We start from the raw sequence: 111,069 nt of genomic DNA, 5'->3' as shown, positions 1-111,069 counted from the left end.
ACCCCCGCAGGGGAGGTGGCGTACGGACGGCTCGCCCTTCCGGTCACGTTCAGCGGGGACGACATCGTGCAGGACGCGACCGGCAGTCACGTGATCTGGTTCATCGGGGAGCAGCCGTGCGACGAGAATGGGAAGCCGATCGAGGGGGCGACGCCGTCGCCGCACGCGGTGACGGCGCATCTCACGGCGTACTTCATGATCTCGAGCAAGCCGCGACGGATCGAGGCCTTCGACACCATGTACGAGAAGGTCAGGTCGTATGCGCGGGTGCTGAGCCACCCGGCGCGCGCGCTCGATCCGACGGTGACGGCGACCCCGGGGGCGGGGTGGTCCGAGGTCCCGGATGACCTGCCCTTCGTGTATCGCGACACCGGGACGGCGCGGGTGGGGCTGGCTGACATGAACGCGCGGTTCCGGGGACAGAAGGTCGCGATCATCGGCCTCGGCGGGACGGGCAGCTACATCCTCGACCAGGTGGCGAAGACGTGGGTTGACAGCATCGACCTGTTCGACGGGGACGTGTTCGACAACCACAATGCGTTTCGGGCACCCGGGGCGGCCTCTCTCGAGGAGCTCGCCCAGCGACCGAACAAGGCCGACTACTTCGCGGGCCGGTATGCGCACATGCACACGGGCATCACCGCCCACCCCACGTTCGTCACCGCCGAGACGCTCGATGTCCTTACCGGGTTCACGTTCGTGTTCATGGCTGCGGCGGACGCGGACGACAAGCCGCAGATCCTGGCCTGGCTGCGCGAACGGGGTGTGCCGGTGATCGAGGTGGGGATGGGGATTCAGGACGAGGGTGGACAGTTGTCCGGCCTGCTCACCGTGGTGAACCACTTCCCGGGCCTTCCGGTTTCGCCAGCGGCGTCCTCCGCGGGCGGTATCAACGAGTACGACCGCAACATCCAGGTCGCGGACCTCAACGCGCTGAACGCGACGCTCGCGGTCCTGGAGTGGAAGAAGCACCTCGGCTACTATGCCAGCGCCGGTGCGACGACGGAGTCCATCTATAAGATCTTCACGGGCGACATCCGTGTTGGCACGGACATCGACACGGATATCGGCGCGGACGGCGCGACGAGTGCGGATGCGGCGCCGTCCGAGGAGGCCGCATGAGAGTGGACCGGATCGTCCCGGAGTTCGTGGCCTCGTTCCCGTCCGATCTAGAGCCGGGTGTGCTGTACGTGTCGACGATGTTCTCCACCACGGCGCACGCCTGCGCCTGCGGATGTGGCCGTGAAGTGATCGCCCCGTTGTCTCCGGCACAGTGGGTGCTCACCTTCGACGGGACGGTGTCGTTGCGACCGTCGATCGGCAACTGGGGGCTGCCGTGTGGTTCCCATTACCTCATCGATCGAGGGCGCATCCGGTGGGCGGGCCGCTTCACCTCGTCCGAGGTGCGCCGCAACCGGGAGGCGGATGGCCGGGCCCTGGATGCGGCGCGACCGTCGACGACGCGGTCGTGGTGGCGCCGCCTCGGGGACGTTCTGCGGCGGCGCCGGTCAGCGGTGCGGGACTGACGCGTCCCGCACCGGCCCAGGAGTACGGAGAGATCACCCGGAGCCGCTCGACCGGGTGCGTCACCGCCGCGCTCGCTCCTGCGTTGGGAGCCGACCCCAGTCCGGCTTCGTTGGAGAACATCCCCCTCATGACGCCGGTGAGGATGATGTAGCCGAGCGCCGCGCCGACGACCTCGTTCGGGCCGAAGGCTTCGAGGAAGATCGTGGCGGAGACTCCGGGCAGGCGCTCGATGTGCATCGCGACGATCACCAAGCCGAGAAGCAGATCCAGGAGCTGAGAAGCTGCCGGGTCCGCCTGCGTCTGCCCGGCCGGCGGACGACGAGGAAGGTCCCGATCGGGCGGATACTGGAGGGGACGGTTTCGAGAGCCCCCGCCTCCGCACCGCGCGGCAGACCTCTCGAACGCCAGGAAGAAGATGCTCATGAAAGCTCTCCGCTACGTCGAGATCGGCAAGCCCCCGGTGGTGGTCGACATCCCGATTCCGAAGCCCGGCCCCGGACAGGTCCTGCTCAAGATCACCGCGGGTGGTGTCTGCCACTCCGACGACTACGTCATGGGACTCTCCGAGAAGGACTACCACGAGCAGGGCTACCCGCTGCCGTTGACGCTCGGGCATGAAGGCGCCGGCGTCGTGCACGAGATCGGCGAGGGCGTCGACTCGACGCTCAAGGTCGGAGATGCCGTGGCCGTCTACGGGCCCTGGGGCTGTGGCCGCTGCCACAACTGCTCGATGGGCAAGGAGAACTACTGCACGAACGCCGCCGCCGAGGGCATCCGTCCTCCGGGCCTGGGCAGCCAGGGGTCGATGGCCGAGTACATGATCGTCGACGACGCGCGCCACCTCGTGCCGCTCGGGGATCTCGACCCCGTGCAGAACGTCTCGCTGACCGACGCGGGCCTCACCCCGTACCACGCGATCAAGAACTCGCTTCCGAAGCTCGGCGCCGGCACGGTCGCGGTCGTGATCGGCACCGGCGGGCTCGGCCACGTCGGCATCCAGATCCTCAAGGCCATCTCGGGTGCCACGGTCATCGCGCTGGACGTGAACGACGAGAAGCTGAAGCTCGCCACCGAGGTCGGCGCGGATCACGTGCTGATCAGCGACGCGTCGGCGGCCGAGAAGATCCGCGAGCTCACCGGCGGTCTCGGCGCGAACGCCGTGTTCGACTTCGTCGGCGCGAACCCGACGATCGCCCTGGCGCAGAGCGTGGCCGCGCTCGAGGCCGACATCACGATCGTGGGCATCGGCGGAGGCAGCATGACGCTCGGCTTCGGCTCGATCGCCTACGACGCGGCCGTGCGCATCCCCTACTGGGGTTCGCGCGCCGAGCTGATCGAGGTGCTGGACCTCGCCCGCGCCGGCAAGATCCACGTCCAGACCGAGAGCTACACGCTCGACGACGGCCCGAAGGCGTACGAAGACCTCGCGTCGAACAGCATCCGCGGACGCGCCGTCATCGTCCCCTGATGTCGGCCTCGAACGCCCGGGAGGGATCGCCCTCCCGGGCGTTCGTCGTCTCGGTGCGGCCTCAGCCGCGGCGTCGCCGGTCGGCGAGGAGGGCGAGCGCCGCATCGATCGCGCTCGCCGCCGCGTCGGGAGCCACGCGCACGAGGGCGAAGGCGGAGACCACGAGCCCCGTGCAGGCGTCGGCCAGGGTCTCGATCTCCGTTCCCGTGAGCGCGGGGAGAGCAGCCCGGATGCCGCGGGCGAACGCCGCGCGGAGCTCCGCGCGATAGGACGCCACGACCCGGGCGACCGCGTCGTCGGTGCCGATGGGGGCGGCAGCGGTGTTGACCAGCAGGCAGCCGCTCGTCGCCGGGAGGCTGCCCGTCGTCAGCAGGGCCGCGCGTAGTCCGCCGAGATAGGTCTCCAGGGCCTCCGGCGCCACGGTCTCACCCGTCAACGGGGCGAGGCGCGGGCGGATGACCTCGTCCAGGTAGCTCTCGACGGCGGCGTCGAAGAGTCCGCGTTTGGAACCGAAGGCGTGATAGATGCTCGAGCGGCTGAGACCGGTCGCGCGCTCGAGCTCGGGCAGCGGCGCGCTCTCGAAGCCGCGCTCCCAGAACACGCCGCGTGCCGCGCGGACCGCTTCCGCGGTGTCGAAGGTCTGTGTGCGCCCCATCCGCCCTGCTCCTGCCCTTTTGTGAATCGCTCGATCCAGTATATATTGGAACGACCGATACAGAATGCGCGGCCTCGCCGCGTCGAAGGGGGACTGCCATGGTCATCGCCGGACTCGTGCTCGCAGGCATCGCCGCGCTCGTGCACGTCTACATCTTCTGGCTCGAGTCGTTCGCCTGGACCAGCGCGCGCGCTCGCCGCACGTTCGGCACCGGCACGGCGGAGGAGGCCGCACGCCAGAAGGAGCTCGCCTTCAACCAGGGCTTCTACAACCTGTTCCTCGCGATCGCCGTCCTCCTCGGCATCGTCCTCTTCGCCACGGGAGCGACGGCCGTCGGCGCGACCCTCGTCTTCACCGGCGCCGGATCGATGGTCGCCGCGAGCCTCGTGCTGCTGCTGTCGAGCCCTGACAAGGCGTCCGCCGCCCTGAAGCAGGGCGTCATCCCGGCGCTCGGCGTCATCGCGCTGGCCATCGGCCTCCTCGTCTGAGTCCGGCCGCAGCCCCCCCCAGATCCTCACGAAGGAGAGTAATGTCCCACGCCATCAGCACCCAGATCCAGCTCGCCCGCCGCCCCGAGGGGTGGCCGACCCACGACGACTTCCGCACCGTCGAGGTCGAGCTGAGCGATCCGGCGCCGGGGGAGGTGCGCGTGGCGAACGAGTTCGTCTCCGTCGACCCCTACATGCGCGGGCGGATGAACGACGTCCGCAGCTATGTTGCCCCCTACGCCCTCGACGAGGTCATCGCGGGTGGCGCCATCGGCCGGGTCGTCGCCTCTGCGGCGGACGACCTCCCCATCGGCACCGTCGTGCTGCACCAGCACGGCTGGAGCGATGTCGTGCAGGCGGACGCGTCGACCTTCCGGGCCGTGCCCGAGGTGCCCGGCATGCCGCTGTCGCTGCGCCTGCACATCCTCGGCATGACCGGCCTCACCGCGTACGTCGGCCTCACCGCGATCGCCGGACTCGCCCCGGGCGACACCGTCTTCGTCTCCGGCGCCGCCGGTGCCGTCGGCACGGCTGTCGGTCAGATCGCCAAGCTCCTCGGCGCGGGCCGCGTGATCGGCTCGGCGGGCTCACCCGAGAAGGTCGCCCTGCTGACCGAGAAGTACGGCTACGACGCGGCGTTCAACTACAAGGACGGCCCGGTGCGCGAGCAACTCGCCGCCCTCGCGCCCGAGGGCGTGGACGTGTTCTTCGACAACGTCGGCGGCGACCACCTCGAAGCCGCGCTCGACGTGATGAACGACGGTGGCCGGATCGCGCTGTGCGGCGCCATCACGAGCTACAACACCACCGAGCGCGTGCCCGGGCCCGACAACATGGCGAACATCATCACGCGCGGGCTCCGTCTCCAGGGCTTCACGCTGGCCGCGTACCTACCCCTGTCGCCGGAGTTCAGCGAGAAGATGACCCGCTGGTTCGCGGAAGGGCGGATCGCCTACGACGAGACCATCGTCGACGGGATCGAGAACACGGTCGACGCGTTCCTCGACATGATGCGCGGAGCCAACACGGGGAAGATGCTCGTGCGCGTCACGCCCTCCGCCTGACGTCCGGGGCGGGCCGCCAGCGCATTTGAGATATATTGCTTGAGACGTAGAACTTCACTCTCCATGACCCCCACTGGAGGCAGTGTGACACTCTCTGGCGGCCCCCTCGAACGCCGGTCGATGAGCGACGAGGCTTTCGTGCGCCTGCAGGATGCCATCATCAGCGGCGAGCTCCAGCCCGGCGAGCGCCTGCGCGACTACGAGCTCGCCGAACGCCTCGGCACCTCGAAGACGCCGATCCGTCATGCCCTCGACCGCCTGGCCGACAACGGCCTCGTCGAGATGCAGCGCAATCGCTATACCCGCGTGGCTCCGATCGATCTGGAACGGGTGCGCAACGCCGTCGACCTGTTCGGCGACATCTGGATCGGCTCGGTCCGTCACGTCATGCCGGTGATCCAGGACGACGATGTGGCCTATCTCGTCGAGCTGGCCGACGACATGGCGGCGTCGGTGCAGGCGCGGGACATCATCGCGTTCGGCGCGGCGCTCCGCAGCGCGGCGACGGGTTTCGCCCGGATCGAGGGCAACGCCACGCGTGCCAACTCCATCGAGCGCCTCGGCCCGCAGATCCGTCGGTTCACCCAGCACGCGAAGGACGCCGTGGACTGGTCCGCCGTCGAGGTGTTCGTCGGTGCGATCCGCGAGGCGACGTCGGAGCGCGACGCGGTCAAGACCCGTGCCGTGCTGGTGACCTTCTTCGATGAGACGCTCCCAGCCATCATCGATCGGGCCGAGCAGTCGGGACTGGCCGAGATGTCGGAGTGATCGACCGCTGACGAACGAGGGCGACGGCACACCGCGGTCGCCCTCGTCGCGTCACGGGGCTACGGCGTGAGGCGATGGACGTCGCGCGGGAACAGCGTCACCTCGCGGACGTTGGCCGCCTCGACCAGGCGGCCCACCCAGCGCTCCAGTCCGATGGCGAAGCCGCCGTGGGGAGGCATCCCGTGCGCGAATGCCTCCAGGTAGCCGGCGTACGCCGAGGGCGATTCTCCTCGCGCCTCGATCGCGGCGACGACCTCGCTGTGCCGATGCAGACGCTGTCCACCGGTCACGAGCTCCAGGCCGCGGAACAGGAGGTCGAAGCTGTTGCTCCCCTCCGCGTCGTCAGCCTGCGGATGCGTGTAGAACGGGCGCTTGCGCATCGGGTAGCCCTCGACGGCCAACACGTCGCTGCCGAACTCCTCCTTCGCCCATGCCCCGAGCGCCCGCTCGTGCGCCGGGGAGAGGTCGGGCTCGTCGGCCGGAGCACCGACCCGGCGCAGCGCGTCGCGGAAGTGCACGACGGGGATGTCCTCGGGGATGACGGGGAGCGTCACGTCGAGCAGCGCGAGCTCTTCCGCGGCGTCGGCGCGGATGCCGTCGAGCATGCCGCGCAGCACGTCGCCGAGGAGGCGCAGGACGTCGCGGTGGTCGCGGATGAACCCGAGCTCGACGTCCAGCGACACGTACTCGGACAGATGCCGCACGGTGTCGTGGGGCTCGGCTCGGAAGACCGGCCCCACCTCGTAGACGCGTTCGAACACGCCGACGAGCTGCTGCTTGTAGAACTGGGGGCTCTGCGCGAGGTACCCGGTCCTGCCGAAGTAGTCGACGGGGAACACGTTCGCCCCTGACTCGGTCACGGTGTCGACGATCTTCGGGGTCTGCACCTCGGTGAAGTCCGCGGCGTCGAGCACCCGGCGGAACGCGCGCACGCTCGCCGCGGCGATCTGCCAGGTCGCGCGGCGTGCGGGATGACGCCAGGTCACCGCCGCGTGGTCGAGCAGAGTCGGCAGGCTCGTCTCGAGCGTCGGGCGCCACAGCTCCACGACCGGCGGTGCGGCCGGCTCCGACAGGCTCTCGATCTGCGGGTCGACGATCTCGACGCCGCCGGGGGCCTGCGGGTTCGCGGCGACGGTCCCCGTCACGCGGACCACTGTCTCCTCCGGAGGGAGGCCATCCGCTGGATGCTCGGCGGAACGGACCACGACCTGTGCAAGGCCCGAACGGTCGCGGATGATCAGGAAGGCGACGGTGGCGAGTTCCCTCCGGCGATGGACGTGACCGAGCAGGGTGACACGGCGGCCGGGGACGGCCTCGGCGAGCTCCGCGGCGAGAGTGCGGGCGGGGTCGGGTGTTCTCATTTCTCCTCCAGGTTGTGGGAGCCCTGGAGGTGTGGGCGGGGGCCAGATCGCGGTGCCACCACACCTTCGCCGGTGAGAAGCCGGCCTCTCGTCGGTACGCCGGACGCGCGGGGACCGCCTGCCCGGAGGCCGGGGGTCGTCACGCCCCGGCGGTCGCCGCGTCCAGTCTAGGGGCGTTCTCGGCAGATCCACAGAATCGCTCGGGCACCGTCTCGTACCCTGGATTATCCAAGGGGAGTACTCCGACACGGTCGGGTCGTCATTACGGATGCGTCTGCATCCCGGCCTACCGGTCCCGCTCGGGATGGGGAAGACTTTGGCGCTGTTCCGTCACGCCCGAGTCTGGAGTACCCGTTGGAAATCACCCCTTTGATCTGGGTCATCACGATCGCGGTCACCATCGCGTTCTTCGTGTACGAGTTCTTCGCGCACGTCCGCAAGCCGCACGAGCCGAGCATCGGCGAGTCCGCACGCTGGTCGATCTTCTACATCAGCCTCGCGCTGCTCTTCGGCGTGGGCATCGGCATGGTGTCCGGCTGGACCTACGGCGGCGAGTACTTCGCCGGCTACCTCACCGAGAAGGCGCTGTCGATCGACAACCTCTTCGTGTTCCTCATCGTGATGACGGGCTTCGCGGTGCCGAAGATCTATCAGCAGAAGGTGCTGATGATCGGCATCGTGATCGCGCTGATCCTCCGCGGCATCTTCATCGCCGTCGGTGCGACCCTCATCGAGAACTTCTCCTGGATCTTCTACGTCTTCGGCGCGCTGCTGCTCTTCCTCGCGTACCGCCAGGCCTTCAGCAGCCACGAGAGCAACCCCGCGAACGGCCGCTTCATGACGTTCGTCCGTCGTCACCTCCCCGTCAGCGAGGAGTACAACGGCGACAAGCTCACGGTCGTCCAGAAGGGCAAGCGCTACGTTACGCCGATGCTGCTGACGATCATCGCGATCGGCTTCATCGACCTCGTCTTCGCCGTCGACTCGATCCCCGCCATCTACGGCCTCACCGACCAGGCGTACATCGTCTTCACCGCGAACGCGTTCGCGCTGATGGGGCTTCGGCAGCTGTACTTCCTCATCGGCGGGCTGCTGGAGCGCCTGGTGTACCTGGCCCAGGGCCTCGCCGTCATCCTCGCGTTCATCGGCGTGAAGCTCGTGCTGCACGCCCTGCACGTCAACGAGGTGCCGTTCATCAACGGCGGTGAGCCGATGCTGTGGGCGCCCGAGATCCCGATCTGGTTCTCGCTGCTCTTCATCGCCGCGACCATCGCGGTCGCCACCGTCGCGAGCCTGATGAAGACGCGCCGGCACCGCAACGCCGTCTCTTCCTCGACCGATTCCACCCCCACCATCGACAAGGAGCACTCTTGAGCGCGCAGCGCTGTTCTGACTCTTCGGACTCTGACAGTACGAGCACCCGGTTCATCCCGGGTGCTCACCCCGCCACCGAGGAGGTCGCCCGCTGATGGGCGATCTGCTCTGGAACATCGCCCTCGTCCTGCTCTTCGTGCTGATCGGCGGTGTCTTCGCTGCGACGGAGATGGCCCTGGTCACGCTGCGTGAGAGCCAGCTCAACGCGATCGCCGCTCGCGGCCGTCGCGGAGCGAAAGTTGCCGCCCTGGCCCGCAACCCCAACACCTTCCTCTCGGCGGTGCAGATCGGCGTGACCGTGGCGGGCTTCGCGTCCGCCGCCTACGGCGCGACCTCGATCGCGCCGTCCGTCGCGCCGCTGCTGGAGGGCTGGGGTGTCGCGCCTCCGCTTGCGATGACGCTAGCCACGATCGTGCTGACGCTGATCATCGCGTACCTGTCGCTCGTGCTCGGCGAGCTCGTGCCGAAGCGGCTCGCGATCCAGCGCAACGCGCAGTTCGCGTACGCCGTGGCGCCGGCGCTGAACGGCTTCGCGACCGTCATGCGCCCGGTGATCTGGCTGCTGTCGGTCTCGACGAACGCCCTCGTCCGCGTGCTCGGCGGCGACCCGCACAAGACGAGCGACGAGCTCACCGACGAGGAGGTGCGCGACATCGTGGCGACCCACCAGGGCCTGCCCGACGACGAGCGCCGCATCCTCGACGACGTGCTCTCCCTGCGCGGACGTCAGGTGAGCGAGGTCATGCGCCCGCGTCCCGAGGTCGTGGCGCTCGACGAAGCGGCGACCGTGGGGGCGGCGATGGAGCAGGTCCGCGAGCTGCCCTTCTCCCGGTACCCCGTGTCCCAGACGTCGATCGACGACATCACCGGCTTCGTGCACGTGCGCGACCTCTTCGAGGCTGCGGCCGACGATCCGGAGCGTCCGCTGCAGGGGCTCGTCCGCGACATCCCCTACATCCCGTCCACCGCGCGGGTGTTGCCCACCCTCACCCGGATGCGGGCGGAGGGACACCACATCGCGGTCGTCGTGGACGAGTACGGCGGCACCGATGGTCTCGTCACGCTGGAGGACCTCGTGGAGGAGGTCGTCGGCGAGATCTTCGACGAGTATGACGCCGAGGTCTTCATCTCCGCTGACGACGGCTTGGACGGGCGCCTCAACCTGCAGGACTTCGAGGAGGCGACGGGGCTCGCGATGCCCCGGGGGTCTTCCGACACGATCGCGGGATTCGTCACCGAGCAGCTCGGCCGGCTCGCCGTGGTCGGCGACACCGTCGAGGTGCCGGGCGCGACCATCCAGGTGGCCGAGGTCGATCGGCGGCGCATCGCGCGGGTGCGCGTCTCGATGCACACCGATCCGGGTGCCGAGCGGGGCACCGAGGACTGACGGGCAGCAGGGTGGCGGGGCGCGTCAGTCGCGCGCTCCGCTGCCCAGCTCGCGCAGTCCATCGCCGAGGACCTCGGTCAGGAGCTGGGCGTAGCGACCGTCCGGATCGAGGTCCGGGTCGAACACGGTGATGCTCGCCCCGATCGCCTGCGGGGCGAGGGCGCGCAAAAGGGCGGTGAGCTCCGCGGCATCGAGGCCGCCCGGATCCGGGCTGTCGACGGCGGGCATCACCGACGGGTCGAGCACGTCGACGTCGAGCTGCAGCCAGTAGCGACCGCCGGCGGACGCGGCGGTCTCAGCGGCGACCGCGTGGGCTCCGCGCGCCAGCACGTCGGCCGCCGGCGTGACGCGCAGGAGGAGGCCGCGGACCTCCTCCTGCTCCTCGTCGTCGTCGCGATGCCCGATGTGGGCCGTGCGTGCGGGGGAGAAGTACGGCGCGAGTCCGTCGATGTCGGCGATCGCCGGCCAGTGCTCGCCGACGGCTGCCGCCAGCGCTTCGCCGGCCACGCTCGCGCACTCGTCGCTGTTGCCCGGGTGGCGGAAGTCGGTGTGCCCGTCGATGTGCACGAGGCCCGCGCCTCCACGGCGCTTCACGGCGATCCCGGCGCCGACGAGGATGCCGCAGTCGCCCCCGATCACGAGCGGGGCGCGGCCCTCGTCGAGGACCTCGCCGATGCGCGAAGCCAGGCGGAGGGAGTGGTCGACGAAAGCGGCCTCGTTCCGCACCCGGCCGGCGGGCCGCGTGGCGTCGTCGTCCACGTAGCGTCCGGCGAGCACGATGCCGCCGTCGCTCGCGCCCTGATCGGTGAAGCGCCGGAACAGCCCCGCCTCCCGGAACGCCTCCGGCGCCTTCGCGGAGCCGGGCACGCTGCCGGGCTCCGGTGGGCGCAGGCCGAGGTTGCTGGGGGCCGACAGCAGAGTGATCATGCGCTCATCCTGCCGCGGGCGTCCGACATCGCCTCCGCTCAGCGGATGGCGTAGACGGCGCTCCCCACGATCACCGCGATGACGGTCGTCCAGCCGATGATCGCGACGGCCTGCCACACGAGGATGCGCCCCTTGCCGATGCCGGACGCGGCGAGCATGGTGGCGGTGAAGTGCGTCGGCAGCAGCAGCGGTCCCAGCAGGCTCACCCCAGGCACGCCGTAGCGCTCGAACGCGCGCTGGAACTTCTCGCGGCGGGCGGAGCCGCGTCCGGTCTCCGCCGGGACGCCGTCGGCCTCCCGGCTCGTCCCGCCGCCCACCGTCACCGGCTGCTTCGCCCGCGAGCGGTCCACGATGGCCCGGCGGGCGCCCGCGCTGGCCAGCACCAGGATCGCGACGCAGAGGAAGTTGCCGACCATCGCGGCGATGGCCGCGACCACGGGCGGGATGCCGCCGAGGATGCCGATGCTCGCGGCACCCTCGCCTTCGACGAACGGCACCGCTCCGGCGAGGGCGACGATGAGGGGCTGGACGAGGTCGGGGACCTGGGCGACGAGGTTCTGGAAGGTCTCGATGAGGTTCATGGGGGAAGCTCCGGGTGTCGGTGCAGACGGTCTCTCCGTCGCGATGACCCCAGTCCAGTCGATGGCGGCCCGAGGCGGCAGTGCCGCCGCGTCATCGCTCTCCGTGCGGTTCGCACCCGGATCCCGTGACATGTGTCACGCCTCTATCGTGGGGAGCGTGAGCAGTCCTTCCCCCGCTTTCTCCGACCCCGGTCCCGGTGCCCGCCAGCTCGCGCGGGGCATCACCGCCACCTGGTGGTACACGGTCGGCGGGGTGATCTTCATCGAGCTCATGCTGGTGGTCGCCTGGCTGGGCATCGCCGTGGCACTGGATCGCTCGGGAGTCGCGCTGCTCGTCGTGGGGGTCGGCGGGGTGCTCTGGGCGGCGTCGACCGTCCTGCTGCTGGTCGACTACCGTCATCGCGTCGACGCCGGCCCCGGGGCGGGCTGGGTGCGGTTGGCCGTGCCGACCGTCGTCGCCCTGATCTACGGCGGGGCGGCGGGGACTCTGGTCGGCAGTTGGCAGCTCGCCGCGATGCCGGTGGTGCAGGTCTTCGTGCTGGTGAGCTGGCCCCGCGGTGTCCGGGTGCGCGTGGCCGTGGCCGCGACGGTCGTGCTCGTCGCTCTCGCGCTGCTCGACTCGACCACCCCCCTCGGCTCCGAGGTCCCGGTGTGGGTGCCGGTGCTCTACGGAGTCATGCTGCCCGGGATGACCGTGAGCTCGCTGTGGTGGTGGGACGTGCTCGTGGCCCTCGATCGGGCACGTACCTCGGAGGCGCGACTGGCGGCGACGCAGGAGCGCCTGCGCGTGGCGACCGACGTGCACGACCTCCAGGGGCATCATCTCCAGGTGATCGCCCTGCAGCTCGAACTGGCGGAGCGCCTGCTGCCCACCGATCCGCAGGCGGGGATGGAGCAGCTCCGCGCCGCCAGGGCGAGCGTCGACGACGCGCGGCAGGGCACCAGAGACCTCGCCACGCGGTTCCGATCAGTGCCCCTCGGCGACGAGCTGGCGAACGCCCGAGACCTGCTCGTGGCGGCTGGACTGACGGTGGAGGCGCGGATCCACCCGGATGCGGACGCGGCACCCGCGGCCGACCTCGGCCCGGTGATCCGGGAGACGACCACGAACGTCCTGCGGCACGGACGCGGCGGTCACGCGCGCCTGATCCTCGACCGGACGGCGGACGCCTGGCGGTACGAGGTCGCCAACGACGCCGACCCCGCGGCCGAGGACGGGGCGGGCGGCTCCGGGCTCGAGGGCGTCCGCCGACGGATCGGCGAGGCGGGCGGCACGTTCGAGCAGCGGCGAGACGCCGACGAGTTCGTCGTGACGGTCACCGTGCCCGCGCGGGCGGAGATCGTTCGATGATCCGGGTGCTGCTCGCCGACGACGAGGGCATGATCCGCTCCGCGCTCGCCGCCCTGCTGCGCCTCGAGGCCGACATCGACGTCGTCGCGGAGTGCGCGGACGGCGAGGAGGCCGTCGCCACCGCCGTCCGGCTCGAACCCGACGTGTGCCTGCTCGATCTGGAGATGCCGGGACTCGACGGTGTGCAGGTCGCCGAGAGGCTCAACCGCACGATCGCGACCCGCTGCATCGTCGTCACCCGGCACGCCCGCCCCGGGGTGCTCCGGCGGGCGCTCGCCTCCGGCGTCTCCGGGTTCGTGCCCAAGTCGCGAGGTGCGGACGAGCTCGCCGCGATCATCCGCCGCGTCGCGGCCGGCGCCCGGTACGTCGACCCGGAGATCGCCGCGGATGCGCTGAGCGACGAGCGGTCGCCGCTCACCGATCGGGAGCTGGATGTGCTCCGCGCCGGGCGTCGGGGGGAGACCACGGGACAGATCGCGCGGGCGCTCGCGCTGGCGCCGGGGACGGTGCGCAACCACATCTCCGTCATCCTCGGGAAGCTCTCGGTGAGCACCCGTCAGCAGGCCGTGCTCGTCGCCGAGGAGCGCGGCTGGATCTGACCGTCGTCACGCGTCCGTTTCGGTCGTCACGGCCTGCGAGAATGGAGGCGCCGAGTCCCGAGCCGAGGAGCACACGTGCCGTTCATCTCCACCCGCGGCGGCATGCAGCCGCAGTCGTTCAGCGAGACGCTGCTGGAGGGCCTGGCGCCCGACGGCGGCCTGGCCGTCCCCGACGTCATGCCCGAGGTCGACGGCGAGACGCTCGAGCGCTGGCGGGCCCTGACCTATCCTCAGTTGGCGACCGAGGTGCTCGGCCTCTTCGCGACCGACATCCCGCGGGAGGACCTCGCCCGGATGACGGCGGCGGCGTACGCGGACTTCCCGGACGGCGTCGTCCCGCTGCGTCGCGTGGACGACGACCTCACGCTGGTCGGCCTCTCCGAGGGCCCGACGCTGGCGTTCAAGGACATGGCCATGCAGTTCCTCGGGCAGGTGCTGGAGTACACGCTCGAGCGCCAGGGCTCGGTCCTCAACATCCTCGGTGCCACGTCTGGTGACACCGGCTCGGCCGCGGAGCACGCCCTGCGCGGCAAGGAGCGCGTCGCGGTGTTCATGCTGTCGCCGCAGGGCCGGATGAGCGCGTTCCAGCGGGCGCAGATGTTCTCGCTCGACGACGCGAACGTGCACAACATCGCGGTGGAGGGCGTCTTCGACGACTGCCAGAACCTCGTGAAGAAGCTCGCCGGCGACCTCGACTTCAAGCGCGCTCAGCACCTGGGCGCTGTGAACTCGATCAACCTCGCCCGCATCACCGCGCAGACGGTCTACTACTTCTGGGCGTGGCTGCGCGCGACCGACGCCGGCGGCTGGGCCGAGGTGTCGTTCACCGTCCCCTCGGGGAACTTCGGCAACATCCTCTCCGGATTCTTCGCGAAGCAGATGGGACTGCCGATCCGACGCCTCGTCCTGGCCGCGAACGAGAACAACGTGCTCGACGAGTTCTTCCGCACGGGGGTGTATCGCCCCCGCAGCGCCGCCCAGACGCTGGCGACCTCGAGCCCGTCGATGGACATCTCGAAGGCGTCGAACCTCGAGCGCTTCATCTTCGAGCTCGTCGACCGCGATCCGGCGCGAGTGGTCGGCGCGTGGGACGACCTGGAGGCCCAGGGCTTCTTCGACTTCTCGGCCGAGCAGGCGCGCTTCGCGGAGGAGTTCGGCATCGTGAGCGGCACCTCGACGCATGAGGACCGGCTCGCGACCATCCGCGACGTGTACGAGGCCTCCGGCGAGGTGATCGACCCGCACACCGCCGACGGCGTGAAGGTCGCGCGGGAGTATGTCGAGCCCGGAGTGCCGATGCTGGTGCTGGAGACGGCCAAGCCCGAGAAGTTCGCCGAGACGATCCACGAGGCCATCGGGGTCGAGCTGGCGTACGCCCCCGAGCTGCGCGCCATGCTCGACGCCCCCCAGCACGTGACCGAGATGCCCGACGACGAGCGCGCTCTCCGTGCCTTCATCGAGGAGAACGCCCTCCACTGACCCGCGAGACCCCGCTTTCGCGCCGAAACCCCCTGTCCCGGACGCCGGAGACAGGGGGTTTCGACGTGAACCCGGGGTCTCGGCGGAAATGGGCAGTGTGCACAGAGGGAAGGGGGATCGGGGCGGAGTGCACATGTCGGGGAGGGGACGGGGGTGAGTACCGTGGCGGGCAACCCGTATCCTCCTCCCGAAGGACTCCCCATGGCACGCACGGCGCACGCAGACGACTTCGCGCTCTCCCGAGTGACTCCTGAGGCCCGCAAGCCCTGGTTCGGAATCGCCGTCCAGCGATTCGGACAGGTCTCCGCCCTCTCGCAGTTCCTCCTCGGCGCGACCCTCGGTTACAGCATGACCTTCGGCGAGGCCGTCCTCGCCTTCCTGTTCGGCTCGCTCATCCTCGAGGTGATCATGTGCGTGGTCGGCTTCATCGGCCAGCGTGAGGGCCTGAACACCGCGCTCCTCGCCCGCTGGACGGGCTTCGGCGAGATCGGCGCCTCGCTGGTCGGCCTCGCGATCGGCATCAGCCTCATCGGCTGGTTCGGCATCCAGTCCGCCATCTCCGCGCAGTCGCTCGACGCGCTCATGCCCGGTGCCCTGCCGGTCTGGGCGTGGAGCCTCATCTTCGGCCTCGCCGTCACCGCGATCGTCGCCTTCGGCTTCGTCGGGATGCAGTGGCTCGCGAACATCACCGTGCCGCTGTTCCTGATCCTCGTGGGGTGGTCCGTCATCTCCGAGCTCACCCGCCACGACATCGGCGAGCTGCTCACCGGCCCTGCCCCCGGCCCCACCATGAGCGTCTGGGCGGGCACCGGCATCGTCGCCGGCGGTCTCATCGTCGGCGCGATCATCACGGGCGACATGACCCGCTTCAACCGCTCCCGCGCCGACGTCGTCAAGCAGACGGTGCTGGGCGTCTCCCTCGGCGAGTTCGTGATCGGCCTCGCCGGCGTGCTTCTCGCCCACGCGGCGGCGACCGGCGACATCGTCGCCATCGTCACCTCGTCCGTCGGGTTCGTCGGCCTGTTCATCGTCCTCACCGGCACGCTGAAGATCAACGACTGGAACCTGTACTCTTCCACGCTCGGCCTGGTGAACTTCATCTCCACCGCCTTCGGGAAGAACCTCCACCGCGTCACCACGACCATCGTCCTCGGCGTGGTGGGATCGGTGCTTGCGGCGGTCGGCATCCTCGGCCAGTTCACCGAGTTCCTCGTCGTGCTCAGCGTCGCGTTCCCGCCGATCGCCGGGATCATGGTCGCCGAGTACTACGTGGTGCGCCGCTGGCGTCCCGAGCTCGACGCGACCCGCGAGGCCGGCACCCTGCCCGGCACCGCGCCCCGGATCGTCCCGGCCACGATCGTCGTCTGGCTGGTGTCCTCGCTGGTCGGCTACTTCGTGACCTGGGGCATCCCCTCGCTGCTCAGCCTCTTCCTGTCGATGGTGCTCTACATCGTCGCCGGCAAGCTCGGCTGGGTGCGCGGCGTCGGCGTCGCGACCACCCGGCAGGCGGACCCCGTCGACAGCGCCCCCGCCGCGGTCTGAGCAGACCCGCCGGACACGAATCACCTCCACGAAAGCGAGCATCATGCACATCGGCATCGACGTCGGCGGCACCAACACCGACGCCGTCCTCATGGACGGCACCCGCACCCTGGCCGGGGTCAAGCACTCCACGACCCCGGACGTGACGAGCGGAATCGTCCAGGCCATCGAAGATCTCCGTGCGGGGCACTCCTTCGAGGGCGGCGACATCGACGCGGTGATGATCGGCACGACGCACTTCATCAATGCGCTCGTGCAGGCGAGCCGGCTCGCTCCGGTCGCGGCGCTCCGACTAGGCCTGCCCGCGACGCGGGCCCTGCCGCCGCTGATCGACTGGCCGGAGGTTCTCGTCGCGGCCACCCAGGCACGCAGCTACTTGGCGCACGGCGGCTACGAGTTCGACGGCCGCCCGATCTCGCCGCTCGACCCCGACGAGATCCGCGCGCACGCCGAGGACATGAAGGCGAACGGCATCCGCTCGGTGGCCATCTCGTCGGTGTTCAGCCCGGTCAACCACGACCTCGAAGTGCAGGCGGCCGAGATCGTCGCCTCGGTGCTCGGAGAGGACGCCGCCATCTCGCTGTCGCATGAGATCGGCCGCATCGGACTGCTGGAGCGCGAGAACGCGACGATCATCAACGCCGCCCTCCGCGAGCTCGCGTCGGAGATCGTCGACGGGCTCACCTCGGCGGTCCGTGCGCAGGGCATCGAAGCGCCGATCTTCCTCAGCCAGAACGACGGCACGCTCATGGACGAGGACTACGTGCGCCGCTACCCGGTCGCGACCTTCGCCTCCGGCCCCACCAACTCGATGCGCGGGGCGGCGGCCACCAGCGGCCTCGTCGACTGCGCCGTCATCGACGTGGGCGGCACCACCGCCGACATCGGCCTGCTCATCAACGGCTTCCCGCGGGAGACGGCGAACGAGGTGAAGGTCGCCGGCATCCGCACGAACTTCCGTATGCCGGACGTGCTCTCCCTCGGCATCGGCGGCGGCAGCATCGTCGACGAGGAGACGGCCGAGGTGGGCCCGGCCTCGGTCGGCTACCGGCTGACGACGGAGGCTCTGGTCTTCGGGGGCTCGACCCTCACGGCCACCGACATCGCGGTCGCCGCCGGTCGTGCGCAGGTGGGGGACCCCGCCAAGGTCGCGCACCTCGACCCCGCGTTCGTGGAGCGCGTGCTCGCCCGCATCGCGGAGCGCGTGGCGGAGGCGGTGGACCGCATGCGCACGTCGCCGGAGCCCATCGCGGTCGTGGCCGTCGGCGGCGGGTCCATCCTGCTGCCCGACGAGCTGCCCCTGTTCGGCACCGTCCATCGCCCGGAGAACTATGCGGTCGCGAACGCCATCGGCGCCTCGATCGCCCAGGTCGGCGGCGAGATCGACAAGGTCTACGCGATCGAGCCGGGCCGTCGCGACGAGACGATCGCCGAGGTGCGCGCCGAGGCCGTCGACAAGGCCATCGCGGCCGGCGCCAAGCCCGCGACCGTGTCGATCATCGACTTCGACGAGGTCCCCATCCCGTATCTTCCCGGCAACGCGACGCGCATCCGCGTGAAGGCCGTCGGCGACCTCGACATGGGGGCCTGACATGAGCACGACGATCACCGCGGCCGACATCGACGGTCTCGCTCGCGGCGCGGCCGTGCTCGGCACCGGCGGGGGCGGCGACCCGTACATCGGCGCGCTCCTCGCCCGCCAGGCCCTCGCCTCGGGAGACGTCACGGTCGTGGCGCTCGACGAGGTGCCGGACGACGCCCTCGTGCTGTTCGTCGCCATGATGGGCGCGCCCACCGTCATGGTCGAGAAGCTGCCGAGCCTCGCGGAGGTCATCGAGCCGGTCAAGGCGCTCGGGATCCACCTCGGCCGCCCGGTCACCCACATCGCCTGCGCCGAGGTCGGCGGCGTGAACTCGACGATCCCGATCGCCGCCGCCGCCGCGCTCGGGCTGCCGCTCGTCGACGCGGACGGCATGGGTCGCGCCTTCCCCGAGCTGCAGATGGTGCTCCCGACGCTGTACGGCGTGACGGCCTCGCCGCTCGCCTTCAGCGACGAGAAGGGGAACACGGGGGTGCTGCAGACCGCCGACAACTCCTGGACCGAGCGCATCGCCCGCGTCGCGTGCGTCGAGATGGGCTGCTCCGTCATGATCTCCGGCTTCTCGATGTCGGGTGCCGCCGCACGCCAGTCGCTGGTGGCGGGATCGCTGTCCCGGTGCATCGACATCGGTCAGCGGATCGCGGAGGCCCGCGAGGCGAAGACCGACCCGGTCGCCGCCGTCGTCGAGCTCCTCGGCGGTCGCGAGCTGTTCGGTGGCAAGGTCGCCGACGTGAACCGGGCCACGACGACCGGCTTCGCGCGCGGTCGGGCACGGATCGACGGAGAGAGCGGAGCCTCGCTGACGCTGCAGTTCCAGAACGAGCACCTCGTCGCGGAGGCGGACGGGCGGGTGCTGGCGACCACCCCCGACCTCATCATGGTCCTCGACGGCGAGTCGGGGGAGCCCGTCACGACCGAGGGGCTGCGCTACGGCCAGCGCGTCCGCGTGATCGCCGCTCCCGCTGACGAGCGCTGGCACTCGGACGCGGCTCTCGCGATGGTCGGCCCGGGGTACTTCGGCTACGACATCCCGGCGCACCGATTCGACGGCACGGTCTCCGCCGGAGACGCCGCGGCAGGGGTCGCCGCATGAGCTGGGAGCTGACCGCGGCAGACCTGCCCGACCTCGCCCGCGGCGCCACGCTGCTCGGCACCGGCGGCGGGGGCGACCCCTACATCGGCAAGATGCTGGTGGAGCGCGTGCTCGGCGACGGGGCGATCACGATCCTCGACCCGGACGACCTCGCCGACGACCTCTTCGTCATCCCGACCGCGCAGATGGGGGCGCCGACGGTGATGGTCGAGAAGATCCCCGCCGGCACCGAACCCACCCTCGCCCTGCGCACCCTGGAGGACCACCTCGGACGCCGGGCCGATGCCACCATGCCGATCGAGTGCGGGGGGATCAACTCGATGATCCCGCTCATCGTCGCCGCGGAGACCGGTCTTCCGGTCGTGGACGCGGACGGCATGGGCCGGGCGTTCCCCGAGCTGTCGATGGAGACCTTCGCGGTCTACGGCGTGCACGGCTCGCCGCTCGCGCTCGCCGGAGAGCGCGGGGAGCGCGTCGTCATCGACACGGGAGACGACGATCGTCAGATGGAGTGGCTCGCCCGCGGCATCACGATCCGGCTGGGTGGCGTCGGTCACATCGCCGAGTACGCCATGAGCGGCGCCGACGTGCGGCGCACGGCGGTGCCGCGCACCATCTCGATGGCTCTCGCCCTGGGCCGAGCGATCCGGCTCGCCCGGGAAGAGCACCGCTCGCCGTTCGAGGCGATCGCGGCGACGCTCGCGACCACGCTCTACCCGCATGTGCGCGAGCTCTGCGTCGGGAAGGTGGTGGATGTCGAACGACGCACCACCGAGGGTTTCGCGAAGGGGCGGGCGGTCATCGCTCCGCTCGGCGCCGCGGCGGACGACACGTTCGAGATCGCCTTCCAGAACGAGAACCTCACCGCGCGGCGGGGTGGACGGCTCGTCGCGATCGTTCCCGATCTTATCTGCGTCGTCGATCACGAGACCGCCGAACCCATCACCACGGAGGGACTCCGCTACGGTCAGCGCGTCCGGGTGCTCGGCATCTCGACGCCGGCGATGATGCGCACCCCCGAGGCTCTGGCCGCCTTCGGGCCGTCCGCCTTCGGCCTGACCGAGGAGTTCGCTCCCGTCGAGGGGATGGCCGCGTCCTAGGCTGGATCCCATGAGGCTGGAGCGGGACGACCTGGAGGCGCTCGCCCGCGGGTACGCCCTGCTCGGCTCCGGCGGCGGCGGGTCCACGACGATGCTCGAACTCATCCTCGGCACCACCGCGCCCTGGCCCCTCGACGTCGCGCCGGTGGACGCGCTGGACCCCGCCACGCCCTGTCTCGGCGTGGCCTTCGTCGGGTCGACGATGCTGCTCGGCGAGCGGATGCCCGGTGCCGCGCCCTTCGCCCCGCTGCTGCGGGCGGTGGAGAGATGGCTCGGACATCCCGTCCCGGCGGTGTGCTCGCTCGAGGGCGGAGGGATGAACGGCCTCGCGCCGCTCACTCTGGCCGGATCGCACACCGTGGTGGACGCCGACTGCACGGGGCGTGCGGTGCCGGGACTCGATCAGATGTCGCTGTTCGTCGACCGCGTGCCGGGACTGGTCTTCGCGTGCGAGACCGGGGCCGACGGGGTGGCGCTCGTGGAGGCGACGAGGGCGATCGATGCCGAGCGCGTGGTGCGTTCGGCCATCATCCAGGCCGGAGGCGTCGGCTGCGCCGTTCTCGCCGGCTTCACCGTCGGCGACCTGCGCGAGCACGCCATCGCCGACCACCTCGCCCGCGCGCTCGCCCTCGGCCGCAGCTTCCTGGCGCACCGGGCGGCACCGCTGCCGGTCCTCGCCGAGGTGCTCGGGGGGACGCTGCTCGCCGAGGGCCGCATCGTGACCACCGCGTCCTCCGCGGCCGACCCGCACGTGAACGCGGTCGAGATCGCCGGACTCGGCGGAGCGGTGCACCGCATCGTCACCCGGTCCGAGACCCTCGCGGTGCTCACCGACGGCCTGCTGGTGGCCGCGGCGCCCGAGATCATCGTCCTCCTGGATGCCGTGTCCCGAGACGTCCTCGAAGTCACCGAGCTGGCCCCCGGGCGCACCGTGGCGGCCCTCGCCCTCCCCGCTCCCGCATGGTGGAACGCCCGCCCCGAGCGTCGGGCCCGGGTGGTGCCTTCCGCCTATGGGCTCGTCGATCTGGACGCGGCGTGAGCGGGGCGCTCGCGCTGCCGGCGCTGCTGGCGCAGGAGGAGAACGGCGTCCTCCGCCACGTCGCGGGCCCGCGGGATGTCGCGTGGGACGCGGTGGTGGTGGAAGCCGGCGAGTCCGACCTGCCCGACGAGGGCATCGGCCGGCTCGCGATCCTCACGTCCGGGGCGCCGATCGCCACCTGGCAGCAGGACGCGATGCTGCGCCGGGTCCGTGACCGCGGGTTCACGGGGCTCGCGCTCCCCGGCGCAGCCGGTGTCGACCCCGGGGCGCTCCGCCTCGCGGACCGGATCGGTCTCGCCCTGCTCGATGTCGAGAGGCCGGTCCAGCTCGCCCGCGCCTGCTGGATGCTCATCGAGGCCCGCGACGCTCTGACGCTCACGCGGGTGCGCAAGGTCGCGCAGTCGTTCGAGTACGCCGCCGACGACCTCGGCGACCTGCTCGGACACCTCGCGGCGAACCTCGGTCTGGGCGTCGCCCTCGTCGACGCCGCGGGAGTGCTCCGTGAAGCCGGCGGACACCTGGACGCCGAACTGCACGCGGCGATCCGCTTCGACGCGTGGAGCGACAGTGCCAGGGCGGGGGAGGGCACGGCCGCCTCGGTGCGGGTGGACAGCCCCGGCCGGTCCGGTCTGCGTCTCGTCCTGTTCGGCCACGGCTTCGGAGAGGCACAGCTGCGGTCGCTCCTGGTGGCCGCGGAGGTCGCCATGCCCGCGGTGGCCGCCCGCATCCTCATCGACGAGATCGCGGCCGTCAACGACGTCGCGGCATCGTCGGGGCTGCTGCGGGACTTCGTCGAGCTCCGCGGAGCCGCCGATGCCGATGTGGAACGGCGCATGGCGGAGCGGGGGTGGCGCACCGGAGGGCATCACCTCGGGTTCCGCATGGTGGCGCGCAGCCGGGTGGAGCCGCTCGCACTCCTCCGTGCGATCAGGCCCGGGCTCAGCGCGATCGACGCCGAGGCGCACGCGACCACGGCGGGTCGAGGCCTCAGCGGCTGGCTCTCGTTCGCTGAGGCCCCGGGGCCCGATCGCATCGAGCGGGCCGTGACGGCACTGCGCGATCTCCACCTCACGGCACTGCGCGACTTCGCCGTGGCGACCGGGGTGGGCTCGGCGCAGACCGGGCCGGAAGGACTGGCGGCGACCCTCGACGAGGCCGGCGACGCCGCACGGATCGCCGCGGCCCGGTCGGCCACCGGATGGTTCGTCCGCGTCGACAGCCTCGGGCTCGAACAGCTCCTGCTCGCCTGGACCGGCAACGACACCTTCGTCCCGGCCGCGCAGTCGCTGCTCGCCCCTCTGGCCGAGGGGAACGGGGAACTGCTCAGGACCCTGTCGGCCTACCTCGACCACGAGTCCGGCATCGCGGCCACCGCGGCCGCTCTCGGGCTGCACCGCAACACGGTGGCCGTGCGGATCCGCCGGGTGCAGGAGCTCCTCGGGATCGACATGAACGACCCCGAGGCGCGGCTGGCGCTGCATCTCGCGTGCCGGGCGGTGCTGCCGGGCTGAGCCCGGAGCACACCGTCCGGGGTCACTCCGGGTCGCCGTGCAGCATCCAGGCGATCCCGAAGCGGTCGACGAGCATCCCGAACGTCCCGCCCCACGGCGGCACATCGAGCGGCATCGTGATCGTGGCGCCTTCGGAGAGGCGGTCCCACACCTGCCGGGTGACCTCCTGGGTGTTGCCGCTCAGGGACACGGAGACGCCCTGCGGCTTCTCGTAGGTCATGCCCTCCGGGGTGTCCGACGCCATGAGCACGAGGCCGTCGGGGGTCGTGAGCTGCGCATGCATCACGAGGTCCTTCTGGCTCGGATCCTGCACCATGTCGGGGAAGTCGCCGAAGACCGTGATGTCGAGATCTCCGCCGAGGACTCCCCGGTAGAACTCCATGGCCTCGCGGGCCTCGGTGCGGAAGGACAGGTAGGGATTGAGGTTCGCCATGCGTGCTCCTGGTCGCTCGACTGCTGGAAGACCCCCGCCCCTCCTCAGTCTGCGCGCGCCGGCACCGCCTCGGCAAGCCATTCTGTGAACGTCTGCGTCCCGCGCACGGCATCCGGTCCCGGCAGCGCCTTCCCCGCGCGCATCCCCGCCATCTGCGGGCCGGGCACGTTCAGCGCCGGGATCCAGCCTCGGTACCCGATGCGCCGAGCGTACGCCCGCACCATGTCGGCGAGCTGCTCTTCGCGGGGGCCGGCGAAGTCAGGCACTCGACCCTGCGCGTCCCCGATCGCGAGCGTGACGAGCCGCTCCGCGACCTCGCGGGCCGCCACCGGCTGCGTGCGCGCACGCGGGGCGAGATGCAGCGGCCCCGCCTTCGCGCGCGCGAACATCTGCGCGGCGAACTCGTGGAACTGCGTGGCTCGGAGGATCGTGGAGGGGACGGCGGACGCGGAGACCAGCTTCTCCTGGGCCACTTTGCCCGCGTAGTAGTCGTAGGGGATCCGGTCGATGCCGACGATGGAGAGCAGGACGACGTGCCCCACGCCGGTGTCCGCGGCGGCGGCGAGGAGGTTCCCGGTGGCGGCGGTGAAGAACTCGATCGCCGTGCTCGCCTTCAGGGTCTCGACGCTCACGACATCGATCACGGCATCGGCTCCGGTCAGCGCCGCCTCCAGCCCGCGCCCGCTGACCAGATCGACGCCGTGCGAACGACTGAGCACGACGGCCTCATGACCGGCGCCCCGGACGGCCTCCACCGTGGGCGTGCCGACGACGCCGGTCCCTCCTGCGACGACGATCCTCATGCGTCGATCCTCACTCCCGATCCAGCCCGAAAGTGCGCTTCACGAGCGCCTGCACATCACGGTCGAGCCCGTCGATGCGGGCGTTGACGCCGTCGATGCGCGTGCCGACCGCGTCGAAGCGGGTGTTGACCGCATCGAAGCGCGCGGTCATCTCGTTCCGCAGGCCCCCGATCTCGCTGCGGAGGACGCGGATGAACAGCGTCGAGACGACCGTGAGCATGCCCATCATCAGCGCCGTGAACGCGCCGATCATGGTCCAGACCTGCGCACCGTCCATGGTTTCCATCCCCTCATCGTGGCACCGGATCCTTCAGCCTGCCAGCATCCTGGCGGACGCCACGCCCGGCCGCTCGCGCTCTGTGGAGACACCGGAGATCGCGGGGATTCGGGAGGAAGGGCCGGGTGAGGATCCCTCCTCACCCGGCCCTCGGTCAGTCGCCCTTCACGTTCACGAGCTGTCGCAGCATGTGCCGGATCCGCACCAGGCTCGCCGCATCCTCCATCACCCGATCGATGGGCTTGTAGGCCTGGGGGATCTCATCGATGAAGGCGTCGGTGTCCCGGAACTCGATGCCGGCCATCGCCTCCCGCAGCTGCGCGTGGGTGAACGTCTTCCGCGCCGCGGACCGCGAGTACTCCCGCCCGGCACCGTGCGGGGAGGAGTTCAGCGACAGCGGGTCGCCGAGCCCCTCCACCACGTACGATGCCGTGCCCATCGACCCGGGGATGAGTCCGGGCCGACCCGCGTCCGCCTGGATCGCGCCCTTGCGGGACACCCAGACGCGCTTTCCGAAGTGCATCTCCGACTCCGTGAAGTTGTGGTGGCAGTTGATCCGCTCCTCCTCCTCGACCGGAGCGCCGAGGAAGTCGGAGAGCTGCCGGATGACGCGGTCCATCATCTCCTCGCGGTTCAGCAACGCGAAGTGCTGTGCCCACCGGAGCTCGCGGATGTAGCGCGTGAACTCCGGCGTGCCCTCGACGAGGTAGGCCAGGTCGGGGTCGGGCAGGTCGATCCACCACTGCTTCGCCAGCCGCTGCGCGACCGCGATGTGGTGCCCGGCGATCTTGTTGCCCACGCCGCGGGACCCGGAATGCAGGAACAGCCAGACCCGGTCGAGCTCGTCCACCGACACCTCGATGAAGTGGTTCCCCGAGCCGAGCGTGCCGAGCTGGAGCCGCCAGTTCTTCGCGTAGCCCTCGGGGTCGAACTCGGCCGCACGTGCTCGCTCCTCCAGCTCGGCGATGCGCGGTGCGGCCGTCGCCACGACCTTGTTGTTGTAGCGCCCGGCGGACAGCGGGATCGCGCGCTCGATCTGCTCCCGGAGCGCGGCGAGGTCGCGCCCGTCGACGTCGTCCTTCGTGAACGGCGTGCGGACGGCGATCATGCCGCAGCCGATGTCGACGCCGACGGCCGCGGGGATGATCGCGCCGAGCGTCGGGATGACAGACCCGACGGTCGCGCCCTTGCCGAGGTGCGCATCCGGCATCAGCGCCAGGTGCGGGTGGATGAACGGCATGCGTGAGGTGGTGCGGGCCTGATCGAGGGTCTTCTCATCGATCAGGGACGCCCACGACAGCAGCCGCGCGGAGAGCCTCTCCATGATTCCTTTCCTTGTGGTGGTGTCCGGCCACAGGTCAGGGAGTCTTCCGACGGAAAACGCCCCGGACCTGACGGTGCGGGGCGTTGCGAGAGCGGATGCTGTCACACGGCGCGCGCCGGAGGGTACGACTCGTCGCGGTCATTGCGCTTCTGCGGAAGCGGCAATGCCACGTTCTGGGGAAGATTCCGCGGGGCGGTCATCCGTTGTCTCCTCGGCTGGTGTGCGGCGCCGGTCGGCACAGCCTTGCCACCCTAGGCGGCGACACGCCCGGGCGTCAAGCGTCCTTCGGCGGGTTGTACATGAACTCGAGCCGGATGCCGTCGGCGTCCTCGACGAAAGAGGCGTAGTACCGCTCGCTGTACCGCGGATACTCCTTCGGCTCGCGCACCGCGGTCCAGCCGGCGTCGAGGGCGAGGTCGTGGAGTCGGTCGACCTCGGCGCGCGACGGCACCGCGAAGGCCATGTGCTGCCAGCCGACGCGGCCGTGGCGGTGAGGCGTGGAATCGTCGTCCCACGTGTAGAGGATGATCTCGGTCTCGTCGCCGGTGTGCCAGGAGATCGAGTGATCGTCCTCCCCACCGAGCTCGTAGCCGAGCGCGGTGAGCACGGGATGGAACTGCGCGCGTCCGCGCTCCAGGTCGGCGACGGTGATGCCCAGGTGATCGAGGAGAGCCATGCGCCCAGTCTGTCAGCGCAGCGGTCGCCTGTCAGTGCGGAGCGTGGTATTCGGCTTCGCCGCGCTTCCAGTAGCCCTTCACGACGGCGTTCGCGCTGTCCACGCCCCAGCGTGCGAGCAGGGCACGGCCGGGTTTCACGATGGACTGCTCGGCGGCGATGAAGACGAACGGGTCGTCTCCCACGACGTCGTCCGCGGTCAGCGCGTCGAGGAAGGCGATCAGCGCGGAGCCGGCGGGCGCCTCCCCGCGGTGCAGCCACTCGACAGGCACCGGAGCGTCGATCTCGACCTCCCGGCCGGCCGACACCGTCTCGATGACGATGCGTGCGGGGGTGTCGGCGGGGATGAGGGCGGCGAAGCGACGGATCGCGGGGATGGCGGTCTCGTCGCCGACGAGGAGCCATGACCCCGGCTCTCCGGCGAGGACGGCGGCGCCGCGCGGCCCGCCGACGCCGATGGTCGACCCGAGCGGGGCGTTCGCGGCCCACGGGGCGGCCACGCCCTGATCGCCGTGCACGGCGAACTCCACGTCGAGCCAGTCGTCACCCCAGGCGAGGGGCGTGTACTCGCGGCTCGGGGAGGCCCGCAGCTCCTCCACCGAGTCCACGGGGCCGCTCGGGAAGAAGAGCCGCATGTGGTCGTCGGAACCCGGGGAGTCGAAGCCGGCGAGGTCGGGCCCGGACAGGCGGACGCGCACGAAATCCGGAGCGAGCCATTCGCGGGCGCTCAGCGTGACGTTGCGGAAGCGCAGCTCGAGGCCGCGACGCTCGATCGAGAAACCGGATTTCGTATCGCTCATAAAGTAAGGCTAACCTAAAAACCGACGCGGTCGGCTCGCCCGCCCGTCGGACCGGCGCCCCACGAGGGCGCACACATCCCCGCAGAACAGGAGTCTCTCCATGTCCGTGCCCAGAACCCTCACCGCCACGAGCGTCGCTCTCGTCGGCCTGCTCGCCCTCTCCGGCTGCGCGTCCGGCGGCGAAGCCGAACCCGAAGAGACGACGGCGGAATCGGGGACCGTGACCATCGAGGACAACACCGGCACGCACGAGATCACCACGCCGCCGACCTCGGTCGTCGCTCTGGACAACCGGACCTTCCAGACCCTCTCCGACTGGGGCATCGAGCTCTCCGCCGGCGCGGTCTCCCTCATGCCGGAGACCGTCTCCTACGTGAAGGACGAGGACATCGTCGACATCGGCCTGCACTCCGAGCCCGACCTCGAGGCCATCGTCGCCGCCGACCCCGACCTCATCATCAGCGGCCAGCGGTTCACACAGCACAACGAGGCCATCGCCGAGCTCGTCCCTGACGCCACGATCATCGACCTGGAGCCGCGGGACGGCGAGCCCTTCGACGAGGAGCTCAAGCGGCAGACCACCGCCCTGGGCGAGATCTTCGGCAAGCAGGACGAGGCACAGAAGCTCGTCGAGGAGTTCGACGCCGCTGTGGACCGCGCGAAGGCGGCCTACGACGACGCCGACACCGTCATGGCGGTGAACACTTCGGGCGGGCAGATCGGCTACCTTGCTCCGACCGTCGGCCGCTCGCTGGGACCGATCTACGACATGCTCGGCCTCACGCCGGCACTGCAGGTCGACGACGCGACCGACGACCACCAGGGCGACGAGATCTCGGTCGAGGCGATCGCCGCCTCGAACCCCGACTGGATCCTGGTGCTCGACCGGGATGCCGTGTTCGCGGCGGAGACGCCGGACTACGTGCAGGCGGCGGAGATCATCGAGAGCTCCGAGGCGCTCGCCGGCGTGACCGCCGTGAAGGACGACCAGATCGTCTACATGCCCACGGACACCTACCTGAACGAGAGCATCCAGACGTACACGACGTTCCTCAACGACCTCGCCGACGCGCTCGAGACGAGCGCCGACAAGTAAGGGCTGTGCGGCGGCGTCCCACCGGGGCGCCGCCGCCGGCATCCCCCATGACCTCTCCTCTCCTCACATCGACACCGCGATCGTCCGCACGGCTGTTCGATCCGAAGCTGCTCATCGGCGTCCTCGTCGTGGCGGCACTCCTGGTGATCTCGCTCTTCACCGGCGTGTACGACATCGCGGGCGCGGACGACGGCGCGCAGATGTTCCAGATCACCCGCGTTCCCCGCACGATCGCGCTGGTGCTCGCCGGCGCGGCGATGGCGATGGCCGGCCTCGTCATGCAGCTGCTCACGCAGAACCGCTTCGTCGAGCCGACCACCACCGGGACCACGGAGTGGGCGGGACTCGGGCTCCTCGCCGTGATGGTGCTCGTGCCGCAGCCCTCGCTTCCGCTGCGCATGGCCGGAGCCGTGCTCGCCGCGTTCGTCGGCACGATGGTGTTCTTCGCGTTCCTCCGCCGCGTCGCGTTGAAGTCGTCGCTCATCGTGCCCATCGTCGGCATCATGCTGGGCGCGGTGGTCGGCGCCATCACGACCTACTTCGCCCTCGCCACGAACTCGCTGCAGATCATCGGCGTCTGGTTCGCGGGCAGCTTCACGTCGGTCATGCGCGGCCAGTACGAGATGCTGTGGATCGTCGCCATCATCGGCGTCATCGTCTTCCTCGTGGCCGACCGGCTGACCATCGCCGGGCTGGGGGAGGAGATCGCCACCAACGTCGGGGTGAACTACAACCGGATGATCCTGCTCGGCACCGCGCTGATCGCGGTGACGACCGGCGTGGTGACCGTCGTCGTCGGCAACCTCCCCTTCCTGGGGCTCATCGTCCCGAACATCGTCTCGATGGTCCGTGGTGACGACCTGCGCAGCAATCTGCCGTGGGTGTGTCTTCTCGGCATCGCGATCGTCACCGTCTGCGACATCATCGGGCGGACGATCATCATGCCGTTCGAGGTGCCGGTGTCGCTGATCCTCGGTGTCGTCGGCGCGGTCGTGTTCGTGCTCCTCCTCCTTCGGCAGCGTCGTCGTGGCTGAGGCGACGATGACGGCGACCACGGCCCCGCGGACGACGCGGTCGGCCGGGGCGTTCACGACCGCACGGGCGCGCCGCCGCTACATCGTCGTGCTGGTGGTGCTCGGCGTGATCGCCCTCGGTTCCGCCTTCGGTCTCCTCGCCTGGGACAACCCGCTCCCCGTCGGCACCCCCGGCTTCTGGCGCATCGCGCAGCACCGCGCGACCGCCGTGGTCGTGATGGCGCTCGTCGCGGTCGCCCAGGCCGTCGCCACGGTGAGCTTCCAGACGGTCACGAACAACCGGATCATCACTCCCTCGATCATGGGCTTCGAGTCGTTGTACCGCGTCGTGCAGACCACGACCGTGTACCTCTTCGGGGTGGCGGGTCTGGTGGCGATCCAGGGCGTCGGACAGTTCGCCCTCCAGGTGCTCGTCATGGTCGGGCTCGCCGTCGTGCTCTACGGGTGGCTGCTGTCGGGCCGATACGGCAACCTCCAGATCATGCTGCTCGTGGGCATCGTGATCGGGGGAGGCCTCGGGGCGATCGCCACCTTCATGCAGCGGCTGCTCACCCCCAGCGAGTTCGATGTGCTCGCCGCCCGGCTGTTCGGCAACGTCTCCAACGCCGACCCTTCGTACCTCCCGCTCGCGGTCCCGCTCGTGATCGCGGCGTCCGCCCTGCTGTGGCTGCGGTCCCGGCGGTTGAACGTGCTCGCGCTCGGTCCCGATGCCGCGCGATCGCTGGGGCTCGACCACCGCAGGGAGCAGTTCCTCGTCCTGACGCTCGTCGCGGTGCTGATGGCCACCTCCACCGCCCTGGTCGGACCGATGACCTTCCTGGGCTTCCTCGTGGCGACGCTCGCCTACCAGTTCGCCGACACGCACGACCATCGGCTGATCTTCCCGGTCGCCGTCCTCACCGCGTTCTCGATCCTGGCGGGGGCGTACTTCGTCATGAAGAACGTCTTCTACGCGCAGGGCATGGTGTCGATCCTCATCGAGATCGTGGGCGGCACCGTGTTCCTCATCGTCATCCTCCGAAAGGGCAGACTGTGATCGCACTCGACGGCGTCCGCCGTGACTACAGCAGCGAGGTGGCGATCGGCCCCGTCGACCTCCGGATCCCGACCGGCGGGATCACGGCCCTCATCGGGCCGAACGGTGCCGGCAAATCGACGCTCCTGACCATGATCGGCCGGCTGAACGGGATGGACGCCGGAGCCATCGAGATCGCCGGGCTCGACGTCGCCTCCACGAAGTCGAAGGATCTGGCCAAGGTGGTCTCGATCCTCCGCCAGGAGAACCACTTCGTGACCAGGCTCACCGTGCGGCAGCTCGTGGGTTTCGGCCGCTTCCCGCACTCCCAGGGCCGGTTGACGAGGGCCGACGAGGAGGTCATCAGCCAGGCGATCGACTTCCTCGATCTAGGGGCGCTCGAGGGGCGCTACCTCGACGAGCTCTCGGGCGGGCAGCGGCAGCGGGCCTACGTGGCCATGGTCCTCGCGCAGGACACGGAGTTCGTGCTGCTGGACGAGCCCCTCAACAACCTCGACATGCGGCACGCCGTGCAGATGATGAAGCACCTGCGGCGGGCGGCGGAGGAGCTCGGGCGCACGATCGTCATCGTGCTGCACGACATCAACTTCGCCGGGCACTACGCCGACCACATCTGCGCCATGAAGGACGGCCGGGTGGTGGAGTTCGGCCCGCCGGCGGAGATCATGACGGACGACGTGCTGAGCCGGGTGTTCGACACCCCGGTGCAGGTCGTGGAGGGCCCGTCCGGCCCCCTCGCCGTCTACTACTGACGGGCGTCAGAGCTCGACGCCATGGTCCTCGTCGTTCACGCCCGCGTTGTGACCGCGGCGGGACTCGTAGCCGAGGAACCAGCCGAACCACACGATCGCGGCGAGCAGCACGCCCAGCCAGACGTTCTGGAAGATGAGGCCGAGGACGACACCGGCGATCAGCAGGCCGACCGTGACGAAGATGCGCAGGGCGGTACGGGACATGCGCTCAGCATACGTCGGTCGCTGCGATCACAGACCGATCAGCGTCGGCGGTGGTCCTCCGGGGCGAGCCGGGGCCCGCGCCGTGCCTCGGCGACGCCGCTCGCGAAGATGAGCCGGATGACGCGCTGCCGGTGGCCGGCCCAGGGAGCGAGCAGTTCGATCATGCCGGCATCGTCCGTGCGGTGCCCGGTCAGGGCATGCCCGACCTCGTGCGCCAGATGGTAGTCGCCGACACTGACGGCATCGGGGTCGCCCAGCGCGCGGATCCGGGTCTCCGCAGCGGTCCAGACGCCGACTCCGGGCAGGCTCGTGAGCACGCGGTCACGGTCAGCGCCGGTCGTGGCCGCTCGGACGGCAGCGGCGATGCGGTCGCCGCGCTCCGCCGCCCGCACGATGGTCTTCGACTGGGGCGGCTCCACTCCGGCGCGATGCCACGCCCAGGACGGGATGCGTCGCCACTGCGCCGCCGTGGGAGCGACGGCCATCGGTCGCGGCGTCGGCCCCGGTGCCGGGTCGCCGTAGCGCGACACGAGGTACCTCCAGGCGCCGAAGGCCTGCATGGAGGTGACCTTCTGCTCGAGGATGCCGCAGGCGAGGGCATCGAAGACCTCATCCGTCCGCGCGAGCCGGATGCCGGGGTGCCGCCGGGCCGCCTCGGCGATGAGGGGGTGCAGGGAGGGATCGAAGCCGGTCGGGTCGTCGCCGGCACCGCACAGCGTCGGCACGAGGGCGAGGGCGTGCTCGGCACCCGGACCCCAGGCGGTCGCCTTGACCTCGTTCCCCGACATCCGCAGTGCGAGCGTCGACGGACCCTGCGGCGTGCGGACCGCGCGCCAGATGACCGGGCCGTCGAAGACCATCGTCGGATCGGTGCCGCCGCGGCGCAGCATGCCGACGGTGCGCCGGAGATCGAGCGGCTGCGGCGGGCGGTACGTCGTCTCCCGCGGAGGGTCCGCGCGGACGGCGCCCGCCGTCGCGGGGGCGGCGGCGAGGGTCATGCGCCCACCCTACGCGCGGCTCCTGACACCGGCCTCCCGGAGAGGGAAGCGCGTCAGAAGCGGTCGGGCGACGGGGTTCCGTGGCCGTAGCGGATGACGACATCGGCGTGACGGTCGAACCGGTAGCCGATGCCGCGCACGGTACGGACGATGTCCTCGTAGCGGCCGAGCTTCGCCCGCAGCCGGCGCACGTGCACGTCGATCGTGCGCTCGCCCGGCGTCTCGTCGTCCTGGGCCTGCCAGAGGGCGGCGACGAGCTCGCTGCGCTCGATCGTGCGGCCCTCGCGGAGGACGAGGTACTGCAGCAGCTCGAACTCCTTGTAGGTGAAGGCGGCGGATTCGCCGTCGATGAGCACGCGCTTGCGGGAGATGTCGACGGTGACGCCGGACTCCTCGGGCGTGGTCTCCTCCTCGGCGGCGGCCTTGGTGCGGGCAATCGCGCCGGGCTCCTGCAGGGCGAGACGCACGACGTCGAGGTCTCGGCCGCCGGAGCCGTGCGGGGCGAGGGCGACGGTGGCGTGGGTCTCGGCGCCGGGCGCGAGCTCGGCCAGCGTGCGGCGGAGGGCGTCGACGAGCAGCGGAAGGCTCACACCGGCTTCGGCGGCCTTGATCTCGTCCAGGCCGACGTAGAGGGCGAAGCCGCGGGGCGAGCGGACGGCGGGGAGGTCGGCGCCGGCCGGGGCCAACGGGGCCGACGGCTCGGCGGGTCGGACGGTGCGGTTCGGGGCGGTGACGGCGGGACGCTCGAGAAGGGCGGAGTTCGACATGATGATGGGTCCTCAGGACGTGAGCCCGACGGGAGGGGGCTCGGATGCGTTGCACGAATGACCGGCGGAGCCGGGGAAGCGAGCACGGGTGTGTGCTCGGGACGCTGCTCTCGCAGATGGCGAGGAGTCAGGTCAGGCGAGGTGGCTGTTCGTTCAGCGACACATTCGGCAACACATGTCAACGCGACCGGGCATCATCATCCCGGCAGTCCCGTTCGCCTCCTGGGCGGACAAAGGGCGTGCGTTGATGGTCATGGGGGGATTATGTCCGATCGTGACGGGACATGTCAAAACGCCCGGGCGCGTCGCAAGAGGCGTAACGTGACACGGATGACGATCTCGCACACCGTCGGCGGCTTCATCCTGACCGACGAGAAGGACGCATCGCGGTACACCCTCACGCGCGACGGGAAGCTCGTCAGCGTGCTCGACTACCGGGACGACGGCCACACGGTCGCCCTCACCCGGGCCTACACGGTCCCGGCATTCCGCGGGAACGGGTACGCCGGGAAGGTGGTCGAGGGGGCCGTGGCCGACATCGCGGAGCGCGGCGACCGCAAGGTGGACGCCGTCTGCTGGTACGTGGCGGAGTGGTTCGCCGCGCACCCCGAGCAGTCGGGTCTTCTCCGCACGCGCTGATCTTCCGGCTGTATGACGAACTGTTACGGCCGCCGCCTGCGAGGATGAGGGCATGAGACTCGCCGAAGCCCTCGCCGCCCGCGCCGACCTGCAGCGCCGCATCGAGCAGCTGCGGGCGCGCATCGTCGCGAACGCCCGGTACCAGGAGGGCGAGGAGCCCGCCGAGGACGCGACGGCGTTGATCGAGGAGGCGGATGCTGCGCTGACCCGGCTGCAGAGCCTCATCCGCCGCATCAACGTCACGAACGCCCGGCTCGACCTCGGCCCGGACGGGACGATGACCGATGCGCTGGCCGCGCGGGACGTGCTGCGCCTGCGTCACGCCGTGCTCACGGATGCGGCGGCCGCGGCCTCGGGGGCGAACGAGCAGTACCTGCGGCAGATGCGCTCGGAGCTGCGGCAGGTGTCCGCGCTGCCCGTCGCCGCGCTGCGTGCGCGGGCGGATGCGGTCGCCCAGGAGCTCCGAGAGCTCGACAACCGGATCCAGCAGGCGAACTGGTCGCACGACCTCGAGGAGGAGAGCGGAAGTCGGTAGTCGCGACGGAGCGGGCACAACCCTCAGCCGGCGGGGCAAGCCCGGCTCCTGTGGGCGGAGGGCAGCCCTGATCTCGCATCGCGCAGCCCCGCACGCCGCACAGGTGAAGGTGCACAGCGCATTTCGCATCACCGCGTGCCGGCCGCCGCGACGAGGGTGGGTCAGGGGACCTTCCGCTTCCTCCTCGTGACTCGGGAGATGGCGCTCCCGGCACGCCTCGGAGGGAATGTCCGAGGGTCTTCGTACCGTGGGGGTATGCGGATCCTGCACACCTCGGACTGGCACATCGGCCGGACGTTCCATGGCAACTCCACCATGGATGCGCTCGCCGAGGTGCTCGCCGCCCTGACCACGCAGGTCAGGGAGCACGAGGTGGACGTCGTCATCGTCGCGGGCGACGTGTTCGACTCCGCCACGCCCTCGGCCGCCGCCTACACCCTGCTCGGAGACGCTCTCGTCGGTCTGCACGAGACGGGAGCGCGGGTGGTCGTCACCAGTGGCAACCACGACTCCGCCGCGCGGCTGGGGTTCCAGGCCCGACTGCTGCGCGACGGCATCCACGTGCTCACCGATCCCCTCGCGGTCGGCACGCCCGTCACGATCGACGATGCCCACGGTCCCGTGCACTTCTTCGGTATCCCGTACCTGGAGCCCGCGATCGTCCGCCAGCACTGGCCGGAGGGCGACGCCGAGGGGCGGCAGCTGCGCACGCAGGCGCAGACCATGACGCACGCGATGACGCTCGTCCGCGCGGGCATGCAGGAGCACGAGGGCCGGTCGGTCGCCATCGCCCACTGCTTCGCCGCGGGCGTGGAGCCGACGGAGGGTCTCGAGCGCGAGGTGCGGCAGGGCGGCCTCGACGTCGTCCCCCTCCGCGCGTTCGACGGCCCCGACTACGTCGCACTGGGCCACATCCACGGTCGCCAGCAGGTGAGCGAGCGGGTGCGGTACGCCGGCGCTCCGCTGCACTACAGCTTCGGCGAACAGCACAAGCCGCGCGGCTCCTGGCTGGTCGACCTGGATGCCGACGGCCTTGCGGGCGTCGAGTGGCTGGAGCTTCCGGTTCCGCGGCGACTGGTCACGCTGACCGGCACCTTCGAGGAGATCCTCTGCGCAGAGAGCGTGGCCGCGCACGCCGACGCCTGGGTGTGCGCCGTCTATACCGACGACCTGCCGCAGACCGAGCCCATGCGACGGCTCCGCGAGGCGTACCCGCACTGTGCCATGGTGCAGCATCAGCCCGCTGCGACGGGAGAGGAGCGCGAGCGCTCGTACGGTGAGCGGCTGCGGTCCGCGGTGACCGATGCCGACCGGATCGAGGCGTTCCTCGAGCACGTGCGCGCCGGCCAGGGAGCCACCGAGGTCGAACGCGAGCTGATCCGCGAGGTGCTCGACGACCGCGTCCGCGCGGAAGCCCTCGTCTAGTGCGGCTGCATCGTCTGGAGGTCGAGGGGTTCGGGCCCTTCCGTGCGCGGCAGACCGTGGACTTCGACGCCTTCGCCGACGACGGGATCTTCCTCATCGCCGGCCGCACCGGAGCGGGGAAGTCGAGCATCCTCGATGCGGTCTGCTTCGGGCTGTACGGCGGGGTGCCGCGGTACGACGGCGGGGAGAAGAGGCTCCGCAGCGACCACAGCGAACCGGACGAACCCTCCGAGGTCGTCGTCGAGTTCAGCACGCCGTCCGGCCGCTACCGGGTCACGCGTTCGCCCGAGTACCTCCGGCCGGCCCGGCGGGGAGGAGGCCTGACGAAGCAGGCGGCGGCGGTCTCCCTGGAGGAGCTCACGGACGACGGCTGGGTCGGTCGCGCGGCGCGGGCCGTCGACGTGGCGCACGAGCTCGACGACATCCTTCAGCTCAGCCGCGAGCAGTTCCTGCAGGTGATCCTGCTGGCCCAGAACCGGTTCTCGGAGTTCCTGCTCGCAGGCAGCAGAGACCGGCAGGCGCTGCTGCGCCGGCTCTTCGGCACCGAGCGTTTCGAAGACGTGCAGGCGCGGTTCGACGAGCGGCGACGCCATGCCGAGCAGAGCCTCGGGGCACGTCTCGCCACGGTGTCCGCCCGGCTGGACGAGGCCGAGCGCCTCGTGGCGGATGCCGACCTCGGGCGCGACGCCGGCGACGCCGACGGCGAGGTCGGACCGGAGGTGCAGAGGGAGGGCCTTACGACGGCCGATCGCCTGGCGGAGCTGGAACGGGCGCAGGCTCGCGCTGCGTACCGGGCGGAACGGCGCGCTGCCGAGCGTCAGGAGGCGGAGAGGCGGTTCGAGGCCGCCGATGCTGTTCTGGCCGCCGCACGGGAGGATCAACGTGCCCAGAGCGAGCGCGACCGTGCCCGTGCGGCGATGGCGCGTCTGGACGCCGAGGAGGGAGCCATCGCCGAGGCGAAGGCGGAGCTCGCCAGGGCGCGGGCGGCCGAGGCGCTGCGGTCCTCGATCACCGCGGCCGACCGTGCCGTGACGGCGGCTGATGACGCGGTGGCTGCGGAGAAGCGCGCACGCGCGGACTGGGATCAGCTCGGTGTCGAGACCGACGACCTCGATGCGTGGATCGCCGACCGGACACGGGCCTCCGGGGTCTGGGAGCGCGCCGTCGCGCTGGAGGCCGAGGCACCGCGCCGCGCCGCCGAGCGCGTCACCGCAGAGGAGGCCGTCGCCACCGCCGAGCGCCGGTGCGCCGACGGCGAGGCGGAGCGCGCGGCGCTGCCCGGACGGATCGCCGCCGTCACCGCGGAGCGGGATGACGCCCGTCGGCTCGGCGACCGGCTCCCGGCCATGGAGAGCGCGCGCGTCGCTGCCGAGCTCCGCCGGGAGTCGGCGGAAGAGGCGGCACGTCTGCAGCAGGAGTGCGCCGCGGCCGACCGGGTCCTCGCCGAAGCGACGTCCGCGCAGGCCGCCGCGCAGTCGGCTCTGGCCGAGCTGCGCCAGCGCCGGATCGACGGCATGGCCGGGGAGCTGGCGTCCGCTCTGATCGAGGATCACCCGTGCCCGGTGTGCGGTGCGCGGGAGCACCCGGCCCCGGCAGACCACAGCGCCGCGGTCTCCGCGGAGGACATCGCGGCTGCGGAGACCCGGAGGGACGAGGCGGCGCGCCGCGAGCAGCAGGCGAGCTCGACCTGCACGTCGCTGCAGGTCGAGCTCGCTGCGGCTCTGGCGCGCGCGGACGGACGAGACGTCGAGACGGCGAAGGCCGAGCTCGATGCCGCCGTGGCCGCCGAGAAGGAGGCGCTCGCCGCGGCCGAGGCCGCGGGGCTGCGCGACGGCCAGCTCGTCGAACTCAGCGCCCAGCAGAGCGCGCTCGAGGAGCGGCGCGTCCAGGACGAGGCGGCCCTCGCCGAAGCCCGCGAGCAGCTCGCCCTGGTCGTCCAGCGCGACGAGGCCGCCCGTACGGCGATCGACGAGGCGCGAGGGAGCTACGCGTCGGTGGCTGAGCGCATGGCGGAGGCCACCGCCCACCTCGCCGTCGCACGCCGCCTCCTCGACGCCGAAGCCGAACGGGCGCGGAGGCAGCAGGCGGCGGCGGAGGCGGCTGCCGAGAGGGATGCCGCCCTCGACGCCTCCGAGTTCTCCGACGTCGAGGCCGCCACCGCGGCGCTGCGTCCGCCGGCGGTGCAGACAGAGCTGGACGAGCGGGTGACGACGCATGTCGTGCAACGGGAGAAGGAGCGCGCCCTGCTCTTCGACCTCGAGCTGCGCACGCTGCCGGAAGAGCCGATCGACCTCGCGCCCCATGAGCAGGCGGCGCTCGACGCCAGAGCGGCGTGGTCCGCCGCCGTCGACGAGGCCACCAGGGCGGCAGGCGACGCGGTGCGGCTGGCCGGCCTCATCGACGCTGCGAAGGACGAACATGCCCGCACGGCGGAGGATGCCGCGGCGTTCGAGGTGCTCCAGGCCCTCGCCGACACGATCGCCGGACGAGGGGCGAACACCCGCAAGATGACGCTGGAGACCTTCGTGCTGGCGGCGGAGCTCGAGGAGATCGTCGACGCCGCGAACCGCCGGCTCCACGACATGTCGGAGGGGCGCTACCGCCTGCAGCACTCCGACGCCCTGGCTGCGCGCGGTGCCGCGTCCGGGCTGGGCATCGTGGTCGCCGACGCCTTCACCGGGCAGACCCGTCCGCCGCAGTCGCTCTCGGGCGGCGAGACCTTCCTCACCTCCCTCGCGCTCGCCCTCGGACTGGCCGAGGTCGTGACGGCCCGCGCCGGAGGGATCCGCCTGGACACGCTGTTCATCGACGAGGGGTTCGGGTCGCTCGACGGCGACACGCTCGACGTCGCGATGCGCACGCTCGACGAGCTGCGGCAGGGCGGTCGCACGGTCGGCGTCATCAGCCACGTCGAGGCGATGCAGGAGCAGATCCCCGCGCAGCTCACGGTCCGTGCGCTGCCGAACGGACCGAGCGTCATCGAGACGCGCTGAGGTCAGACCCCGTACTCGGCGCGGATCACCTCGCGCAGCTCGATGCTGCACCGGGCGATGGCCTCGCGGAAGTCGGCCAGGGCGCCGTCCTCCGCCTGGTCGGAAACGGCGCGGAAGGCGCGGATCGGCACGCCGAACTGCCCCGCCACCCAGATGTAGGCGTAGGTCTCCATGTCCACCAGGGCGGCACCCATCGGCCGGATCACGGCGGTGACCTCGGCGTCGTTCACGAAGTGGTCACCCGTGGCGATCACGACGCCCTCGCGGCCTGTGGTCACCTGCGGCGGAAGCGAGACGTGCCGTCCGACGACGCCGTCCAGGTCGATCACGTCGTGCTGCACCGCGGTCGCGATCTCGTGCACCGCGTACGCACGTCCCTTCTCGATGGAACCCGCGGTGCCGACGACGACGACCTCGTCGTAGTCCTTGGCATCCAGGGCGCGGGTCAGCGCGTACGTCGCCGGCAGCTTCCCCGGGCCCGTGACGAGCCGGTCGAAGCCGTCGAGCTCCTCGGGGAAGGCGGACAGTTCGGACTCGAGGGCGGCGACGAGGAGCTTCACCGTCTCAGTCTGTCAGGTCGCCGCTGGATACCTCGTCCGCGCGGTGGCGTGACCCGCACGAAACACGGAAGGGGGATACTGGAGCCGAACCGATGAGCGGAGGACCACGTGTCGTTGCAGAAGCAGATCGCGGAAGACCTGGGCGCCCGGCCCGACATCGATCCCGAAGCGGAGGTGGAGCGTCGCGTCGGCTTCCTCGCGGACTACCTGCGCACGACCGGCGCGAAGGGCTTCGTCCTCGGCATCTCCGGCGGACAGGACTCGACGCTCGCGGGGCGCCTCGCCCAGCTCGCGGTGGAGCGCGTGCGTGCGGAGGGCGGGGAGGCCACCTTCCTCGCGGTGCGCCTGCCCTATCGCGTCCAGCACGACGCCGACGACGCGCAGGCGGCCCTGGACTTCATCGCGCCGGACTCGTCGATCGAGGTCAACATCCAGAACGGCGTCGAAGGCGTCGAGAAGGACATCGAGTCCGCCGTGTCCAGCGACATCTCCGACTTCAACCGCGGCAACATCAAGGCCCGCCTGCGCATGGTCACGCAGTATGCGCTCGCCGGTCACGAGGGGCTGATCGTCATCGGCACCGACCACGCCGCCGAGGCGGTCACGGGGTTCTACACGAAGTTCGGCGACGGAGCGGCTGACGTCCTCCCGCTGGCCGGTCTCACGAAGCGACAGGGGCGCGCCCTGCTCCAGTTCCTCGACGCTCCGGAGCGCCTGGCCTTCAAGGTCCCCACCGCCGACCTCCTCGACGACCAGCCGGGGCGGACGGACGAGGACGAGCTGGGGCTGACGTACGAGCAGATCGACGACTTCCTCGAGGGCCGGGAGGTCGACCCCGAGGTCGCCGGCCGCATCGAGGCGCGGTACCTCGCGACCCAGCACAAGCGTCATCTCCCGGTGACCCCCGACGACACCTGGTGGCGCTGACCGCGACCCGTCGTGCGGGACCGCCCGCTTTTCGCCGTGTCGGATGCCGCGGATAGTGTCGAAGCAGCCGACAGAACGGGAGAATCGTGCGGATCGACACAGAGGCGCAGCGGGTCATCTGGAGCGCGAGCGACCTCAAGGCGGCCGCCGAGTGCGAGTTCGCGTGGTCCCGGGCGATCGACGCGAAGCTGGGTCGGGTCCCCGCGGTCGAGGAGCCGGAGGACGCGACGCTCCTCCGCGCCGCTCAGCTGGGAGACGTGCACGAGCAGAACGTGCTCGACCGCTACATCCGGGAGCTCGGCGACGAACGGGTGCATCGGATCGCCAAGGTCTCCTCGAGCGATCCTGAGGCGCTCGCGGCCGCCGTCGACGAGACGCTGAGCGCTCTGCGGTCCGACGCGCTGGTCGTCTTCCAGGCGGCTTTCGCCACCGACGAGTTCGTCGGGTTCGCCGACTTCCTCCGCCGGGATGCGGACGGGCGCTGGCGGGTGCAGGACTCGAAGCTCGCGCGAAAGGCCCGGGTGACCGCGCTCATGCAGCTCGCGGCATATGTCGATCAGCTCGACCGGCTCGGCATCCCCCGTGCGGACGAGGTCGACCTCATCCACGGCGACAACAGCGTCAGCACGCACGCGGTCGACGACCTCCTTCCGCTGTTCCGGGTGCGCCGGTCGCGGCTGCGCGCTCTCATCGCGGACCGCGCCGTGGCCGACGGCGTCGCCGGGGCGCCCCTCGCGTGGGGTGACGACCGCGGCGACCTGCGCGTGGTCGCCTGCGGGCGCTGTGCCACCTGCGAGGAGCAGGTGCTGGCCCACCGGGACCTCCTCATGGTCGCCCGCATGCGTCCGGTGCAGCGGGCCCGTCTCCGCGCCGCCGGGATCCTCACGATCGACGACCTGGCTGCGGCGACGCAGGCCCCCGAGGGCATGAACGTCGACACCTTCGAGAACCTCCGCGCCCAGGCCCGCGTGCAGCTGCGGGCGGACGCCGAGGGCGCGGCGACGTACGACGTGCACTACGCCGCGGCGATCCACACCCTCCCGGTGCCCAGCCACGGCGACATCTTCTTCGACTTCGAGGGCGATCCGCTGTACACCGAGCCCGCCCCCGACGGCGAGGCGGAGTGGGGCATCGACTACCTGTTCGGCTGGGTCGACAACGCCGACCAGTACACCGCTCTCTGGGCGCACTCCTTCGCGGAGGAACGCCGGGCGCTGGAGACCTTCCTCGACTTCGTGAAGGTGCGTCGAGCCGCCCACCCCGGCATGCACATCTACCACTACGCCCCCTACGAGACCTCGCATCTGGTCGCGATGGCCGCCCGCCACGGCGCGCGCGAGGGCGAGGTGGACCGCCTCCTCCGCGAAGGCGTGTTCGTCGACCTGTACCCGCTGGTGCTGCGCACCGTGCGGGTCGGGTCGCGGTCCTACTCCATCAAGAAGCTCGAGCCGCTCTACATGGGGGAGGACGTGCGCACGAGCGACGTCCAGAAGGGCGACGACTCCATCGTGCAGTACGTCGCCGCGCGGGAGCTCGCGGCAGCGGGCGCGCAGGCCGAGGCCGACGCCGTGCTCGCCGACCTCGCCGACTACAACCGCTACGACTGCGTCTCGACCCGCCGGCTGCGCAACTGGCTCATCGAGATCGCCCGCGCAGAGGGCGTGACGCCGGCCCCGCCGGACGATGCGGACGAAGTCATCTACGAGCCGTCGCCGCGTTCGCTCGCTCTGCTCGGCGACGCGGAGCGTGCGGTGGAGGCCGGTGACGACGGGCTCGTGCACCGGATCGCGGCGGCCGCCATCGACTACTTCCCGCGCGAGGCGAAGAGCTTCTGGGTCGCGCACTTCCAGCGGCTTCGGGAGCCGGTCACCATGTGGGACGGCACGCGCGACGTGGTGAAGGTCGATGCGACCCGCTCGCGGGTGCGCCGCGACTGGAGCATCGGCGAAGGCCGCCGAGTGCTGTCGCGGGAGCTCGAGATCCGCGGCGAGGTGTCCCCGGGCACGACGCTCGGCCCCGGCGCGCAGCCGTTCGCGCTCTACGACGTCCCGGCCCCGTTCGACACCGACGTCCCGTCGCGGGCCGTGCACGTGCCGCACGGGGTCACAGTCGTCGAGGTGCTGGACGACGGGTACCTCGTGGTCGAGTCCGCCGTGCAGGGACAGACCTGGGACGACCTCCCCGTCGCGCTGACCCCTGCCGCGCCGCCTCGCGTGGTGTCGCTGCAGCAGGCGATCGACGAGTGGGCGGACGCGGTGCACGCGGCCGCCCCCGACTTCCCGGAGGACGCGGCCACCGACATCCTGCGCCGCCTGCCTCCGCGCACGGTGTCGGGGAACGCGCTTCCGGCCGCCGGCGACGATCCGATCGACGCGATCGTCCGCGGAGTCCTCGACCTCGACCGCAGCTACCTCGCGGTGCAGGGGCCTCCGGGCACGGGGAAGACCTACACCGGCTCGCAGGTGATCGCCCGGCTCGTCAACGAGCACGGCTTCCGCATCGGCGTCGTCGCGCAGTCCCACGCGATCATCGAGACGCTCCTGGAGCGCGTCGTCGCCGACGGTGTCGCCCCGGGTCAGGTGGCGAAGTGCCCCAAGGATGCCGACGCCGATCCCGGCTACACGGTGATCCCGAAGACCGGGATGGCCGCCTTCCTCGCCGAGCACGAGAACGAGGGTGCCGTCGTGGGCGGCACCGCGTGGGACTTCAGCAACACGCAGCGGGTCGCCAGGGGAGAGCTCGACCTGCTCGTGATCGACGAGGCCGGACAGTTCTCGCTCGCCTCCACCATCGCGGTGGCCGCCGGTGCGCAGCGGCTCCTGCTCCTCGGCGACCCTCAGCAGCTGCCCCAGGTCAGCCAGGGCGCCCACCCGGAGCCGGTGGACACCTCTGCGCTCGGCTGGGTGATGGACGGCGATCCCGTCGTGCGTCCGGAGTACGGCTACTTCCTCGCCCGCTCCTGGCGCATGCACCCGTATGTCGCGGCTCCGGTGTCGAAGCTCGCCTACGCCGGGAAGCTCGCGTCCGCTCCCGGTACCGAGCGGCGCGCGGTCGACGGCATCGACCCGGGCCTGCACGTGGTGCCGCTGCGGCACCGCGGCAACGCGACCCAGTCCCCGGAGGAAGCCGCAGAGGTGGTGCGTATCGTCCGCGACCTCGTCGGCCGCACCTTCCACGACAACGACGCGGAGGGCAGCGTCCGCCCGCTGACGCCGGAGGACATCATCGTGGTGGCGCCTTACAACGCGCAGCGGCAGCTCGTGCACGATGCGCTCGCGGCGGCCGGTTTCGGCGGGGTCCCGGTGGGGACCGTCGACAACTTCCAGGGCAAGGAGGCGGTCGTCTCTATCACGACGCTCGCCGCGTCGAGCGGTCGGGATGCCCCGCGGGGCCCGGAGTTCCTGCTGCTGCAGAACCGGCTCAACGTGGCGATCTCCCGCGCGCAGGTCGTGGCCTACCTCATCCACTCGCCGGCGCTGCTCGACGATCTGCCGTACACGCCCGAGGGCGTCGCGAGGCTCAGCGCCTTCGCCCGCCTGGTGGGCGCGGCTGAAGAGGAGGGATCATGATGTCGTCCGTCCCCGGGTCTGCTTCCGTCGAGACGCCGACGGCTGATGAGATCCTGCGCGCCGCCGCCGCATGGGCGTGGTTTCCTCGCGGCAGCGAGGACGTCCGCGACGATCTGCTGCTCGTGCGCTACCCGGAGCGGTTCGGAGGCGGCGTCCGCGGCTCCCAGGTGACGTCGACGCGGTCCGCCGCCGAGGTGCTGGACGGAGCGCTGGAACGCACCAGAGCCTGGGGTGAGGACGTCTTCACGTTCTGGACCAACCCCGCGGACGACCCGGACCTCGAGGACGAGCTCCAGCGCCGCGGTGCGGTGCACTTCGACACCGTCACAGTGTTCGCGCGTCCGACCATCGGAGCCGCGGTCGACGTGCCGCCCGGGGTCACCGCCGAGGTCGTGCGCACGAAGGATCAGCTCCGCGAGGTCGACGCGATCGACGTCCCCGTCTGGGAGCAGCAGCCGCTGGACGAGGACGGTCTGGACGCCGAGTTCGCTGAACTCACCGCAGCCCTGTCCACGGGGGAGGGCTTCCGGGTGCTCGGTCGCATCGACGGCCGCGCGGTGAGCACCGGCGGCTGCACGATCGTCGACGGGTTCACCCGCCTGTGGGGAGCGGCGACACTCGCGGCCGACCGCGGGCGCGGTGTCTATCGGGCGGTCCTCGCGGAGCGCCTGCGACAGAGCGCCGCGCGCGGGGCCGCAACAGCGCTCGTCAAGGGCCGCGTCTCGACCTCGGCACCGATCCTCGCCAGGGCCGGCTTCGCGCGTTACGGCGAGGAGCGCGGCTACCGCCTGACCCTCTGACGCGAGTCGAGAGCGCGAGCGAGGTCAGACGGTGCCGTAGAGGCGGTCGCCCGCATCGCCGAGGCCGGGCACGATGTAGCCCTTCTCGTCGAGGCGCTCGTCGAGAGCTCCGAGGACGAGGGTCACATCGCGGTCGCCGGCCATCGCCTCGATCGCTGCCACGCCCTCCGGGGTGCCCAGCAGGCAGATCGCGGTGACGTCCTTCGCGCCGCGGTCGAACAGGAACTGGATGGCCGCGGCCAGCGAGCCGCCGGTCGCCAGCATCGGGTCGATCGCGAAGCACTGACGGTCGGAGAGGTCGTCCGGAAGCCGCTCGGCGTAGGTGGTGGGCTCGAAGGTCTCCTCGTCGCGGACCATGCCGAGGAAACCGACCTCCGCGGTGGGGAGGAGCTTGACGAGGCCTTCGAGCATGCCGAGACCGGCGCGCAGGATCGGCACGACGATGGGCCGCGGCTCGGAGATCTTCACGCCCGTGGTCGTGGTGACCGGCGTCGTGATCTCGATCGGCGTGACCTTCACATTCCGCGTCGCCTCGTACGCGAGGAGCGTCACGAGCTCTTCGGTCAGCTGGCGGAAGACCGGCGACGGGGTGCGCGCGTCGCGCAGCACCGAGAGCTTGTGGGTGATGAGAGGGTGGTCGGCGACGTGGACACGCATGGATACAGGCTAATGCGCGCCGCGGCCGCGCACGACATCGGGCGCCGTGGCGGCCGCCCCACGCTGCCGTAGGCTCGGGGGATGACCGCCGCCGACCGCCTCGCGATGCAGCGAGCGCTCGAGCTCGCCGCCGAGGCCGCGGACGCCGCGGAGATCCCCGTCGGCGCCGTCGTGCTCGACGCGGATGGCCGTGTTCTGGCCGAAGGGCGGAACACCCGGGAGGCCACGCACGACCCGACCGGCCACGCCGAGATCGAGGCGATCCGCGCCGCGGCATCGGTCCGCGGGTCGTGGAACCTCGACGGCTGCACACTGGTCGTCACCCTCGAGCCCTGCGTGATGTGCGCCGGCGCGATCCTCCAGGCACGCATCGGCCGCGTGGTCTTCGGCGCGTGGGACGACAAGGCGGGAGCGGCCGGCTCGATGTACGACGTTCTGCGCGACCGCCGCCTGCCTTATCGCGCGGAGGTGATCGGCGGCGTGGACGAGCACGCGTCCATCGCTCTGCTCCGCGCCTTCTTCGAGGACCGTCGCTGAACGCTCAGTCCGAGGACTTGAGGACGAACACGTCCGTCGAGGGCTCCGGATCGATCGCGGGACGGTAGACGTCCGGCTCGATGTAGACGACCCGGGCGACCGGCACGGCGGCGCGGATGCGGGCCTCGATCTCGTCGATGTCGTCCGCGACCTCGCGCAGCGGCTTGTCGGCGTTGAGGGCGATCTTCGCGGCGACCATCAGCTCGTCCGGCCCGAGGTAGAGGGTCTTCATGTGGATGATCTTCTCGATCTCCGGACCGTCGTTGATCGCGTCCACGATGCGGTCGTAATCGGCGGGGGTCGCGCCCTCGCCGACGAGCAGGCTCTTGGTCTCCACACCCAGCACGATCGCGATGAGCACGAGCAGGACGCCGATCATCACCGTGCCCAGGGCGTCGAAGACGGGGTTGCCGGTGAGGAGCGTGAGGCCGACGCCGAGCAGGGCGAAGGTGAGGCCGGTGAGGGCCCCGACGTCTTCGAGGAGGACCACGGGGAGCTCCGGCGCCTTGGACCGCCGGACGAAGGAGAACCAGGACTGGCCCTTCTCGCGGACGACGTTGCTCTCGCGCACGGCGGTGCGCAGCGAGAACGACTCCAGTCCGATCGCGATGAACAGCACGACGAGCGGGAGCCACCACCAGGTCTGGTCGATCTCATGCGGGTGGGTGAGCTTCTCCACGCCCTCGTAGACCGCGAAGAGCCCGCCGACGGAGAAGAGGATGATCGACACGACGAACGCGTAGACGTAGCGCTCGCGGCCGTAGCCGAACGGGTGCGCGCGGTCCGCGTGGCGCTTCGCCTTGCGGCCGCCGAGCATCAGCAGGAGCTGGTTCCCCGAGTCGGCGACGGAGTGGATCGCCTCGGCGAGCATCGAGGCCGAGCCGGAGAGGGCCCACGCGAGGAACTTCGCGAGAGCGATGCCCAGGTTCGCCAGGAACGCCGCGACGATGGCCTTGCTGCCTCCGGATGCACTCATGCGACGAGTCTAGGACGGGAGTCCGAGCGGCACAGGAGCGCCCGCCGTAGGATGACGACATGGCTGATGCGCTCCCGTCCCTCGCGTTCCTCGGTGCCGGATCCATGGGGGGAGCGATCCTCCGCGGCGCGCTCGCCTCTGGCGTCCCGGTGGACGGAGGGATCACCGCGACGAACCGCACGCCGGAGAAGGCGGAGGCGTTCGCGGGCCTCGACGGCGTCACCAGCATCGCGCTGTCCGAGCGGCCGGAGGGCAATGCCGACGCCGTGGCCGGCGCACGGGTGGTCCTGGTCGGGGTGAAGCCGGCGATGGTCCCCGACCTGCTCCGCGAGATCGCGCCGCACCTCAGCCCGGAGACCGTCGTGGTGAGCCTCGCCGCGGGGGTCACGCTGCAGACCTTCGCGGATGTCCTCGGCCCGGAGGCCCGCGTCATCCGCTCGATGCCGAACACCCCGTCGACGATCCGCAAGGGGGTCACCGGGCTCGCGGCCGGCCCCGCGGCGACTCCCGACGACCTCGCGCTCGTGCGCCGTCTGTTCGAGACGGTGGGGGCGGTGGTGGAGGTCCCCGAGTCGCAGATCGATGCGCTCTCGACGATCTCGGGCTCCGGTCCCGCCTACGTCTTCCTCCTCATCGAGGAGTTCACCGCGGCCGCGCGGGCAATGGGCTTCGCCGACGCGGACGCCCGTCTGCTGGCCGAGCAGACCTTCATCGGCGCGACCGCTCTGCTGGATTCGACGGGGGAGGACCCCGCCGAGCTGCGCCGCCGGGTGACGAGCCCGAAGGGGACGACGGAGCGCGCCGTCGCCGTGCTCCAGGACGCGCATCTGTCCGACACCTTCGCCGCTGCTGCCGCCGCCGCGCTCGCTCGCGCGAAAGAGCTCGCCGCCGGCGCCTGATCCCACCCTCGCGGGAACAGGCGATCACGCGAGTTCAGGCAGCCAGTACCCCTGGAGCCTGAACTCCCGCGAGTGCCTGTTGCGGCGAGGTGTCGCGGGAGCAGGCGACCTCGCGGGAGCAGGCGATCACGCGGGTTCAGGCAGCCAGTGCTCCTGGAGCCTGAACGCGCGCGAGTGCCTGTTGCGGCGAGGTGCGGCTAGGCCTCGCTGGCGACCTCGGCGAGCACCTCGGGCCAGCGCCGCTGCAGGGTGCGACCGCCGAGGACCGTGCCGCCCCACAGCGCGACCCCACCGAGGACGACGGCGGCCGCGAGGCTCGCCCAGCCCAGGGGCGGGATCCAGATCGATGCGATCGCGAAGCCGAGGGCGGGGCCGCCGAGCAGCAGGGTGATCGGCGACATGATGAGCATCGCGAGGAAGGACTGCGCGCCCCCGGAGGAGCCGCGTCCGAACGGGTTGGCCTCCGGTGCCGGAGCTCGCCCCGGCAGGAACGCGCCCACCCAGGAGCCCGCGCCCGCCGACACCGCCATGAGTCCGAGAGCAGCGCCCAGGCTGCCCGGAAGCAGATCCGGACGCCCGGCCAGCAGACAGGTCACGACGCACAGGAGGATCGTGATCGGCACCGCCACCAGCGCGAACCCGAGCAGGCGTCCGACGCGGTCGGCCGTCCCGCTCACCCCGGTGAGGATGTGCAGCGCGACGGCGTCGTTGTCGTAGGCGATCGCCATCTGCACGATGCTGCCGGCGAGGAGGGCGTTGATCGCGGGGATGAGGGTGATCGCGGGCGCGAAGCCGGTACTGTCCTGCTGCAGTCCGTTCATGAGCGCGAGCCCGAGGAAGATCGCGGGGAGCAGCAGGAGCATCACGATGTTGACGACCTGACGCGGGTCGCGACGGAAGTAGCGGAGCGTCCGTCCCGCGATGGCGCCGACGGGCCCCGCGGGAAGAAGACGGTCGAGCACGCCCCCCGAGCGCACGCGTCCGCCCCCGCTCGACTGCAGGGGGGCGACGAGGCGCGCAGCGAGCATCCGGCGCGCGGCGACCCAGAAGACGACAAGGGTGGCGGCGGCGATGAGCAGCCGCAGGGCGGCGGTGACGACGTCGCCCTGTGCCACCGCGGCGGGGACTCCGAACACGGCGGCGACCGGCGTCCACGCGGCGATCTCGGCGACCGCGGTGAAGGCGCCCCCGACGTCGCGCACGGTCGACAGCGCCTGCAGCCCGATGTTCAGGAGGAGGCCGGAGGAGGCCAGCAGCACCACGCCGAGGGTGAGGACGAGGTCACGCGTCCGCCGACGGGCGAGCCATCCCGCGAGCAGCCCGCTGACGACGCGGGCGCCGAGGACGCAGGTCGCGAGGGCCACGGGGACCATGAGCACCGCGACGAGGAGGGCCGGCACGCTGACCGACCATCCCACGAGCATCAGCAGCAGGGCCAGGGCGGTGCCGATGCCGCCGATCGTCGTCATCCCCGCCACGACCAGTCCGGGGAGGAGAGAGCGGGCGGTCACCGGGAGCAGGGCGAAGCGCTCGGGGGCCAGCGAGTCGTCCGCGCTGACGAGGATCGACCCGATCCACCATCCGAGCACGATGATGGCGCCGGTGAGCACCATCGCGGTCACGGCGGCGTCCGGGGCGCCCACCCGCAGGGCGATCAGCCCCACGGTCAGAAGCCCCAGCATGCTCAGCGCGATGAGACCCACGATCACGAGGGTCACGATCATCCAGGGGTTGCGCCTGAGCTGATGTCCGAGCTGTCGCAGCCGCAGGCCTACGAGGAGCGCAACCACGCGAGCGTCTCCGTTCCGAGGTCGTGCGCGCCCACGAGGGTGAGGAAGCGCTCCTGCAGTGTGAGCCCGGCCCGCACCTCGTCGAGGGCGCCGTGGGCGAGCAGACGCCCCTCGGCGACGATGGCGACGCGGTCGCACAGCGACTCGACGAGCTCCATGACGTGGCTGGAGAGGACGACCGTGCCGCCACCGTCCACGAAGGAGCGCAGGATCTGCCGGATCGTCTGTCCGGAGACCGGGTCGACGGCTTCGAGGGGTTCGTCGAGGATCAACAGCCGGGGCGCGTGGATGAGCGCGCAGGCCAGGCCGATCTTCTTCTTCATGCCCGCCGAGTAGTCGACGACGAGGGTGTCGCCCGCCTCCGTCAGGCCGAGCGCGTCGAGGAGCTCACCGGAGCGGGAGACGACCTCTGTCTCCGGCATGCCGCGCAGCAGGCCGGTGTAGCGCAGCAGCTCGGCGCCGCTGAGCCGGTCGAGCATCCGGATGCCGTCGGGGAGCACGCCCATCCGCGCCTTCGCGGCGGCAGGGTCCTGCCAGACGTCGGCGCCGAGCACCCAGGCCGTCCCGGCGTCCGGGCGCAGGAGCCCGGTGGTCATCGCGAGCGTCGTCGTCTTGCCGGCACCGTTCGGGCCGAGCAGCCCCAGCATCGAGCCCGCGGGGACGTCCAGCGACAGCGCGTCGACGGCGACCTTCTGGCCGAACTGCTTGCGGAGCCCGCGGAGGGCGAGGACGGGCGGTGCGGGGGCGTGATCGCTCATGCCCCCATCCCACCACGCCTGCCGCGACCGGCGCATCCGCCGCGGGGAGGACTCGGTTCAGCGGTCGAGGGCGGCGAAGCGCTCGATGTCGCTGTTCGTCCCGGAGACGATGATGAGGTCATGGTTGGTCACGATCGTGTTGGCCTCCGCGTAGCGGAACGGCTTGCCCGGGCTCTTCACGCCGACGACGGTGACCTTGTACTTCGAGCGCACACCGGACTCGTTCAGACCGACGCCGCGGATGAACTTCGGCGGGTACATCTTGGCCAGGACGAAGTCGTCGTCGAAGCGGATGAAGTCGAGCATGCGCCCGCTCACGAGGTGGGCCACGCGCTCGCCGGCCTCGCGCTCGGGGTAGATGACGTGGTTGGCGCCCACGCGGGCCAGGATCTTGCCGTGCGACTGGGAGACCGCCTTCGCCCAGATCTGCGGCACCTTGAGGTCGACGAGGTTCGCCGTGATGAGCACGGACGCCTCGATCGAGGAGCCGACGGCGACGACCGCGACCTGGAAGTCCTGGGCGCCGATCTGGCGGAGGGCGTCGATGTTCCGGGCGTCGGCCTGCACCGTGTGCGTGACGCGGTCCGACCACTTCTGCACGAGCTCGAGGTTGTCGTCGATCGCGAGCACCTCGCGGTCGAGGCGGTCGAGCTCGCCGGCGCAGGCGGCACCGAACCGGCCGAGACCGATGACGAGGACGGGAGCGTCCCCCCGAAGCACTTCAACCAACGATCGGCCTTTCCACGGGCAGTGAGTAGTACTGCGTGCGCGATGTCGCGGCGACTGCCGCAGCGAGAGTCACTGTACCAACGCGGCCCATGAAGATCGTCGCGGCCATGACGTACGAGGCGGAATCCGGAAGCTCCCCGGTGAGACCCGTCGAGAGCCCGACCGTGCCGAACGCGGAGATGACGTCGAAGAGCACATGGCTGATGTCGGCCTTGGTGATCTGCGCGATCACGATGGTCGACAGAGCGACGATGGTGGCGCCCCAGGCGACGACACTGAGGGCGACCCGCTGCACGTCGCTGGGGATGCGGCGGCCGAACGCCTCGACGGACTGGCGGCCCTTCGCCTCGGACCAGACGGCGATCGCGAGGACCGCGAGCGTGGTCACCTTGATGCCGCCCGCCGTCGACGCCGACCCGCCGCCGACGAACATGAGCATGCTGGCGGCGAGCAGCGACGAGCCGTTGAGGTCGTCCATCTCGATGACGTTGAAGCCGCCGGAGCGGGTCATCGCGGAGAGGAAGAACGCCTGGAAGGTCGTGTCCGCGGCGTCCATCGACCCGAAGGTCTTGGGGTTGTCGTACTCGAGGATGAGGAAGGCGGCCGCGCCGAGGATGAAGAGCAGCACCGTGGTGACGATGGTCAGCTTCGAGTGCAGCGACCACCGCTTGACGTGCCAGACGTGCTTCGCGAGCGTGTAGATCACCGGGAAGCCGATGCTCCCGAGGAACACGCCGACCATGAGCAGCGACAGCACGAGGTAGTCGTCGGCGAAGACGGCCACTCCGCCGTCGTTCGGGGCGAAGCCGGTGTTGGTGAACGCCATCGCCGAGAAGTACGGGGCCTCCCAGAGCGCGGCGATCGGGTCGACCCCCGCCATCACCAGCGCCGGATATAGGAGCGCCGCGAGGGCCGCTTCGATGAAGAGGGCGGAGAGGGCGACCGTGGTGAGCAGCTGGCCCACCTCGCCGAGGCGCACGGTCTGGCTCTCGTTGACCACGCCGCCGTGCGCGCGGAGCGGGTTCGTGTCGCCGGCCGCCATGAGCTTGGCCCGCAGCCCGAGGCGCTTCGAGATGAGCATCCCCATGAGGGAGGCGAGGGTCAGCACGCCGAGGGCGCCGATGTTGACGCCGATGAACACGACGACGTGCCCGAACGGCGACCAGTGGTTGGCCATGTCGACGGTCGCGAGGCCCGTCACGCAGATCGTGGAGACGGCGGTGAAGAGCGCGTCGCTGAGCGGTGTCACCGTGCCGCTGGCGGACGCGATCGGCAGCGAGAACAGCACCGTGAACACGAGGATCAGCAGCGCGAAGACGGCGATGGCGAACCGGGACGGCGACGAGGTGATGAGGTGCTTCACCCGGCCGGCGGCTCCGGGAAGACCGGTGCGAGGAGACGACGCCGAAACGATGCCCGACATCGCTGCCCCCTTCTTCCGCGCCGTCCGTTCCACGGCCGCAGCACGGCGCCTCTCGCCGAGCCTTCGTCATGGTACTCCGTGCCGGGGCGCACTACCCTGATCACATGACGGACATCTTCGACGTGATCGCAGACGGTACGAGGCGCGACATCCTCCAGCTCCTGCTCCGACGCACGTCCGAAGGCGAGTCCGGCACGAGCGTGAGCCAGATCGTGGCCGACCTCGGCATCAGTCAGCCCACCGTCTCGAAGCACCTCAAGGTGCTCCGCGACGCCGAGCTCGTCACCGTCCGCGAAGACGGGCAGCGCCGCTTCTACAGCCTGTCCGTCGCGCCGCTGGAGGCCGTCGACGACTGGCTGGTCCCATTCCTCGTCGATGCGTTCGGCGATGCGGCACCGGACATCGCCTATCCGGGCGCCCCGATCCCCGACGGCGCCGCGCACGCGGCCGAGGTCGTCGGGCGTGCGGCCGCCTCCGCCAAGCACGTGGTCACGAACGCGCTGAAGCGTCTCGGCGCCTGATCCCGCGCCCCGCACAGACGGAGAACCGCCCCCGACGGCAGGGGGGATGCCGTCGGGGGCGGTGTGCGGACCCCAGATCCGCGCGGACTCGGCAGGTGCCGGCACGGGTCCTGCAGCCGACCCTGGCAGGGCTGTCTGAGCGATCGGGCAATGCGGGCTATGCGCGGGCTGGGCGTCGGCTCATCGTCGTCCGGCCTTTCGTCGAAACAGCCACGCGCCCCACAGCGCCGCCACGAGGAGGATCGCCACGCACCAGCCGATCGCCCACCATGCCTCCGCCTGCATCGGGGTGTCCATCAGGAGAGCGCGGATGGTCTCCACGATGGGCGTGATCGGCTGGTGGGCGGCGATCGGCTGGAGCCAGTCGGGCATGCTCGCGACGGGGACGAAGGCACTGGAGAGGTACGGCAGGAACAGCAGGACGAAGCCATAGCCGTTCGCTGCTTCGGGGCTGCCGGCGGCGAGCCCGATCGCGGCGAACAGGTAGGTGATCGCGAGGATGTAGAGCGCGATCATGCCGGCCAGGGCGACCCACTCGAGCGGAGTGGCCGATGGGCGGAATCCGACCAGTACCCCGACGCCGATCACGACGGCGGTCGCCACGAGGTTGCGGAGGACACTGGCGACGACATGCCCGGTGAGCACGGCGCCGGCGCGCAGGGGCATGGTACGGAACCGGTCGATGATCCCCGTGCGCATGTCGTTCGCGACGTACACGGCGGTGGAGGAGGCGCCGAAACCGGCGCACGTCAGGATGATGCCGGGGACCACGTAGTCGACGTAGGCGCCGGAGGGATCGATGGCCCCGCCGAACACCCACGTGAACATCAGCATCAGCATGACGGGGAGCAGGATCGCCATGAGGAGGGACTCGCCGTCCCGGAGGGAGTGGCGGAGGCTGCGCCCGACGAGGACGGTCTCGGCGGTGAGGCCGCGGAGGGGTGGCCGCGGGGCGGGGGCAGCCGCGGGCCCGGAGGTTCCGGGCACAGTGGCGTGGGCGATGTTCATGCGAGCTCCTTCCGGGGCGCGGCGCCTGCGGTCGCGGCGTCGGGGGCGGTGATGGCGAGGAAGACGTCGTCCAGGGTGGGGCGACGGAGCGTGACGGTGCCGGCGCCGCCGTCCTCGTCCAGGAGGTCGAGCGCTCGGCGGAGACCGCTCACTGAGCCGTCGGTCGGGATCTCCCGCTGAAGCTCCCCGCGGTCGTCGCGGAGCTCCACCGTGTCGCCGCCGACCCGGGCCTTCAGCGCCGCGGCCGTTCCGAGCGCCGCGATGCGACCGTCGTGGAGCACGGCGATGCGGTCGGCGAGCTGATCCGCCTCCTCGAGGTACTGCGTCGTGAGGAACACCGTCGTGCCGCCGTCCGCGAGGACCCGGATGATGTCCCAGAGGTCGCGCCGACTGCGGGTGTCGAGCCCTGTCGTCGGCTCGTCGAGGAAGAGGACCTCCGGGGCCACGACGAAGCTGAGGGCGAGATCGAGACGCCGACGCATGCCGCCGGAGTAAGTGCGGACGGCGCGGCCGGCGGCCTCGCCGAGATGGAAGCGATCGATGAGATCCGCGGCGCGACGCCGCGCGCCGGCACGACCGAGCCCGGACAGACGGGCGAACATCACCACGTTCTCGGTCGCGCTGAGGGCGTCGTCCACGGCGGCCGACTGACCGGTGAGGCTGATCCGTCGCTGCACCTCCCGCGGGTGAGTCCGCACATCCCAGCCGGCGACGCGCGCCGTGCCTCGATCCGCCGCAGTGAGGGTGGTGAGGATGTTAATCGTCGTCGTCTTGCCGGCGCCGTTGGGCCCGAGCAGAGCGAACACCTCGCCACGGGCGACGGTGAGGTCGAGATCACGAATGACGGTCTTCCCGCCGAAAGCCTTGTGCAGGTCGTGGACGTCGATGGCTCTGTCCATCAGGGTTCCCTTCTGTGTATCTCCAAAACTGTGTATGTGCAACGCAATCGTGTATGACCGTAACACACTGTTTAAGGAATAAACAGAAGTAGGATGAAAGCCATGACCGAGAAGGAGCCGCCCGAGCTGCCGCGCGGGATCGCGCTTGCCTGGGGTGTCGCGGCCGATCCGCAGCGCGGCCCGAAGCGGGAGATGAGCGTCGAGAAGATCGTGGAGGCGGCGGTCGCCCTCGCCGACGCCGACGGGCTCGGTGCCGTCTCGATGGCTGCGGTCGCCGCGCGTCTGGGATTCACGCCCATGTCGCTCTACCGGTACGTCTCCGCCAAGGACGACCTCCTGCTCCTCATGCAGGAGGAGGCGACGGGCCTGCCGCCGGAGAGCCACCTCGAGGTCGAGGGGTGGCGCGAGCGGCTGCTCGCCTTGTACGAGGCGCAGATCCTCGTGTATCTGCGGCATCCCTGGATGCTCTCGCTGCCGATCTCGGGCTCGCCGATCACACCGAACAGCTCCGCCTGGCTGGATGCCGGCCTCGCCGCCCTCGATGGCACCCCGCTCACGGCAGAGGAGCGGATCGCCGTCGCACTCGCCGTCACCGGCCATGCCCGCTGGTGCGGGATCGTGCAGGCCGGATACACCGAGCAGTCGCGGTCGTCCGGTCTGAGTCCGGACGAGGTCGCGGCCCGTGAGGCCTCGCTGTTCGACCGGGTCATCACCGCTGACGAGTTCCCCGCCCTGCGGCGGGCTATCGAAGACGGCGTCTTCCTGTCGTCGGCCGACCCGTTCCGCTTCGCGGTGGAACGCACCCTCGACGGCGTCGCCGCGTACATGACGGGCCTCGAACGCGGGGAGCGGCACATCGTCGCGGAGGAGTGGGTCGATCTCGACGTCGCCGAGCTCGCTGGAGACAAGCGGCTCAAAGAGGCGCAGAAGGCCAGCCGTGAGGCGGAGAAGGCCCTTCGCGCCGCGCGCAAGGTCGAGCGGCAGGCCCTACGGGATGCGCGCGAGCGGATCGCCAAGGCGAAGAGATCCGCCTGAGTCCTCCGGTCCGGCAGGATGGGCGCATGACGGACGAGTACCGCGCGCATTTCGACTTCGCGATCACCTTCGCCAACGGCGGCGGGCTGCAGGGGCAGGGGTTCCGACTCGATCTGCCACGGGAGGACGTGACCGCGGACGAGGTCGCAGCCCTGCTCATCGCTCATCTCGGTCTGGCGCTCGTGGGCGAGGTCGAGCTCAGTGATCTGCGGATCGTCGCCGAGCCGCACCGGGGCAGCCGAGGCGTCGCGGCTCCGGCTCGTGGAGACCGCACCGAACGGGTCGTGGACCTGAGCCACCCGATCGCGGAAGGCATGGTCACCTATCCCGGGCTGCCGGCGCCGACCATCACCCCGCACCTCACCCGCGCGGCGTCGCGCGAGCGCTATGCGCCGGGGACGGAGTTCGCGATGGACGTGATCACGATGATCGGCAACACGGGTACTTACCTCGACGCGCCGTTCCACCGCTATGCGGACGGGGCCGACCTGGCGTCGCTAAACCTCGACACCCTCGTTGACCTGCCTGCCGAGGTCTTCCACCTCCGCGACGCGTGGACGCCCGAACGGCGGGGTATCAGGGCGGCGACGATCGCGGATCGTGAGCTCCGCGACACCGCGGTGCTCCTGGACACCGGCTGGAGCCGGTTGTTCGGCACGCCCGCCTACGGCACCGGCTCGCCCTTCCTCACCGAGGACGCGGCGCGCTTCCTCGTGGACGCCGGGGTGCGCCTCGTCGGCATCGACGCGCTCAACATCGACGACACGGAGAGCGGCGGGGAGCGACCGGCGCACAGCATCCTCCTCGCGGCGGGCGTGCACGTCGTCGAGCACCTCACCGCTCTGGATCGCCTCCCCGCGCGCGGGGCGCGGTTCACCGCGGCCCCTCCCGCGATCCGCGGGTTCGGGACGTTCCCGGTCCGGGCGTTCGCGACCGTGCCGACATCCCACTGATCACAACAGCCACGCGGGTTTACACGCGTCCCAGCGACCCCATAGAGTGTGCTCATCGAGAAAGGGGTACGTGGGATGCCCGAGGTTCCAGACGTCCGATTCCTGACGGTGGCCGAAGTCGCCGAGCTCATGCGCGTGTCCAAGATGACCGTGTACCGGCTCGTGCACGCCGGTGACCTCCCCGCCATCCGATTCGGACGGAGCTACCGCGTGCCGGAGTCCGCCGTCGCGGAGGCTCTAGAGCGGCCCATCGCCGACGCCGGCTGACGGAGGGGCGCGGGGCACCCTCCTGAGTTTGCTAGGATGATCCGAGGCATTTTTCGTGCTCGTACCCGGGTGTCCGATACCGGCGACACCCAGCCCCTGACTTAGTGAGGTTTCCGTGGGTTCTGTCATCAAGAAGCGCCGCAAGCGCATGGCGAAGAAGAAGCACCGCAAGCTGCTTCGCAAGACTCGCCACCAGCGCCGCAACAAGAAGTAAGCGGCCAGACACCGAGCGCCTGTCTTCGGACGGGCGCTTTGTGTCTCTGCGCGCCGTTCCGCACCGCCGAGAGGATGTCATGAAGTCGATCACCGTCGCCGAACTCGCCGAGCGCTCCGGCACGCCCCTCATCGATGTCCGGGAGGTGCACGAGTTCCAGGCCGGCCACGTCCCCGGCGCCGTGAACATCCCGATGTCGGAGATCGGCAACCGCCTGGACGAGCTCCCGGCCGAGTCGTTCGACGTGATCTGCCAGGCCGGCGGCCGCTCGGCCCGCGTGGTCGAGGCGCTCGAGGCCCGCGGCTACGACGCGACCAACGTCGAGGGTGGCACCGGCGAGTGGATCGCCCAGGGACGCGAGGTGGAGGTCCCGTCGTCGTGACGACGCTGACCCTCGTCGGCAAGCCCGACTGCCATCTGTGCGCCGTGGCCTCCGAGGTGGTCGACGCGGTCGTCGCCGAACTGCCGGACGCCGCCGCGGAGCGCATCCAGATCGTCGAGGCGTCGATCCAGGACGACCCCGCCCTGTACGAGCAGTGGTGGGAGAAGATCCCCGTCGTCCTCATCGACGGACGACTGCATGCGCACTGGCGCGTGTCCCCCGACCGGCTGCGCGAGGCGCTGGAGGAAGCCGTCGACGCGGAGGCCCGTGCCGACCAGAAGGAGCTGCGATGACCATCCGCCATGTCGTGACCTGGAAGCTCGCCGCGGAGGACGCGGGGGAGCGGCAGGCCCAGGCGGCCGAGGTCGCCCGTCGGCTCAACGCCCTCGACGGCGTCGTGCCGCAGCTGCGCAGCATCTGGGCCGGTGCGAACGACGTGTACCCCGACGCGAACTGGGACGTGACCCTGGTCGCGGACTTCGACTCCATCGCCGACCTCGAGCAGTACCAGGTGCACCCTGCGCACGAGGAGGTCGCCGGGTACATCCGCTCGGTCGTCTCCAGCCGTGTGGCGGTCGACGCCGAGCTCTGAGCGTCGAGCGTCGTCCCCGCGGCACCGAAACACAAACGTAATGCGGCGCGAGGGGATGTCATTGGTCACGCGACGAGCCGCATGTTTAGATGAACTCCTACCCGTCCGTGGGCTCACCCGCCCCCCGACTCCCAGGAGCCGACATGTCCCGTCGTAACCTCTTCGCCGGCCTCGCGATCGCGGCCACCGCCACCCTCGCGCTCGCCGGATGCGCCACCGGCTCCTCCGATGCGGGCAGCGGCGGCGAGCCCGCCGTCGGCGACGAGTACGGCCTCGTCGAGGCGGGCACGCTCACCGTCTGCTCCGACATCCCCTACCCGCCGTTCGAGTTCGAGGGCGACGACGGCGAGTACACGGGCTTCGACATCGACCTCCTCGGCGCGATCGCCGAGCAGCTCGACCTCAAGCTCTCCGTGCAGGACGTCGGCTTCGATGCGCTGCAGTCGGGGACGACCCTCGCCGCCGGCACCTGCGACGTCGGCGCCTCGGCCATGACGATCACCGACGAGCGCAAGGCCAACATCGACTTCTCCGACCCGTACTACGACTCGCTGCAGTCGCTGCTCGTGCGCACCGACTCGGGCATCGAGTCCATCGACGACCTCGACGGCAAGAACGTCGGCGTGCAGCAGGGCACCACGGGCGAGGCGTACGCGACCGAGAACGCGAAGGGCGCGCAGCTCGTGCAGTACCCCTCCGACGGCGAGCTGTGGCCGGCCATCCAGGCGGGGCAGATCGACGCGATCCTGCAGGACCAGCCCGTCAACCTCGAGCACGAGAAGGCCGACTCCTCCTACGAGATCGTCGAGACCTACGAGACCGACGAGTCCTACGGCTTCGCCTTCGCGAAGGGCGAGAAGGACGAGCTCCTGGACGCCGTGAACGGTGCGCTCGCGGAGCTGAGGGACAACGGCGAGTACCAGAAGATCTACGACCAGTACTTCACGGCGAACTGAGCCGGGGAACACGGAGGTCGGGAGGACCTTGACAATGGCGTTGAGGCGCACCACCAAGCAGAAGCTCTACCGGTACACCGTCTATGCGGTGCTGATCGCGATCGCCGTCTGGATCGCGTTCAGCACCGACTGGGCCCGGCTCGGGCAGCTCTTCTTCAACCCCGAGGTCGCAGCCAAGATGCTGCCGGGGATCATCACGACCGCGCTCGTCAACACGCTGTGGTTCACGGCGGTGGCGTTCACGGGCGGCCTGCTCCTCGGCGTGATCCTCGCGCTGATGAAGCTGTCCGAGATCGGTCCGTTCCGGTGGATCGCGACCGTCTGGATCGAGCTGTTCCGCGGACTCCCCGCCCTGCTCACGATCTTCGCCATCGGGTTCATCGTGCCGATCGCGCTCGGTGTGCGGGCGCAGGAGCTCGGCGGTCCCGTGGTGCTCGGCCTGATCGGGCTCGTGCTCGTGGCATCGGCCTACATGGCCGAGACCATCCGCGCGGGACTCCAGGCCGTGCCGAAGGGACAGACCGAGGCGGCGCGTTCGCTCGGCATGTCGCCCATGAAGACGACCTTCTGGATCGTGGTCCCGCAGGGCTTCCGGATCATCATCCCGCCGCTGACGAACGAGTTCGTGCTGCTGCTGAAGGACACGTCGCTGCTGTTCGTCGTCGGCACGTTCGTCTGGTCGAAGGAGCTCACCACCTTCGCCCGTGACGCCAGTACGCAGAACGCCAACGGAACGCCGCTCATCATGGCGGCGATCCTCTACCTGATCGTGACGATCCCGCTCACGCGTTTCAGCGCGTGGCTGGAGCGTCGGATGGCGAGGACACGATGAGCACCGACCTGATCGACGTCCAGGCCCCGGCGATCGCGATCCAGGACCTGCACAAGAGCTTCGGCGACAACGAGGTGCTCAAGGGCATCGATCTGACGGTGCTCGCCGGCGAGGTCGTCTGTGTGATCGGCCCGTCCGGTTCCGGGAAGTCGACGCTGCTCCGCTCGGTGAACCTCCTGGAGGAGCCCACGGGCGGCAAGGTGCTCATCGAGGGCATCGACATCACCGATCCCGACATCGACATCGACCGCGTGCGCACCCGCATCGGGATGGTGTTCCAGAGCTTCAACCTCTTCCCGCACCTCAGCGTGCTCGGCAACCTCACGATCGCGCAGCAGCGGGTGAAGAAGCGCTCGAAGGCCGAGGCCGACAAGGTCGCCCGCGCCATGCTCGAGCGCGTCGGTCTCGCGGAGAAGGCCGACGCGTACCCCGGGCACCTCTCGGGTGGGCAGCAGCAGCGCGTGGCCATCGCCCGGGCGCTGTGCATGAACCCCGACATGATGCTGTTCGACGAGCCGACGTCGGCCCTCGACCCGGAGCTCGTCGGCGAGGTGCTGCAGGTCATGCGGTCGCTGGCCGACGAGGGCATGACGATGCTCGTCGTCACGCATGAGATGGGCTTCGCGCGCGAGGTCGGTTCGCGGCTGATCTTCATGGACGGCGGACACATCGTCGAGGAGGGCGACCCCCGCGAGGTGCTCGCCAATCCGCAGCATCAGCGCACGAAGGACTTCCTCTCCCGCGTCCTGTAACTCTCCCCGCCCCGGTGTCGCCGAGACCCCGGGCATTCGCCGAGACCCCCGGCTGCAGACGTCTGCAGCCGGGGGTCTCGACGTGAACCCGGGGTCTCGGGTCAGCCGCGGGGACGCGCGACCACCGGGGCGGCGGTCACCGCGATGCGGACGCGGTCGCCGAACGACGGGTGCACGGCGGGATCGTGCTGCACGCGGACGAGCTCGCCCGACTCGGTGCGCACGAGGGTCCGCCGCATGCTGCCGAGGAACGTGCTCTCCTCCACGAGGGCATCGGTGGCGGCATCCTCCGCGGAGGTGAAGCGGACGTTCTCCGGACGGAGGTACACGTCGACGGGGCCGTCGGCGGGGGTCTGCAAGGGGAGACGCTGCCCCCACACGACGACGTGCTCGCCGTCCGCGACGCCGGACACGACGCTGGAGAGGCCGACGAACGAGGCGACCTCGGCGGTCGCGGGAGTCGTGTACAGCTCTTCCGGGGACCCGATCTGCTCGATGCGACCGGAGTTCATGACCGCGATCCGGTCCGACACCGCGAGGGCCTCCTCCTGGTCGTGCGTGACGAAGACGGTCGTGATGCCCAGCCGCAGCTGAATGCGCCGGATCTCGTCGCGGAGCTGCACGCGCACCTTGGCGTCGAGCGCCGACAGGGGCTCGTCGAGCAGCAGCACCCGGGGTTCCGTGACGAGGGCGCGAGCCAGGGCGACCCGCTGCTGCTGTCCGCCGGAGAGCTGATGCGGGAACCGGTCGGCGAGGTCGGCGAGGCCCACGAGGGCGAGCGCATCGAGGGCACGCCGCGCCGCCTCGGTCGTGCCGACACCCCGACGACGGAGCCCGAAGGCCGTGTTGTCGAGGACGCGGAGGTGCGGGAAGAGCGAGTACGACTGGAACACCATCCCGATGTCGCGCCGGTTCGTCGGCACCCGCGAGACGTCTCCGCCGCCGAGGAGCACCGTCCCCTCCTCGGCGCTCTCGAGTCCCGCGAGCACGCGGAGCAGCGTCGTCTTGCCGCAGCCGGAGGGGCCGAGCAGCGAGACGAACTCCCCGGGGGCGATGTCGAGGTCCACGCCGTGCAGCACCCTCGTGCCGCCGTAGCTCTTGACGATGCCGTGGAGCTCGACCCGCGTGCCGTCGCCGGCCTGGGCGAGCAGCAGGTTGTCCTTGGTGCGCGGGAGTGCGTGATCGAGGGTCATGAGCGGGCCTTTCGCGGACCGCGGGCGACGCGGCCGATGAGCAGGAGCAGGAGGAAGACGAACGACAGGGCGAGCAGCGTGAAGATCGCGGGGGCATACGGGTCCTGCTTCTGCACCACGACCATAGCCGTCTGGAAGACCTGCCGGTTGAGGAGGGACGCGATCGTGAACTCCCCGAGCACCACCGCGATGGAGATCAGCGAGGCGGCGAGCAGGCCCTGGCGGAGGTTCGGCGCGAGCACGCGGAGCACGACCGTCGGCCAGCCCGCCCCGAGCGAGCGCGCGGCCTCGGACAGCGTGCGCAGGTCCGCGGCATCGATCGACGCCTGGATCGAGCGGAAGGCGAAGGGGAGGACCGTGACACCGTAGGCGAAGGCGAGGGTCCAGGTGCCGGTGCCCACGGTCCGACCGATCTGCAGGTAGATCGGCGCGAGCCCCACGACGAGCACGATGGCGGGGATCGAGATCGGCAGGAGCGCGACGAACTCGAAGGCCGCCTTGAGCCGCGGGAAGCGGAGGTTCACGAGGATCATCGTGGGGGCCAGGAGGAACAGCACGATCGCCACGGTCACCACCGCGAGGATCAGCGAGTTCCCGAGCCCCGTCCAGAGGGGCTTCAGGGCCGCCGACGCCGCGGGGTCGAAGAGGGCGGTCCAGTGCGCGAACGAGAGGCCGTCGGTGTCGCGCAGCGTGAAGAGGAACGTCGACACGAGCGGCACCGCGAAGAACGCCCCGACGACGATGCCGATCACCGCACGGGTCGCGCGGGACGGGGCGAGGCCGTTCATGCCTGCCACCGCGAAGCCCGTCGCTGGACGAGGGAGTACAGCGCCATCACGACCCCGACCACGATGATCATGCCGAGGGCGAGAGCGCCGGCGAGGTTCTCCCGACCGAGCAGGGTCTCGCTGGTGAGCGCCGTGCGGATCTGCAGCGGGACGATCTGCGAGCCCTGACTCGCGAGCGCCGCGGCCGTGGCGTACGAGGAGAACGCGTTCGCGAAGAGCAGCAGCAGGCTGGCGAGGAACGACGGCGCCAGCACCGGGAGGCCGATCCGCAGCCAGAAGCTCGCCCTGCTGCCCCCGAGGGTGAGGTTCGCCTCGACCCACTGCGGCTTCAGGGCGGCGAGGGCGGGCAGGAAGGTGATGACCATGAGCGGCACCTGGAAGTAGATGTACGGGAGGATGAGGCCGGGAAGCTCGTACAGCCACGTGCCCTCGGCGAAGATGTCGATGCCGAACGTGTCGCGGAGGAAGACCGTGACCACGCCCTGGATGCCGATCGTGGCGATGAAGGCGAAGGCGAGCATGACGCCGCCGAACTGCGCGAGGACCCCGGCAGCCGCGTCCACGGAGCGCCGCACGACGCCGTCCGGGTTCATGCCGAGCAGAGCGTAGGAGACGAGGGCGCCCACGACCGCACCGACCGCCGCGGTGAGCAGCGACAGCCCCGCCGAGTTCGCGAAGGTCGTCAGCACCACCGGGTCGCCGAGGGCGGCGACGTTCGTCCAGGTGAAAGCACCGTCGCCGTCGAAGAACCCGGAGCCGACCGCGAGCACGGTCGGCACGGCGAGGAAGAGCAGCACGTAGGCGGCGAACGGTACGAGCCCCAGCCACGCCACGGACGGCGCCGACCGCCGGGCCCGCGTGTGCGACGCGGGTCCGGCGGCGGTGGCGGGGGCGGACGCCGCGGCATCCACCCCCGGTGCGACGACGGTGGTCACTGGACCGCCGCTGCCCACTTCTCGCCGAGCAGCGTGCCGGCGTTCTCGGACTGCTCCTCGGTCGGCACGACCGTCTCCTCCGGGGCCTCGGGGAGAGCGGCCGCGAGCTTCTCGTCGATCGTGCCGGCCTCGGTCATCGCCTCCATGCGCACCGGACGGGCGCCGCCCTTCAGCCACAGGTTCTGCACCTCGTCGCTGTAGAGGAACTCCTGCCACAGACGCGCGGCGGCCGGGTTCGGAGCGTCGACGTTGATGGCCTGGTTGTAGTAGCCCGCGTAGCCGGTGCCGTCGAAGACCACGACCTTCCAGTCCGGGTTGTCGGCCGTGTGGGCCGCGTTCAGGTAGTCCCAGTCGAAGACCACGGGGGTCTCGCCGCTGGCGACGGTCGCGGTCGTGACGTCGACCTTGAGGAGGTTCCCGGCCTTCTGCAGCTCGGAGAAGAAGTCGATGCCCGGCTGGAAGTCATCGAGCGTGCCGTCCGACTGCACGGTCGCCAGGCCCACGGCGGCGAAGGCCGCTCCGGCCTGCGTCGGGTCGCCGTTGATGGCCACGGCGCCCTTGTAGTCGGCGGAGAGGAGATCGGACAGCTCGGCCGGCGCCTCGAAGGCCGAGGAGTCGTAGCCGATCGACATGTAGCCGCCGTAGTCGCCGACGAAGAGGCCGGTGGGCTCCTTCAGCTCGTCGGGGATGTCGTCCCAGGTCTGGACCTTGTACGGGGCGAAGGTGTCGGTGTTCTGCAGGGCGACGGTCAGGCCGAGGTCGAAGACGTCGGGAGCGGTGTCGAGGCCCTTGTTCGTCTCGGCCGCCTGGATCTCCTCGGCGCTGGAGACGTCGGGCGAGGCCTCGTTGATGGTGATCTCGGGGTACTTCTCCGCGAACAGGTCGAGGATATCGCCGTAGTTCGCCCAGTCGCGGGGGAGGGCGATGACATTGAGCTGACCCTCCTCCTTCGCGGCCGCCTCCAGGTCGGCGAACGAGCCGAAGTCCTCGACGGAGGTCGCGCTCGCCGCGTCCACGGCGTCGTCACCGGCGGCCGGGGTGTCGGTCGCGGAGGCGCAGGAGGTCAGAGCGATGACGGCCGTGGTGGCCAGGGCGATGCCGGCGCCGATGCGTGCGCGGCGGATGGAGCGTGCCATGAGTGTCCTCTCGGTGTCCGGCGCTGTGAGCCGGTGTCGGGTTGCGAGAGGACACTACGAGTCCGAGGTAGCCACGCGGAGCGGTGCGGGTGAACGGTCGGTGTCGGGCGGGTGGCGCGGGGATGCGCTCCGGATTCAGCGCTGCGGGACGGTGTACTTGAAGCCGCGGTGCGAGCCCACGTAGCCGAGGCGCTCATAGAACCGGTGCGCGTCGGTGCGGGCGGCGTCGGAGGTGAGCTGCACCATGGCCGCACCGAGGGCGGGCGCCGCGGCGTCGCCGACCCACTGCATGACCGCGGAGCCGATGCCCGAGGAACGGAGGTCGCTGCGCACCCGGACCGCCTCGACGAGCAGCCGCCGCGCGCCGCGGCGCGCCATGCCGGGGATCGAGGTGAGCTGGAGAGTGCCGACCACCGCGCCGCCGAGCTCGATCACGAGGAGGTCGTTCGACGGGTCGGCCAGGATCTCGCGGAGGCCGCGCTCGTACGCCGGACGGTCCTCGTCGGACGCCACGTCGCCGCGGGCGGCGCTGATCGGGTCGTCGGCGAGCAGCGCGATGACGGCGTCGGCGTCGACCTCGGTCGCCCGCCGGAGCACGGCGTCCCCGCTCCTCGACGCGAACGCATGCGGAAGTGGGAGAGCGGCGAGCATGAGCCCAGTCTGCCAGCGGTGGATGCGGGACGGCGCCCGCGGGTCTGGAATCATGGCGGAGTGGATATCGGCAGCCTCCTCGGACTCGAGCAGCTCACCTGGGGGATGCTGATCCTCATCATCGTGGCGGCGTTCAGTGCCGGGTGGATCGACGCGGTCGTCGGCGGCGGAGGGCTGCTGCAGCTCCCGGCGCTGCTCCTCATCCCCGGCATCGCCCCGGTCCAGGCGCTCGCGACGAACAAGCTCGCCTCCGTGTTCGGGACCGCGACCAGCAGCATCACCTACTACCGCCGCGCCAAGCCCGACCTCCGCACAGCTCTGCCGATGGCGGTGATCGCGTTGATCGGCTCGTTCGGGGGCGCGGCGGTCGCCACGGTGCTGCCCCCGGCCGCCTTCAAGCCCATCATCGTGATCGCGCTGCTGGCGGTGGCCCTGTTCACGGCGCTCCGGCCGCAGCTCGGGGCCGCGACGCAGCTGCGCTTCCACGGGCACAAGCACCACATCATGGCCGGGCTGGCCGGGCTCGGCATCGGGTTCTACGACGGGATGATCGGTCCGGGCACGGGCACCTTCCTCGTGATCACCCTCGTCGCGCTGCTGGGCTACGACTTCCTGCAGGCGAGCGCGAAGGCCAAGATCGTGAATCTCGCGACGAACGCGGGGGCGCTGCTCCTCTTCATCCCGCACGGCTCGGTGCTGTGGCTGCTCGGGGGCATCCTCGCGGTCGCGAACGTCGGCGGCAGCTACCTGGGCTCGCGGATGGCCATCTCCCGCGGGACGACGTTCATCCGCGTGGTGTTCCTCGTCGTCGTGGTGGCTCTCATCGCGAAGCTCGGCGTCGACGTGTGGAACGAGAACCTCGCCCCCCTCTTCGCCTGATTCCCCCTTTTCTCTTCGCCGAGACCCCGGGTACGCGACGAGACCCCGGGCTGCCAGCGGCAGTGTCCCGGGGTCTCGGCGGCAAGACGGGGTCTCGGCGGGTCAGGCCTCGTCCTCGGGAGTGAAGTCCACACCGGCCTCGGCGCGCTGCTCGGGGGTGATCGGCGCGGGAGCGGAGGTGAGGGGATCGAAGCCGTTCCCGGACTTCGGGAAGGCGATGACGTCGCGGATCGACTCGGTCTTCGTCAGGTGCTGGAGCACGCGGTCCATGCCGAGTGCGATGCCGCCGTGCGGGGGAGCGCCGAACTTGAACGCGTCGAGGAGGAAGCCGAACTGCTCCTGCGCGACCTCGTCGCTGATGCCCATGACCTCGAAGACCCGCTTCTGGATGTCCTCGCGGTGGATGCGGATGGACCCGCCGCCGAGCTCCGAGCCGTTGCACACGATGTCGTACGCGTAGGCGAGGGCCGATCCGGGGTCGGTGTCGAACGTGTCCTCGAACTCGGGCTTCGGACCCGTGAACGCGTGGTGCACGGCCGTCCAGGCACCCGCGCCGACCGCGACGTCACCGGAGGCGACCGCGTCGGCGGCCGGCTCGAACATGGGGGCGTCGACGACCCAGGTGAAGGCGAACTCGTCCGGGTTCAGGTAGCCGAGGCGACGGCCGATCTCGACCCGTGCGGCGCCGAGCAGCGCCCGGCTCTCCTTGGTGGCACCGGCGGCGAAGAACACGCAGTCGCCCGGCTCGGCGCCCACGAACTCGGCCAGTCCGGCCTGCTCGGCCTCGGACAGGTTCTTCGCGGCGGGGCCGCCCAGGGTGCCGTCCTCGTTGAACAGCACGTAGGCGAGACCACGGGCGCCGCGCTGCTTGGCCCAGTCCTGCCAGGCGTCGAGCTGCTTGCGCGGCTGGCTCGCGCCGCCGGGCATGCGCACCGCGCCGACGTACTCGGCCTGGAACACGCGGAACGGGGTGTCCTTGAAGTACTCCGTCGCCTCGACGAGCTCGAGTCCGAAGCGGAGGTCGGGCTTGTCGGAGCCGTACTTCGCCATGGCGTCGGCGTAGGTCATCCGCGGCAGCGGGGTCTGCACCTCCACGCCGATCGTCTTCCACATCGCCACGATGAGCGACTCCATGAGGGCGATCACGTCCTCCTGGTCGACGAAGCTCATCTCGATGTCGAGCTGCGTGAACTCGGGCTGACGGTCGGCGCGGAAGTCCTCGTCGCGGTAGCAGCGGGCGATCTGGAAGTACTTCTCCACACCGCCGACCATGAGCAGCTGCTTGAAGAGCTGCGGCGACTGGGGCAGGGCGTACCAGCTGCCCGGGTGCAGACGGGCCGGGACGACGAAGTCGCGGGCGCCCTCCGGCGTGGAACGGGTGAGGGTCGGGGTCTCGACCTCGGTGAAGTCCTCGGCGTGCAGCACGTCCCGGATCGCCTTGTAGACGTCGGACCGCAGGCGCAGCGCGGAGGCGGCGGCCGGGCGGCGGAGGTCGAGGTAACGATACTTCAGGCGCGCCTCCTCGCCGACGGTCTCGGTGTCGGCCAGAGCGGTCGAGACCTGGAACGGCAGCGGGGCCGACTCGTTCAGCACCTCGACGTCGGCCGCGATGACCTCGATCTCGCCGGAGGGGAGGTTCGGGTTCGCGTTGCCCTCGGGGCGCCGCGACACCTCGCCGGTGACCTTGAGGACGAACTCGTTGCGCAGCGGGTGGGCGATCTCCTCGTCGCGGATGACGACCTGGGCGATGCCGGACGCGTCCCGCAGATCGATGAACGCGACGCCTCCGTGGTCACGACGACGATCGACCCACCCGGTGAGGGTGACGGTCTGACCGATGTTCTCGGCGCGCAGGGAGCCTGCGGAGTGGGTGCGCAGCACGGAGGATTCCTCCTGATCCGGGGAAAGATGAACCCGCCCAGTCTACGCGGGCGTCCCGGCCCTTCCCGGCCGGGTCGCCAGCGCGGAGCAGCGGCACCTCAGTAGGATCGCCACGACGAAAGGCGGACCCCCATGCACCTCTCCATCTCGGACGGCAACGGCCTTCCCGACCTGTTCGGCGCGATCTTCTCCGGCACGACGGGACTCATCGCCCTCATCTTCTACATCCTCGTCGTGGTCGGACTGTGGAAGGTCTTCACGAAGGCGGGGTACCCCGGCATCCTCGCGATCATCCCGATCGTGAACGTCGTGTTCCTCGTGAAGATCGCCGGGATGTCGGGCTGGTTCGCCCTGCTCTACCTCGTGCCGATCGCGAACTTCATCCTCGGGGTCATCGTCGCGTTCAAGCTCGGCGCGCGCTTCGGCAAGGGCGGGGTGTTCTCGTTCTTCCTGCTGTTCCTGTTCCCCTACATCGGCTATCTGATCCTCGGGTTCGGCGACTCCCGCTACCGCGAGGTCTGACGTGGCGGCATCACTTCTGCACCTCGTTCGCCACGGTGAGGTGCACAACCCGTCCCGCGTGCTCTATGGACGGCTGCCCGACTATCACCTCAGCACCGCGGGGGAGGAGATGGCGCAGGCGGCGGCGGAGCACGTGGCGGGGCTCGGCGATCCCGTGACCGCCCTGTTCGCGTCGCCGCTGGAGCGTGCGCAGGAGTCGGCCGCCCCGTTCGCGGAGGTGTTCGACCTCGAGCCCGAGACGGACATCCGCCTGATCGAGCCGACGAACGTGTTCGAGGGCACCCGGATGCGGCGGTCGCTGATGAACCCGATGAACTGGTGGCACCTGCGTCAGCCGTCGCTGCCGAGCTGGGGGGAGCCGTACGCCTCGATCGCGGAGCGCATGCTCGGCGTGATGGACGAGGCGTGGACGGCCGCCGCCGAGATCCCGACCGCGGGGGACATCGTGATGGTGTCGCATCAGGCGCCGATCTGGATCACGCACCTCCGCGTGGCCGGCCTCCCGCTGCAGCACGATCCGCGGACCCGCCGTTGCGCCCTGTCGAGTGTGACCTCGTTCGCGCGTGTGGGCGACGTCTGGCGCGAGGTCTCGTACGCCGAGCCCGCCGCGACCGGCGGTGCTGTCGACGTCGGCGCCGTCTGACCCCCGTTCGAATCGCCTGAATGGTCCCATCCGGCCCGGAAATGGGACCAATCGGGCGATTCGAAGTCAGAGGGACTGGAGCACCCCCACCGCGGCGAGCTGTCCCGCGGCGGCGGCGAGCAGGACCGAGGCCATCGGGCCGGGGAGGGTCGCGCGATGGGCGAGGTCGCCCGCGGCGAAGACCCCCGGAAGCGACGTCCTCCCGAACTCGTCGATCTCGATCGACCCCGACTCCAGGAGCCGCAGCCCGAGGTCCGCGGCGAAGGGCGCCCGGTGCCGCATCGTGCCGGAGGCCACGAACACCCCCGCGACGTCGAGGTCGCCCTCGGCGCTGTGCACCCGAACCCCGTCTCCGTGCGCGGCGACAGCCTCGACCGGAGCGGAGGCCACCCGCACCCCGAACTCCTCCAGCGCGACACGGTCCTCCGCGGCGAACAGCTCGCCCACCGGGACCACCGTGATCTCGCCGACGATCCGGCCGAGCAACCCGATCAGATGGGCCGCCCGGGGAGCCGCCCCGAGGATCGCGATCGGCTTCCCGGCGTGCTCGTGTCCGTCGCAGAACGGGCAGCTGAAGACCCGGATGCCCCAGAGTTCGGCGAGACCCGGCACCGGCGGGAGGTCGTCCGCGACGCCGGTCGCCAGGATCACCCGTCGGGCGTCGGCCACCGACCCGTCGGCGAGGCTCACCGAGAAGCCCGTCTCCGCGTCGCCCGAGATCCGCTGCGCCGCGACGTCCCGCGTCTCGACGTCCGCATAGGCCGCGAGCTCCGTGCGGGCCTCGGCGCGGAGGTCCGCCGGGGCCTTCCCGTCGGCGCCGATCATGTTGTGCATGTGCCGCACGGTGCCGTTGCGGTACTCGCCCGAGTCCAGCAGGAGCACCGGCCGGTGCATCCGTCCGAGGGTCAGCGCCGCCTGGAGTCCGGCCGGACCGGCACCGATCACGATCGCGTCGTACATGGGGTTCCCTTCTCGCGTCTTGCGTTCGGCACCAGTCTGTGACTTCATGTCAACATGAAGTCAAGCGACCCGCACCCGTGGTCCGTCGGCGAGGTCGCCGCGCGGTTCGACCTGCCGACGAACGTGCTGCGGCACTGGGAGACCGTCGGCCTGCTCCGGCCGCCCCGCGACCCGGCGGGCCGGCGTCGGTACGGCGAGGACGAGGTCGTGAGCATCGCCGTCATCCAGCGCAGCAAGGCCGCCGGGATGAGCCTCGACCAGATCGCCGTGCTCCTCGACGACGGCAGCGCCGGGCGGCATCAGGTGCTGCAGCAACATCTCGACGACCTCGACCGGCGGATGGAGGAGATGCGGCGATCGCGGGAGATGACGGAGCACGCCATGGGGTGCCGGGCGCACGACATCGCGACCTGTCCGCGGTTCCGCGCCGGGGTGGACGACGTGCTCGCGCGCTTCTGACTCCCCCCGGGGGTACCCGGCCGATGCATAGGAAGCTCTGCGTAAACTCGGAGACGTGTCCCGCGCTTCCAGGATTCACCCGATCCGCAACGGCCGCCCCTCCCGTCTTCGGCCCCTCGGCCGCCTGGGCGGAGCCGCGCTCGCTGCGGTGCTCGCCGTCGGTCTGAGCGCCTGCGCTCCCGACGCCGTGAGCGAGTCGTTCCTGAACGGCGAGAACACCGGCTACGTCGCCGCCGACGGCGCGATCGTCGAGATCCCCGTCGCCGAGCGCGGGGAGCCGGTCGAGTTCGCCGGGGTCACGGAGCACGGCGAGGACTTCGACAGCGCCGACATCGCCGGGAAGGTCGCGGTCGTCAACTTCTGGTACGCCGGCTGCGCCCCGTGCCGCGTCGAGGCCCCCGACCTGGAGGCCGTCTGGCAGGAGCACCAGGACGCGGACGTGCAGTTCATCGGCATCAACACGCGCGACCAGGCCGACACGGCTGTCGCGTTCGCCGACGAGTTCGGGATCACGTACCCGAGCCTCATCGACGTCGACACGGCTCAGGCCAAGCTCGCCTTCGCCAAGGTCGTGCCGATCTCGGCCACCCCCACCACGCTCGTGCTCGACAAGCAGGGCCGCGTCGCCGCGAAGATCATCGGGCCGATCGACGGCACCTCCGTGCTCTCCACGCTCGTCAAGGACGCGCTGGCGGAGGACTCCTGATGTCCGCGAGGTCGTCGTGAACCCCGACGCGATCATCGGATCCGGAGCCCTCTGGATCGCGGTCCCCGTGGCGATGCTCGCCGGACTCGTCTCGTTCCTCTCGCCGTGCGTGCTCCCACTCGTTCCGGGCTACCTCGGCTTCCTCGGGGGAGCCGTCACGCCGCGGAACACCTCGACGACCGGCGACGGCGCCACCCAGACGGCGACGCGCAGCCGCCTCGTCCTCGGCGTGCTGCTGTTCATCCTCGGCTTCACCGTGGTCTTCATCCTCTACACGGTGCTCGGCGGCACCGCCGGCGTGTTCCTGCTCCAGTGGGGCGATCTCATCACCCGCATCCTCGGCGTCGTCATCATCGCGATGGGCCTGGTCTTCCTCGGGCTCTTCGGGTTCGCGCAGAAGGAGCTCCGCTTCCACGTCGACTCGAAGGCCGGGATGGTCGGGGCCCCGCTCCTCGGCGTCGCGCTCGGCATCGGCTGGGCGCCCTGCATGGGCCCCACGCTGGCCGCCATCCTCGCGCTCTCCTTCAACGCGGGCGACCCCGTGCGCGCGGGCTTCCTCGGCCTCGCGTACTCCCTCGGCCTCGGCATCCCGTTCCTGCTCGTCGCCCTCGGCTTCGGCTGGGCGACCAAGGCCATCGGGTTCCTGCGCCGCCACATCCGGGTCGTGAACATCCTCGGCGGCGTGCTGCTGATCCTCCTCGGTGTCCTGATGGTCACCGGCCTGTGGACCGACATCATGTCCCGATTGACGGCGGTGATCGGCAGTGTCATCCTCCCGCTCTGACCGCTCCGAGACGACCATGACGAAGAACAAGGGTGCCGTGACCACCGACTCCAGCGATCCGCTCCGCCCGTCCGACCACGTCGACGGCGACGACACGATCACCCAGCCGCGGCTCGGGTTCGTCGGCTGGCTCCGATGGGGGTGGCGCCAGCTCACCTCGATGCGCACGGCGCTCGTCCTGCTGCTCGTGCTGGCGATCGCGGCCATCCCCGGATCGATCTTCCCGCAGCGGATGGCCGACCCGAACGGCGTGACGCAGTGGGAGCGCGACAACCCCGATCTGTTCCCGGTGCTCGACGCGCTCAAGCTCTTCGACGTGTACCTGTCGCCCTGGTTCTCGGCGATCTACCTGCTGCTGTTCACCTCGCTCGTCGGCTGCGTCATCCCGCGCATCAAGCACCACGCCAAGGCGCTGCAGGCCCGCCCGCCGCGCACGCCCGCCCGGCTCCGCCGCCTGGAGGACTACCGCGCCGTCACCCGCGACACCGTCGCCGACTCCGGCACGCGCACGGGGGACGCCGCCGCGGAGGCCGCCGCCTCGATCGACGTCGCCACGAAGCAGCTCAAGGCGCTCGGCTACCGCGTGGAGCGCTACGACCGCGGCCGCACGTACTCGGTGTCGGCCGAGCGCGGCTACTGGCGGGAGACGGGCAACCTGCTCTTCCACCTCGCCCTCGTCGGCGTGCTCGTGACGATCGGCGTCGGCGGCGGCTTCGCGTACACGGGCCAGCGCGTGCTCGTCGAGGGGGAGACCTTCGCCAACACGCTGCTCGACTACGACTCCATGAACCGCGGGCGCTTCGTGGCCGACGACTCCTTCGCGCCGTACTCGATGCGGCTGGACTCCTTCGACGTCACGTATCAGCCGTTCGGCGAGCCCGGCTCCGGCCAGGCCGGGAACTTCTCCGCGAACATGACCATCCAGGAGAACGGCGAGGAGCGCGAGGGCGCCGTCAAGGTCAACGAGCCGCTGGGCGTGGCCGACGACGACGTGTTCCTGCTCGGCAACGGGTACGCCCCGACGGTCACCGTGCGCGACCCCGAGGGCAACGTGGTGTTCCACAACAGCACGCCGTTCCTCCCGCAGGACAACAACATGACCTCGCTCGGCGTGCTCAAGGTGCCGGACGGCCTGGCCGAGCAGGTGGGCCTCGTCGGTTTCTTCTACCCGACCACCGGCGTGCTCGACACGGGCGCCTTCTTCTCCGCCTACCCCGACCTCACCAACCCGACGCTCACGCTCGACGTGTACACGGGCGACCTCGGGATCAACGACGGCGTGCCGCGCTCGGTCTACGTGCTCGACACCTCCGACATGACCAAGCTCACCGGACGCAGCACCGACGTCGAGTCGATCGAGCTGTCCCCGGGTGAGACCGCGCAGCTGCCGAACGGCCTGGGCTCGGTCACCTTCGACGACGAGTCGCCGGAGGGCGCCACCGACTCCTCGGAGTCCGTCAAGCGCTTCGCCTCCCTGCAGATCCACCGCGACGAGTCCGGGGTGTTCGTGCTCGGGTTCGCACTGCTGGCGCTCGGCGGCCTCATGCTCGCCCTGTTCGTGCCGCGTCGGCGCGTGTGGGTGAAGGCCACCGCGGCGGACGGCGCGGTCGACCTCGAGTACGCGGCCCTGGCCCGAGGGGAAGACCCCACGCTCGCCCGCGCCGTGGACGACCTCCGTGCCGGCCACGCCCGGCTGCTCGACGCCGCGGGCGGCACGACCGCCCGTACCCCTGAAGACGCCGACGAGGATGCCGCGGACGCCGCCGCGGACCCTGCGGCCCCGGCACCCGGAAAGTAGACTGACACCATGCTCGAGCTCACCGTGATCTCGCCCGTCCTGCTGTGGACGGCGATCGCGATCTACGCGGCGGCCTTCGTGGCCTACGCCTTCGATCTCGCGCGCCGCTCGCAGGCGACGGCCGACGCCCACACCGTCCGCGAGGGCGAGCTCGTGGCCGCCGGTCGTTCCGGTGGCGTCTCGGCTTCCGCACCCGTCGATGCGCCCGGAGCTCCGAAGCCGCAGCGCTTCGTCATGGCGCGAATCGGCACCTCGCTCACGGTGCTGGGCTTCGTGTTCCACCTCGCCGCCGCTGTGACGCGTGGCATCGCGGCCGGTCGGGTGCCGTGGGCGAACCTGTACGAGTTCGGCATGGTCGGAACGCTGCTCATCATCGCGGTCTACCTGGCGGTGCTCACCCGCCTCGATCTGCGCTTCCTCGGCACCTTCATCACGGGCCTCGTGGTCGTCCTCCTCGGGCTGGGCGCGACGAACTTTTACGTCGAGGTCTCCCCGCTGATGGACCCGCTGAAGAGCGTCTGGCTCATCATCCACGTGTTCGTCGCCTCGCTCGCGACCGCGTTCTTCGCCCTCGCCTTCGCGCTCTCGGTGATCCAGCTCATGCAGGCGCGACGCGAGCGGCTGCTCGGCGAGGGCGCGGCGAAGACCGGCCCCGGCTTCCTGCGCACCTTCCCGCCGGCGGAGCGCCTGGAGAGCCTGGCGTACCTGTTCACGATCATCGGCTTCATCCTCTGGACCTTCACGCTCATCGCCGGGTCCATCTGGGCGTACTACGCGTGGAGCCGCTTCTGGGGCTTCGACGTGAAGGAGACCTGGACCTTCGTGATCTGGGTGCTCTACGCCGGGTACATCCACGCCAGGGCGACGCGCGGCTGGCGCGGCAACCCCTCGGCCTGGCTCTCCATCGTCGGCTTCACCGCCGTGATCTTCAACTTCACCATCGTCAACGTCTTCTTCAAGGGCCTGCACGCCTACTCCGGGCTGAGCTGAGCCCGCCGAGCACAGCTTCGGAGATCGCGAGGAACACGCCGCCGGGCGGGGCTCGGTCACGGCGTGTCGTCCGCCATCTCCGACGTCGTGCCCGCAGGAGCAGGGCTCAGCCGCCGAGGGGGATGACCTCGGCGTGCTCGACGCCGCCCTCGTACCAGACGAACTCGACCTCGGTGACGACCTCCGTCGGCGCGGGGAGGAGCGGACGGACCTCGGTGGCGGCGAGCTGCTGCCACGTCTCGGCATCCAGCGTCTTGCCGTAGAGCACCGAGAGGTGGAAGGTCCAGTCCTCGACGGAGAGCTCGTCGAGGCGGCGGAGATCCGTCCGCCGGAGCAGCTCCGTTAGCGAGGCGTACGCGTGCACGAGCGCGGGCGTGCGGGCGAGGCGCAGGATCACGATCTGCCACGGCGCGGGGAAGACGTCCACGGCGTCGGCGGTGAGCTCGAGAGGACCCTGTTCCGCGGCCCAGGCCCGGATCACGGCCCGCAGCTCCTCTCGACGCTCTGGCTCGAAGAAGCCGCGAAGGGTCACGTGCTCCGTGTGCGGATGCCGGAGCGGCGTGTCCAGACGACCGAGCGCGGCCTCCTGGATGGCCCGGTATTCCGCGGCGACGGCCCCGGTCGGCCGGAGCACGAGATACTGCTGTCCTTCGAGAGTCGCGAGCTGGTCCGGAGTGTCCATGAACGGTCGGCGCATGGCACGAGGGTACGGGGTACCGTCGTCGCGTCCGGGCACTGTTTCGGAGATCGCCACACGACACGCCGCCGGAGCGGGGTGCCCGGCGGCGTGTCGTGCGTGATCTCCGCAGCTGTGCCCGGGGTCAGGCGGTGACGACAGCACGCGCCGTGGTCGTGCGGCGGACCGCGACGACCACCGTCGTGACGACGAGCGAGAGCACGCCCCAGACGACGAGGGCGGCGACGGCGGCCCCGCTCGCCTCCACGAGACCCGCGAAGGCCGGTGCGGTCGGGAGGGCGGCCCCGATGCTCGCGAGCCAGTCGGGCACGGTCGAGATGAGTCCCGTCGCCACGGCGATGACACCGATCAGTGCGGCGATCCAGCGTCCGATGCCGCCGAACACCGCCACGAGGGCCTGGTTCACCGCGGCGAACACCACCCCGGCGAGGACGGCGGTTCCCGCGAAGGCCCACCACTCCGCGACGTCGTAGTCGGCCACGATCTGCACGATGAGCGAGACGAGCAGACCCTGGGCCGCGCCGATCGCCGCGGCCGGCCAGAACGCGCGGAGGGTGAGGGAGGCGGAGGAGCGTCGTGAGGTGAGCGTGCGCGCCGTGTGCGCGCGGAGGACGAGGAACGACGCGAGACCGCCGAACCACAGCACCACCGCGGTGAGCAGCGGGATCGCGGTGGGGCCGAAGAGCGAGCCCATCGAGGAGTCGGTCGCCACCGGATCAGCGATCACCGACGCCAGCGACGTCGACTCCTCGTCGCTGAAGGACGGGAGGGAGTCGGCCGCGGTGCGCAGTCCGCCCGCGAGGTCGCCGGTGCCGGTCGCGAGGGTGTCGAGGCCGGTGGCGAGCTCCGTGCTGCCGTCGGCGAGCTGGGTCGCACCGTCGGCGAGCTGCGTCGCGCCGGACGACAGTGCCCGCGCTCCTGCGGCCGACTGGTCCACGCCCTCGGTCGCGAGGCGGTTGAGCCCGCCGGCGAGCTCGGTCGCCCCGGAACCCGCCTGGCCGAGCTGGGTGGCCAGCGTGGAGAAGGACCCGGGAAGCGCGGCCACGCCCTCGGCCACCTGCTTGTCGTTGAGGATGCCGGCGGCGGTCCCGGCCGAGGTCGCTGCTGCCACCGCCTGCTTTGCGAGGGCGGAGAGCTGCTCGCACTCCGCCGAGCTCGGATCGGCGACGCACGCCGTGGCCGCCATCGTCCCGAGACCCTGCGCGACCGCGGCGGACTCGCCCGCAGCGGATCCGGCGGCCGCGGCCGCCGACTGGATCCCGCCCGTGAGCTGCTGCACGTCGGCGACCCGGCCCTGGAGCTCGGTCGCGCCGGAGGTGAGTCCCGCCCCGATGGTGCCGGCGCCGGTCGCCGCCTGCCGCGTCTGCCCCGCGATCGTGTCGAGGCCGGACGCGAGGGTCGAGGCCCCGGTACCCAGCTCTCCGGCACCCGCGGCGAGCTGCGTCGCACCCTCCGGGAGGGCCGCAGCGCCGGTCGCCGCGTCACGGGCCCCCTTCGCCAGCTCCAGGGCCCCATCCGCCGCGTCGCCGATCTGGTCCCCGATGGTGGTGAAGCCGACGAGGATGTTCTCCGTTGTGGCCTCGGACAGCGTGGTGCCGAGCGTCGAGGCCGCCACGTCGGCGATCTGCCCGGTGATGAGGTCGTCCGCCACGAGGCCGTCGTCGGGCGTCGTCACCTGGATCGTCGCCTGCTCCGCGTCCCCGCCGCCGTCCGCGACCGCCTGACCTGCGGAGGTCGCCGCGGCCGAGAAGTCCTCGGGGATCGTGATGACGGCCTGGTAGGTGCCGTCGGCGAGCCCGTCGGCGGCGTCCTCCTCGTTGGAGATGACCCACGTGAGGTTCGAGTCGAGATCGTCCGAGCCCTCGACGAGCCCGGACGCGAGCTGCCGCCCGAGGGGAGCGGTCTGGCCGTCGATCTCGACGGGTTCGTCGAGGTTCACGATCGCCGCGGTCATGGAGTCGAGGCGCTCGGTCGGGTTGTAGAGCGCCGCCATGAGGATGCCGCCGATCGCGGCGGGCAGCAGCAGGACGCCGAGGATCGTGAGCCAGGTGATGGGCTTACGTGAGCGGGCGCGCTCGAGGGGGAGGGTCATGCGGGCACCTCGGTCGTTTCTGCGGCGCTCGGGCGGGGCGCGCGCGTGTCGAGTACGTCGGCGGACGGCCATCCGGCGTCCGCGAGGAGGGAACGGGCCGCGTCGGGATCGACGGCGGTGGCGAAGACGGCGAGCTCTCGGCGCGACCTCGCGTCGCGCAGCATCGCGGCGACCTGGTCGCGCTCGCCGCCGCGGAGCCGGTCCGCGCCGTCGATCACCACGAGCTCGGAACGACCGCGTAGGGCTTCGCGGAGGTCGGCGAGCACCGGGGCGTCGTCTCCCGCGAGCACGCAGCCCACGTGGGAACGGACCCAGGCCGCACGACCGGGGAGCAGGTGTCCGGCGACACGGAGGCGTCCGTCGGCCGGGGCGATGCGGGCGCCGACGGTGAGAGCGAGGGCCCGCAGCGTCCCGGCGTCCGCGCCGCTCGCGACCAGGGCCGCGCCGGGTGCGAGCCGCAGCGACAGTCCCTCCGTCGTCGAGGGGCCGGCGCCGAACTCCAGGTCGTCGGCCGCGACGAGCGACCCGTCGCCCGGCCACGCCTCGAGGTGCCGTTCGCGTTCCACCGCCTCGCCCTCGATGTCCACGCGGGGGAGGATCCGCTCCAGCCAGGACGGGATCTCCCAGGCGCGCTCGCCGAGGATCGCCATGAGCGCCGGGATCAGCGTCATACGCACGAGGAAGGCGTCGAAGGCGATGCCGGCGGCGAGTCCGAGGGCGATGGGCTTGAGGGAGGAGTCGCCCTCCGGCACGAAGGCGACGAACACCGCGAACATGATGAGGCCGGCCGCCGTGACGACCTTCGCCGAACCGGTGAACCCGCTCCGTACGGCGCGCAGAGCTGCGGCCCGTCGGGTGGCGCGGTTCACCGATCCCGCACCCGGCCGGAGGTCAGGATCGTGCACGAAGTCCTCGCGCATCCGCGACACGAGGAACACCTGGTAGTCCATCGCCAGGCCGAAGAGCACGCCCATGAGGATGATCGGCATGAAGCTGATGATCGGGCCGACCTTCGCGACGTGCAGGAGGTCGGCGAACCAGCCCCACTCGAAGACCGCCCCGACGACGCCGAAGGCGGCGACGATCGACAGCAGGTAACCGGCTGCGGCGGTGATCGGCACCCAGAGGGAGCGGAACACGATGGTGAGGAGGATCAGCGAGAGACCGATAACGAAGATCCCGAAGGGCAGCAGAGCCGCCCCGAGCTGATCCGAGATGTCGATGCCGACGGCGGTGAAACCGGTGACCTTGAGCTCGATGCCGAACTCGTCCAGCCACTCGTCGTGGTGGCTGCGGAGCTCGCGCACGAGGTCGGCCGTCGCGGGGTCGTCGGGAGCCGTCTCCGGGATGATCTGGACGATGCCGGTGTCGGCGGTCTCGTTCGGCGTCGCGAGGGCGACCTCCTTCACGCCGGGAACCTCGGCCACCGCGTCTCCGAGGTCTTCCATGAGACCGAGGGGGTCGGTGGAGGTGACGATGGTGCCGGTGAGGATGAGGGGGCCGTTGAAGCCGGGGCCGAACTGCTCGCCGACGAGGTCGTAGTTCTGCCGCGCCTCGGAGTCCTTCGGCAGGACGCCGGCGTTCGGCAGGGCGAGGTCGAGGCTGAGGGCGGGGACGGCGACGATGCCGAGTCCGAGGACGACCGCGAGGGAGACGAGGACGGGGTGCTTCGTCACGCCCTCCACCCACCGACGGCTGCCGCGGGGCTTCGTGACGGCGTCCTTCGCGGCCGCCTTCTTCGGGGCCTTCGCGCGCTTCGGCCGTCCGGCCACGCGGCCCTTGAGGAATCCGAGCAGCGCAGGGGTCAGGGTCACCGCGATCGCCACGGCGACCGCGACGGCCACGGACGCCGCGACGCCCATGGTGGTGAGGAACGGGATGCCCGCGAAGCCGAGGCCGATCAGCGCGATGAGCACGGTGACGCCGGCGAAGACGACCGCCGATCCGGCCGTGCCGACCGCGCGGGCGGCCGACTCCTCAGGTTCAACGCCGTCCCGGACCTGGTCCTGGTGGCGCGCGACGATGAAGAGCGCATAGTCGATCCCGACCGCGAGCCCGAGCATCAGGGCGAGCAGCGGCGTGGTGGAGGAGACGGTCGCGAAGGCGGTCGCCGTGAAGATCCCGGCCATGGAGATGCCGACGCCGAGGATGGCGGTGAGCAGGGGGAGTCCGGCGACGACGAACGAGCGGAACGTGACGATGAGCACGAGGAGCGCGATGAGCAGGCCCACGGCCTCGGTGAGCGTGACGCCGGGGATCGAGATCGCGAAGAGGTCGCCGCCGAGAGAGGCCTGCGCACCGTCGGGGAGCTTTGCCGCGAGCTCGTCGACGGTGGAGCGCAGGGCGTCCTTCGTCTCCTCGGAGACGTCGGTGGACTCGCCGTCGAATTGCAGGCGCACGATTGCCGCCGTGTCGTCGTCGTTGATCATGCCGTTGACCATCTCGTCGTACGGCGAGGTGGCGGCGAGGACCTCGTCGAGGTCGCCGAGCTCCGACACGGCGTCCTCGATCGGCTCGCGGTACGCGTCATCGGTGATCTCGTCGCCGTCCGCGGCCACGACGATGAACTGGGCGTTCGTGCCGCTCACCTGGGGGAAGGAGCGGGAGAGCTGCTCGAGGCCGGCCTGGGACTCGGTCCCGGGGATGGAGAACGTGTTGTCGGTGCCGGCACCGAGGACCACGGCTCCAGCTCCGGCGATGCCGAGGGCGAGGAGCCAGGAGACGAGGACGCGCCACGGGTGGCGGAAGGACCAGCGTCCGAGGGACGAGAGGAGTGTGGACACGCGAATCTCCGTGGGGTGCCGGGTGGATACACAGGTGTATCCGATACATAGATGTATCGTAAGGTCATCCGCCATCCGGAGTCTGTGCACCGGGTGTGAATCGTCGAGAGGGAAGGCCAGGAGGTTCCGATGTCGTCACCCGCCACCCGCAGCCGGGAGAACACGAAGGCGCGTCTGCTGGAGGCCGCCGCGCAGGTGTTCGCCGAGGTCGGCCTGGACGGTGCCTCGGTCGAGGCGGTCTGCGAGCGCGCCGGCTTCACGCGCGGGGCGTTCTACTCGAACTTCGACTCGAAGGACGAGCTGTTCCTGACCCTCGCGGCCGGGGTCGCCGACGCGAGGGTGGCAGCCGTGCGGACTCGCGTGGAGCAGATGCGGGCGGACGGTGAGCTCGCCGACGACTGCGACCCGAAGGATCTCGTCCAGCAGATCATGGAGCTCGGCAGCGACGACCGCCTGGGTGTGATGCTGATGAGCGAGATCCGCATCCGCGCCCTGCGCGATCCGCAGTTCGGCGAGGCGTACCTCGCCCAGGAGCGCGAGATGGTGGCGAGCATCGCGCGCATCGTGGAGGACATCGTGGAGGCGGCGGGCACGCTGCGTCTCCGGCTGCCCGCGACCGATGCGGCGCGCATGCTCATGATCCTCTGGGAGGGCATGACGGTCCGCGGTGCCATGGCCGGTCGTGACGACGCGGCCCTGCGGCACTCCGGCGGCGAGGAGCTCGGGCGGCTCGTGGAGCTCCTCGTCGAGTCCTAGGCGCTGCGGGCTGCGAGCAGCTCGTGGTGGCAGCGGGCCAGTCGGGCCAGCCACCACTCCCGACGCTCGTCCGCGGCGGCGAGCCGGGTGAGCGCTGCCGGGTCGGGGGACAGGCGCCCCACCGGGATCGCGCCGTCCACGGGGCGGAGGTCGGCGACGTCGTCCTGGAACAGGGAGGCCGTGCCCAGACCGCAGTCGTAGTCGAGGGTGGGGAGCGCGGCGGCCAGCGCGGCCCCCTGCGACAGGCCGATCGCGGTGTCCAGGGCGCTGGAGACGACCGCGGGGAGGCCGGCCGCGGTGACGATCTGCAGGGCATGGGTCAGGCCGCCCAGCGGCTGGGCCTTGATGACGACGATGTCCGCCGCGCCCGCGCGTGCGACGGCGAGGGGGTCGCCGGACTTCCGGATGCTCTCGTCCGCGGCGACCGGGATCCCCATGTAAGCGATGCGCCGGCGCAGCTCGACGAGCTCGGGCACCGACGCGCACGGCTGCTCGACGTACTCCAGGTCGAAGGCGCCGAGGGCGTGCACGGCGTGCTCGGCCTCGTCGACGTTCCAGAGGCCGTTCGCGTCGATCCGGATGCGACCCTCCGGCCCGAGCGCCTCGCGGACCGCCTGGACCCGGGCGACGTCGTCCGCCAGCACCTGTCCCGGCTCGGCGACCTTGACCTTCGCGGTCCGGCACCCGGAGAACCGCGCGAGGACCTCGGGCACGCGGGCGGCGTCGACGGCGGGCACGGTGGCGTTGACGCCGACCCGTTCCCGCAGCGGCGCGGGCTGCGGCGCGTAGGCGTAGTCGATCGCGGCGGCGAGCCAGGTCGCGGCCTCGGCATCGTCGTACTCGACGAACGGGGAGAACTCCGCCCAGCCCTCCGGCCCCTCGAACAGCAGGGCCTCCCGGGTGTCGACGCCGCGGAAGCGGGTCTGCATCGGCAGGGCGACGACGCGGGCGGAATCGAGGAGCTCCGTGACGGCGGGGATCATGACCCCATTGTGCGCCACGACCCCTCGACAGGATGTCGCGCGTATATGTGCCGTTGACAATGGTGTGTGACGCACACTACTGTGATCGACATGAACGAGACACTCGACACGCATCTGCAGGAACTGCGCCGCGGCACCGTGGTGCTCGCCTGCCTGCAGCTGCTGCGCACGCCGGAGTACGGGTATGCGCTGCTCGAGCAACTCGAGAGCCGCGGGTTCGCCACCGACGCGAACACGCTCTATCCGCTGCTCCGCCGTCTGGAGAAGCAGGAGTACCTGACGAGCGAGTGGAACACCGACGAGGCCCGGCCCCGCAAGTTCTACCGCACCTCGGAGGCCGGGACCCGGCTGGCCGACACCCTCACCGACGAATGGCGCGCGCTCACCACCGCGATCGCCTCCCTCACCCCCGAGGAGAACTGACATGACCGCGAGCACCCTCACCGAGCGCTACATCAGCGCCACGATCCGCAGCCTCGCGCCGGATACGCAGGACGAGGTCCGCGCCGAACTCGAAGCCGCCATCGCCGATGCCGTCGACGCGCGGCGGGAACAGGGCGAGAGCCCGGAGGAGGCGGAGCGCGCCGTCCTCACCGACCTCGGCGACCCGGGCATCCTCGCCGCCGGATACGCCGACCGCCCGCTGCACCTCATCGGCCCTCGGTACTACCTCACCTGGTGGCGGCTGCTGAAGCTGCTCCTGTTCATCGTGCCGCCGTTCGCCGCTGTCGGGGTCGCGATCGGGCAGCTGATCACCGGCGGCGGACCTGGTGAGGTCATCGGCGCGGTCGTCTCGGTCACGCTGTCGGTGATCGTGCACCTGTGCTTCTGGGTCACGCTCGTCTTCGTCGTGCTGGAGCGCACCGGCGCCGACACCGGCGTGCGATGGAACGTGGACCAGCTTCCGGAGCCGACGGAGCACGGGGCCGCCCGCGCCGACGTGATCGCCTCGCTCGTGTTCCTCCTCGCCGGCATCGGCGCGATCGTGTGGGACGCGACGCTCGGATTCTTCCCGACCGGCGGCGACCCCATCCCGATCCTGGCGCCCGCGCTCTGGCCGGTGGGCATCGGCATCCTCCTCGCGCTCATGATCGCGGAGGCCGTCCTGGCCGTCGCCGTGTACGCGCGTCGGCGGTGGACCGTCGCCGCGGCCGTCGTGAACACCGTCCTCGCCGTCGCCTTCGCCGTGTGGGCCCTCACCCTGCTCCTGCAGGGCGAGCTCCTCAACCCGGCCTTCCTGGAGTTCGTGTTCACGGACAACGGGGTGGATGCCGACACGATGCGCGTGCTCACGGTGATCACCGGCGTCGGCCTGGTGGCCTTCCCGGCCTGGGACATCGTCGACGGGTGGATGAAGACGGCGCGTGCCCGGGGAATAGGCTGAAGACCGTGACCGATGCCTTCGTCTCCGACCTGTTCGATCCCGCCGAGTGGGAGCTGGCGCCCGGCGCCGAGCACTACACCGACATCACGGCGCACGTGAGCCGCGACGGCGGGGTCGCCCGCATCGCCTTCCACCGACCCGAGGTGCGCAACGCCTTCCGCCCGCACACGGTGGACGAGCTCTACCGGGCGCTCGACATCGCGCGACAGGACGCGCGGATCGGGGCGGTGCTGCTGACCGGAAACGGACCGAGCGCGAAGGACGGCGGCTGGGCGTTCTGCTCCGGCGGTGATCAGCGCATCCGCGGCCGCGACGGGTACAAATACTCGGACGCCGAGACCGCCGTCGTCAGCGGAGCGTCCGCGGCGGCTGTCGGGCGTCTGCACATCCTCGAGGTGCAGCGGCTCATCCGGTTCATGCCGAAGGTCGTCATCGCCGTGGTCCCCGGGTGGGCGGCGGGTGGCGGGCACTCGCTGCACGTGGTGTGCGACCTGACAATCGCGTCGGCCGAGCACGCGCGCTTCAAGCAGACGGATGCCGACGTCGGCAGCTTCGACGCGGGATACGGCTCCGCCTACATGGCCCGGCAGACGGGACAGAAGTTCGCGCGGGAGGTGTTCTTCCTCGCCGAGGAGTACTCGGCGCAGCGGGCCTACGAGGCGGGGGCCGTGAACCGCGTGGTGCCGCACGCCGAACTCGAGCGCGAGGCGCTGAAGATGGCGCGCACCGTGCTGACGAAGTCGCCGACGGCGATCCGGATGCTCAAGTTCGCCTTCAACGCCGTCGACGACGGGCTCGTCGGGCAGCAGGTGTTCGCGGGCGAGGCCACCCGCCTCGCGTACGGCACGGACGAGGCCGTGGAGGGGCGGGATTCGTTCCTCGAGAAGCGCGCCCCCGATTGGTCGTCCTTCCCCTGGCACTACTGAGCCGGAGAGACGATCGTGAACGCCCTCATCCCGACCGACGCGGAAGACACCGTGCTCCTGCGGGAGGCGCTGCTCCGAGCTCTCGACGAGGGACCGGCTCTCGGCTTCGGCATGCTCGCCGACGCTCCGGCGGAGGTGGACGACGGCATCGCCGCAGTGATCGCGACCTCCGGATCCAGCGGCGTCCCGAAGCGGGTGGCGCTGAGCGGCGAGGCCCTGCGGGCGAGTGCGGAGGCCACCGCCGCCCGGATCGGCAGCGGTCGCTGGCTGCTCGCCCTGCCGGCCGGCTACGTCGCGGGGCTGCAGGTGATGGTGCGCTCGATCCTCGCGGGCACGGAGCCGACCCGGATCGAGGGACGGTTCACACCGCGGGCGTTCGCCGAGGCCACGCGGAGCATGCGCCACGCCACGACCGCGGGCGTCCTCCCGGCCCTGTACACCTCCCTCGTCCCGGCGCAGATCGCGACGCTGCTCGACGCGAGCGCCGAGCCGGGTGTGCTCGCGGCGCTGCAGGCGTATGAGGCCATCCTCGTCGGGGGTCAGGCGCTCCCGGAGCCGCTGCGGGAGCGGGCGGCCGACCTCGGGGTCCGTCTCGTGCGGACCTACGGCTCGACGGAGACCAGCGGCGGCTGCGTGTACGACGGCGTCCCGCTCGACACCGTGAACGTCCGGGCGGTCGACGGCGAGCTGCGGATCGCCGGCCCCATGCTCGCGGAGGGCTATCTGGGCGACCCGGCGCTGACCGCGCGCACCTTCGCGCGGGACGAGCACGGCATCCGCTGGTACCGGACGGGCGACCTCGGGCTCCTCGAGGACGGCGTGGTGCGCGTGCACGGTCGCGCGGACAACGTGATCGTGTCGGGCGGCATCAACATCTCGCTCGACCGGGTGGAGCGCATCGTCCGCGCCGTGCCCGGGCTGCATCAGGCCGTGGTCGTGGCTGTCGACGACGAGCGCTGGGGGGAGGCCTCGGTCATCGTCGCGGCACGCGGGGAGGCCCTGCGGCGCAGCGAGTCCGAGCAGCTCGCCCAGGCCAGGGAAGCGGTGGCCGGCGAGATCGGCGCGCACGCGCGTCCGTCCCGCCTGATCCTCGTGGACGAACTCGACGTCCTCTCCTCCGGCAAGCCCGACCGCGAGGCGATCCGCCGGATGGTCTCCGCGCTCTAGCCCGTCGACCCACCCCTTTCGCGCCGCCCCGGCCCTTTGCGGCCGTCCGGAAGGGGCCGGGACACACGGAAAGGGGTGGGTCGACGGGAGTGCCAGACTGAGGGCATGGCCTCGTACACGCATGGACACCACGAATCCGTCCTCCGCTCGCACAGTGTGCGGGACATCGCGAACTCGGCGGCCTACCTTCGACCGCACCTCACGGCAGAGACCCGGCTCCTCGACGTGGGAGCGGGGCCCGGATCGATCACGGTGGACTTCGCGGGTGTGGTCGCGCACGTCACGGCGACCGAGATCGACGACGCCGCGCTGGCTCTCTCCCAGGACCTCGCCACCGCGCGAGGCGTCACGAACATCGCCTTCTCCGTCGAGGACGTGCACGCGCTGAGCTTCGCCGACGACTCCTTCGACGTCGTGCACGCGCACCAGGTGCTGCAGCACGTCGCCGATCCGGTGCAGGCACTGCGGGAGATGCGCCGCGTCGCGAAGCCCGGGGGACTCATCGCCGCCCGCGACGCCGACTACGCGGGCTTCCTGTGGTTCCCGGTCCTGCCGGAGCTCGACCGGTGGCTCGCGCTGTACCGCGCCGCCGCCCGGGCGAACGGCGGAGAGCCGGATGCCGGCCGCCGCCTCCTGGCCTGGGCACGCGCCGCGGGCTTCGAAGACGTCACGGCGACCGCGTCGACCTGGTGCTATGCGACGCCGTCCGAGCGCGCCTGGTGGGGCGGGATGTGGGCCGACCGCATCCTGGAGTCGGCGCTCGCCCGGCAGCTCGTGGACGAGGGGATGGCATCCGCGGCCGACCTGCAGGAGATCAGCGACGCCTGGAAGCGCTGGGCCGACGACGGCGACGGCTGGTTCCTCGTGCCGCATGGGGAGATCCTCGCCCGCACCTGACGGATACATCCCGCGACGGATGCCGCGCCCGAGCCGCTCGCGTAGCGTGGGGGAGTGATCCGTCCGCTGTCCCGTACCGGCCTCGTCCTCGACATCGTCGGGGCGGTGCTGCTGTTCGCGCTCCTCACGCCGCTCGGTGTCGTGTTCTATGCGCCCCAGCCGGACGTGGCCGGGTCTTCCGCGGTCAACGTCATCGGTCTGATCTCGTCGTCGGTGTTCCTGTTCGGCGGTGTCGCGATCGGTCGTCTGGCCCCCGGTCTCGCGCTCGCCGCGGCCTGGGCCGGAGCCGTCGTGCAGATGCTCGCCGGGTTCGGGCCGCTGCCGACCGACTTCGCGATCCTCCTCGTGCTGTACGCGACCTCCGCGTGGGGCACCCGCCGCGTGCTCTGGTGGGGGTTCGGATCGGTGATCGTCGGCGGCATCGTCGCCGCGCTGTACATGGTCGTCGTCGGGGGCGTCATGTTCGGCTCCGGCAGCGGCTGGGAGCTCGTGACCGGAGGCACCCTGCTCGTCGCGGCCTCCATCATGGCGCTGGGGTTCGCGTGGGTGTGCGGCCTCCTCTGGCGGGTCGTGCTGCGCAACCGGCGCACGCGTTCGGCGCAGCTGCAGGCCGAGGCCCTGGCCGCCGAGGAGCAGGAACGGGTGCGCATCGCGCGGGACATGCATGACGTCGTGGCCCACTCGCTCGCCGTCGTCATCGCCCAGGCCGACGGTGCCCGCTATGCCGCGGCGGTGAAGCCGGAGATCGCGACGGAGGCCCTCGGCACGATCGCGCAGACCGCCCGCGGAGCCCTGAGCGACGTGCGGATGCTCCTCACCCAGCTCCGTCATCGTCAGGGCGACGGTCCGCAGCCGACCCTCGCCGATCTCGAGACGCTGTTCGCCCAGGTGCGCCAGGCCGGCATCGAGCCGCGGGTCACGGTCGACCCCATGCCTCCGGGGGAGCCGCCGGGGGCCATCCAGCTCGCGGTCTACCGGATCCTCCAGGAGGCGCTGACGAACGCGATCCGCCACGGCGACGGCGCGGTGGACGTGCATCTCGCGTGGCTCCCGGATCGCGTCGACATCGAGGTCCGCAACACCGTCTCGCCCGAGTCGACGCCGGGGACCCCCGGGGGACACGGGCTCATCGGCATGCGCGAGCGCGCCCAGCTCGTGGGCGGTAGTCTGCAAGCCGAGCGCCGTGGTGCGCAGTTCGTCGTCCAGAGCAGCCTTCCGATCGGAGCCCCGCAGTGATCAGAGTCGTGCTGGTGGACGACCAGGCGCTGTTCCGGGCCGGTATCCGCATGCTCGTGGCCTCCCAGCCGGACCTCGAGGTCGTGGGGGAGGCGGGCAACGGGCGCGAGGCTCTCGACGTGGTCGCCGCGACCCGGCCGGACGTGGTGCTCATGGACATCCGGATGCCGGTCATGGACGGGCTGACCGCGACCGCGGAGATCCTGTCCCGCCCGGAACCCCCGCGCATCGTGATGCTGACCACGTTCGACCTCGACGAGGCGGCGGCGCGGGCGATCCGGCAGGGGGCGAGCGGCTTCCTCCTCAAGGACGCCGATCCGGAGTTCCTGCTCGCCGCGATCCGGACCGTGCACGCGGGGTCCAGCGTGATCGCGGCCTCGGCGACCCGGGAGCTGTTCGAGCACTTCGCGGAGGCTCCGAAGCCCGTGCCGCCGCAGTACGCCGAGCTGACGGAGCGGGAGCGGGAGATCTTCGCGCTCGCCGCCCGGGGTCTGTCGAACGCCGAGATCGCCGCGCGGGAGTTCCTCAGCGAGGCCACGGTGAAGACCCACATCAGCCGCATCCTCACGAAGCTCGCGCTCCGCGACCGCGTGCAGCTCGTCGTGTTCGCTTTCGAGCACGGCCTCGCCTGACGCCGACCCACCCCCTTCCGTTCGACCCGGCCCCTTGCGGCGGTCCGTAGAGGGGTGGGAGGAACGCAAGGGGGTGGGCCGGGAGGACGCGGGATCATCCTCCCGATGTAGCGGGATGCTTCCGGCGGGCGACGCGACGAGCGGGAGTGCGGAAATAGCGTCGTGGACATGGAGATCACGACCACCGACCTCGGGCTCGCCGCCCGCGTCCAGCACCTGAAGAAGACCTACGGCTCGGGCGAGGGCACCGTCCGCGCGCTCGACGACGTGAGCGTCGGCATCCGCCGCGGACAGTTCACTGCCATCATGGGTCCGTCCGGCTCGGGCAAGTCCACCCTCATGCACATCATGGCCGGCCTCGACAGCCCGACGGAGGGGCGGGCGTGGATCGGCGACACCGAGATCACGGGTCTCGGCGACCTCGACCTGACCATCCTGCGCCGCCGCCGCGTGGGGTTCATCTTTCAGGCGTTCAACCTCGTCCCCACGCTCGACGCCCTCGGCAACATCCTGCTGCCGTTCGAGCTCGACGGCCGCCGCCCCAGCGCCATCGAGCGGGCACGGATCGACGGGCTCATCGAGACGCTCGGCCTCGGCAAGCGCCTCGGGCACCGGCCGCACCAGCTCTCGGGAGGGCAGCAGCAGCGCGTCGCCATCGCCAGGGCCCTCGCCACCGCCCCCGACCTCGTGTTCGCGGACGAGCCCACGGGCAACCTCGACTCCCAGACCGGACGGGAGGTGCTGCGCCTGCTCGCGGCCGCCAGTCGGGAGCACGGCCAGTCCATCGCGATGGTCACGCATGACGCGATCGCGGCGAGCCACGCCGACCGGGTGCTCTACCTCGGCGACGGCCGGATCGTGGCGGATCACCCGCGGCAGACCGCGGAGCAGATCTCGGCCTACATGCTCGCCGCGGAGGTGTCGGCATGACCGCGCTCGCCACGGTCGTCCCGGAGACGCGGACGACCGGACCCCGGCTGGCCTGGCTCCGCGACCGCGGCATGGGCGCGAGCGTCCTCGTCGCCGCGCTCTCGTCCGCGTTCGGCGTCTTCCTCGTCGAGATCACGGCCTACATCGGCGCCGTGCTCCAGGCCGATCCGTTCATCGGCGACAGCGGCACGCTCGCGGTCGTCGTCGCGATCCTGTCGGTGCTGCTCACCGCCGTCGCGATGTACGTGGCCGCGATCGTCACGGCGAACACGTTCTCGACGATCATCGCGGGCCGCACCCGGCAGATCGCGCTGATGCGTCTCATCGGGGCGACCGCGCGCTCGCAGCGGGCGCAGGTCGGCCGGCAGGGGCTCGTCGTCGGGCTCCTCGGCGCGGGCCTCGGCCTTCTCGCCGGATTGCTCCTCTCCGCGGCGGCCGTCCAGCTCGGCGGGCAGCTCGTCGCCACCTCGCCGTCGTCCTTCTCGCTCGCCCAGCCCGCTCTCGCCCTTCCGGCGGTCGGTGTCGCGCTCACCACCTGGGCGGCCGCCTGGGTGGGGTCGCGGCACGTGCTCGCGGTGACGCCGCTGCAGGCTCTGGGCGGTGCCGTCGAGCGCACCCGTGACGAGGTCTCCGGGCGCAAGGGTCGCCATGTCGGGGCCTGGGTGCTGCTGATCTCCGGCGCGGCTCTGCTCGCGGGCGGCGTCGTCCTCGGACTCGTCACACCGCTCGGTGTCGTGGTCGCGTTCTTCGGCGGCATCCTCTCCTTCACCGGGCTCGCCCTGGGATCCGTGCTGTTCATGCCGCCGGTGCTCCGCCTCGTGGGGCGCCTGTTCGGCTCGAGCGCGACCGCCCGACTTGCGGCCGAGAACGCCCTGCGGTACCCGGAGCGGTCGTCGCGGATGGCCATCGGCGTCGTCATGGGCGTGACCCTGGTGACGATGTTCGCAGTGGCGCTGGAGTCGTCGAAGCGCCTGATGACCAGCCAGACCACGGAGGAGATCCCGGCGGAGTTCTTCGCGCCGTACGACGCCTTCGCGGCCATCATGATGGTGCTCGTCGCCGTCTCGGCCGTGATCGCAGCCGTCGGCCTCGTCAACCTCCTCACCATCGGCGTCGTGCAGCGGCGCCGCGAGCTCGGACTGCTGCGCTCGATCGGTCTGTCCAACCGCCAGGTGCGCCGCATGGTGCTGCTGGAGGCGACGCACATCACGGTGGCGGCGACCCTCACCGGTCTCCTGCTCGGGGTGCTCTACGGGTGGATCGCGGCCCAGTCGCTGCTCGGCTCCGTTCCGGTCCTGCCGGAGTTCACGCCCGCCGGGCTGATCGCCCCGCAGGTGCCGTGGCTTCCCGTGGTGATCATCATCGCCGCGACCGCGCTGCTCACGCTCGTGGCCGCCGCGACGCCGACCCGGCTGGCGACCAGGGTGGCTCCGGTCGAGGCACTCGCGGCGGACTGACGGCTCTAGGCTGGACGGATGCCGTCGCCGTTCGATCAGTCCCCGTACCAGGTCCGACTCGACTGGGGGGTGTCCGGGCTCGCCCGTCTCGCCCCGGCCGACGTCGTCGTGGTGATCGACGTCCTCCGGTTCTCCTCGACGGTCGCCGATGCGGTGGCCGCGGGAGCGGAGATCGAGCTGGCCGGAGCGCTCGACTGGTCGCGGAACGGGGCGGCGGTGGCAGCCGCCGCCCCGGCCGGGGCCACGGTCGTGCTGGGCTCGATCCGCAACGCCGGTGCCGTGGCCAGGGCCGTGCAGGTGGAGCAGGAACGCCGCCAGGGCCGCACCTCGGTCGCGCTCGTCCCGGCCGGCGAGCTCGATGCCTCGGGGGAGCTGCGCGTCGCCGTGGAGGACCAGCTCGGGGCCGGAGCGATCGCGGCGGCGCTCACCGATCTCGGCATCGACCACACGGCACCGGACGCCGCCGTGGCCGCAGAGGGCTTCCGCGCGTTGCGGCGTGCGCTGAAGCACCTGATCGGGGCGACGGGCTCCGGACGCGAGCTGCAGGCCGGGGTCTCCGCGACCGATCGCATCCGGGCCGCCGGACTGGTGCCGACCAGCACCGCGGACGCCGCCGTCCTGGACGCGGTGGACGCCGTCCCCGTTCTGCGCGGCGGGCGGTTCACGCGCTTCGAGTGAGCACGCGATCCGCGTAGGGTCGAGGAATGAGGTTCCTCCCCGCTCTCCTCGTCGACGCCGTCCTCGTCCTCGTCTTCGCCGCCATCGGTCGCGCCTCCCACCAGGAGGACCCGGCAGGGTTCCTCCTCACGGCGTGGCCGTTCCTCGTGGCCCTGCTGGTGGGGCACGCCGCTGCGCTGCTGCTCCCCGCACGGCCGCGGCGGCCGTGGTCGCTGCCGTGGGGCGCGGTGGTGTGGGTGGTGACGGTCGTCGTCGGCATGCTGCTGCGCCTGCTCAGCGGAGACACCGCGGAGGTGCCCTTCGTCATCGTGGCGACGCTCGTGCTCGGCGTGTTCCTGCTCGGCTGGCGTGGTCTCACCGCGCTCGTTCGTCGACGCCGCAGCCACCGCGAGACCGCAGCCGGGACCGAGACGGAGTCCGGGCTGACCCCGTCGACCGAACCCGCGGCACATCGAGACGCGGCCGCCGGTCAGGCACCCTCGGACGCGGAGGAGGACGCCGCGCCTGCTGAGGAGGACGCCGCGCCGGCCGAGGAGGACGCCTCCGTGTCCGAAGAGCAGCCGCGCTCCGGCGGTTCAGCCGTCTGAGCAGGCGACCCCGCTCCCTCGGCCCTCAGCGCGGGGCCTGCGCGGCGAGGCGGGCGTCGGTCGTGATCTCGCGACGCGTCCAGGCGAAGAGGTGCTGGGCATCGAACGTGCGGGAGCAGCGGGCGCAGGACGTGGCCCGGCTCGGGCGGCGGTGTCGATACGTGACGTGACCGGCCGGGCAGCGGCCGACCCACGGAGCGAGCTCGACGGCGGTCTCCCCGCGGTGCGTCGTGCCGCCGACATAGCCCAGGTCGCGCGCCACGCGCTTCCAGGTGGGGCCATGGGCGGCCTGGTGTCCGGCGAGGGCGTGGGCCACCTCGTGCAGGAGCACCTGGTGGATCTCGTCGTCCTCGAAGCGGGCGGCGAGATACCGCGACACGGTGATGCGCTTGCGCGTGTAGTCGCACTGGCCGGCGCGACGCTTGGCATGGTCGAAGTCGAACGACCAGCTGTCGTCGAGATGCAACCGGATCAGTGCCTCGCCCCAGACGCGCACGCGGTCAAGTTCCGCCATGCGCTCAGGCTAAGGCATGCCGCGGACACTCGGGCGCAACGACGTCAGCCGGCGACGAGCTGCGCCGGACGACGGCGCTCCACGGCCTCGATGGCGAGGAGCACGGTCTCCAGCTCCCGGTCCTCCGCGCCGGACTCGCGCCGCAGGAACAGCGACTGCTTGAAGCTCTCCCGCGCGGTCTCGTAGTCCTCGGCGTCGTAGGCGTTCTTGCCGTGGTGCTGATAGGCGAAAGCGGCGATCGACAGCCAGCGCTGCCCCTCCGCCTCCGCGGCGCACGTGGCCAGCTCCTGCTCGGCGGCGGCGTATGCGCCCCGGTACTGCAGGATCGTCGCGTGCAGCACCCGGGCGCGGAGCACGTCCTTGCGGGTACCGGCCATCCGGGCCTGCCGCACGGCTTCGTCGGCGAGCGCGAGGGCGTCGTCGAGGCGTCCCAGCACCTTCAGCAGCCAGACCCGCTCCAGCAGGGCGGGAAGGCTGCGCTGCTCCTCGATCTCGGCCAGGCGTGCCGCGCACTCGTCGAGATCGACCTGTTCGCGGAGGCTCTCCCGGTCGTATCCCCGGATCAAACTCATTGCTCTCCTTCCGCGCGTCCCCGCACCTGTCCCCGTCCAGTCTGCCTGCCGCTTCCGCGCTCCTCGGGGCGGCGCGCCCGATCAGCGCAGGAACAGCGAGGCATCGGGTCGCGGGGACGCGACGGCGTCGGCGTCCGTGACGATCCGGGCGCCCTGGAGGAAGGCGCGGGCCTCGTCCCCCTGGGCGATCTTCGCGGGATGCGGACCCGCGGCGAGCATCCGGGGCAGCCACTCCGTCGGGAGAGGAGCGGCGGACGCCGCGACCACGAGGTTGCCGAACCGGCGGCCCTTGAGCACCTGGGTGTCGGCGAGGATCCCGATCTCCGGGAGCACCTCGGCGATGGTCGCGGCCTGTCGGCGGGCGAACGCGAGACCGGGACCGTCGGCGACGTTGACGAGCAGGACGCCGCCGGGGGCGAGCAGCGCGGCGAGCTCCCGGTAGAACTCGACGCTCGTGAGGTGGGCGGGTGTCTGCGCGCCCGAGTACACATCCGAGACGACGAGGTCGCACGCGCCGTGCAGGGCCGCCGGAAGCTTCCGGACCCCCTCCCTCGCATCGCCGATGCGCAACCGGATGGCCGCCCCCTTCGGCAGGGGGAGGTGCTCGCGGACGAGCTGCACCAGCGGGGCCTCCAGTTCGATGACCTGCTGGCGTGACCCGGGGCGGGTCGCGTCGATGTAGCGGGGGATGGTGAGGGCCCCGGCGCCGAGGTGCACCGCGGTGAGCGGCCCGGGGTGCAGCTGGTCGATCACCGCCCCCATCCGCACGATGTACTCGAAGTGCAGGTGCGTGGGGTCGTCGAGGTCGACGTGCGATTGGGGGGTGTCGTCCACGACGAGCTCGTAGCCGCTCGTGAACTCCGACGGGACGATGCGGGCGAGGCCGCCGTGGTCGAGGCGGGTCTGCGGGTGCTCGGCGTCCCGTGATCGCGTCCGTCCCATGCCGTCGAGCCTACGCCGCGGCCGCGGTGGTCAGCGCTGGTTGCCCACCGCGCAGGTCTCCTGCTCGAGGGTCTGCCCCGACACCTCCGGCGGGAGCGTCGCGCGCGCGTCCGGCGTGGCGCTCGCCTCGGGAGTGGATTCCGTCTCCGGCGTCTCCGGCGCCGTGGGCGCGGGGGTGACCAGCTCCACGCCGCGGTGCGTCGTCACGTCGCCGGTGAGCTGGAGCGGCTGTCCGGCCCGCGCCGCGTCCCACAGCGCGGCCGCGGCCTCCTCGTCCGGCACGACCTTGTCGTCGTCGAACGGATCGGCGATGTTCGGGTACTGCACGAACACGAAGTCGCTGAAGTTCACATCCTTGAGGGCGAGTGCGAGCTGGGCCAGGCGCAGCGGGTCGGCGAGCTCGTCGCTGGGATCGATGTTGTCGGCGATGGCGTTCGTCAGTCGCAGCACCTTGGGGATGTCGGTCAGAGTGTCCTCGCTGAGCACCTTCTTGGCCAGCCGTGACATGTACTGCTGTTGGTTGGAGATGCGCGCGAGGTCGCTCTCGTCCCCCACGCCGTGCCGGGTGCGGATGAACTGGAGGGCCTCCACGCCCGAGACCGTCCGCAGGCCCGCCGGCCAGTCGATGCCGGTGTGACGATCGCGGATGCCGTCGCCGGCGATGCAGACCTCGACGCCGCCGATCGCGTCGGTGACGGCCATGACACCGTCGAAGCTGATCTTGGCGGCGAACTCCACCGGGATGTCGCCCAGTTCGCTCACGGTCTTCGCGATGCAGGAGAGGCCGGCGTGCTCGAACAGCGCGTTCATCGACGCCTTCTCCATGGCGGACGCGACGGAGCCGTCCTCGCGGGTGCACTCGGGTACGGGGACGCCGAGGTCGCGGGGGAGGGAGACGACGGTCACGTTCCGGGGCGCCGCCGAGACGTGCACGAGGAGGTTGACGTCGTTGCGGCTCCGGCCGTCGGCTTCGGCGCAGCGTTCGTCGAAGAGCGCGGTCGCCTTCGGGCCGCACTCGTCCGTCCCCACGATGAGGATGCTGAAGGCCTTGTCGTCGGGATACGCGCCGAGCGTGGGCGGGTCGACCTGCGGGGCGCCCTCCAGGGTGACGGCGCCGTCGCCCACCCGGTTGAACACGTCCCACACGAGGAATCCCGCGACCGCCGCGGTGGAGACGAGGACGACGGCGAGCCCGATCCCGAGGCCCCGCAGGACCCGGGAGGTCCGGCCGCGCGTCGACGGCGGTGCGTGCCGGGGGAGCGGAGAGCGGTCGGCGTCTGATCCACGGCGGGGCATGCGGGGAGCCTACCCCGGAGGCCTGATGTTACGGGGGTATGACGATTCTGGGAGGAACTTGCAGGGAATTAGTTAGTCGTGAATACTTTTTCCTATCCCCGGTACGCACCCGATGCACACCTGGACTTTCAAAGAGGAGATCCCCCCATGCACAAGCGCATTCTTCCGGCGGTGGCGCTCGGCGCCGCTGCCACGATCGCTCTGGCCGGCTGCGCCGGCGGCAGCGGCGACAACGGCTCGACCAATGGCGAGGGCCAGGAGCTGACGGTCTGGATCATGAAGGGGACCAACCCCGACGCGACCGCCTTCTACGACAAGGTGTCGGACGCCTTCGAGGAGGAGACCGGCGCGAAGGTCACCATCGAGGAGATCCAGTGGGCCGACGCCCACGACCGCTTCGTCACCTCGATCGCCGGCGGCACAACCCCGGACATCGCCGAGACCGGCACCACCTGGACCGCGGAGTTCGCCGACGCCGGCGCGCTCCTCCCGCTCGACGAGTACGTCGACGCCGAGGACGGCCTGCGTGACGACCTCGTCGAGGGCCTCGCGGTCGCGGGCACCTACGAGGACGAGCTCTACGGCATGCCGTGGTACGCCGGTGTCCGCTCCATCGTCTACCGCACCGACGTCTTCGAGGAGCTCGGTCTCGAGGCTCCGAAGACCTGGGACGACATCGTCGCCGCCGGTGAGGCCATCAAGGCCGCCAAGCCCGACATGCTGCCCTTCCCCGTCGCGGGTGACGCCGAGTTCCAGGTCTACCCCTGGGTCTGGGGCGCCGGCGGCGAGATCGCCACGAAGGACGGCGACACCTGGACCAGCGAGCTCGACAGCGCCGAGTCGCAGGCCGGCATCGAGTTCTACACGGGCCTGGCCACCGAGCACGGCTTCTCGTCGGCCGGTGCGACCACGTGGAAGGAGACCGACCTCCGGGACGCCTTCACGCAGGGCAACGTCGCGATGATGCTCTCCGGCTCGTGGACGCCGAACGCGCTCATCGAGGCCAACCCCGAGCTCGAGGGCAAGATCGGCGCGGCCGTGATCCCCGGCCAGGACGGCGGCATCGCTCCGTCCGTGCTCGGCGGCTCGCACCTGTCGGTGTTCAACACCACGAAGAACGCCGACCTCGCGTGGGAGTTCGTCAAGCTCATGACCACCGGTGAGTTCGCCGAGCAGTGGTCCGACGAGACCGGCTACTTCCCGGGCGTCCAGTCCGCGATGGAGGAGGCCCTCGCCTCGACCGACCCGCTCGTCGCTCCGTTCGCCGAGCAGATGGTCGACGGCGGCGCGTCCGTCCCGGTCACGCCGAACTTCGGCGCCGTGCAGGCGAAGAAGACCACCAACGCCATGATCCAGGCCATCCTCAGCGGGCAGAAGGACGTCGCGACCGCGACGAAGGACGCCGCCGCCGAGATGACCGAACTGCTCAACCAGTAAGGAACCATTCCTTCCATGTCGATGGTGCAAGCGCCACTGCCGGCCACGAAGGCGGAGCCCTCCTCCGCCTCCGTGGCCGGCGGCCGGAAGCGTCGCGGTCTCTCGATCGTCACGGCCCGCCCCTGGCTCCTCCTCGCCCCCGGGCTGATCATCCTCGCGGGGCTCATGCTCTGGCCGCTCGTGCAGGTGTTCCTCTACTCGCTGCAGGACTACGGTCTGCGCGAGATCAACACCGGTGAGAGCAACTGGATCGGGCTGGCCAACTACGCCGAGGCGCTCACCAATCCGACCCTGTGGACGGTGGTGCTCCCCAACACGGTCGGCTTCGCCGCCGTCGCGGTGTTCACCACCGTCGCACTCGGAACCCTCGTGGCGCTGCTGCTGGCGCGCCTGGGTACCGTGTGGCGCACCATCGTCTCCAGCTGCATCATGGTCGCGTGGGCGATGCCCGCCGTGACCGGCACGTACGTCTGGACCTTCATCTTCGATGCCGACCGCGGCATCTTCAACAGCGTCCTGCAGGACCTCGGCCTCATCGACGGCCAGGTCAACTGGTTCACCAACCAGTGGTCGTTCTACGCGATCGTGCTGCTGAACGTCGTCCACCACGGCTTCCCGTTCGTGGCCATCACCGTGCTCGCCGGGCTCCTGGGCGTCTCGAAGGAGATGCTCGAGGCGGCGGCGCTCGACGGGGCCGGCGCGTGGCGCCGCTTCTGGAAGATCATCTTCCCGACGCTCAAGCCCGTCTTCTCCGTCGTCATCATCCTGTCGACGATCTGGGACTTCAAGGTCTTCGCGCAGGTGTACCTCATGCCCGGCGGCAGCGGCGGCAACCGTCAGGTGCTCAACCTCGGCGTGTGGTCGTACGTGGAGTCGTTCGGTCAGAACCGGTACGGATTCGGTGCCGCGCTCGCGGTGCTGCTGACCCTCGTCCTGATCGGCATCACGATCGTCTACATCCGCTCCCTCATGAAGGAGGACGAGCTGTGAACCCCCGCCCCAGGCTCCGGTCGCGGATCGGACTCGGCATCGGCGTCGCCGCCGTCCTCGTCTTCACGCTGTTCCCCGTCTACTGGATGGTCTCCAGTGCGTTCGACGCCAAGGCCTCCAGCGGTGGGCAGTCGCTCCTCCCGCAGGAGTTCACGTGGGACAACTTCGCCTTCGTGCTCACGGAGGGCGGCTTCGGCACGTACCTGCGCAACTCGGCGATCGTGGCCCTCGTCACGGTGCTCGTCAGCGCCATCGTCTGCCTGCTCGCGGCGGTCGCCGTCGCGCGCTTCCGCTTCAAGTTCCGCACCACGGTGCTGATGATGATCCTCGTGGTGCAGATGGTGCCGCTCGAGGCGCTGGTCATCCCGCTGTTCCTCCAGGTGAAGAGCCTCGGTCTGCTCAACAGCATCATCGGCCTGATGGTCGTCTACGTGGCGCTGTCGCTCGCGTTCGGCATCTGGATGCTGCGCGGCTTCGTCGCGGCCGTCCCGGTCGAGCTCGAAGAGGCCGCCTACATCGACGGCGCGAGCTGGTGGCGGATGTTCCGCTCCATCCTGCTGCCGCTCGTGATGCCCGGTCTCGTCGCCACGAGCATCTTCAGCTTCATCACGGCGTGGAACGAGTTCATCTTCGCCATGACGATCCTCGGCGCGCAGACCGACCAGTACACGGTCTCGATCGGCCTCAAGTCGTTCTTCGGCCTGTACTCCAACGACTGGGGCAGCATCATGGCCGCCTCGACGATCATCACCGTGCCCGTCATGATCTTCTTCGTCATCGTGCAGCGCCGGCTCTCCGCCGGCATGGTCGCGGGGGCGGTGAAGGGATGACCGACGAGCTCGAGCGCCTCGCGAACGGCGTGCTCTGGCCCGGATTCCTCGGCACCACGGCCCCCGCCTGGCTCGTGGAGGAGCTGCGCGACGGCCTGGCCGGTGTCGTGTACTTCGGCCAGAACGTCGGCGAGGGACTGCCCGCGCTGAGCGCGCAGATCCTGGACGCGAACCCGGACGCCCTGATCGGCGTCGACGAGGAGGGCGGCAGCGTCACGCGCCTGGAGTCCGGGAGCGGCTCCACCCTCCCCGGTGCCGCGCAGCTCGGCACCCTCGACGACGTCGTCGCATCGGAGCGGACCGGGGCGGAACTCGCCCGCCGCGTGCGCGCCGTCGGTGCGAACGTCGTGCTCGGTCCGGTCGCCGACGTCAACACCGACCCGCGCAACCCCGTCATCGGCGTGCGCTCGTTCGGGTCCGATGAGGCGCTGGTGACGCGTCACGTCGTCGCCACGGTCGACGGCATCCAGGACGGCGGGGCGGCCGCGTGCGTCAAGCACTTCCCCGGTCACGGCGACACCCACCTCGACTCCCACCACGCGCTGCCCGAGATCGCGCTCGACGTGGCCGAGTACGAGCGCGTGCACCTCGAGCCGTTCCGCGCCGCCGTGGAGGCGGGGGTGGACGCGATCATGACCGCGCACATCGTCGTCCCCGCGTGGGGCGCGCAGCCGGCCACCCTCAACCCGCGCGTGCTCGGCATGCTGCGGGAGTGGGGCTTCCAGGGCGTCATCATCACCGACGCGCTGGACATGGCCGCGATCCGCGAGACCGTCGGACTCGGCGGGGGCGCCGCCCTCGCTCTGGCCGCCGGCGCCGACCTGCTGTGCATCGGCAACCCCACCAACCCCGGCGAGGCCGCTCTTCCCGACCAGGACCGGCGCGACTTCCTCGCCGCCCGCGACGGGATCGTCGCCGCGCTGCGGGACGGCTCGCTCTCCCGCGAGCGCGTCGAGGAGGCCGCCGCGCGGGTGTCGGCCCTCGCGACCCGGCTGCGCGCGAGCGCGACCTCGGACGAGGAGGCCGCGGCGTTCGACGCCGCCGAGATCGTCCGTCGGTCCGTGTCGCTCTCCGGCGATGCCCCCGAGGCCGCGGAGGCCCTGGCGGTGATCGATGCGCGACGTCGCTCGACGCTCGCGGTGGACAGCGCCGCCTCGTACGTCGCGGAGGCGCTCGCGGGAGACGGCATCCGCGTGCGGCTCGACGTGGCTGCACGGCCCGTGGCCGAGCAGGACGCCGTGATCGACGAGGTCGCCGCGGCGACCGGCACGACGGTCGTCCTCGTGGATCGACCGGATGCGGAGCCGGCGCAGCGGGCGCTGATCGAGCGGACCGCGCTCCGGGACCCGGATGCGGTCGTGGTGAACGTCGGCCTGCCCGTGCAGGAGCCGCTGCCGCTGCCCACCGTCGAGGTCGGCGCCGCCAGCCGGCTCGGCGCCCAGACCGCGCGGGACGCGCTGCTCGGCCGCTTCCGGCCGCGACAGAGGACGACCGCCGCCGGTTGAGACGGGATCAGCGCATGGACGACGACGTTCTGGCCGTGGTGCGGCGCTCCCTCCCCAAGCTCAGCGCGGCGGAGGGACGCGTCGCCGAGAGGATCCTCGGCGACCCCACCCTCGTGGTGGACCTCGCGATCAACGATCTCGCGCAGCTCTGCCAGACCTCGCTGTCGACCGTCGCCCGCTTCGCGCAGTCGCTGGGCTACAGCGGCTACCGGGAGCTGAGGGTCGCCGTCGCGCGGGCGGTCACCTTGGCCCAGGCGCAGCAGGCCCGGTTCGGACTCGACTCCACGGCGATCGACCGCGACGACGGCCCGGCCGCGATCGCCGCGAAGCTCGCGGCCCAGGAGATCGACGCGATCGAGAAGACGGCCCGGGCTCTCGATGCGGACGCCCTCGACCGGGTCGCGCGGGCGGTGGTCGTGGCGCGGCACATCGACCTGTTCGGGCAGGCGGCATCGTCGCTGACGGCCCAGGACCTGCAGCTCAAGCTCTCCCGGATCGGCTGCTCCGTGACCCACTCGGCCGATCCGCATCTCGCCGTCACCGCGGCCGCACTGCGGTCCTCCGCGGATGTGGCGATCGCCTTCTCGCACGGCGGCGAGACGGCCGAGACGGTCCGTGCCCTGGAGGTCGCCCGGGCCGCGGGCGCTCTTGCGGTGGCCGTGACGAGCGCGGCCGACTCCCCGCTCGCGGCCCTCGCCGACGTCGTGCTCCTCAGCCAGGCCCAGGAATCGCCGTTCCGGATGGCCGCCATGTCGAGCCGGATCGCGCAGCTCGCGCTCATCGACGTGCTGTTCGTGCGCATCGTGCAGCATCGGGGCGAGCACGTCGCGGTGTCCCTGCAGCGCACGCACGACGCGGTCCCGCCACGGCGCGGGCACCCCGCGGACTGAGCCGCCGCCTGCTCAGTCGACGTGGTCGCGCGTGCTGGCGATCGCGCGCGTCGCGATGCGGTGGGCGCGGGCCAGGCTCCCGTGCAGCGTCAGGCCGGTGAGGACGCCGGCGAGGAAGCCGGCGGCGAACGCGTCGCCCGCGCCAATCGTCTCCACGACCGGTGCATCGAGAGCCTCGCTGCCCACCCGGTCCGCGCCGTCGAACGCCACGGCGCCGGCGGGGTCGGTCACGACCAGGTAGCGCGGCTCGGGGAACAGCGCCCGCAGCTCGTCCGGTGCGCTCGTGCCGAACACGGCCTCGGCGTCGGGGCGGGTGCAGAACAGGACGTCGGCGCGGTGGGCGAGATCGGTGAGGACGGCGCGTCCCTCGTCCTCGCGGCCCCGCCACAGCGCGGGGCGCCAGTTCAGATCGAAGCTGACGAGACGGCCCGGTCGCGGCGCCGCGACCAGAGCCTCCTGGGCGGCGCGTGTGGTGGGCGAGAGCGCGGGCGTGATGCCGGAGGTGTGCACGAGGGCCGCCGCGGCGAGCAGGTCCACCGCCACGGGCGACTCCAGCGAGGCCGGCGACAGCGCCGCCGCGGCCGACCCGGCGCGGTAGTAGTGCATCGTCCCTTCCACGGCGCCGTCCGCCCGCGGGGAGAGCTCCTTGACGTAGAGGCCCGTCGGTGCGATCGGGTCGATCTCCACGGCCTGATCGTCGACGCCGTGCGCACGGAGCTCGGCGGTGAGGAAGCGTCCGAAGCCGTCGTCACCGACACGGGACACGACCGCGGTACGGATGCCCGCGGAGGACAGCGCGATGGCGGTGTTCCATTCGGCCCCGGCGAGGGAGCGGTGGAACGTGCGGCAGGTCTCGAGCGGTCCGGCGGTGGCGGCGACGAGGGCGACCAGGCCCTCGCCCAGGCACACGACGCGGGGAGTGGTGTCCGGCACGTTCTGGACATTACCGGATCGAGGGCGGTGCCGCGTCGATACCGGATCGCAACCTCGGACTCTTGGCATCGGCCGGACCGCTGGGTACCTTCGAGGAATCACCGTCTCCGCGGCGACGATGCCCGGAGACGCGCAAGGAAGCGCCCGACAGGGAAGGTCATACACACATGCACCAGTCAGCCATGCCTCGGCGAGGACTCGCCGCCGTCACCGGAGCGACCATCGCCGCTCTCGCACTCGCCGGATGCGTCGCCAGCGAGCGCGGGGACAACGGGTCGGAAGGATCGGGTGACGTCGACGGCACCTTCGTCTTCGCCGCCTCGTCGGACCCCGCGAGCCTCGACCCGGCGTTCGCGCAGGACGGCGAGACCTTCCGCGTCTCCCGCCAGATCTTCGAGGGTCTGGTGGGCACGGAGCCCGGCACGGCCGACCCGGCGCCGCTGCTGGCGGAGTCGTGGGAGTCGTCCGAGGACGGCATGTCCCACACCTTCGCGCTGAAGGAGGGCGTGACCTTCCAGGACGGCACGCCGTTCAACGCCGAGGCCGTCTGCGCCAACTTCGACCGCTGGTACAACTGGACCGGTCTCGCCGCCTCCGAGGCCTTCGGGTACTACTACAACAAGCTCTTCAAGGGCTACGCCTCCAACCCGGAGGACGCGGTCTACAAGTCCTGCACGCCCGACGGCGAGAACTCCGTCACGATCGAGCTGAACAAGCCGTTCGCCGGCTTCATCGCCTCGCTGTCGCTCCCGGCCTTCGGCATGCAGAGCCCCTCGGCGATGCAGGAGTTCGGCGCGGACGAGGTCGGCGGCACCGCCGAGGCGCCGCAGCTGTCCGAGTACGCCATGGGCCACCCGGTCGGCACGGGCCCCTACCAGTTCGAGGAGTGGGCGCCGGGCGAGCAGGTCACGCTCAAGGCCTACGACGACTACTGGGGCGAGGCCGGACAGATCGACGAGATCATCTTCCGCACCATCGACGACCCGACGGCGCGTCGCCAGGCGCTCGAGTCGGGCTCCATCGACGGCTACGACCTCGTGGGCCCCGCCGACACGAAGGCGCTGGAGGAGGACGACTTCACCATGGTGTCGCGTCCCCCGTTCACGATCCTCTACCTCGCCTTCAACCAGGCGATCCCGGAGCTGCAGGACCCGAAGGTGCGCGAGGCGCTGTCCTACGCGATCGACAAGGACGCCCTGATCAGCCAGGTCCTCCCGGAGGGCACCGAGAAGGCGACGCAGTTCGTCCCGCCGGTGGTCAACGGCTACAACGACGAGGTCACGACCTACGACTACGACCCGGAGAAGGCCAAGGAGCTGCTCGCGGAGGCCGGCTACGACGAGGCGAACCCGCTGTCGCTGGACTTCAACTACCCGGTCAACGTCTCGCGTCCGTACATGCCGGACCCCGAGCAGATCTACACCGTCCTGTCCTCGCAGCTCTCGGAGGTCGGCGTGGAGACCACTCCGGTCTCCGAGGAGTGGGTCGAGTACCTCGACCGCACCACCGGCACTTCCGACCACGGCATCCACCTGCTCGGCTGGACCGGCGACTACAACGACACGGACAACTTCGTCGGTGTGTTCTTCGGCCAGCAGAGCTCGGAGTGGGGCTTCGACAACCCGGAGCTCTTCCAGGCGCTGACCGAGGCGCGCGGGGTCTCCAACCTCGACGACCAGACGGCGCTCTACGAGGACATCAACGAGATGGTCGCGGAGTTCATCCCGGGCGTCCCGCTCGCCCACCCGGCGCCGACGCTCGCCTTCGACCCGCGCGTCGAGAGCTACCCCGCCAGCCCGGTGAACGACGAGGTCTTCACGGACATCGTCCTCACGAAGTAGGCCTGACCATTTGATATGCCGAGCCCCGGTTCCGCCTCGCGGGACCGGGGCACGGCGTACCTTCTGATCGACGGAGAACTCTGTGCTGCGCACCATCGGCAGGCGACTGCTGTTCCTCATCCCCACCCTGTTCGGGCTCAGCATCCTGCTGTTCGCCTGGGTCAGGGCCCTCCCCGGCGGCCCCGCGGTCGCCCTCCTCGGCGAGAAGGCCACCCCCGAGGCCATCGCCAGGGTCAACGAGCTCTACGGCTTCAACAAGCCCCTCATCGAGCAGTACTTCATCTGGGTCACGCGCCTGCTGCAGGGCGACTTCGGCACGTCCATCCAGACCAACCGGCCGGTCACGGAGGAGTTCCTCCGCCGCTTCCCCGCGACGATCGAGCTGAGCGTCGCGGCGCTCATCTTCGCGGTGGGCGTCGGCATCCCGCTCGGGTACTGGGCGGCCCGCCGCCACGGCAAGTTCACCGACCACGCGTCGGTCGTGCTGAGCCTCATCGGGATCACGATCCCGGTCTTCTTCCTGGCCTTCATCCTCAAGTACGTCTTCGCCGTGCAGCTGGGGTGGCTCCCCTCGGACGGCCGGCAGGACCCCCGGATCGATGCCACCCATCCCACCGGCTTCTACGTCTGGGACGGCATCATCACGGGGGAGTTCGACGCCGCGTGGGATGCGATCCTCCATCTGATCCTCCCGGCGCTCGCGCTCGGCACCATCCCGCTCGCGATCATCGTCCGCATCACCAGGGCGAGCGTGCTGGAGGTGCAGAACGCCGACTACGTGCGGACGGGGCGGGCGAAGGGCGTGGGCTCCGGCACGCTGCGCAGCCGGTTCATCCTCCGCAACGCCATGCTCCCCGTCATCACGACGATCGGCCTGCAGACCGGACTCCTCATCTCGGGGGCGGTGCTCACCGAGACCGTGTTCGCCTTCCCCGGCATCGGATCGTTCCTCGCGCGCGCCATCTTCACGCGCGACTTCCCGGTGCTGCAGGGGTTCATCATCTTCATCGCGATCGCCTACGCCCTCATCAACCTGGCCGTGGACGTGTCGTACAGCCTCATCGATCCGAGAGTGAGGGTGCAGTGATGTCCTCCTCCCTCATCCGAAAGGAGGCGCTCGCATGAGCATCGCCCTCCCACCCGCACAGGGGCCGTCCGCCGAGAGCGGCGGCAGCATCGACACCGTCGCCATCGCCCAGGCCGACCTCAAGGAGAGCGGCGGCGGGTTCTGGCGCGACGTGTTCCGCCGGCTCCGCCGCAATCCGACGGCGTGGATCGGCGCCGTCATCGTGCTCCTCTTCCTCCTCGTCGCGGTGCTCGCGCCGGTCCTCGCTCCGTACCCCGAGACCGCGCTCCCCGGGGCGAAGGAGATCACGCCCACGCACATCCCCGGCCCGGGGGAGCTGCCGCAGTTCCCCCTCGGTCTGGACCGGTTCGGCGGCGACGTGCTGTCCAAGCTCATCTGGGGCGCTCAGGCGTCGCTGCTGATCGGCGTCGTCTCCACTGCGATGGGTCTCGTCGGCGGCATGATCCTCGGACTCCTCGCCGGCACGTTCGGAGGCTGGGTCGACACCGTCATCATGCGCGTCGTCGACATCATCCTCTCGGTGCCGAACCTCCTGCTGGCGGTGTCGATCGCCGCGATCCTCGGACAGACGCCGTACGCCGTGATGATCGCCATCGGGGCCTCCCAGGTGCCGATCTTCGCGCGCCTGCTGCGGGCGTCCATGCTCCAGCAGCGCTCCAGTGACTACGTGCTCTCGGCGCAGACGCTCGGCCTCGGCCGCGGCCGGATCACGATGTCGCACGTCCTCCCGAACGCGATCGGGCCCGTGATCGTGCAGGGCACCCTGACCCTCGCGACCGCCGTGATCGATGCGGCGGCGCTGTCGTTCCTCGGTCTCGGCGGCGGCGGCCCCGCGACGGCCGAGTGGGGTCGCATGCTCACGTACGCGCAGGCGGAGCTGGCGATCGCCCCGTGGCTGGCGTTCCTCCCCGGCATCTGCATCGCCGTCACCGCGCTCGGCTTCACCCTGCTCGGTGAGGCGCTGCGCGAGGCCATGGACCCGAGGACGAGGGCACGATGAACATCCGCGACGAGGGCGCCGTGCGCGCCGCGAAGGAGAACGGCATGGCGGACCAGCCCCTGCTGTCGGTCGAGGGCCTGGCGGTGGACTTCGCCACCATGGACGGCGTCGTGCACGCCGTGGAGGGCGTCGACCTCGAGATCCGTCCGGGGGAGACCGTGGCGATCGTCGGCGAGTCCGGTTCCGGCAAGTCGACCACCGCGATGGCGATCATCGGGCTGCTCGCGGGCGGGGGGAAGGTGGCCGCCGGCAGCATCAAGCTCGACGGACGCGACATCTCCCGTGCCTCCGAGAACGAGCTGCGATCGATCCGCGGACGGGACATCGGGCTCGTGCCGCAGGACCCCATGTCGAACCTCAATCCGGTTGCGAAGATCGGCACCCAGGTCGCCGAGACGCTGCTCGCCCACGGCCTCGCCACCCGGCAGAACGTGCAGTCCAAGGTCGTCGAGGCGCTGACCGCGGCCGGTCTTCCCGATCCGGAGCGTCGGGCCAAGCAGTACCCGCACGAGTTCTCCGGCGGCATGCGGCAGCGGGCCCTCATCGCGATCGGGCTGGCGTGCAAGCCGCGGCTGCTCATCGCGGACGAGCCCACCAGTGCCCTGGACGTGACGGTGCAGCAGACCATCCTCGACCAGATCGGCGAGATGACGAGGGAGCTGGGCACCGCCGTGCTCCTCATCACGCACGACCTCGGGCTCGCCGCGGAGCGGGCCGAGCGCGTGATCGTGATGCACCGCGGCAAGGTCGTCGAGCAAGGGCCGGCGCGGCGGATCCTCGAGGACCCGCAGCACCCGTACACCCAGTCGCTCGTGAAGGCGGCGCCGTCGGTGGCGGTGGCCCGGCTTCGTCCTGAGGCCTTCGTCCGGGACGCTTCGACGGGCTCAGCGACCCAGGAGGGCGCTTCGACAGGCTCAGCGACCCATAGTGAGTCTGGGTCCCTGAGCTCGTCGAAGGGCGGGTCCCTGAGCTCGTCGAAGGGCAACATCGTCGAGATCGAGAACCTCACGAAGGTGTACCCCGTGCGCGGCAAGCACGAGGACTTCGTCGCCGTCGACGACGTCTCGCTCGCGATCCCGCGCGGGGAGACCGTCGCGATCGTGGGGGAGTCCGGATCGGGCAAGACCACGACCGCGCGCATGCTGCTCAAGGTCATCGAGCCGACGAGCGGCCTCATCCGCTATGAGGGCAAGGACATCTCGACGCTCAGCCGTGCGGAGACGAAGGACTTCCGGCAGCGGGTGCAGCCGATCTTCCAGGATCCCTACTCCAGCCTGAACCCCATGTTCACGATCGAGCGCCTGATCGCGGAGCCCCTGGAGTTCTACAAGCGGGGGAGCGGGGCGGACCGGCGCAAGCGCGTGCGACAGCTCCTGGACGATGTGGCGCTGCCGCAGTCGATGCTGCGGCGCTACCCGTCCGAGCTCTCCGGCGGGCAGCGTCAGCGCGTGGCGATCGCGCGGGCCCTGGCCCTCTCGCCGGACCTCATCGTGTGCGACGAGCCCGTGTCGGCGCTGGACGTGCTCGTGCAGGACCAGATCCTGCGGCTGCTGGGCGACCTCCAGCGCGAGTACGGCCTGAGCTACCTGTTCATCTCGCACGACCTCGCGGTGGTGCGGCTCATCAGCGACTACGTGTGCGTGATGAAGGACGGGAAGCTCGTGGAGGCCGCGTCGTCGGAGGAGATCTTCACGAATCCCCGCGACCCCTACACGCGCCGCCTCCTCGCCTCGATCCCCGGCAACGAGCTCAACATCGCCTCCTGACCCGAGACCCCGGTTTCGTGTCGAAACCCCGCCCTGCCTCCGCGGCTAGGGCGGGGTTTCGGCGCGCAGGCGGGGTCTCGGCGGTCCCATTACCGCAGCATCGAAGATTGGTCAAGGATTGCGCTTGCCATGTCGCGAGATCGCGTCTATAGTTGGTAGTTGCGCTCGCTTCTCCCTGCCCTCATATGGTGGTCGGCATCTCGTGAGCTTCTGAGCGCACTCCACCTGACGACAAAGGAATCGAGAAGCCCTGCGGGGCTCACGGAGGTTATTCCCTTGGCTGCTGCTCCCAACGCATCCACATCCACCACCACCAAGAACGGACGCGGAGCTTCCCGTCTCTCGTTCGCCAAGATCTCCGACACGCTGACGGTCCCCGACCTTCTCGCCCTGCAGACCGAGTCCTTCGGTTGGCTGGTCGGCAACGACGCCTGGAAGGCGCGCGTGGCCGAGGCCAAGGCCGCCGGTCGCACCGACGTGAACGAGAACAGCGGTCTGGGGGAGATCTTCGAGGAGATCTCCCCGATCGAGGACCTCGGCGAGACGATGCAGCTGTCGTTCACGAACCCGTACCTCGAGCCCGAGAAGTACTCCATCGAGGAGTGCAAGGAGCGTGGCAAGACCTACGCGGCCCCGCTCTACGTCGAGGCCGAGTTCATGAACCACCTCACGGGTGAGATCAAGACCCAGACGGTCTTCATGGGCGACTTCCCGCTCCAGACCGACAAGGGCACGTTCATCATCAACGGCTCCGAGCGCGTCGTCGTCTCGCAGCTCGTGCGCTCGCCGGGTGTCTACTTCGACAAGACCCCCGACAAGACGAGTGACAAGGACATCGTCTCGGCGCGCGTCATCCCGAGCCGCGGTGCCTGGCTCGAGTTCGAGATCGACAAGCGCGACCAGGTCGGCGTCCGCGTCGACCGCAAGCGCAAGCAGTCCGTGACGGTCTTCCTCAAGGCGCTGGGCATGACCAGCGAGGAGATCCTCGAGGAGTTCGCCGGCTACACCTCCATCGAGGAGACGCTCGCGAAGGACACGATCGTCACCAAGGAAGACGCGCTGCGCGACATCTACCGCAAGCTGCGTCCGGGCGAGCAGGTGGCCGCCGAGGCCGCCCGCGCGCTGCTCGACAACTTCTACTTCAACCCGAAGCGCTACGACCTCGCCAAGGTCGGCCGGTACAAGATCAACCACAAGCTGGGTCTCGACACCCCGCTGACGGAGTCGGTGCTGACGGTGCAGGACATCGTCGCCACGATCAAGTACCTCGTGCGTCTGCACGCGGGCACCGAGGAGACCTTCGAGGGCATCCGCGGCGGCAAGAAGACCGAGATCCGCCTCGCGACCGACGACATCGACAACTTCGGCAACCGTCGCATCCGCGCGGTCGGCGAGCTGATCCAGAACCAGGTCCGCACGGGTCTGTCCCGCATGGAGCGCGTCGTCCGCGAGCGCATGACCACGCAGGACATCGAGGCCATCACGCCGCAGACCCTGATCAACGTGCGCCCCGTCGTCGCCGCGATCAAGGAGTTCTTCGGAACCTCGCAGCTGTCGCAGTTCATGGACCAGAACAACCCGCTCGCGGGTCTGACCAACAAGCGCCGTCTGTCGGCTCTCGGCCCCGGTGGTCTGAGCCGTGACCGCGCCGGCGTCGAGGTCCGCGACGTCCACCCCTCGCACTACGGCCGCATGTGCCCGATCGAGACGCCGGAAGGCCCGAACATCGGTCTGATCGGTGCGCTCGCGACCTTCGCGCGCATCAACTCGTTCGGCTTCATCGAGACGCCGTACCGCAAGGTCGTCGACGGTGTCGTGACCGACCAGATCGACTACCTGACCGCCTCCGAGGAGGTCGACTTCAACATCGCGCAGGCCAACGCGCCGCTCGATGCGAAGGGTCGCTTCCGCGAGAGCCACGTGCTCGCGCGCCCCAAGGGCGGCAGCGGTGAGGTCGACCTGTTCCTCCCGGAGGAGATCGGCTACATCGACGTCTCCCCGCGCCAGATGGTGTCGGTCGCGACCTCGCTCGTGCCCTTCCTCGAGCACGACGACGCGCAGCGCGCGCTCATGGGCGCCAACATGCAGCGTCAGGCCGTGCCACTACTCCGCAGCGACTCGCCGCTCGTCGGAACCGGTATGGAGGGCTACACGGCCATCGACGCCGGTGACGTGATCACCGCCGAGAAGGCCGGTGTCGTCTCCGAGGTCTCCGCGGACCGCGTCGTCGTCATGCTCGACGAGGGCGGCACGCAGGAGTACCACCTGCGCAAGTTCGACCGCTCGAACCAGGGCACCTCCTACAACCAGAAGGTCGTCGTCTCGGCCGGTGAGCGCGTCGAGGTCGGAGAGGTCATCGCCGATGGCCCCGCCACCGAGAACGGCGAGCTGGCCCTCGGGAAGAACCTCCTCGTCGCGTTCATGACGTGGGAGGGCTACAACTTCGAGGACGCGATCATCCTGAGCCAGGACCTGGTGAAGGACGACACCCTCTCGTCGATCCACATCGAGGAGTACGAGGTCGACGCCCGCGACACCAAGCTCGGCAAGGAGGAGATCACCCGTGACCTCCCCAACGTCAGCCCGGAGCTGCTGAAGGACCTCGACGAGCGCGGCATCATCCGCATCGGCGCCGAGGTCCGCCCCGGCGACATCCTCGTCGGCAAGGTCACGCCGAAGGGTGAGACCGAGCTGTCGGCCGAGGAGCGTCTGCTCCGCGCGATCTTCAACGAGAAGAGCCGCGAGGTCCGCGACACGTCGCTGAAGGTGCCCCACGGTGAGCAGGGCACGATCATCGCGGTCAAGGAGTTCAACGCCGAGGACGGCGACGACGAGCTCGGCTCCGGCGTCAACCGCCGCGTCGTGGTCTACATCGCCCAGAAGCGCAAGATCACCGAGGGCGACAAGCTCGCCGGCCGCCACGGCAACAAGGGTGTCATCGCGAAGATCCTGCCCGTCGAGGACATGCCGTTCCTCGCGGACGGCACTCCGGTGGACATCGTCCTCAACCCGCTCGGCATCCCGGGTCGAATGAACTTCGGCCAGGTCCTCGAGACCCACCTCGGGTGGATCGCGAAGCAGGGCTGGAAGGTCGAGGGCACCCCGGAGTGGGCCGCCAAGCTGCCGCAGCAGGCGTTCGAGGCCGCGCCCGGCACCAAGGTCGCCACCCCGGTGTTCGACGGTGCCAGCGAGGAG

General features: G+C 70.7%; 109 protein-coding genes and 1 pseudogene (2 of these 110 running past the window's edge). 71 read left to right on the top strand and 39 right to left on the bottom strand.

What is annotated here, in order from left to right:
* Both B7W94_RS01855 and B7W94_RS18530 read left to right on the top strand, forming a co-directional pair.
* Positions 1-1,122, top strand: partial view of a ThiF family adenylyltransferase gene (locus B7W94_RS01855; protein ID WP_025104518.1) — the 3' portion only. The gene continues 111 nt to the left of window position 1, outside the view; 1,122 of the gene's 1,233 nt are visible here — the last part of the coding sequence; the start codon falls outside the window, past its left edge; it ends in the stop codon at positions 1,120-1,122.
* Positions 1,119-1,370, top strand: a pseudogene (locus tag B7W94_RS18530) (DUF6527 family protein); the annotation flags it as partial. The gene B7W94_RS01855 and the pseudogene B7W94_RS18530, both read left to right, overlap by 4 nt.
* A gap of 19 nt (positions 1,371-1,389) precedes the next feature.
* Here the strand turns inward: B7W94_RS18530 and B7W94_RS18310 are convergent.
* Positions 1,390-1,779, bottom strand: coding sequence for an alanine:cation symporter family protein (locus tag B7W94_RS18310; RefSeq protein ID WP_029989634.1), 390 nt, complete (start codon positions 1,777-1,779; stop codon positions 1,390-1,392).
* Positions 1,780-1,948: 169 nt separating this feature from the next.
* Here B7W94_RS18310 and B7W94_RS01840 point away from each other — a divergent pair, with 169 nt between their 5' ends.
* On the top strand, positions 1,949-2,995 hold the full coding sequence (locus tag B7W94_RS01840; RefSeq protein WP_025104516.1) for an NAD(P)-dependent alcohol dehydrogenase: 1,047 nt from the start codon (positions 1,949-1,951) through the stop codon (positions 2,993-2,995).
* 61 nt (positions 2,996-3,056) lie between these two features.
* On the opposite strand, the gene B7W94_RS01835 is transcribed toward B7W94_RS01840, so the two are convergent.
* The gene (locus B7W94_RS01835) at positions 3,057-3,650 is read right to left on the bottom strand and encodes a TetR/AcrR family transcriptional regulator (RefSeq protein WP_025104515.1); all 594 of its coding nucleotides are present in this window, start codon (positions 3,648-3,650) and stop codon (positions 3,057-3,059) included.
* A 98-nt stretch (positions 3,651-3,748) separates the two neighbouring features.
* Between B7W94_RS01835 and B7W94_RS01830 the strand changes: the two genes are divergently transcribed.
* From B7W94_RS01830 to B7W94_RS01820, 3 genes are all read left to right on the top strand, one after another.
* Positions 3,749-4,138 (top strand): DUF1304 domain-containing protein, encoded by a 390-nt coding sequence (locus B7W94_RS01830; protein WP_025104514.1) that lies wholly within the window; start codon positions 3,749-3,751, stop codon positions 4,136-4,138.
* A gap of 41 nt (positions 4,139-4,179) precedes the next feature.
* Positions 4,180-5,202 carry an NADP-dependent oxidoreductase gene (locus tag B7W94_RS01825; protein ID WP_025104513.1) on the top strand — a complete coding sequence of 341 codons (1,023 nt, stop codon included), beginning with the start codon at positions 4,180-4,182 and terminating at the stop codon, positions 5,200-5,202.
* Positions 5,203-5,322: 120 nt separating this feature from the next.
* The gene (locus tag B7W94_RS01820) at positions 5,323-5,970 is read left to right on the top strand and encodes a GntR family transcriptional regulator (RefSeq protein ID WP_025104512.1); all 648 of its coding nucleotides are present in this window, start codon (positions 5,323-5,325) and stop codon (positions 5,968-5,970) included.
* 59 nt (positions 5,971-6,029) lie between these two features.
* Here B7W94_RS01820 and aspS (B7W94_RS01815) read toward each other — a convergent pair whose 3' ends face one another.
* Positions 6,030-7,331 (bottom strand): aspartate--tRNA(Asn) ligase, encoded by a 1,302-nt coding sequence (aspS, locus tag B7W94_RS01815; protein ID WP_025104511.1) that lies wholly within the window; start codon positions 7,329-7,331, stop codon positions 6,030-6,032.
* 354 nt (positions 7,332-7,685) lie between these two features.
* Between aspS (B7W94_RS01815) and B7W94_RS01810 the strand changes: the two genes are divergently transcribed.
* Positions 7,686-8,705, top strand: a complete 1,020-nt coding sequence (locus B7W94_RS01810) for a TerC family protein (protein WP_025104510.1) — start codon at positions 7,686-7,688, stop codon at positions 8,703-8,705.
* Positions 8,706-8,799: 94 nt separating this feature from the next.
* Entirely contained in the window at positions 8,800-10,092 is a 1,293-nt protein-coding gene (locus B7W94_RS01805) for a hemolysin family protein (RefSeq protein WP_029989632.1), read from the top strand.
* Positions 10,093-10,116: 24 nt separating this feature from the next.
* Here the strand turns inward: B7W94_RS01805 and B7W94_RS01800 are convergent, their stop codons facing one another.
* Positions 10,117-11,019, bottom strand: a complete 903-nt coding sequence (locus B7W94_RS01800; RefSeq protein WP_085603918.1) for an arginase family protein — start codon at positions 11,017-11,019, stop codon at positions 10,117-10,119.
* Between the two features lie 38 nt (positions 11,020-11,057).
* Positions 11,058-11,600: a small multidrug efflux protein gene (locus B7W94_RS01795; protein WP_085603915.1), complete on the bottom strand. Its 543-nt coding sequence runs from the start codon at positions 11,598-11,600 to the stop codon at positions 11,058-11,060.
* 157 nt (positions 11,601-11,757) lie between these two features.
* Between B7W94_RS01795 and B7W94_RS01790 the strand changes: the two genes are divergently transcribed.
* The 9 genes from B7W94_RS01790 (at position 11,758) to B7W94_RS01750 (ending at position 22,914) form a co-directional block, all read left to right on the top strand.
* Positions 11,758-12,951, top strand: coding sequence for a sensor histidine kinase (locus tag B7W94_RS01790; protein ID WP_253247354.1), 1,194 nt, complete (start codon positions 11,758-11,760; stop codon positions 12,949-12,951).
* On the top strand, positions 12,948-13,550 hold the full coding sequence (locus B7W94_RS01785; protein WP_085603912.1) for a response regulator transcription factor: 603 nt from the start codon (positions 12,948-12,950) through the stop codon (positions 13,548-13,550). Before B7W94_RS01790 ends, B7W94_RS01785 begins: the two co-directional genes overlap by 4 nt.
* Positions 13,551-13,625: 75 nt before the next feature.
* The gene (gene thrC / locus B7W94_RS01780) at positions 13,626-15,029 is read left to right on the top strand and encodes a threonine synthase (RefSeq protein ID WP_085603909.1); all 1,404 of its coding nucleotides are present in this window, start codon (positions 13,626-13,628) and stop codon (positions 15,027-15,029) included.
* A 201-nt stretch (positions 15,030-15,230) separates the two neighbouring features.
* The gene (locus B7W94_RS01775; RefSeq protein WP_025104503.1) at positions 15,231-16,571 is read left to right on the top strand and encodes a purine-cytosine permease family protein; all 1,341 of its coding nucleotides are present in this window, start codon (positions 15,231-15,233) and stop codon (positions 16,569-16,571) included.
* A gap of 43 nt (positions 16,572-16,614) precedes the next feature.
* Positions 16,615-18,162, top strand: a complete 1,548-nt coding sequence (locus tag B7W94_RS01770) for a hydantoinase/oxoprolinase N-terminal domain-containing protein (protein ID WP_085603906.1) — start codon at positions 16,615-16,617, stop codon at positions 18,160-18,162.
* Between the two features lies 1 nt (position 18,163).
* Positions 18,164-19,264: a DUF917 domain-containing protein gene (locus B7W94_RS01765; protein ID WP_085603904.1), complete on the top strand. Its 1,101-nt coding sequence runs from the start codon at positions 18,164-18,166 to the stop codon at positions 19,262-19,264.
* The gene (locus B7W94_RS01760) at positions 19,261-20,364 is read left to right on the top strand and encodes a DUF917 domain-containing protein (RefSeq protein WP_085603901.1); all 1,104 of its coding nucleotides are present in this window, start codon (positions 19,261-19,263) and stop codon (positions 20,362-20,364) included. The genes B7W94_RS01765 and B7W94_RS01760 overlap by 4 nt, the downstream gene beginning before the upstream one ends.
* Positions 20,365-20,374: 10 nt before the next feature.
* A complete protein-coding gene (locus B7W94_RS01755; protein ID WP_085603898.1) occupies positions 20,375-21,403 on the top strand; it encodes an S-methyl thiohydantoin desulfurase domain-containing protein in 1,029 nt (342 codons plus the stop codon).
* Positions 21,400-22,914, top strand: coding sequence for a PucR family transcriptional regulator (locus B7W94_RS01750; protein ID WP_085603895.1), 1,515 nt, complete (start codon positions 21,400-21,402; stop codon positions 22,912-22,914). The genes B7W94_RS01755 and B7W94_RS01750 overlap by 4 nt, the downstream gene beginning before the upstream one ends.
* Positions 22,915-22,936: 22 nt before the next feature.
* Here B7W94_RS01750 and B7W94_RS01745 read toward each other — a convergent pair whose 3' ends face one another.
* The 6 genes from B7W94_RS01745 to B7W94_RS01720 all read right to left on the bottom strand — a co-directional run bounded on the left by B7W94_RS01745 (position 22,937) and on the right by B7W94_RS01720 (position 27,226).
* Complete coding sequence (locus B7W94_RS01745; RefSeq protein WP_025104497.1) at positions 22,937-23,347, bottom strand: VOC family protein; 411 nt, start codon at positions 23,345-23,347, stop codon at positions 22,937-22,939.
* A gap of 44 nt (positions 23,348-23,391) precedes the next feature.
* Positions 23,392-24,150, bottom strand: coding sequence for an SDR family oxidoreductase (locus B7W94_RS01740; protein WP_085603892.1), 759 nt, complete (start codon positions 24,148-24,150; stop codon positions 23,392-23,394).
* 10 nt (positions 24,151-24,160) lie between these two features.
* Positions 24,161-24,436 (bottom strand): hypothetical protein, encoded by a 276-nt coding sequence (locus tag B7W94_RS01735; protein ID WP_025104495.1) that lies wholly within the window; start codon positions 24,434-24,436, stop codon positions 24,161-24,163.
* A 145-nt stretch (positions 24,437-24,581) separates the two neighbouring features.
* On the bottom strand, positions 24,582-25,751 hold the full coding sequence (locus B7W94_RS01730; protein WP_085603889.1) for an RtcB family protein: 1,170 nt from the start codon (positions 25,749-25,751) through the stop codon (positions 24,582-24,584).
* A gap of 274 nt (positions 25,752-26,025) precedes the next feature.
* Positions 26,026-26,427: a VOC family protein gene (locus B7W94_RS01725; protein WP_025104493.1), complete on the bottom strand. Its 402-nt coding sequence runs from the start codon at positions 26,425-26,427 to the stop codon at positions 26,026-26,028.
* Between the two features lie 31 nt (positions 26,428-26,458).
* Positions 26,459-27,226, bottom strand: coding sequence for a siderophore-interacting protein (locus B7W94_RS01720; RefSeq protein ID WP_085603886.1), 768 nt, complete (start codon positions 27,224-27,226; stop codon positions 26,459-26,461).
* 100 nt (positions 27,227-27,326) lie between these two features.
* Between B7W94_RS01720 and B7W94_RS01715 the strand changes: the two genes are divergently transcribed.
* From B7W94_RS01715 to B7W94_RS01700, 4 genes are read left to right on the top strand one after another with little or no spacing between them, the layout of a single operon-like run.
* Positions 27,327-28,322 (top strand): siderophore ABC transporter substrate-binding protein, encoded by a 996-nt coding sequence (locus B7W94_RS01715; RefSeq protein ID WP_085603883.1) that lies wholly within the window; start codon positions 27,327-27,329, stop codon positions 28,320-28,322.
* A gap of 47 nt (positions 28,323-28,369) precedes the next feature.
* Positions 28,370-29,356: an ABC transporter permease gene (locus B7W94_RS01710; protein WP_085603880.1), complete on the top strand. Its 987-nt coding sequence runs from the start codon at positions 28,370-28,372 to the stop codon at positions 29,354-29,356.
* A 7-nt stretch (positions 29,357-29,363) separates the two neighbouring features.
* Positions 29,364-30,392 (top strand): iron chelate uptake ABC transporter family permease subunit, encoded by a 1,029-nt coding sequence (locus tag B7W94_RS01705; RefSeq protein WP_025104489.1) that lies wholly within the window; start codon positions 29,364-29,366, stop codon positions 30,390-30,392.
* A complete protein-coding gene (locus B7W94_RS01700; RefSeq protein ID WP_062635655.1) occupies positions 30,389-31,144 on the top strand; it encodes an iron ABC transporter ATP-binding protein in 756 nt (251 codons plus the stop codon). Before B7W94_RS01705 ends, B7W94_RS01700 begins: the two co-directional genes overlap by 4 nt.
* A gap of 6 nt (positions 31,145-31,150) precedes the next feature.
* On the opposite strand, the gene B7W94_RS01695 is transcribed toward B7W94_RS01700, so the two are convergent.
* The 3 genes from B7W94_RS01695 to B7W94_RS01685 are packed head-to-tail and all read right to left on the bottom strand — an operon-like array spanning position 31,151 to position 33,113.
* Positions 31,151-31,348, bottom strand: coding sequence for a hypothetical protein (locus B7W94_RS01695; protein ID WP_025104487.1), 198 nt, complete (start codon positions 31,346-31,348; stop codon positions 31,151-31,153).
* A 38-nt stretch (positions 31,349-31,386) separates the two neighbouring features.
* Positions 31,387-32,346 carry a DNA-3-methyladenine glycosylase family protein gene (locus B7W94_RS01690; protein WP_085603877.1) on the bottom strand — a complete coding sequence of 320 codons (960 nt, stop codon included), beginning with the start codon at positions 32,344-32,346 and terminating at the stop codon, positions 31,387-31,389.
* 53 nt (positions 32,347-32,399) lie between these two features.
* Positions 32,400-33,113: a winged helix-turn-helix domain-containing protein gene (locus B7W94_RS01685; protein ID WP_085603874.1), complete on the bottom strand. Its 714-nt coding sequence runs from the start codon at positions 33,111-33,113 to the stop codon at positions 32,400-32,402.
* Positions 33,114-33,443: 330 nt separating this feature from the next.
* Here B7W94_RS01685 and B7W94_RS01680 point away from each other — a divergent pair, with 330 nt between their 5' ends.
* From B7W94_RS01680 to B7W94_RS01665, 4 genes are all read left to right on the top strand, one after another.
* Positions 33,444-33,752, top strand: a complete 309-nt coding sequence (locus tag B7W94_RS01680) for a GNAT family N-acetyltransferase (RefSeq protein ID WP_025104484.1) — start codon at positions 33,444-33,446, stop codon at positions 33,750-33,752.
* Positions 33,753-33,804: 52 nt separating this feature from the next.
* Positions 33,805-34,287: a DIP1984 family protein gene (locus tag B7W94_RS01675; RefSeq protein WP_085603871.1), complete on the top strand. Its 483-nt coding sequence runs from the start codon at positions 33,805-33,807 to the stop codon at positions 34,285-34,287.
* 255 nt (positions 34,288-34,542) lie between these two features.
* On the top strand, positions 34,543-35,712 hold the full coding sequence (locus B7W94_RS01670) for an exonuclease SbcCD subunit D (protein WP_085603868.1): 1,170 nt from the start codon (positions 34,543-34,545) through the stop codon (positions 35,710-35,712).
* The gene (locus tag B7W94_RS01665) at positions 35,712-38,705 is read left to right on the top strand and encodes an AAA family ATPase (protein WP_085603865.1); all 2,994 of its coding nucleotides are present in this window, start codon (positions 35,712-35,714) and stop codon (positions 38,703-38,705) included. The genes B7W94_RS01670 and B7W94_RS01665 overlap by 1 nt, the downstream gene beginning before the upstream one ends.
* Positions 38,706-38,707: 2 nt before the next feature.
* Here the strand turns inward: B7W94_RS01665 and B7W94_RS01660 are convergent, their stop codons facing one another.
* Positions 38,708-39,265 carry a phosphorylase family protein gene (locus tag B7W94_RS01660; protein WP_085603862.1) on the bottom strand — a complete coding sequence of 186 codons (558 nt, stop codon included), beginning with the start codon at positions 39,263-39,265 and terminating at the stop codon, positions 38,708-38,710.
* 108 nt (positions 39,266-39,373) lie between these two features.
* On the opposite strand from B7W94_RS01660, the gene nadE reads away from it, so the two are divergent.
* The 3 genes from nadE to B7W94_RS01645 all read left to right on the top strand — a co-directional run bounded on the left by nadE (position 39,374) and on the right by B7W94_RS01645 (position 44,561).
* Entirely contained in the window at positions 39,374-40,192 is an 819-nt protein-coding gene (gene nadE, locus B7W94_RS01655; protein ID WP_025104479.1) for an ammonia-dependent NAD(+) synthetase, read from the top strand.
* Positions 40,193-40,278: 86 nt separating this feature from the next.
* Positions 40,279-43,761 carry a TM0106 family RecB-like putative nuclease gene (locus B7W94_RS01650; RefSeq protein WP_085603859.1) on the top strand — a complete coding sequence of 1,161 codons (3,483 nt, stop codon included), beginning with the start codon at positions 40,279-40,281 and terminating at the stop codon, positions 43,759-43,761.
* The gene (locus tag B7W94_RS01645) at positions 43,758-44,561 is read left to right on the top strand and encodes a GNAT family N-acetyltransferase (RefSeq protein ID WP_253247353.1); all 804 of its coding nucleotides are present in this window, start codon (positions 43,758-43,760) and stop codon (positions 44,559-44,561) included. Before B7W94_RS01650 ends, B7W94_RS01645 begins: the two co-directional genes overlap by 4 nt.
* 24 nt (positions 44,562-44,585) lie before the next feature.
* Here B7W94_RS01645 and upp read toward each other — a convergent pair whose 3' ends face one another.
* A complete protein-coding gene (gene upp / locus B7W94_RS01640) occupies positions 44,586-45,218 on the bottom strand; it encodes a uracil phosphoribosyltransferase (protein ID WP_025104476.1) in 633 nt (210 codons plus the stop codon).
* Between the two features lie 81 nt (positions 45,219-45,299).
* On the opposite strand from upp, the gene B7W94_RS01635 reads away from it, so the two are divergent.
* Entirely contained in the window at positions 45,300-45,755 is a 456-nt protein-coding gene (locus B7W94_RS01635; protein WP_085603857.1) for a nucleoside deaminase, read from the top strand.
* Between the two features lie 4 nt (positions 45,756-45,759).
* On the opposite strand, the gene B7W94_RS01630 is transcribed toward B7W94_RS01635, so the two are convergent.
* Positions 45,760-46,731 (bottom strand): cation diffusion facilitator family transporter, encoded by a 972-nt coding sequence (locus tag B7W94_RS01630; RefSeq protein WP_085603854.1) that lies wholly within the window; start codon positions 46,729-46,731, stop codon positions 45,760-45,762.
* A 59-nt stretch (positions 46,732-46,790) separates the two neighbouring features.
* On the opposite strand from B7W94_RS01630, the gene proC reads away from it, so the two are divergent.
* On the top strand, positions 46,791-47,630 hold the full coding sequence (proC, locus tag B7W94_RS01625; RefSeq protein ID WP_085603851.1) for a pyrroline-5-carboxylate reductase: 840 nt from the start codon (positions 46,791-46,793) through the stop codon (positions 47,628-47,630).
* Between the two features lie 197 nt (positions 47,631-47,827).
* On the opposite strand, the gene B7W94_RS01620 is transcribed toward proC, so the two are convergent.
* From B7W94_RS01620 to B7W94_RS01605, 4 genes are read right to left on the bottom strand one after another with little or no spacing between them, the layout of a single operon-like run.
* A complete protein-coding gene (locus B7W94_RS01620; protein ID WP_085603848.1) occupies positions 47,828-49,420 on the bottom strand; it encodes a hypothetical protein in 1,593 nt (530 codons plus the stop codon).
* Entirely contained in the window at positions 49,402-50,178 is a 777-nt protein-coding gene (locus B7W94_RS01615; RefSeq protein ID WP_085603845.1) for an ABC transporter ATP-binding protein, read from the bottom strand. The genes B7W94_RS01620 and B7W94_RS01615 overlap by 19 nt, the downstream gene beginning before the upstream one ends.
* A gap of 57 nt (positions 50,179-50,235) precedes the next feature.
* A complete protein-coding gene (locus B7W94_RS01610) occupies positions 50,236-50,907 on the bottom strand; it encodes a potassium channel family protein (protein WP_025104470.1) in 672 nt (223 codons plus the stop codon).
* A complete protein-coding gene (locus tag B7W94_RS01605; protein ID WP_025104469.1) occupies positions 50,900-52,330 on the bottom strand; it encodes a TrkH family potassium uptake protein in 1,431 nt (476 codons plus the stop codon). Before B7W94_RS01605 ends, B7W94_RS01610 begins: the two co-directional genes overlap by 8 nt.
* 104 nt (positions 52,331-52,434) lie before the next feature.
* Between B7W94_RS01605 and B7W94_RS01600 the strand changes: the two genes are divergently transcribed.
* Complete coding sequence (locus tag B7W94_RS01600) at positions 52,435-52,851, top strand: ArsR/SmtB family transcription factor (RefSeq protein WP_025104468.1); 417 nt, start codon at positions 52,435-52,437, stop codon at positions 52,849-52,851.
* A gap of 180 nt (positions 52,852-53,031) precedes the next feature.
* Here B7W94_RS01600 and B7W94_RS01595 read toward each other — a convergent pair whose 3' ends face one another.
* Together B7W94_RS01595 and B7W94_RS01590 are read right to left on the bottom strand one after the other, a co-directional pair.
* Positions 53,032-53,859 carry an ABC transporter permease gene (locus tag B7W94_RS01595; RefSeq protein ID WP_025104467.1) on the bottom strand — a complete coding sequence of 276 codons (828 nt, stop codon included), beginning with the start codon at positions 53,857-53,859 and terminating at the stop codon, positions 53,032-53,034.
* Positions 53,856-54,758, bottom strand: coding sequence for an ATP-binding cassette domain-containing protein (locus B7W94_RS01590; protein ID WP_085603842.1), 903 nt, complete (start codon positions 54,756-54,758; stop codon positions 53,856-53,858). The genes B7W94_RS01595 and B7W94_RS01590 overlap by 4 nt, the downstream gene beginning before the upstream one ends.
* Before the next feature lie 102 nt (positions 54,759-54,860).
* Here B7W94_RS01590 and B7W94_RS01585 point away from each other — a divergent pair, with 102 nt between their 5' ends.
* The 10 genes from B7W94_RS01585 (at position 54,861) to B7W94_RS01540 (ending at position 60,741) form a co-directional block, all read left to right on the top strand.
* On the top strand, positions 54,861-55,793 hold the full coding sequence (locus tag B7W94_RS01585; protein ID WP_085603839.1) for a TetR/AcrR family transcriptional regulator: 933 nt from the start codon (positions 54,861-54,863) through the stop codon (positions 55,791-55,793).
* 26 nt (positions 55,794-55,819) lie between these two features.
* A complete protein-coding gene (locus B7W94_RS01580) occupies positions 55,820-56,746 on the top strand; it encodes a cyclase family protein (RefSeq protein WP_085603836.1) in 927 nt (308 codons plus the stop codon).
* A gap of 75 nt (positions 56,747-56,821) precedes the next feature.
* Positions 56,822-57,013 (top strand): helix-turn-helix domain-containing protein, encoded by a 192-nt coding sequence (locus B7W94_RS01575; RefSeq protein WP_085603833.1) that lies wholly within the window; start codon positions 56,822-56,824, stop codon positions 57,011-57,013.
* 115 nt (positions 57,014-57,128) lie between these two features.
* Positions 57,129-57,227 carry a 30S ribosomal protein bS22 gene (locus B7W94_RS01570; RefSeq protein WP_003792170.1) on the top strand — a complete coding sequence of 33 codons (99 nt, stop codon included), beginning with the start codon at positions 57,129-57,131 and terminating at the stop codon, positions 57,225-57,227.
* Positions 57,228-57,306: 79 nt separating this feature from the next.
* Positions 57,307-57,609: a rhodanese-like domain-containing protein gene (locus tag B7W94_RS01565; protein ID WP_025104462.1), complete on the top strand. Its 303-nt coding sequence runs from the start codon at positions 57,307-57,309 to the stop codon at positions 57,607-57,609.
* Positions 57,606-57,902 (top strand): glutaredoxin family protein, encoded by a 297-nt coding sequence (locus B7W94_RS01560; RefSeq protein ID WP_085603830.1) that lies wholly within the window; start codon positions 57,606-57,608, stop codon positions 57,900-57,902. Before B7W94_RS01565 ends, B7W94_RS01560 begins: the two co-directional genes overlap by 4 nt.
* Entirely contained in the window at positions 57,899-58,201 is a 303-nt protein-coding gene (locus B7W94_RS01555; RefSeq protein WP_085603827.1) for a Dabb family protein, read from the top strand. The genes B7W94_RS01560 and B7W94_RS01555 overlap by 4 nt, the downstream gene beginning before the upstream one ends.
* Positions 58,202-58,344: 143 nt before the next feature.
* Positions 58,345-59,157, top strand: coding sequence for a basic amino acid ABC transporter substrate-binding protein (locus B7W94_RS01550; protein ID WP_085603824.1), 813 nt, complete (start codon positions 58,345-58,347; stop codon positions 59,155-59,157).
* A gap of 34 nt (positions 59,158-59,191) precedes the next feature.
* Positions 59,192-59,989 (top strand): amino acid ABC transporter permease, encoded by a 798-nt coding sequence (locus B7W94_RS01545; RefSeq protein WP_025104458.1) that lies wholly within the window; start codon positions 59,192-59,194, stop codon positions 59,987-59,989.
* On the top strand, positions 59,986-60,741 hold the full coding sequence (locus tag B7W94_RS01540; RefSeq protein ID WP_025104457.1) for an amino acid ABC transporter ATP-binding protein: 756 nt from the start codon (positions 59,986-59,988) through the stop codon (positions 60,739-60,741). Before B7W94_RS01545 ends, B7W94_RS01540 begins: the two co-directional genes overlap by 4 nt.
* 101 nt (positions 60,742-60,842) lie before the next feature.
* On the opposite strand, the gene B7W94_RS01535 is transcribed toward B7W94_RS01540, so the two are convergent.
* The 5 genes from B7W94_RS01535 to B7W94_RS01515 all read right to left on the bottom strand — a co-directional run bounded on the left by B7W94_RS01535 (position 60,843) and on the right by B7W94_RS01515 (position 65,444).
* Positions 60,843-61,934 (bottom strand): ABC transporter ATP-binding protein, encoded by a 1,092-nt coding sequence (locus B7W94_RS01535; RefSeq protein WP_085603821.1) that lies wholly within the window; start codon positions 61,932-61,934, stop codon positions 60,843-60,845.
* Entirely contained in the window at positions 61,931-62,722 is a 792-nt protein-coding gene (locus tag B7W94_RS01530; RefSeq protein WP_085603818.1) for an ABC transporter permease, read from the bottom strand. The genes B7W94_RS01535 and B7W94_RS01530 overlap by 4 nt, the downstream gene beginning before the upstream one ends.
* Positions 62,719-63,657, bottom strand: coding sequence for an ABC transporter permease (locus tag B7W94_RS01525; protein WP_441338623.1), 939 nt, complete (start codon positions 63,655-63,657; stop codon positions 62,719-62,721). The genes B7W94_RS01530 and B7W94_RS01525 overlap by 4 nt, the downstream gene beginning before the upstream one ends.
* Complete coding sequence (locus B7W94_RS01520; protein WP_085603813.1) at positions 63,654-64,793, bottom strand: ABC transporter substrate-binding protein; 1,140 nt, start codon at positions 64,791-64,793, stop codon at positions 63,654-63,656. Before B7W94_RS01520 ends, B7W94_RS01525 begins: the two co-directional genes overlap by 4 nt.
* A 135-nt stretch (positions 64,794-64,928) precedes the next feature.
* Positions 64,929-65,444, bottom strand: a complete 516-nt coding sequence (locus B7W94_RS01515; RefSeq protein WP_085604132.1) for a GNAT family N-acetyltransferase — start codon at positions 65,442-65,444, stop codon at positions 64,929-64,931.
* Positions 65,445-65,549: 105 nt separating this feature from the next.
* Here B7W94_RS01515 and B7W94_RS01510 point away from each other — a divergent pair, with 105 nt between their 5' ends.
* The gene (locus B7W94_RS01510) at positions 65,550-66,323 is read left to right on the top strand and encodes a sulfite exporter TauE/SafE family protein (RefSeq protein ID WP_060921721.1); all 774 of its coding nucleotides are present in this window, start codon (positions 65,550-65,552) and stop codon (positions 66,321-66,323) included.
* A 102-nt stretch (positions 66,324-66,425) separates the two neighbouring features.
* Here B7W94_RS01510 and aspS (B7W94_RS01505) read toward each other — a convergent pair whose 3' ends face one another.
* Positions 66,426-68,204, bottom strand: coding sequence for an aspartate--tRNA ligase (aspS, locus tag B7W94_RS01505; protein ID WP_060921711.1), 1,779 nt, complete (start codon positions 68,202-68,204; stop codon positions 66,426-66,428).
* A 132-nt stretch (positions 68,205-68,336) separates the two neighbouring features.
* On the opposite strand from aspS (B7W94_RS01505), the gene B7W94_RS01500 reads away from it, so the two are divergent.
* The gene (locus tag B7W94_RS01500; RefSeq protein WP_025104449.1) at positions 68,337-68,726 is read left to right on the top strand and encodes a DUF5684 domain-containing protein; all 390 of its coding nucleotides are present in this window, start codon (positions 68,337-68,339) and stop codon (positions 68,724-68,726) included.
* Between the two features lies 1 nt (position 68,727).
* A complete protein-coding gene (locus B7W94_RS01495; RefSeq protein ID WP_025104448.1) occupies positions 68,728-69,369 on the top strand; it encodes a histidine phosphatase family protein in 642 nt (213 codons plus the stop codon).
* A 66-nt stretch (positions 69,370-69,435) separates the two neighbouring features.
* Here B7W94_RS01495 and B7W94_RS01490 read toward each other — a convergent pair whose 3' ends face one another.
* Positions 69,436-70,377 (bottom strand): NAD(P)/FAD-dependent oxidoreductase, encoded by a 942-nt coding sequence (locus B7W94_RS01490; RefSeq protein WP_253247352.1) that lies wholly within the window; start codon positions 70,375-70,377, stop codon positions 69,436-69,438.
* 6 nt (positions 70,378-70,383) lie between these two features.
* Between B7W94_RS01490 and B7W94_RS01485 the strand changes: the two genes are divergently transcribed.
* The 5 genes from B7W94_RS01485 to ccsB are packed head-to-tail and all read left to right on the top strand — an operon-like array spanning position 70,384 to position 75,066.
* Positions 70,384-70,788 carry a MerR family transcriptional regulator gene (locus tag B7W94_RS01485; protein ID WP_085603807.1) on the top strand — a complete coding sequence of 135 codons (405 nt, stop codon included), beginning with the start codon at positions 70,384-70,386 and terminating at the stop codon, positions 70,786-70,788.
* A gap of 55 nt (positions 70,789-70,843) precedes the next feature.
* The gene (locus B7W94_RS01480) at positions 70,844-71,494 is read left to right on the top strand and encodes a TlpA family protein disulfide reductase (protein ID WP_082749996.1); all 651 of its coding nucleotides are present in this window, start codon (positions 70,844-70,846) and stop codon (positions 71,492-71,494) included.
* A gap of 16 nt (positions 71,495-71,510) precedes the next feature.
* Entirely contained in the window at positions 71,511-72,278 is a 768-nt protein-coding gene (locus tag B7W94_RS01475) for a cytochrome c biogenesis CcdA family protein (RefSeq protein WP_025104444.1), read from the top strand.
* A 16-nt stretch (positions 72,279-72,294) separates the two neighbouring features.
* A complete protein-coding gene (resB, locus tag B7W94_RS01470; RefSeq protein ID WP_085603804.1) occupies positions 72,295-74,076 on the top strand; it encodes a cytochrome c biogenesis protein ResB in 1,782 nt (593 codons plus the stop codon).
* A gap of 9 nt (positions 74,077-74,085) precedes the next feature.
* Positions 74,086-75,066, top strand: coding sequence for a c-type cytochrome biogenesis protein CcsB (gene ccsB, locus B7W94_RS01465; protein WP_025104442.1), 981 nt, complete (start codon positions 74,086-74,088; stop codon positions 75,064-75,066).
* A 106-nt stretch (positions 75,067-75,172) separates the two neighbouring features.
* Here the strand turns inward: ccsB and B7W94_RS01460 are convergent, their stop codons facing one another.
* From B7W94_RS01460 to B7W94_RS01450, 3 genes are all read right to left on the bottom strand, one after another.
* Positions 75,173-75,763, bottom strand: a complete 591-nt coding sequence (locus B7W94_RS01460) for a 2'-5' RNA ligase family protein (protein ID WP_253247351.1) — start codon at positions 75,761-75,763, stop codon at positions 75,173-75,175.
* A 124-nt stretch (positions 75,764-75,887) separates the two neighbouring features.
* Complete coding sequence (locus B7W94_RS01455; protein ID WP_085603801.1) at positions 75,888-77,855, bottom strand: YhgE/Pip domain-containing protein; 1,968 nt, start codon at positions 77,853-77,855, stop codon at positions 75,888-75,890.
* Positions 77,852-80,638: an MMPL family transporter gene (locus B7W94_RS01450; RefSeq protein WP_085603798.1), complete on the bottom strand. Its 2,787-nt coding sequence runs from the start codon at positions 80,636-80,638 to the stop codon at positions 77,852-77,854. The genes B7W94_RS01455 and B7W94_RS01450 overlap by 4 nt, the downstream gene beginning before the upstream one ends.
* Before the next feature lie 129 nt (positions 80,639-80,767).
* On the opposite strand from B7W94_RS01450, the gene B7W94_RS01445 reads away from it, so the two are divergent.
* Positions 80,768-81,394: a TetR/AcrR family transcriptional regulator gene (locus B7W94_RS01445; protein ID WP_025104438.1), complete on the top strand. Its 627-nt coding sequence runs from the start codon at positions 80,768-80,770 to the stop codon at positions 81,392-81,394.
* Here the strand turns inward: B7W94_RS01445 and B7W94_RS01440 are convergent.
* Positions 81,391-82,377 carry an o-succinylbenzoate synthase gene (locus B7W94_RS01440; protein WP_085603795.1) on the bottom strand — a complete coding sequence of 329 codons (987 nt, stop codon included), beginning with the start codon at positions 82,375-82,377 and terminating at the stop codon, positions 81,391-81,393. The genes B7W94_RS01445 and B7W94_RS01440 overlap by 4 nt on opposite strands.
* A gap of 90 nt (positions 82,378-82,467) precedes the next feature.
* Between B7W94_RS01440 and B7W94_RS01435 the strand changes: the two genes are divergently transcribed.
* The 11 genes from B7W94_RS01435 to B7W94_RS18525 all read left to right on the top strand — a co-directional run bounded on the left by B7W94_RS01435 (position 82,468) and on the right by B7W94_RS18525 (position 92,271).
* Positions 82,468-82,800: a PadR family transcriptional regulator gene (locus tag B7W94_RS01435; RefSeq protein ID WP_029989612.1), complete on the top strand. Its 333-nt coding sequence runs from the start codon at positions 82,468-82,470 to the stop codon at positions 82,798-82,800.
* 1 nt (position 82,801) lies between these two features.
* Positions 82,802-83,761 (top strand): permease prefix domain 1-containing protein, encoded by a 960-nt coding sequence (locus B7W94_RS01430; protein ID WP_085603792.1) that lies wholly within the window; start codon positions 82,802-82,804, stop codon positions 83,759-83,761.
* A 5-nt stretch (positions 83,762-83,766) separates the two neighbouring features.
* Positions 83,767-84,687 (top strand): 1,4-dihydroxy-2-naphthoyl-CoA synthase, encoded by a 921-nt coding sequence (locus B7W94_RS01425; RefSeq protein WP_085603789.1) that lies wholly within the window; start codon positions 83,767-83,769, stop codon positions 84,685-84,687.
* 15 nt (positions 84,688-84,702) lie between these two features.
* Positions 84,703-85,854, top strand: coding sequence for an AMP-binding protein (locus B7W94_RS01420; RefSeq protein WP_085603787.1), 1,152 nt, complete (start codon positions 84,703-84,705; stop codon positions 85,852-85,854).
* A gap of 105 nt (positions 85,855-85,959) precedes the next feature.
* Positions 85,960-86,751 (top strand): class I SAM-dependent methyltransferase, encoded by a 792-nt coding sequence (locus B7W94_RS01415; RefSeq protein ID WP_085603785.1) that lies wholly within the window; start codon positions 85,960-85,962, stop codon positions 86,749-86,751.
* A gap of 54 nt (positions 86,752-86,805) precedes the next feature.
* Positions 86,806-87,987 carry a sensor histidine kinase gene (locus tag B7W94_RS01410; RefSeq protein WP_085603783.1) on the top strand — a complete coding sequence of 394 codons (1,182 nt, stop codon included), beginning with the start codon at positions 86,806-86,808 and terminating at the stop codon, positions 87,985-87,987.
* Positions 87,984-88,619 carry a response regulator gene (locus B7W94_RS01405; protein WP_025104430.1) on the top strand — a complete coding sequence of 212 codons (636 nt, stop codon included), beginning with the start codon at positions 87,984-87,986 and terminating at the stop codon, positions 88,617-88,619. The genes B7W94_RS01410 and B7W94_RS01405 overlap by 4 nt, the downstream gene beginning before the upstream one ends.
* A 168-nt stretch (positions 88,620-88,787) precedes the next feature.
* Positions 88,788-89,549: an ABC transporter ATP-binding protein gene (locus tag B7W94_RS01400; protein WP_025104429.1), complete on the top strand. Its 762-nt coding sequence runs from the start codon at positions 88,788-88,790 to the stop codon at positions 89,547-89,549.
* Positions 89,546-91,006 carry an ABC transporter permease gene (locus B7W94_RS01395; RefSeq protein ID WP_085603780.1) on the top strand — a complete coding sequence of 487 codons (1,461 nt, stop codon included), beginning with the start codon at positions 89,546-89,548 and terminating at the stop codon, positions 91,004-91,006. Before B7W94_RS01400 ends, B7W94_RS01395 begins: the two co-directional genes overlap by 4 nt.
* An 18-nt stretch (positions 91,007-91,024) precedes the next feature.
* Complete coding sequence (locus tag B7W94_RS01390) at positions 91,025-91,684, top strand: 2-phosphosulfolactate phosphatase (RefSeq protein WP_085603777.1); 660 nt, start codon at positions 91,025-91,027, stop codon at positions 91,682-91,684.
* 26 nt (positions 91,685-91,710) lie between these two features.
* A complete protein-coding gene (locus B7W94_RS18525; RefSeq protein WP_085603774.1) occupies positions 91,711-92,271 on the top strand; it encodes a DUF3054 domain-containing protein in 561 nt (186 codons plus the stop codon).
* A 25-nt stretch (positions 92,272-92,296) separates the two neighbouring features.
* Here B7W94_RS18525 and B7W94_RS01380 read toward each other — a convergent pair whose 3' ends face one another.
* The 4 genes from B7W94_RS01380 to B7W94_RS01365 all read right to left on the bottom strand — a co-directional run bounded on the left by B7W94_RS01380 (position 92,297) and on the right by B7W94_RS01365 (position 95,595).
* The gene (locus tag B7W94_RS01380; protein WP_060922339.1) at positions 92,297-92,785 is read right to left on the bottom strand and encodes a SprT-like domain-containing protein; all 489 of its coding nucleotides are present in this window, start codon (positions 92,783-92,785) and stop codon (positions 92,297-92,299) included.
* Between the two features lie 44 nt (positions 92,786-92,829).
* Positions 92,830-93,357, bottom strand: coding sequence for a hypothetical protein (locus tag B7W94_RS01375; protein ID WP_025104424.1), 528 nt, complete (start codon positions 93,355-93,357; stop codon positions 92,830-92,832).
* An 81-nt stretch (positions 93,358-93,438) separates the two neighbouring features.
* On the bottom strand, positions 93,439-94,299 hold the full coding sequence (locus B7W94_RS01370; RefSeq protein ID WP_085603771.1) for a spermidine synthase: 861 nt from the start codon (positions 94,297-94,299) through the stop codon (positions 93,439-93,441).
* A 30-nt stretch (positions 94,300-94,329) separates the two neighbouring features.
* Positions 94,330-95,595, bottom strand: a complete 1,266-nt coding sequence (locus B7W94_RS01365; RefSeq protein WP_085603768.1) for an LCP family protein — start codon at positions 95,593-95,595, stop codon at positions 94,330-94,332.
* 147 nt (positions 95,596-95,742) lie between these two features.
* Between B7W94_RS01365 and B7W94_RS01360 the strand changes: the two genes are divergently transcribed.
* From B7W94_RS01360 to B7W94_RS01340, 5 genes are read left to right on the top strand one after another with little or no spacing between them, the layout of a single operon-like run.
* A complete protein-coding gene (locus B7W94_RS01360) occupies positions 95,743-97,032 on the top strand; it encodes a sugar ABC transporter substrate-binding protein (protein ID WP_025104421.1) in 1,290 nt (429 codons plus the stop codon).
* A gap of 15 nt (positions 97,033-97,047) precedes the next feature.
* A complete protein-coding gene (locus B7W94_RS01355) occupies positions 97,048-98,022 on the top strand; it encodes a carbohydrate ABC transporter permease (protein WP_025104420.1) in 975 nt (324 codons plus the stop codon).
* Positions 98,019-98,852: a carbohydrate ABC transporter permease gene (locus B7W94_RS01350; RefSeq protein WP_025104419.1), complete on the top strand. Its 834-nt coding sequence runs from the start codon at positions 98,019-98,021 to the stop codon at positions 98,850-98,852. Before B7W94_RS01355 ends, B7W94_RS01350 begins: the two co-directional genes overlap by 4 nt.
* Positions 98,849-100,357 carry a glycoside hydrolase family 3 protein gene (locus B7W94_RS01345; protein ID WP_085603766.1) on the top strand — a complete coding sequence of 503 codons (1,509 nt, stop codon included), beginning with the start codon at positions 98,849-98,851 and terminating at the stop codon, positions 100,355-100,357. The genes B7W94_RS01350 and B7W94_RS01345 overlap by 4 nt, the downstream gene beginning before the upstream one ends.
* A gap of 14 nt (positions 100,358-100,371) precedes the next feature.
* The gene (locus B7W94_RS01340; RefSeq protein WP_025104417.1) at positions 100,372-101,247 is read left to right on the top strand and encodes a MurR/RpiR family transcriptional regulator; all 876 of its coding nucleotides are present in this window, start codon (positions 100,372-100,374) and stop codon (positions 101,245-101,247) included.
* Positions 101,248-101,259: 12 nt separating this feature from the next.
* On the opposite strand, the gene B7W94_RS01335 is transcribed toward B7W94_RS01340, so the two are convergent.
* Positions 101,260-102,180 (bottom strand): sugar kinase, encoded by a 921-nt coding sequence (locus B7W94_RS01335; RefSeq protein WP_085603763.1) that lies wholly within the window; start codon positions 102,178-102,180, stop codon positions 101,260-101,262.
* Between the two features lie 167 nt (positions 102,181-102,347).
* On the opposite strand from B7W94_RS01335, the gene B7W94_RS01330 reads away from it, so the two are divergent.
* The 5 genes from B7W94_RS01330 to rpoB form a co-directional block, all read left to right on the top strand.
* Positions 102,348-104,021, top strand: coding sequence for an ABC transporter substrate-binding protein (locus B7W94_RS01330; protein WP_025104415.1), 1,674 nt, complete (start codon positions 102,348-102,350; stop codon positions 104,019-104,021).
* An 82-nt stretch (positions 104,022-104,103) separates the two neighbouring features.
* On the top strand, positions 104,104-105,108 hold the full coding sequence (locus B7W94_RS01325; RefSeq protein ID WP_025104414.1) for an ABC transporter permease: 1,005 nt from the start codon (positions 104,104-104,106) through the stop codon (positions 105,106-105,108).
* 34 nt (positions 105,109-105,142) lie between these two features.
* On the top strand, positions 105,143-106,108 hold the full coding sequence (locus B7W94_RS01320; RefSeq protein ID WP_025104413.1) for an ABC transporter permease: 966 nt from the start codon (positions 105,143-105,145) through the stop codon (positions 106,106-106,108).
* The gene (locus tag B7W94_RS01315) at positions 106,105-107,874 is read left to right on the top strand and encodes an ABC transporter ATP-binding protein (RefSeq protein ID WP_085603760.1); all 1,770 of its coding nucleotides are present in this window, start codon (positions 106,105-106,107) and stop codon (positions 107,872-107,874) included. Before B7W94_RS01320 ends, B7W94_RS01315 begins: the two co-directional genes overlap by 4 nt.
* Before the next feature lie 276 nt (positions 107,875-108,150).
* Positions 108,151-111,069, top strand: the 5' portion of a protein-coding gene (gene rpoB, locus B7W94_RS01310) for a DNA-directed RNA polymerase subunit beta (RefSeq protein WP_025104411.1). 585 nt of this gene lie beyond the right edge of the window; only the first 2,919 of its 3,504 coding nucleotides appear in the window; its start codon is at positions 108,151-108,153; the stop codon falls past the right edge of the window.

Origin of the sequence: Microbacterium sp. LEMMJ01 (assembly GCF_002114135.1) — a bacterium.
Classification (GTDB): Bacteria; Actinomycetota; Actinomycetes; order Actinomycetales; family Microbacteriaceae; genus Microbacterium.
Note: the sequence above shows the minus strand (reverse complement) of the source record. Positions and strands in the feature narration are given on the sequence as shown.

What these genes read in the sequence shown, in the direction of transcription:
- B7W94_RS01840 (WP_025104516.1), top strand. Translation starts at nt 1,949, where the DNA reads ATGAAAGCTCTCCGCTACGTCGAGATCGGCAAGCCCCCGGTGGTGGTC.
- B7W94_RS01835 (WP_025104515.1), bottom strand. Translation starts at nt 3,650, where the DNA reads ATGGGGCGCACACAGACCTTCGACACCGCGGAAGCGGTCCGCGCGGCA.
- B7W94_RS01830 (WP_025104514.1), top strand. Translation starts at nt 3,749, where the DNA reads ATGGTCATCGCCGGACTCGTGCTCGCAGGCATCGCCGCGCTCGTGCAC.
- B7W94_RS01825 (WP_025104513.1), top strand. Translation starts at nt 4,180, where the DNA reads ATGTCCCACGCCATCAGCACCCAGATCCAGCTCGCCCGCCGCCCCGAG.
- B7W94_RS01820 (WP_025104512.1), top strand. Translation starts at nt 5,323, where the DNA reads ATGAGCGACGAGGCTTTCGTGCGCCTGCAGGATGCCATCATCAGCGGC.
- aspS (WP_025104511.1), bottom strand. Translation starts at nt 7,331, where the DNA reads ATGAGAACACCCGACCCCGCCCGCACTCTCGCCGCGGAGCTCGCCGAG.
- B7W94_RS01805 (WP_029989632.1), top strand. Translation starts at nt 8,800, where the DNA reads ATGGGCGATCTGCTCTGGAACATCGCCCTCGTCCTGCTCTTCGTGCTG.
- B7W94_RS01800 (WP_085603918.1), bottom strand. Translation starts at nt 11,019, where the DNA reads ATGATCACTCTGCTGTCGGCCCCCAGCAACCTCGGCCTGCGCCCACCG.
- B7W94_RS01795 (WP_085603915.1), bottom strand. Translation starts at nt 11,600, where the DNA reads ATGAACCTCATCGAGACCTTCCAGAACCTCGTCGCCCAGGTCCCCGAC.
- B7W94_RS01785 (WP_085603912.1), top strand. Translation starts at nt 12,948, where the DNA reads ATGATCCGGGTGCTGCTCGCCGACGACGAGGGCATGATCCGCTCCGCG.
- B7W94_RS01775 (WP_025104503.1), top strand. Translation starts at nt 15,231, where the DNA reads ATGGCACGCACGGCGCACGCAGACGACTTCGCGCTCTCCCGAGTGACT.
- B7W94_RS01770 (WP_085603906.1), top strand. Translation starts at nt 16,615, where the DNA reads ATGCACATCGGCATCGACGTCGGCGGCACCAACACCGACGCCGTCCTC.
- B7W94_RS01765 (WP_085603904.1), top strand. Translation starts at nt 18,164, where the DNA reads ATGAGCACGACGATCACCGCGGCCGACATCGACGGTCTCGCTCGCGGC.
- B7W94_RS01760 (WP_085603901.1), top strand. Translation starts at nt 19,261, where the DNA reads ATGAGCTGGGAGCTGACCGCGGCAGACCTGCCCGACCTCGCCCGCGGC.
- B7W94_RS01755 (WP_085603898.1), top strand. Translation starts at nt 20,375, where the DNA reads ATGAGGCTGGAGCGGGACGACCTGGAGGCGCTCGCCCGCGGGTACGCC.
- B7W94_RS01745 (WP_025104497.1), bottom strand. Translation starts at nt 23,347, where the DNA reads ATGGCGAACCTCAATCCCTACCTGTCCTTCCGCACCGAGGCCCGCGAG.
- B7W94_RS01740 (WP_085603892.1), bottom strand. Translation starts at nt 24,150, where the DNA reads ATGAGGATCGTCGTCGCAGGAGGGACCGGCGTCGTCGGCACGCCCACG.
- B7W94_RS01735 (WP_025104495.1), bottom strand. Translation starts at nt 24,436, where the DNA reads ATGGAAACCATGGACGGTGCGCAGGTCTGGACCATGATCGGCGCGTTC.
- B7W94_RS01730 (WP_085603889.1), bottom strand. Translation starts at nt 25,751, where the DNA reads ATGGAGAGGCTCTCCGCGCGGCTGCTGTCGTGGGCGTCCCTGATCGAT.
- B7W94_RS01725 (WP_025104493.1), bottom strand. Translation starts at nt 26,427, where the DNA reads ATGGCTCTCCTCGATCACCTGGGCATCACCGTCGCCGACCTGGAGCGC.
- B7W94_RS01720 (WP_085603886.1), bottom strand. Translation starts at nt 27,226, where the DNA reads ATGAGCGATACGAAATCCGGTTTCTCGATCGAGCGTCGCGGCCTCGAG.
- B7W94_RS01715 (WP_085603883.1), top strand. Translation starts at nt 27,327, where the DNA reads ATGTCCGTGCCCAGAACCCTCACCGCCACGAGCGTCGCTCTCGTCGGC.
- B7W94_RS01710 (WP_085603880.1), top strand. Translation starts at nt 28,370, where the DNA reads ATGACCTCTCCTCTCCTCACATCGACACCGCGATCGTCCGCACGGCTG.
- B7W94_RS01705 (WP_025104489.1), top strand. Translation starts at nt 29,364, where the DNA reads ATGACGGCGACCACGGCCCCGCGGACGACGCGGTCGGCCGGGGCGTTC.
- B7W94_RS01695 (WP_025104487.1), bottom strand. Translation starts at nt 31,348, where the DNA reads ATGTCCCGTACCGCCCTGCGCATCTTCGTCACGGTCGGCCTGCTGATC.
- B7W94_RS01690 (WP_085603877.1), bottom strand. Translation starts at nt 32,346, where the DNA reads ATGACCCTCGCCGCCGCCCCCGCGACGGCGGGCGCCGTCCGCGCGGAC.
- B7W94_RS01685 (WP_085603874.1), bottom strand. Translation starts at nt 33,113, where the DNA reads ATGTCGAACTCCGCCCTTCTCGAGCGTCCCGCCGTCACCGCCCCGAAC.
- B7W94_RS01680 (WP_025104484.1), top strand. Translation starts at nt 33,444, where the DNA reads ATGACGATCTCGCACACCGTCGGCGGCTTCATCCTGACCGACGAGAAG.
- B7W94_RS01675 (WP_085603871.1), top strand. Translation starts at nt 33,805, where the DNA reads ATGAGACTCGCCGAAGCCCTCGCCGCCCGCGCCGACCTGCAGCGCCGC.
- B7W94_RS01670 (WP_085603868.1), top strand. Translation starts at nt 34,543, where the DNA reads ATGCGGATCCTGCACACCTCGGACTGGCACATCGGCCGGACGTTCCAT.
- B7W94_RS01645 (WP_253247353.1), top strand. Translation starts at nt 43,758, where the DNA reads ATGATGTCGTCCGTCCCCGGGTCTGCTTCCGTCGAGACGCCGACGGCT.
- upp (WP_025104476.1), bottom strand. Translation starts at nt 45,218, where the DNA reads ATGCGTGTCCACGTCGCCGACCACCCTCTCATCACCCACAAGCTCTCG.
- B7W94_RS01635 (WP_085603857.1), top strand. Translation starts at nt 45,300, where the DNA reads ATGACCGCCGCCGACCGCCTCGCGATGCAGCGAGCGCTCGAGCTCGCC.
- B7W94_RS01630 (WP_085603854.1), bottom strand. Translation starts at nt 46,731, where the DNA reads ATGAGTGCATCCGGAGGCAGCAAGGCCATCGTCGCGGCGTTCCTGGCG.
- proC (WP_085603851.1), top strand. Translation starts at nt 46,791, where the DNA reads ATGGCTGATGCGCTCCCGTCCCTCGCGTTCCTCGGTGCCGGATCCATG.
- B7W94_RS01615 (WP_085603845.1), bottom strand. Translation starts at nt 50,178, where the DNA reads ATGAGCGATCACGCCCCCGCACCGCCCGTCCTCGCCCTCCGCGGGCTC.
- B7W94_RS01605 (WP_025104469.1), bottom strand. Translation starts at nt 52,330, where the DNA reads ATGTCGGGCATCGTTTCGGCGTCGTCTCCTCGCACCGGTCTTCCCGGA.
- B7W94_RS01600 (WP_025104468.1), top strand. Translation starts at nt 52,435, where the DNA reads ATGACGGACATCTTCGACGTGATCGCAGACGGTACGAGGCGCGACATC.
- B7W94_RS01595 (WP_025104467.1), bottom strand. Translation starts at nt 53,859, where the DNA reads ATGAACATCGCCCACGCCACTGTGCCCGGAACCTCCGGGCCCGCGGCT.
- B7W94_RS01590 (WP_085603842.1), bottom strand. Translation starts at nt 54,758, where the DNA reads ATGGACAGAGCCATCGACGTCCACGACCTGCACAAGGCTTTCGGCGGG.
- B7W94_RS01585 (WP_085603839.1), top strand. Translation starts at nt 54,861, where the DNA reads ATGACCGAGAAGGAGCCGCCCGAGCTGCCGCGCGGGATCGCGCTTGCC.
- B7W94_RS01580 (WP_085603836.1), top strand. Translation starts at nt 55,820, where the DNA reads ATGACGGACGAGTACCGCGCGCATTTCGACTTCGCGATCACCTTCGCC.
- B7W94_RS01575 (WP_085603833.1), top strand. Translation starts at nt 56,822, where the DNA reads ATGCCCGAGGTTCCAGACGTCCGATTCCTGACGGTGGCCGAAGTCGCC.
- B7W94_RS01565 (WP_025104462.1), top strand. Translation starts at nt 57,307, where the DNA reads ATGAAGTCGATCACCGTCGCCGAACTCGCCGAGCGCTCCGGCACGCCC.
- B7W94_RS01555 (WP_085603827.1), top strand. Translation starts at nt 57,899, where the DNA reads ATGACCATCCGCCATGTCGTGACCTGGAAGCTCGCCGCGGAGGACGCG.
- B7W94_RS01550 (WP_085603824.1), top strand. Translation starts at nt 58,345, where the DNA reads ATGTCCCGTCGTAACCTCTTCGCCGGCCTCGCGATCGCGGCCACCGCC.
- B7W94_RS01545 (WP_025104458.1), top strand. Translation starts at nt 59,192, where the DNA reads ATGGCGTTGAGGCGCACCACCAAGCAGAAGCTCTACCGGTACACCGTC.
- B7W94_RS01540 (WP_025104457.1), top strand. Translation starts at nt 59,986, where the DNA reads ATGAGCACCGACCTGATCGACGTCCAGGCCCCGGCGATCGCGATCCAG.
- B7W94_RS01535 (WP_085603821.1), bottom strand. Translation starts at nt 61,934, where the DNA reads ATGACCCTCGATCACGCACTCCCGCGCACCAAGGACAACCTGCTGCTC.
- B7W94_RS01530 (WP_085603818.1), bottom strand. Translation starts at nt 62,722, where the DNA reads ATGAACGGCCTCGCCCCGTCCCGCGCGACCCGTGCGGTGATCGGCATC.
- B7W94_RS01520 (WP_085603813.1), bottom strand. Translation starts at nt 64,793, where the DNA reads ATGGCACGCTCCATCCGCCGCGCACGCATCGGCGCCGGCATCGCCCTG.
- B7W94_RS01515 (WP_085604132.1), bottom strand. Translation starts at nt 65,444, where the DNA reads ATGCTCGCCGCTCTCCCACTTCCGCATGCGTTCGCGTCGAGGAGCGGG.
- B7W94_RS01510 (WP_060921721.1), top strand. Translation starts at nt 65,550, where the DNA reads ATGCTGATCCTCATCATCGTGGCGGCGTTCAGTGCCGGGTGGATCGAC.
- B7W94_RS01500 (WP_025104449.1), top strand. Translation starts at nt 68,337, where the DNA reads ATGCACCTCTCCATCTCGGACGGCAACGGCCTTCCCGACCTGTTCGGC.
- B7W94_RS01490 (WP_253247352.1), bottom strand. Translation starts at nt 70,377, where the DNA reads ATGAAGTCACAGACTGGTGCCGAACGCAAGACGCGAGAAGGGAACCCC.
- B7W94_RS01485 (WP_085603807.1), top strand. Translation starts at nt 70,384, where the DNA reads ATGAAGTCAAGCGACCCGCACCCGTGGTCCGTCGGCGAGGTCGCCGCG.
- resB (WP_085603804.1), top strand. Translation starts at nt 72,295, where the DNA reads ATGACGAAGAACAAGGGTGCCGTGACCACCGACTCCAGCGATCCGCTC.
- ccsB (WP_025104442.1), top strand. Translation starts at nt 74,086, where the DNA reads ATGCTCGAGCTCACCGTGATCTCGCCCGTCCTGCTGTGGACGGCGATC.
- B7W94_RS01460 (WP_253247351.1), bottom strand. Translation starts at nt 75,763, where the DNA reads ATGCGCCGACCGTTCATGGACACTCCGGACCAGCTCGCGACTCTCGAA.
- B7W94_RS01455 (WP_085603801.1), bottom strand. Translation starts at nt 77,855, where the DNA reads ATGACCCTCCCCCTCGAGCGCGCCCGCTCACGTAAGCCCATCACCTGG.
- B7W94_RS01445 (WP_025104438.1), top strand. Translation starts at nt 80,768, where the DNA reads ATGTCGTCACCCGCCACCCGCAGCCGGGAGAACACGAAGGCGCGTCTG.
- B7W94_RS01440 (WP_085603795.1), bottom strand. Translation starts at nt 82,377, where the DNA reads ATGATCCCCGCCGTCACGGAGCTCCTCGATTCCGCCCGCGTCGTCGCC.
- B7W94_RS01435 (WP_029989612.1), top strand. Translation starts at nt 82,468, where the DNA reads ATGAACGAGACACTCGACACGCATCTGCAGGAACTGCGCCGCGGCACC.
- B7W94_RS01430 (WP_085603792.1), top strand. Translation starts at nt 82,802, where the DNA reads ATGACCGCGAGCACCCTCACCGAGCGCTACATCAGCGCCACGATCCGC.
- B7W94_RS01415 (WP_085603785.1), top strand. Translation starts at nt 85,960, where the DNA reads ATGGCCTCGTACACGCATGGACACCACGAATCCGTCCTCCGCTCGCAC.
- B7W94_RS01400 (WP_025104429.1), top strand. Translation starts at nt 88,788, where the DNA reads ATGGAGATCACGACCACCGACCTCGGGCTCGCCGCCCGCGTCCAGCAC.
- B7W94_RS01395 (WP_085603780.1), top strand. Translation starts at nt 89,546, where the DNA reads ATGACCGCGCTCGCCACGGTCGTCCCGGAGACGCGGACGACCGGACCC.
- B7W94_RS01390 (WP_085603777.1), top strand. Translation starts at nt 91,025, where the DNA reads ATGCCGTCGCCGTTCGATCAGTCCCCGTACCAGGTCCGACTCGACTGG.
- B7W94_RS18525 (WP_085603774.1), top strand. Translation starts at nt 91,711, where the DNA reads ATGAGGTTCCTCCCCGCTCTCCTCGTCGACGCCGTCCTCGTCCTCGTC.
- B7W94_RS01380 (WP_060922339.1), bottom strand. Translation starts at nt 92,785, where the DNA reads ATGGCGGAACTTGACCGCGTGCGCGTCTGGGGCGAGGCACTGATCCGG.
- B7W94_RS01375 (WP_025104424.1), bottom strand. Translation starts at nt 93,357, where the DNA reads ATGAGTTTGATCCGGGGATACGACCGGGAGAGCCTCCGCGAACAGGTC.
- B7W94_RS01370 (WP_085603771.1), bottom strand. Translation starts at nt 94,299, where the DNA reads ATGGGACGGACGCGATCACGGGACGCCGAGCACCCGCAGACCCGCCTC.
- B7W94_RS01365 (WP_085603768.1), bottom strand. Translation starts at nt 95,595, where the DNA reads ATGCCCCGCCGTGGATCAGACGCCGACCGCTCTCCGCTCCCCCGGCAC.
- B7W94_RS01360 (WP_025104421.1), top strand. Translation starts at nt 95,743, where the DNA reads ATGCACAAGCGCATTCTTCCGGCGGTGGCGCTCGGCGCCGCTGCCACG.
- B7W94_RS01355 (WP_025104420.1), top strand. Translation starts at nt 97,048, where the DNA reads ATGTCGATGGTGCAAGCGCCACTGCCGGCCACGAAGGCGGAGCCCTCC.
- B7W94_RS01345 (WP_085603766.1), top strand. Translation starts at nt 98,849, where the DNA reads ATGACCGACGAGCTCGAGCGCCTCGCGAACGGCGTGCTCTGGCCCGGA.
- B7W94_RS01340 (WP_025104417.1), top strand. Translation starts at nt 100,372, where the DNA reads ATGGACGACGACGTTCTGGCCGTGGTGCGGCGCTCCCTCCCCAAGCTC.
- B7W94_RS01330 (WP_025104415.1), top strand. Translation starts at nt 102,348, where the DNA reads ATGCACCAGTCAGCCATGCCTCGGCGAGGACTCGCCGCCGTCACCGGA.
- B7W94_RS01320 (WP_025104413.1), top strand. Translation starts at nt 105,143, where the DNA reads ATGAGCATCGCCCTCCCACCCGCACAGGGGCCGTCCGCCGAGAGCGGC.
- B7W94_RS01315 (WP_085603760.1), top strand. Translation starts at nt 106,105, where the DNA reads ATGAACATCCGCGACGAGGGCGCCGTGCGCGCCGCGAAGGAGAACGGC.